This is a genomic window from Streptomyces sp. NPDC102279 (assembly GCF_044766365.1).
Classification (GTDB): Bacteria; Actinomycetota; Actinomycetes; order Streptomycetales; family Streptomycetaceae; genus Streptomyces.
Window position 1 is genome coordinate 57,123 of the sequence record NZ_JBIWLU010000018.1, and the last position, 115,343, is coordinate 172,465.

Consider the following 115,343-nt stretch of genomic DNA (forward strand, 5'->3'; position numbering starts at 1 on the left):
GCGACGGTCTGCTGCACGTCGTGCGTTCCGCGGCCCACCCCGAGGCCAGGGCGATGGCCGCCGACGCGGAGTGGTTCATGGACTACCGCAACGGCGACGGCTCGGTCGCCGAGATGTGCGGCAACGGGGTGCGGGTGTTCGCCCGCTACCTCCAGCGCGCCGGGCACGTGGCCGAGGGCGACATCACGGTCGCCACGCGCGGGGGCGTGAAGACCGTGCACCTCGCCAAGAACGGTGACGTCACCGTCGGCATGGGCAAGGCCCTCCTCCCCGAAGCCCAGGTCACGGTCACCGTCGGAGAGCGCAGCTGGCCCGCGCGCAACGTGAACATGGGCAACCCGCACGCCGTCGCCTTCGTGGACGACCTCGCGGACGCCGGCACCCTCTACACGCCGCCGCCCTTCACTCCCGCCTCGGTGTACCCGGACGGGGTCAACGTCGAATTCGTGGTCGACCGGGGGCCGCGCCACGTCGCCCTGCGGGTCCACGAGCGCGGCTCGGGCGAGACCCGCTCGTGCGGTACCGGCGCCTGTGCCGTCGCCGTCGCCGCCGCCCGCCGTGACGGCGCCGACCCGGCCGTGACCGGCACCCCGGCGACGTACACCGTCGACGTGCCCGGCGGACGCCTGGTCATCACCGAGCGGGCCGACGGCGAGATCGAGATGACGGGCCCCGCGGTGATCGTCGCCGAGGGCGAGACCGACGCGGACTGGCCGGCCGGCGACCCGAGCTGAACGACCCGAGGGGCGGGCCGGGTGCCGAGCGGCCCCGGCGGCCACGGGGGAGTGCTTCCGCGCCGCTTTCTGCCGTACGTCCGTGCCGCCCCTTTCAGAAGTTCGAAACTGTAAACCCCCGGACAGTCGCTCGAATGGGTGATCCGTTTCACGCTCGGCGAGAGGCGGTCAACCGGGCGTGGTGGGCTCGGTAGCATCAAGCACCGGCCCGGACGGGGGACCGACACCATCCCCTGAGCCGAGTACGCCCTGGGGCACCCGTCCGCCGGTCTTACGCAGCCGGAGGTGCCCATGAGTGCGGAGGCGACGAATCCCGCGACGCCAGGCCCCGCAACGCCCGCCCCGCAGCGCACGGCCCCGCTCGAACCGGGAGCGGCCCCAGCGCACCGCAGGAAGGGGCGTCCGCGCATCGACCTGCGGCGACTGGGCCGGGCCGCGCTGCTGGGACCCACCGCGCGCGACCGGTTGCCGGACGCGATCGGACACGTGGCCGAGGCCCACCGCGCCCACCACCCCGACGCCAAACTGGAACCCCTGCGCCGGGCGTGGGTGCTCGCGGAGTCCTCGCACCGCGGTCAGATGCGCAAGAGCGGCGAGCCCTACATCACGCACCCGCTCGCCGTGACCCTCATTCTCGCCGAACTGGGCGCCGAGACCACGACGCTGACCGCCTCCCTGCTCCACGACACCGTCGAGGACACGGAAGTGACGCTGGATCAGGTGCGCGAGGAGTTCGGCGACGAGGTCTGCTACCTGGTCGACGGTGTCACCAAGCTGGAGAAGGTCGACTACGGCGCCGCCGCCGAACCGGAGACCTTCCGCAAGATGCTGGTCGCGACCGGCAACGACGTCCGCGTGATGTCGATCAAACTCGCCGACCGGCTGCACAACATGCGGACCCTCGGCGTGATGCGCCCGGAGAAGCAGGCGCGCATCGCCAAGGTGACCCGCGACGTGCTGATCCCCCTCGCCGAGCGCCTCGGCGTGCAGGCGCTCAAGACCGAACTGGAAGACCTCGTCTTCGCGATCCTGCACCCCGAGGAGTACGAACACACCCGGGAGCTGATCGCCGACAACGCCGGCCGCCCCGACGACCCGCTCGCGGAGATCGCCGAGGAGGTACGGGTGGTCCTGCGCGACGCCGGCATCCAGGCCGAAGTCCTCATAAGGCCACGGCACTTCGTCTCCGTGCACCGCGTGTCGCGCAAACGCGGCCCGATGCGCGGCGCCGACTTCGGACGGCTCCTCGTCCTCGTGAACGAGGACGCCGACTGCTACGGCGTGCTCGGCGAACTCCACACCTGTCTCACGCCGGTGGTCTCGGAGTTCAAGGACTTCATCGCGGTCCCCAAGTTCAACCTCTACCAGTCGCTCCACACGGCGGTCACCCGGGGCGACGGCCAGGTCGCCGAAGTCCTCATCCGTACCCACCAGATGCACAAGGTCGCCGAGGCCGGCGTCATCGCGCTCGGCAATCCCTACGCCCCGCCGTCGGAGGACCTGCCGGACGGCGGCGGCGACCGACCCTTCGAGGGCGAGCGCGCCGATCCCACCCGCCCCGGCTGGCTCTCCCGCCTGCTGGACTGGCAGCAGGGTGCCCCGGACCCCGACACCTTCTGGTCGACCTTGCGCGAAGACCTCGCCCAGGACCGCGAGATCACCGTGTTCCGTGCCGACGGCGGCTCACTGGGTCTTCCGGAGGGCGCCAGTTGTGTCGACGCCGCGTACGCGCAGTACGGGGAGGACGCGCACGCCTGCATCGGCGCCCGCGTCAACGGCCGCCTGGCGACGCTGAGTACGGTCCTGAAGGACGGCGACACCGTTCAGCTCCTCATGGGCCAGGACCCCGCCTCCGAGCCCTCCAGGGAGTGGCTGGAGCACGCGCACACGGCCGCCGCCCGGATCGCCATCCAGCGCTGGATGGCCACCCACCCCGCGCCCGGCGCCGAGGAAGCCGCCGCCACGGGCCCGAGGCCGCCCGCCGAGACCCCGCCGACGCGCCCCGCAGCCGCACACGTCGCCCGCCCCGCCAACGCCCTGGTGGACCAGCCGGGCGCCTCCGTGCGCATGGCCGGCTGCTGTACGCCCGTACCGCCCGACGAGGTCACCGGCTTCGCCGTGCGCGGGGGAGTGGTCACCGTGCACCGTGTGGAGTGTCCCGGAGCGGCAAGCATGAAGGGCGACGGGCGCCCGGAGGTCGGTGTGCGCTGGGGAGCCACCACCGAGTGCCGCGTCACGCTGGTCGCCGAGTCCTTCGGCCGGCCGCACCTGCTGGCCGACCTCACGGAGGCCATCGCCGGGGAAGGGGTCGCCGTCGTGTCGGCGACCGTCGAACCTCCCAGCCAGCAGCGCGTGCGCCACACCTACACCCTCCAACTCCCGGACGCGGCACGCCTCCAGGGCCTGATGCGCGCCATGCGCAACGTGCCCGGCGTCTTCGACGTGAGCCGGGCCCAGCATCCGGCGGCAGCTCAGTAGCCGCCCGGCCCGCGGCCACGCTCCCGACGGCCGCGCTCGCCCGATGAGCCTCCGGACGGACACGTTCGGGTGGGCCGGGCGCGCGTCGCCACCACCGGCCCGGTGCGCGCTGGTAGCGGTGGTCCATGCCGCTCGAAGCCGCCCCCGCCCCTGCCCCCGCTCCCAGCCGCCCGAGGAGCCGCCGTGTCCAGGCGGCCCTGCTCGCCTCGGCCGTCTCCGTCTGCCTGATCGCCGCGAGCGCCCCCTCCCCGGGCATGGCCCTCGGCATCGGCGACCGGCTCTTCCCCACCCTCGGCAACCCCGGCTACGACGTCGAGTCGTACGACCTCGCCTTCACCTACTCCGGCGCCAACGACAAGCCGCTCACGGCCGTCACCACGATCGACGCCCTCACGACCGCCCGGCTGGACCGCATCAACCTCGACTACGCGCACGGAACGGTGCGGTCGGTCGAGGTCAACGGTTCGCCCGCCGACTTCGCGAGCGCGGGCGACGACCTGGTGGTGACCCCGGCCAGGACGCTGCCCGCCGGGAGCCCGCTGCACATCACCGTGCGCCACACCAGCGACCCGGTCCCCGCCAAGGGCCAGGACGGCGGCTGGGTCCGCACGACGGACGGCCTCGCCATGGCCAACCAGGCCGACGCCGCGCACCTGGTCTTCCCGTGCAACGACCACCCCTCCGACAAGGCGATGTTCACGTTCCACGTCACGGCCCCCGAGGACTACACGGTCGTGGCCAACGGTCTGCCGGAGGGCACCGACCGGGCCCGCGGGACCACCACCTGGTCGTACCGGACCGAGCACCCCATGGCCACCGAGCTGGCCCAGGTCTCCATCGGCCGCTCCAGCGTGCTGCACCGCACCGGACCGCACGGTCTGCCGGTGCGCGACGTCGTCCCCACCCAGGACCGTGCGGCGCTCGAACCGTGGCTCAGCAAGACCCCCGACCAGATCGCCTGGATGGAGAGCAAGGTCGGGCGGTACCCCTTCGAGACGTACGGCCTGCTGATGGCCCAGGCGCAGACCGGCTTCGAACTGGAGACGCAGACGCTCTCCCTGTTCGAGAAGGACCTCTTCACCGAACCCGCCTACCCGAAGTGGTACGTCGAGTCGATCATGGTGCATGAGCTGTCCCACCAGTGGTTCGGCGACAGCGTCAGCCCCCGCGCCTGGTCCGACCTGTGGCTGAACGAAGGACACGCCACCTGGTACGAGGCCCTGTACGCCGAGGAGAAGGCGAACCGGCCCATGGAGAAGCGGATGAAGGCGGCCTACAGCATGTCCGACGCGTGGCGGGCCGCCGGCGGCCCGCCCGCTGCACCCAAGGGACCGAAGCCCGGCCACAAGATCAGCATCTTCCGGCCGAACGTCTACGACGGCGCGGCCCTCGCCCTGTACGCCCTGCGCCAGGAGATCGGCCGCCCGGCCTTCGAGCGCCTGGAGCGGACCTGGGTCACGGTGAACCACGACGGCGTCGCCTCCACGGCAGACTTCGTGGAGCTCGCGTCCGCCATGGCGGGCCGCGACCTGAGCGGCTTCTTCAAGGCGTGGCTCTACGGCCGGAGGACGCCCCCGATGCCGGGCCACCCCGACTGGAAGAGCGACGCCCCGCAGGCCCGCAAGGGCGCGTGAGACAACGGGGTCCACGCGCGCGTGCGGCCCCCGAACAGGGCCGCCCGCCGCACCGCGATCGGACGGCGTGGGCACGACGGGGTGTGACGGCACGACGACGGCGCGTGGCCGGCGCCGGGTGCGGAGCGCGTGATCGCGCCCCGCGCGGGCAGGTCCGCAGGTGCGCGGCGGTGGCTGTTAAGTCGCGTGACGAGACGGCCCGTACCGTGCGACCATCTTCGAGCCGACGAGCAGTCCCTTCACGGGGGCGGCCCGGCGGTGACCGGGAATCTCCCGGCGGCCCCGGGCGTTGTTCTCTGTGACGGACGACATCTGTCGGCCTTCCGCTCTCCCCTCTACGTAAGGATCCAATGACCTCCTCTTCTTCCCCTTCCCAGGACGCGCAGAGCCCCGCGCAGAACTACCCCGAAGGTCTTCGGGCCGATGCCCTGATGGAAGAGGACGTCGCCTGGAGCCAAGAGATCGACGGAGACCGGGACGGCGAGCAGTTCGACCGCTCCGAGCGCGCGGCCCTGCGCCGTGTGGCGGGCCTCTCCACCGAACTCGAGGACGTCACCGAGGTCGAGTACCGACAGCTCCGGCTGGAGCGCGTCGTCCTCGTCGGTGTCTGGACCACGGGAACGGTTCGGGACGCGGACAACTCACTGGCCGAGCTTGCCGCCCTCGCGGAGACCGCGGGAGCGCTCGTGCTCGACGGCGTCGTCCAGCGCCGCGACAAGCCCGACGCGGCCACGTACATCGGTTCCGGCAAGGCCAACGAACTCCGGGACATCGTCATGGAGACCGGCGCGGACACGGTGATCTGCGACGGCGAGCTGAGCCCCGGCCAGCTGATCCACCTCGAAGACGTCGTCAAGGTCAAGGTCATCGACCGTACGGCCCTGATCCTCGACATCTTCGCCCAGCACGCCAAGTCCCGAGAGGGCAAGGCGCAGGTCGCGCTCGCGCAGATGCAGTACATGCTGCCGAGGCTCCGAGGCTGGGGCCAGTCGCTGTCCCGTCAGATGGGCGGCGGCTCGGGCGGCGGCCTCGCCACGCGTGGTCCCGGTGAGACCAAGATCGAGACGGACCGGCGTCGTATCCGCGAGAAGATGGCGAAGATGCGCCGCGAGATCGCGGACATGAAGACGGGCCGCGACATCAAGCGCCAGGAGCGCCGCCGCAACAAGGTGCCCTCGGTCGCGATCGCCGGTTACACCAACGCCGGCAAGTCGTCCCTGCTCAACCGCCTCACGGGCGCGGGCGTCCTCGTCGAGAACGCGCTGTTCGCGACCCTGGACCCGACCGTGCGCCGGGCCGAGACCCCGAGCGGCCGGCTGTACACGCTGGTCGACACGGTCGGTTTCGTACGGCACCTGCCGCACCACCTGGTCGAGGCGTTCCGCTCCACGATGGAGGAGGTCGGCGACTCCGACCTCATCCTGCACGTGGTGGACGGATCGCACCCCGACCCGGAGGAGCAGCTGGCCGCCGTGCGCGAGGTCGTCCGGGACGTCGGCGCGACGAAGGTGCCAGAGATCGTCGTGATCAACAAGGCGGACGCGGCGGACCCGCTGGTGCTCCAGCGGCTGCTGCGGATCGAGAAGCGCTCCATCGCGGTCTCGGCCCGTACCGGCCAGGGCATGGCCGAACTGCTCGCCCTGATCGACAACGAGCTGCCCCGCCCCTCGGTCGAGATCGAGGCGCTCGTGCCGTACACGCACGGCCAGCTGGTCGCCCGCGCCCACACCGAGGGCGAGGTGATCTCCGAGGAGCACACCGCGGAGGGCACCCTGCTCAAGCTGCGGGTGCACGAGGAACTGGCGGCGGACCTCGCTCCGTACGTCGCGCAGCCCGCGCTCCGCTAGACATCCGCGCCGTGAACGACGACGTCCCGCCCCCTCCGCGAGGGGGCGGGACGTCGTCGTTCATCCAGCAACTCCGGCGACGCGCCCGCGCCTACCGGCCGCCGTACTCCTTGCTCATCTGCTCGTAGAGCGCCCGCGCGCCCCGTCCCAGCCGCGGGCCCGCCAGCCAGGTGTTGCCGGCCGGGCCGATGGACGTGTTCGACACGAGCCGCGTCCTGCCGTCCACGACGCGGAACCAGCCGCCGCCGGACGAGCCGCCGGTCATGGTGCAGCCGATGCGGTACATCGTCGGCAGGGCCGGGTCCAGCGAGAGGCGCCCCGGCTTGTCGACGCACTTGAACATCTTGAGGCCGTTGTACGGCGGCGCGGCCGGGTAGCCCCAGGCGCCCATGGCGCCGACCTCCCGCGCGGATGGCGCGGAGAAGTCCACGGCCAGCGCGTTGCCGACCGTCTCCTCCAGCGACTTGCCGCCCTGCTCCGGCTTCACGTGCAGCAGGGCGTAGTCGTACGGGGCACCCGCACCGCCGGTCTCGTCGCCGCCCGAGATCCACTCCTGGGAGGTCGAGGCCCAGTCCGCCCACCACTGGCCGTAGGGCGCGACCTCCGGGGCCGTCGCGGTGCCGAGCTGCGCCTCGGACCTCCCCTGGTCGTTGTACGACGGCACGAAGGCGATGTTGCGGTACCAGCCGCCGTTCCCGCCCGCGTGCACACAGTGGCCCGCGGTCCACACGAGGTTGGACTTCCCCGGGTGGTTCACGTCCTTGACGACCGTGCCCGAGCAGACCATCGAGCCCTTGGGGGAGTCGAAGAAGACCTTGCCGACGGGCGCCGCGTGGTCGTGGTACGGGGTCTTCTCCGCCTCGGCCTCCACGGGGGCGGGCTCCGGGTCACTGACCCCCTGGTCGGCCGTCGCGTCCTTCGCGGAGATCGTCTTGTCGGGATCCTTGGCGGACTTCATCCGCTCCGGCTTCCACAGCCCGTCGATCACCGGGTTGACGAAGTCCTTGGCCTCACTGAGCCACTTGTCCCGGTCCCAGTTCTTCCAGGCGCCTTTCTTCCACTGGCCGACGTCGATGCCGTGCTGCTTGAGCTTGTCCCTGATGTCGTCCGCGATCTTGACCTTGTCGTCGACGCTCGCGGAAGCCCGCGACGCGGACGGGGTGGACCCGCCGCCGGCCCTGTCGTCGCCGGATTCGCAGGCGGTCGCGGTGAGCGCCAGCGCGGCCACCAGGCCGGTGGCGGCGAGGACCGTACGACGCCGTCTTGAAGAACGCATGCTGCAGTGACCCCCGTTGAAGCTCTGTCTCCTGTGTCCGTCGCGCGCCGGACGGCACCTCGCGGGGCCCCTCCGGACGCGACACCCCACTATGCACGGGCAGTTGGGGACGAACGGCGATGGGCCGGTGAACGTTCCTCCGCACCGGCCCACCGCTGTTCATCGGCGACGTGTCACGTCGCCCACGTCACTGGCCGGCGAACTTCCCGCTCACCGAGTCGTACACGCCCTTGGCCACCGGGCCCAGCCGCGGGCCCGCCAGCCAGCCGGACTTGACCGGGCCGATCGAGGTGTTGGAGACCAGGGCCGGCTTGCCGTCCGATCCCGCGGCCACCCAGCCGCCGCCCGAGGAACCGCCGGTCATGGTGCAACCGATGCGGTACATCGTCGGGTCCGCCTGCGCGATCGACAGCCGTCCCGGCCTGTCCGTGCACTGGAACATCTGCTGGCCCTCGAACGGCGGCGCGGCGGGATAGCCCGTCGCCGTGATGCTCGACACCTTCGTCACGGCGGGGGCGTTGAAGTTCACCGGCAGCGCCGAACCCACCTTCTCCTCCAGCGACTTGCCGTCACTGCCCTTCTCCGGCGTCACATGCAGCACGGCGAAGTCGTACGAGGCGCCCTGCCCGCCGGTCGAACCACCCTGCTCGATCCACTGGTCCGAGGTCTGCGCCCAGTCGCTCCACCACACTCCGTAGGGGGCGACCTCCTCGCGCGGCGCGTCCTGCAGCTGAGCGGCCGTCCTGCCGGCGTCGTTGTAGGAGGGCACGAAGGCGATGTTGCGGTACCAGCCGCCCTTCTTGCCCGCGTGCACGCAATGGCCCGCGGTCCACACGAGGTTGGACTTGCCCGGGTGCGCCGGGTCCTCGACCACCGTCGCCGAGCAGACCATGGTGCCCTCGGGGGAGTCGAAGAACACCTTGCCCGCCTCGGGCATCCCGGCGTGGTACGCCGGCTTCACCGCGCGCGCCGTCACCGGAGCCGGCTCCGGGTCGGTGACGCCCTGGTCACCGGTGAGGTCGGCGTCGTCGACGCCCTTGTTCTGGTCCGGATCGTCGGCGCCGCGCATCCGCTCCGGGTCCCACAGCCCCTTGATGATCGGGTTGATGAAGTCGTCGGCCTCGCGCAGCCAGTCGTCCCGGTCCCAGTTCTTCCAGGCGCCGTCCTTCCACTTGTCGACGTCGAAGCCGTGCTCCTTGAGCTTGTCCTTGAGGTCGTCGGGGATCTTGATCGCCCCGTCGCTGCTCGCGGACGCTGAGGCGCTGGACTTGGCGTCGGCGTTGTCGTCGCCCGAGTTGCAGGCGGTGGCGGTCAGCGCCAGCGCCGCGGTGAGGCCGACCGCGGCCAGAACGGGGGACGTTCTGCGGCGCGATCCCCTCCCTCGGCGTGCGGCGAAGGGCGGGCGTATGGATCGCATGGTGCAACTCCCCCTGGACGTCTGTGAGCTGGTCAGGATCCGTCGATCCGGAACCCGTTGGTACGGGACGTGCGGGACGCACGGGACCGCGGGTGCCGATCGGCCGGCCGTGACCGGCGATCGTTCGGTATCGCTGAACGGCACCACACACTATGCGCTCGCTGTGGGGGACATCCGACGGAACGGCAACGGTTCCGTCACGGCAAGGATCTTCGATCCACCCGCTTCCCAACGCCCGGGGCGTCGTTGATACGTACGGGGGGCCTGAGGCCTGCGTTCAGAACCCCTCGCCAACTCGCCTCTGGACAGCGGGAGGACCTGAAGCCGTGGCCGTGACCGAATCAGCGGTGGTGCCGTCGGAGGCCCCTGGCGAATCCGAAGGCGCGCGGGACGGCGCCTCCGCGGAGACCGAGGGAGCGCGCGCGGCGCACGAGGGGATCCTGCGGCGCCAGTCGGCGCGCGAGTCCGCGGCCCGCACCTACGCGCGCGCCCTGCCGATCGTTCCGGTGCGGGCGCGCGGCCTGACGATCGAGGGCGCCGACGGCCGCCGCTACCTCGACTGCCTCTCGGGCGCCGGGACGCTGGCCCTCGGACACAACCACCCCGTCGTCCTGGAGGCCATCAGAAAGGTCCTCGACTCGGGTGCGCCGCTGCACGTCCTCGACCTCGCCACTCCGGTCAAGGACGCCTTCACCACCGAGCTGTTCCGCACGCTGCCCCCGCGGTTCGCGGAGCGGGCACGCATCCAGTTCTGCGGTCCGGCCGGTACGGACGCCGTGGAGGCCGCGTTCAAACTCGTGCGCGCCGCGACCGGGCGCACCGGCCTCCTCGCGTTCACCGGCGCCTACCACGGCATGACCGCGGGGGCGCTCGAAGCGTCCGGGGGCGCGACGGATGTCCGGGTCGCGCGCCTGCCCTACCCGCAGGACTACCGCTGCCCGTTCGGCGTCGGCGGGGAGCGCGGCGCCGAACTCGGGGCGCGATGGACGGAGTCGCTTCTCGACGACACCAAGTCGGGGGTGCCGGTCCCCGCCGGGATGATCCTCGAACCCGTCCAGGGGGAGGGCGGCGTGATCCCGGCGCCGGACGCCTGGACTCGGCGGATGCGGGAGATCACGGCGGCGCGGTCCATCCCGCTCATCGCGGACGAGGTCCAGACGGGAGTGGGCCGGACCGGCGCCTTCTGGGCCGTCGAACACAGCGGGATCACCCCCGACGTGATGGTCCTGTCCAAGGCCATCGGAGGGAGCCTGCCGCTGGCCGTCGTCGTCTACCGGGACGACCTCGACGTGTGGGAACCCGGCGCCCACGCGGGCACGTTCCGCGGCAACCAGCTCGCCATGGCGGCCGGCACGGCCACCCTCGCGTACGTCCGCGAGAACGGCCTGGCCCAGCGCGCGGCCACCGTCGGGGCCCGCATGCTGGCCGAACTCAGGTCGCTGGCAACGGAGTTCCCCATCCTCGGGGACGTGCGCGGGCGAGGCCTGATGATCGGCCTCGAATGCGTGGACCCGGATGCGCCTCCGGCCACCGCGCCCGACGGTCCCCGGCCCGCCGCTCCCGAACTGGCCGCGGCCGTCCAGCGGGAATGCCTGCACCGGGGCCTGATCGTGGAACTGGGCGGCCGCCGGTCGAGCGTCGTCCGCCTGCTGCCCCCACTGACGATCAGCGACGAACAGACGACCGCCGTCCTCGACCGGCTCGCGGACGCGGTACGGGCGGTGGCCCGCGAGGGCCGGCGTCCCGGACGGGACGGAACGCGGGGCGCCGACCGTCCCCGGTGACGGTCCGTAGCCGTCCCGACCCCGACGCGTCCCCCAGGCCTCCGGTGCGTCGCCGCGCCCACCCGAACGACCTACAAGGAATGCCCGTGAACACCATCCCCGCACCCGACCACCGCCCCCTCACGCGCGAGCGAGCAGTCGGGGAACCCACTCCGCAACGCTCCGTGGCGGAATCGGTTCCCCGGCAGCAGGCCGGCCGCCGGGAGTCCGAGTGGCTGCGCGGGTGCACCGCCGACCCCCTGGAGCACCCCGACACCCGAACTGCCGCCCAGGCCGCGGCAGTCGAGAACCTGCTGCGCTGCTGGGTACGGGAGAACGACCTGGCCGCCCCGGACCACGGCACCCTCCGCATCCCGCTCCCCGCCAGCGGCGCGATCCTGCTGGTCCCCGTCCACTACTGGTCCGCCACCGGCTGGCACCGCTTCGGCCTCCCCCACCTCGCCTACGCTCCCGAGGGCGCACCTCCCGCGGACGCCGTGACCGTGGCCGCACTCCTCGCACGAGAGACGGCCGCCGCCAGTACGCCGACCGCAGCCGCCCGGGCCGTGAGCGGGGGGCAGGCCACACCCGCCGGCGCCGGCTCCGTCGGCCTCGGGCAGGCCGCTGCTGACCAGGCACTCTCCGACGCGGTGTCCGCCGTCTCGCAGGTTCCGTCGAGCCGTACCGATCAGGCGATCGGCGCGCCGGGCCACCGTGCGGGCCGTACGCCGGACAGTCCGGCAGGGGAGGCCGCCGACCTCGTGGGCCGCGTCGCCGACTCCGTGCGGCGCACCGCCGTGTTCATCGAAGACCGCCGGGAACACCCCGCCGACACGGGCGACCGCTTCCTCTCCGCCGAACAGGCCCTTCTCCTCGGCCACCCACTGCATCCGACACCGAAGGGCCGCGAAGGGCTCTCCGACGCCGAAGGAACGCTCTACTCGCCCGAGTTGCGCGGGTCCTTCCCGCTGCACTGGATGGCCGTCGCCCCCTCGGTACTCGCGACCGACTCCGCGTGGACGGAACGCGGGCGGCCCGTGTCCGCGGAGCAGCTGACCCTGCGGCTGGCCGGCGCCGACCTGGCGCTGCCCGACGGATACACCGCAGCCCTGCCTCTGCACCCCTGGCAGATGCGCGAGCTGAAGCACCGCACGGAGACCGCCGCCCTGCTGGATGCCGGACTGCTCCTGGACCTCGGCCCGCTCGGCGCGGCATGGCACCCCACCTCCTCCGTCCGCACCGTCTACCGCTCCGGCGCCCCCGCGATGCTGAAACTCTCCCTGGGTCTGCGCATCACCAACTCCCGTCGCGAGAACCTCCGCAAGGAACTCCACCGGGGAGTCGAGGTCCACCGCCTCCTGCGCAGCGGCTTGTTCAAGGAGTGGCAGGCCGTCCACCCGGGCTTCGACATCGTCCGGGACCCGGCCTGGCTCGCCGTCGACGGGCAGGACGGCAAGCCCGTTCAAGGGCTCGACGTGATGATCCGGCACAACCCGTTCGGGCCGGCGGACGACGCCGGCTGCGTCGCGGGGCTCGTCTCACCTCGACCCCACCACTGCGCCGACGGCCGCACCCTGATGCGGTCCCGGCTCACCGAGCTCGTCACCGGGCTTGCCGCGCGCACCGGGCGCCCGCGCGGCGCCGTCGCCGCCGAGTGGTTCCTGCGCTACCTCGAACACGTCGTCCGCCCCGTCCTCTGGCTCGACAGCGAGGCGGGCGTCGCCCTGGAGTCCCACCAGCAGAACACCCTCCTCCTGCTGGACGCGGACGGCTGGCCCAAGGGCGGCCGCTACCGGGACAACCAGGGCTACTACTTCCGTGCGTCCCGCCGCGCCGACCTCGACGCCCGGCTGCCCGGCATCGGCGAGCACAGCGACACCTTCGTCCCCGATGACGTAACCGACGAACGCTTCGCCTATTACCTCGCCATCAACAACGTCCTCGGACTCATCGGCGCGTTCGGTTCGCAACGGCTCGCCGACGAGCGGCTGTTGATCGCCGCCTTCCGTCGCTTCCTCTCGGACGTCGCCACCGGCCCGGCCCGGCTCCGCACGACACTGCCCGCCCTGCTGCTCGACTCACCCGTCCTGCGCTGCAAGGCCAACCTGCTGACGCGGCTGCACGGTCTCGACGAACTCGTCGGCCCCGTCGACACCCAGTCCGTCTACGTCACGATCTCCAACCCCCTTCATTCCTGAGGAACATGACCCACCCCGTCTCCTGAGAGGAGCCTCGTGCCTCCCACCGACGCGAGCACCGAAGCCGACACAGATCCCGCGGCGCGGGTCGCCCCCGGATCCGGCCCGGACACCGGAACCCGCACGCACACCGGCTCGGACCCAGGCGCCGCCACGGACTGCGAGGACACCCTCGACCTGCGCCTTCCGGACGACCTGATCGCCCTGTTCGCCCGCGGCACGGAGCGGCCCGGGGACGCCGCGGCCGAGGCCGGCGAGCCATGGGGCTTTGCGGACGCAGGGGTCGGAGGTGTCGGGGACCCGTGGGCCGGGGACAGCGGCGCGGGCGGGGGCGATCTGCTCGACCGGGTCGGCGGCTGGGGCCCGGTCACCACCGGCGTCGGTGTCTTCCAGCTCGTCCCCGTGCGGCCCGACCGGGACGCTCCGCTCGTGTCGCGCTGGATGAACGACCCCGCCGTCGCGGCCTTCTGGGAACTGGAAGGACCCGAGTCCGTCGTCGAGAAGCATCTACGTCCGCAGGTCGACGGGGACGGACGCAGCGTGCCCTGCCTCGGGGTGCTGGACGGCGTCCCGATGAGCTACTGGGAGATCTACCGCGCGGACCTCGACCCCCTGGCGCGCCACTACCCCGCCCGGCCCCACGACACCGGTATCCATCTCCTCATCGGCGCCGTCGCCGACCGTGGGCGAGGGCTCGGCTCCGTCCTGCTCAGATCCGTCGCCGACCACGTCCTGGACAAGCGTCCTTCCTGTGCCCGCGTCGTCGCGGAACCCGACCTGCGCAACACACCCTCCGTCTCCGCTTTCCTGAGCGCCGGTTTCCGCTATTCCGCCGAGGTCGACCTGCCCGACAAGCGGGCCGCCCTCATGGTCCGGGACCGGGCTCTGCGCGATCTGCTGTGAGCCGTCACTCCTGGTACACCGCTCGACCCGGTCCGGTTCCCGGTCGAGGAGTTTCCGTCCGTCCCACAGCTGCGGACCTCCTCCCGCCGACCGCCGGAACCACCCTTCCCGCACCCGTCCTGATCGCGCCCCCGGCCCCGGCCTTGATCGCCCGGTTGTCGGTGGCGCCCCGTAGGCTGGCACCGCTATGACGAAGCCCTCACTCCCCGAACTCCTGCATGCTGCCGTCACTGCTGTCGGCGGCACGGAGCGCCCCGGCCAGGTGACCATGGCCGAAGCCGTCGCAGGCGCCATCGACGACAGCTCCCACCTGCTGGTCCAGGCGGGCACCGGCACAGGGAAGTCCCTCGGGTACCTGGTGCCCGCGCTCGCCCACGGAGAGCGGGTGGTCGTGGCGACCGCCACCCTGGCGCTCCAGCGGCAGCTCGTGGAGCGGGACCTGCCGCGCACCGTCGACGCACTGCACCCGCTGCTGCGCCGCCGCCCCGAGTTCGCGATGCTGAAGGGCCGGTCGAACTACCTGTGCCTGCACCGCCTGCACGAAGGCATGCCGCAGGACGAGGACGAGGGACTCTTCGACCAGTTCGAGGCCGCCGCCCCCACCAGCAAGCTGGGTCAGGACCTGCTGCGGCTGCGTGACTGGTCGGACGAGACCGAGACCGGCGACCGTGACGACCTCACCCCCGGTGTCTCCGACCGGGCCTGGGGCCAGATCTCGGTGTCGTCCCGCGAGTGCCTCGGCGCCACCAAGTGCGCCTACGGAGCCGAGTGCTTCGCCGAGGCGGCCCGGGAGCGCGCCAAGCTCGCAGAGGTCGTCGTCACGAACCACGCGCTGCTCGCGATCGACGCCATCGAGGGCGCCCCGGTCCTCCCGCAGCACGAGGTCCTGATCGTCGACGAGGCCCACGAACTGGTCTCCCGCGTGACCGGCGTCGCCACCGGCGAGCTCACCCCCGGCCAGGTCAACCGCGCCGTCCGCCGCTCCTCGAGGCTGGTCAATGAGAAGGTGGCCGACCAGCTCCAGACCGCGGCCGAGGGCTTCGAGCGGCTGATGGAGCTCGCCCTTCCGGGCCGCCTGGAGGAAATCCCCGAGGACCTCGGGTACGCGCTGATGGCGCTCCGGGACGCCGCCCGCCAGGTGATCTCGGCCCTGGGCTCCACCCGCGACAAGTCCGTCCAGGACGAGGACGCCGTACGCAAGCAGGCCCTGGCCTCCGTGGAGTCGGTGCACGACGTGGCGGAGCGCATCACGAACGGCTCCGAATGGGACGTCGTCTGGTACGAGCGCCACGACCGCTTCGGTGCCTCCCTCCGCGTCGCCCCGATGAACGTGTCGGGCCTGCTGAGGGAGAAGCTCTTCGCGGACCGCTCCGTCGTCCTGACGTCCGCGACACTCAAGCTGGGCGGCGATTTCAACGGAGTGGGTGCCTCCATGGGCCTCGCCCCCGAAGGCACGGCGGGCGACGACATCCCCCAGTGGAAGGGCATCGACGTCGGGTCGCCCTTCGACTACCCCCGCCAGGGCATCCTCTACGTCGCGAAGCACCTCTCACGCCCGGCCCGTGACGCCGACCGCGGCGACATGCTGGACGAGCTGACCGACCTGATCCAGGCCGCAGGCGGTCGCACGCTCGGCCTGTTCTCCTCGATGCGCGCGGCCCAGCTCGCGGCGGAGGAGCTGCGCACCCGAATTCCCGAGTACCCGATCCTGCTCCAGGGGGAGGAGACGCTCGGCGAGCTGATCAAGAACTTCGCGGCGGACCCGAAGACGTGCCTCTTCGGCACGCTGTCGCTCTGGCAGGGCGTGGACGTGCCAGGCACGAGCTGTCAGCTGGTCGTCATGGACAAGATCCCGTTCCCGCGACCGGACGACCCGCTCATGAGCGCCCGCCAGAAGGCGGTCGAGGACAACGGAGGCAATGGCTTCATGGCCGTCGCGGCCACCCACGCCGCGCTCCTGATGGCGCAGGGCGCCGGCCGTCTCGTCCGCGCGTCCGGTGACCGCGGCGTGGTCGCCATACTGGACCAGCGCCTGGCCACGGCCCGCTACGGCAGCTATCTGAAGGCCTCGTTGCCCGACTTCTGGTACACCACGGACCGCAACCAGGTCCGCCGGTCCCTTGCCGCGATCGACCAGAAGGCGCAGGAGACCGAGGCCGTCCGGGCGTCGGCGGCGGAGCAGGCCGTGTCCGCGGCGGAGACGGCTGAGAACGTCGAGGCCGCGGAGGGCGTCGAGGCTTCGGAGGAAGCGTAGGTGGGTCTCGGGGGCGCGCTGGGCGGGTCAGTGGCTCGGCGCCGTCGTCGGCGACGGGCACCTGGGCCGCGGGCGGCCCGGCAGGTCGATGTGGGCCGCGCCCCCACGTAGCAAGGGCGCGGCAGGCACAGCACGCACAGGACCCCGGAACCGGCGCAGTTGGTTCCGGGGTCCGGTCAGGGGCGGGGGCGGTGATCCGCCCCCGCGGTGTCAGATCCGGCGCAGCACGGCGACGACCTTGCCGAGAATGGTCGCCTCGTCGCCGGGGATCGGCTGGTACGCGGAGTTGTGCGGCAGCAGCCACACGTGGCCGTCCTCGCGCTTGAAGCGCTTCACCGTGGCCTCGCCGTCCAGCATCGCGGCGACGATGTCACCGTTCTCGGCGACCGGCTGGCGGCGGACCGTCACCCAGTCCCCGTCACAGATGGCGGCCTCGATCATCGAGTCTCCGACGACCTTCAGGACGAACAGCTCACCGTCGCCGACCAGCTGGCGGGGGAGAGGGAAGACGTCCTCGACCGACTCCTCGGCGAGGATCGGGCCACCGGCGGCGATCCGGCCGACGAGCGGTACGTACGACGCGGCAGGCTTGCCCGCCGTGTCCGTGGGCTGCACCGACGACTGGTCGGAGCCCCGCACCTCGTAAGCGCGCGGGCGGTGCGGGTCCCTGCGAAGGAAACCCTTGCGCTCCAGTGCCATGAGCTGATGCGCGACGGAGGAGGTGCTGGAAAGGCCGACGGCCTGCCCGATCTCCCGCATCGACGGCGGGTAACCGCGCCGCTGCACGGAGTCCCGGATCACCTCGATCACCCGGCGTTGCCGGTCCGTGAGTCCCGAGCTGTCGGCTCGGATGCCTGGAGGTCGCCCAGGCAGGGAGCGCTTGGGCCCCTCATGATTCGCGGCTTCGTTCATCGCATGCACCGGCTCGAGTCGGCCCTGGGAGCGGTCCTGGGCAGTGATGGTGGCGCTGTCTGCGGTGGTGGTCACGTCGGCCCCTCTCGATGGTCTCCCTGCTGGACAACGGTAGTTGCTTTCGAAAGGTTGCGCCAAACACACGTTCGAGTGAAAAACCGCAGTTTGTCTGTCGTGATCATGTGTCTGGGTGTATAGCTGGCGACGCACCGGACGGACAAAACGATCCATTGTCGTACTCTTCACCGCCGCAGGCGGTGGCCGTCCTCGCTGACCTGGGCCGACGCCCAGTCTGCCACTCCCTGGCCGGCAGGCCGGGAACCGGCTCCCCTTCCGTGCGCCGACCACGCTATCCCCGTGTGTCCGGGATGGGTATGCCTGCGCGACACATGCCCTTACGTGCGCGACACGCGGGGATAGGGCGACTTGATGGGTCAGGCCCCACATCTAGTGGTTGGATTGCGACAGCAGCCCAGAAGTTGTGGTCCCCCGGGTCTCCGAGCCCTCGGGCATCGCCTATGCTTGAGGCTGCTTCGCGGGGCCCAGGAGGTCCCGAGAGGTCTATGAGCCGTGCTGTGAAGGAGGGTTGGAGCCATGCACTGCCCCTTCTGCAGGCACCCCGACAGCCGCGTCGTCGACAGTCGTACGACCGATGACGGCACGTCGATCCGCAGGCGCCGCCAGTGTCCCGACTGCTCCCGTCGTTTCACGACCGTGGAGACGTGCTCGCTGATGGTCGTGAAGCGGTCCGGCGTGACCGAGCCCTTCAGTCGTACCAAGGTCATCAACGGCGTCCGCAAGGCGTGCCAGGGGCGGCCGGTCACCGAGGACGCGCTCGCCCAGCTCGGTCAGCGCGTCGAGGAAGCGGTGCGTGCCACCGGAAGCGCCGAACTGACCACCCACGACGTGGGCCTGGCCATACTCGGACCCTTGCAGGAACTCGATCTGGTGGCCTACATGAGGTTCGCCTCGGTCTACCGGGCCTTCAATTCTCTCGACGACTTCGAAGCCGCCATCACGGAGCTTCGCGCAGTGACGCAGCGCACCGCCGTGGACGACGACGACCCGGCCCGGGTGCGAGACGAGAACGACCACGGACACGGAGGAGCCGTCGAGGTTCCCGTGTCCGCCACCGCCGCCGACTGACCGCGGGGCCGGACGCCCGGAGCGCCCGGTCCTCGCTGGTGGGTGACGCACACAGACCTGCTGCGACCAGCCGTGCTCTGCGGCACGCAGCACCAGAAACACATCGCGCCACGGGAAGAACGTGGCCTTTCAGGGCGTTTTAGCCTGATACAGGGAGGCGGCATGACAGAGACGGCGAGCGGTCCGGCACGAGGATCTCGCACCAAGAGCGGGGCCAAGGCCACCAAGGGACTGCGCATCGAGCGTATTCACACGACCCCCGGCGTGCACCCGTACGACGAGGTGGAGTGGGAGCGTCGTGACGTCGTCATGACCAACTGGCGCGACGGCTCGATCAACTTCGAGCAGCGTGGCGTCGAGTTCCCCGGCCTCTGGTCGGTGAACGCGGTCAACATCGTCACCAGCAAGTACTTCCGAGGTGCCGTCGGCACCCCGCAGCGTGAGGTGAGTCTCAAGCAGCTCATCGACCGCATCGTGAAGACGTACCGGAAGGCCGGCGAGGACTACAAGTACTTCGCGTCGCCCGCCGACGCCGAGATCTTCGAGCACGAGCTGGCGTACGCCCTCCTGCACCAGATCTTCAGCTTCAACAGCCCCGTCTGGTTCAATGTCGGGACGCCGCAGCCCCAGCAGGTCTCCGCCTGCTTCATCCTGTCCGTCGACGACTCCATGGAGTCGATCCTCGACTGGTACAAGGAAGAGGGCATGATCTTCAAGGGCGGTTCCGGCGCCGGCCTGAACCTCTCGCGCATCCGCTCCTCCAAGGAACTCCTCTCCTCCGGCGGCAACGCCTCCGGCCCCGTCTCCTTCATGCGCGGCGCCGACGCCTCCGCGGGAACGATCAAGTCGGGCGGCGCCACCCGCCGCGCGGCCAAGATGGTCATCCTCGACGTCGACCACCCCGACATCGAGGACTTCATCCAGACCAAGGTCAAGGAAGAGGAGAAGATCCGCGCCCTGCGCGACGCGGGCTTCGACATGGACCTGGGCGGCGACGACATCACGTCCGTCCAGTACCAGAACGCCAACAACTCGGTCCGCGTGAACGACACGTTCATGAAGGCCGTCGAGGTGGGCGGCAAGTTCGGTCTCACCTCGCGCATGACCGGTGAGGTCATCGAGGAGGTCGACGCCAAGTCGCTCTTCCGCAAGATGGCCGAGGCCGCCTGGGCCTGCGCCGACCCGGGCATCCAGTACGACGACACGATCAACCAGTGGCACACGTGCCCGGAGTCCGGCCGTATCAACGGCTCGAACCCGTGCAGCGAGTACATGCACCTGGACAACACGTCCTGCAACCTCGCCTCGCTGAACCTGATGAAGTTCCTCAAGGACGACGGCAAGGGCCGCCAGTCCTTCGAGATCGAGCGCTTCGCCAAGGTCGTCGAGCTGGTCATCACCGCGATGGACATCTCCATCTGCTTCGCGGACTTCCCGACCCAGAAGATCGGCGAGAACACCCGGGCGTACCGTCAGCTGGGCATCGGCTACGCCAACCTCGGCGCCCTCCTGATGGCGACCGGCCACGCGTACGACTCCGACGGCGGCCGCGCCCTCGCCGGCGCCGTCACCTCCCTGATGACGAGCACGTCGTACAAGCGCTCCGCCGAACTCGCCGCGGTCGTCGGCCCGTACGAGGGCTACGCCCGCAACGCGCAGCCGCACCAGCGCGTCATGAAGCAGCACGCCGACGCCAACACGAAGGCCGTCCGCGTGGACGACCTCGACACGCCGATCTGGGCCGCCGCCACGGAGGCCTGGCAGGACGTGGTCCGCCTCGGCGAGAAGAACGGCTTCCGCAACGCGCAGGCCTCGGTCATCGCCCCGACCGGCACCATCGGTCTTGCGATGTCCTGCGACACCACCGGTCTTGAGCCCGACCTCGCGCTGGTCAAGTTCAAGAAGCTGGTCGGCGGCGGTTCGATGCAGATCGTCAACGGCACCGTGCCGCAGGCCCTGCGCCGCCTGGGTTACCAGGAGGAGCAGATCGAGGCGGTCGTCGCCCACATCGCCGAGAACGGCAATGTCGTCGACGCCCCGGGCCTCAAGCACGAGCACTACGAGGTCTTCGACTGCGCCATGGGCGAGCGCTCCATCTCCGCGATGGGCCACGTTCGCATGATGGCCGCGATCCAGCCGTGGATCTCCGGCGCGCTCTCCAAGACGGTCAACCTGCCGGAGACGGCGACCGTCGAGGACGTCGAAGAGGTCTACTTCGAGGCGTGGAAGATGGGCGTCAAGGCGCTCGCCATCTACCGCGACAACTGCAAGGTCGGCCAGCCGCTCTCCGCCAAGACCAAGGAGAAGGTGAAGACGGAGGTCACGGCCAAGGCCGAGGAGACCATCCGCACCGCGGTCGAGAAGGTCATCGAGTACCGCCCGGTCCGCAAGCGTCTCCCCAAGGGCCGTCCCGGCATCACCACATCCTTCACGGTGGGCGGCGCCGAGGGCTACATGACCGCCAACTCCTACCCGGACGACGGTCTCGGCGAGGTCTTCCTGAAGATGTCGAAGCAGGGATCCACCCTCGCCGGCATGATGGACGCCTTCTCGATCGCCGTCTCGGTCGGCCTCCAGTACGGCGTGCCCCTGGAGACGTACGTCTCCAAGTTCACCAACATGCGCTTCGAGCCGGCCGGTATGACGGACGACCCGGACGTGCGGATGGCGCAGTCGATCGTCGACTACATCTTCCGCCGCCTGGCGCTCGACTTCCTGCCCTTCGAGACGCGCTCCGCGCTCGGCATCCACTCCGCCGAGGAGCGTCAGCGTCACCTGGAGACGGGCTCCTACGAGCACTCCGAGGACGATGACGTCGACGTCGAGGGTCTGGCCCAGTCGGCGCCCCTCGCGCAGGAGCTGAAGGCCGTGGCGACGCCGAAGGCCGTGCCCGCGGTCGCCGTGCCCGCCCCGAAGGAGGCGCACACCAGCGCCGAACTCGTGGAGATGCAGCTGGGCATCCAGGCCGACGCCCCGCTCTGCTTCTCGTGCGGTACGAAGATGCAGCGAGCCGGTTCCTGCTACATCTGCGAGGGCTGCGGCTCGACCAGCGGTTGTAGCTGATACCGGGCCCCCAGCGGGCGCGCATTCAGCAGGTCAGGGCGGTGGAGCCGGAAATCGGCTCCACCGCCCTGCGGCGTTCACGGGAGGGCACCGGGGTCACGCGTGTCTCTGCCCGAACGGGCGGGACGGCGGTGCCTCACGCCTCCTGGGGGCTGCCCATGACACGCGCGAACGTCGCGGGGTCCGTGTCGAAGCCATGGAGGCCGGGGTGGAACGTCCACTCCCCGGAGTGGTCGCGCACGAACTCCCCAAGGGTCGCGGCCGTCGCGCCGAGCACGTCACCGAAGTCGCCCTCGGTCAGGACGGTGTAGCCCTCGCGCAGCCGGAAACCGGGGTTCAGCACCCCGACGAACGTCTTCGGGCCAGTGCGCTGCTGGATGAGGACACCGACCACCACACGCGCGTACTGGCTGTTCAGGCGGTCGAGCTCCAGGGTCATGACCTCGTCCCAGCCGAATCCCTTGCCGTCCTTGCTGTCGCGGTTCAGATAGATGGTGCCGTCCGGGGACCGGCTGTCGAAGTGCACGACATAGGCCGGATCCCCCTGCGGCGCGGACGCCGGATACGTCGCCGCGATGATGTCGAGATCGGTCGCGGGCTCGCCGACCGGACTCGGATCCCACTTGACCGCCAACTCGGCTTTGCGTATGCCCTTGTTGAGACCGTTCATCGGATCTCCTCTCCCCGTTGTCCCAGCAGTGACCTGGCCAACTGCCCCGCAGGCACGGCCGGTTGCCCATCGTGCCACGCGCGCGGGGGCACCCGTACGGATCAACTCCGGCGGAGCGTGACCGGCGCCACGCTCGGTGGCCTTACGATGGCGCGGTGCTGGTCAAGTGGATTCGCTGCACCGTGGTCGATCGCCGCGGTTTCGAACGGGGGCAGCGAAAGTGGGCGGGGCTGCTGGGGGAGCCGGGATTCCGGGGGCAGGGTGGGGGATGGAGTACGGGACGGTCCGGCGTCGCCCACATCTTCTCCTTCTGGGAGAGCCGCGCCTTCTACGACTCGTTCATGGCCCGCTCGCACGACCGGCTGGCCGCCGCGCAGTCCGGCACGTTCAAGGACACCCAGGTCAAACTGTTCGACCACCGCTTCGACGTGAAGACCGGCTTCGAACCGCGCTTCACCGAGGCCGACGTGGTGCGGGTCGCGCACTGCCGTGTCCACGAGGACCGCGCCGAGCACTTCGCGCTCATGCAGGAGAAGGTCTGGAACCCCGCGATGGCCGGTTCGCCCGGCATGGTGCGCGGGCTGTTCGGCGAGGCACCCGGCAGCGAGTTCCTGGTCCTGTCCATGTGGCAGTCCTCCGCCGAGCACGGCAAATACCGCGAGGAACGGGTGGAGAGGCTCGCCCTGCGGGCCCAGCTCGAGGCCGACGTGGCCGCCCTCGCCGGCGACATCGTGCAGCTGGAACCCGGCTGGATCGTCTGACGTCCCCTTTCCCGCCGCGTCCCTGATGTGCGGGAACGGTGTGACCTACGCCGTATGAGCCCGTACGACTGCTCGATCCGCGCCGACACGATCTAGGGTTTTGGCATGGCAAGACCACGGCGCATCGTTCTAGTCCGCCACGGCGAGTCGGTGGGCAATGCCGATGACACCGTGTACGAACGCGAGCCCGACCACGCGCTGGCGCTCACCGAGAAGGGCTGGCAACAGGCCGCCGAGACCGGTGAACGACTGCATGAGGTCTTCGGCCGCGAGCGCGTAAGCGTTTACGTCTCTCCCTACCGGCGTACCCACGAGACGTTCCGCGCCTTCCGCCTCGACCCCGGGCTCGTCCGGGTGCGTGAGGAGTCGCGCCTGCGCGAGCAGGACTGGGGCAACTGGCAGGACCGTGACGACGTACGTCTCCAGAAGGCCTATCGGGACGCCTACGGGCACTTCTTCTACCGATTCGCGCAGGGCGAGTCCGGAGCGGACGTGTACGACCGGGTCGGCGGCTTCCTGGAGAGCCTGTACCGGAGTTTCGAGGCCCCCGACCACCCGCCGAACGTGCTCCTGGTGACCCACGGACTCGCGATGCGACTGTTCTGCATGCGCTGGTTCCACTGGACGGTGGCCGAGTTCGAGTCGCTGTCGAACCCGGGGAACGGCGAGACGCGGATGCTCGTTCTGGGGGACGACGGCCGGTACACGCTGGACCGACCCTTCGATCGCTGGCGTGAGCCGGAATCGTACGGATTCACCGGATAGAGTGGCAGAGCGATGATCGCTGACTCCTCTCCCGACGGCCGGCTCGACCGCGCCCTAGCCAGCCTCCGCGGACTCGCGGTGGGTGACGCGCTGGGCTCGCAGTTCTTCGTGCCCGCGAACTACCCGCTGCTCAAGCGCCGTGAACTGCCGCCCACCCCCTGGCAGTGGACCGACGACACCGAGATGGCCTGCTCCGTGGTCGCGGTCCTGGCCGCTCACCAACGCGTCGACCAGGACCGGCTCGCGCACTCGTTCGCCGAGCACCACGACTTCGACCGGGGCTACGGCCCCGCGGTCAACCGCATGCTGCGGCAGATCCGTGAGGGCGGCGACTGGCGCGAGCTGGCGTCCGCCCTCTTCAAGGGCCAGGGCTCCTGGGGCAACGGCGCGGCGATGCGGATCGCCCCTCTGGGCGCTTGGTACGCCGACGACCCGGAGCAGGCGACCCACCAGGCGGAGATCTCCGCCTACACCACCCACCAGCACCGCGAGGCCGTGGTCGGCGCCATGGCCGTCGCCGCGGCCGCCGCGCTGGCCGCCGACCCGGCGGGCCCGCCCAGCGCCGAGACCTTGCTCGACGGTGTCATCGCACTCGTACCCCGCAGTGCCGTCGGTGCCGGACTGCGGCGCGCACGGGACATGCTCGACTACGGCGACGCCGCGACCGTGGCAGCCGTCCTCGGCTGCGGACGGCGCACGTCGGCTCATGACACCGTCCCCTTCGCCCTCTGGTCGGCCGCCCGCGCCCTGGGTGACTACGAGAAGGGCTTCTGGGTCACCTCCCAGGTCGGCGGCGACGTGGACACGAACTGCGCCATCGTGGGCGGAGTGGTCGCCTCGGGGAAGGCGGGAGCGCCCCCCGGAGCGTGGCTGGAGGCCACGGAGGAACTGCCGGAGTGGGTACTGGCGGTGAGGGCCCGCTAGGCGAGCGGCATCCCTGGAATCCAGTCTGCGGTCAGACGCCGAGGACTCATGTTTGTCGGGCGCTGAACTGTCGCGGTCGGGGCCGAACGGTCCGAGGGCCCGCGTGTGAAGGCCGCTGGGGTGCTGAGGGCTATGCGCTGAAGGGTGCCCACGCGTGCGGGTGGGGCCCGGGCGTCGCCCCGGGAAAGGCTCGGGCGGTTGCCGGAACGGTCGGCCCCGGGGAGCAGCCCGTCGGGGAAACCGCTCCACTGTCACAGGCTCGCTACAGCCCCTCGGCCACCCCCTGAGCCGCGTTGACCGTGGATAGCCTGTGCGCCACGCCGCCCGTTGATCTTGGCGGGTGTGCGCCGACGAGACACCGGTCGGCAGTCTCCCCGCCGCAGTGGCGCGTTGAGGGCTGCCCGGAGACCGGTCGGGAGGGGGTCCCTTGTCCGACATACCGTCCACGCCGGAGCCGAGTGACGAGGCATCGGCGATACGCAGGAGCCCCGAAGGGGGCAAGGAGCGTCCGAAGGCCACGGAGCCCGGGGACGCGGCCGGTCCGGCCGGCTCTGGACCGGCTGTTCCGAGCGCTGTTTCCGGCCTGGAAAGGGAAACGCAGGGTCCGGATGGCGGGGAGACCTCCGGCAAAGCTCTACCAGGAGCCGCGAGCGAGTCCGGGAAGGTGGACGAGCCGGGCGTCGCCGAAAAGGCCGAAGAGGCCGGAGAGTCTGGTGTCGCGGACGAACCCGGTCCCGTGACCGCCCGCAAGGGAACGGCTGACCGCGGTGCTGGTGCCGGGTCTGGGGCCGGCTCCGGTGCCGGTGCCTCGTCCCGTGCGGGCTCGGCCGCCGGTCTCGGGAATGTCCCCACGGAGCAGGGTGCCCGAGCGGTGGCCGGTGGGGTGGCGCCCCGGGAGATCCATGGAAGCGGCAGCTGGGCGACTCCACCGCCCCCGTCCGCCTCGCTGCTGGCCGGACTGCAAGGCGCGTCACCCGCGCCCGTGCGGACGGGCACGTTGTGGGCCGTCCTCGCGACCGGCGTGCTCAGCATGCTGCTCCTCGACGACGGTCTGGCGATCAACCTCCTGCTGGTCGCGATCCCCGCCGCGCTCGCCGCCTACTTCGCCGGCCGGGCCGCGGGACGGCGCACGCGCGCGTGGAGCCTGGTCTGGGCCGTGGGCGGCCTCGGCCTGCTGATCGTGCCCGCTCTGCGGGACGCGGACTGGCCGTCGTTCCTCGCCGTGGTGACCGCGCTCGCCCTGGGTTCCCTCGCGCTGAACGGTGGACGCACCTGGGCCGCGGTCCTCCTGAGTCCGATCGGCGTCTTCAACGCCCTTGTCCCCGGGCCCGTCTGGGGCTGGCGTGGTCTGCGGGAACGTTTCGGTGGCGCCCGTCGCGGTGTGGGGGTCGGACTGCGCACGCTCGTGGTGACCGCGGTCCTGTTGCTGGTCTTCGGCGCGCTGTTCGCCGGGGCCGACTCCGCCTTCGCGAGCCTGCTCGGGGACCTCATGCCGGACGCCTCCGTCACGGGGGGACCCTGGCGCGTGGTGCTACTGGCGATCGGCCTGGTGGCAGCGCTGGCGGTGGCCCACACGGCGGCCGCACCGGCGCAGTGGGACCGGGTCGCGGTGCCCGCCGGGCGTCCTCGGAACCGTGTCGAGTGGGCCCTGCCGCTGATCCTGTTGGTCCTGCTCTTCGCCGCCTTCAACGCGGTCCAGCTCGCCGTCCTGTTCGGCGGCTACGACGCCGTACTGGAGAAGACCGGCCAGACCTACGCCGAGTACGCGCGCCAGGGCTTCTGGCAGCTGCTGCTCGTCACGCTGCTCACCCTGCTGGTCGTGGTGTTCGCGCTGCGCTGGGCACCCCGGGGCGGCGCGGCCGACGGCAAGCTGGTCCGCGGGGTGCTGGGAACTCTGTGCGCGCTGGCGCTCGTTGTCGTGGCATCCGCTGTGCGACGTATGGACATGTATGTGGAGGCTTATGGGCTCACACGGCTGAGAGTGTCGGTGGTCGCCGGTGAGCTGTGGCTGGGGCTCGTCATCGTGCTCATCATGGCGGCCGGGGTGTGGGGTGCGCGCTGGCTCCCCCGCGCCGTCGCGGCCAGTGCGGCCGCCGGTGTGCTCGCGTTCGGACTGATGTCTCCCGACAGCCTGATCGCCGAGCGGAACGTCCAACGGTACGAGGACACGCAGAAGTTCGACCTCGACTACGCGCGGAGCCTGTCGGCGGACGCCGTTCCCGCCCTGGACAAGCTGAAGGAACCGATGCGGTCGTGCGCGCTGCGCATGATCGCCGCTGACCTGGGACGGGACGATCAGCCCTGGTACGCGACCAGTTGGGGCGAGGCCCGGGCGCGGGACATCCTCCGCGACCGCCCGCCGTCCAGCTCCGCGGACTGGAGCGTCTGCAGCCGGATCGGGGACGATCTCATGTACCGCTGAGTCACGCCATGCGGTGCCTCGTACAGCGGAAGGCCGGGCCGTGGCTCTCTCGCCTTCGGTCCTCAGGACCCCTGGCCCGGCCTACGCGGTACGGTTCTCAGCCCGCGACCGGACCCGGCGTCCCGGAGAGGGCCTCCAGGTCACTCTTGCGGACCCTGATCACCAGCGTGGCGACGATCAGGGCGAGCAGGCCCATCGCCACTGCCGGCACGAAGGCGGTCGAGATGCCCTGGGCCAGCACGTCGTGACTCCAGGGGGAGGGCAGTTGGTGCGTCTTGGCGAACTCGGCCTTCTGCCCGGGCGACGCGTCCGCCAGGAACTTCGGGACCTGTTTCTGCGCCTCGTCACGGCTGGCCGTGCCGAAGACCGTGGTGAGGATGGAGAGGCCGAGGGAACCGCCGACCTGCTGCGTGACGTTGAGCAGACCGGAGGCCGCGCCTGCCTCGTGCTGGGCGACACCGGCGACCGCGGTCACCGTCAGCGTCACGAAGTTCAGACCCATGCCGAAGCCGAACAGCAGCATCGGGCCGAGGACTCCGCCGAGGTAGGAGTCGTCGGGGCTGATGAAGGTCAGCCAGCCGAGGCCGAGGGTGACCAGGGCCGAGCCGGCGATCATGAAGGGCTTGGGGCCGAGCACCGGCAGGAACCGCTGGGACAGACCCGCGCCGATGGCGATCGCCACGGTCACCGGCAGGAAGGCCACACCGGCCGAGATCGGGCTGTACCCCAGCACGTTCTGCACGAAGAGCACGATGTAGAAGAACATCCCGAACATCGCGGCGGCCAGGCTCAGCATGATCAGATATGTACCGGAGCGGTTGCGGTCGGTGAACATCCGCAGCGGCGTGATGGGTTCCTTGGCCCGCGTCTCGATGGCCGCGAAGGCCACCAGCAGAACCACGGCCGCGGTGAACGAACCGATCGTGAGACTGTCCTTCCAGCCGTCCTCGGCGGCGCGGATGAAGCCGTACACCAGGGACGCCATGCCGGCCGTGGACGTGAGCGCACCAGCGATGTCGAAGCGTCCCGGATGGCGTTCGGACTCGTTGATGTACATCGGCGCGAGCACGGCGATCAGGATGCCGATGGGCACGTTGACGAAGAGGACCCACCGCCAGTCGAGCCACTCCGTGAGCATGCCGCCGGCCAGCAGACCGATGGCGCCACCGCCGGCCGAGACCGTCGCGAAGACGGCGAACGCCCGGTTCCGCTCCGGTCCCTCCGGGAAGGTGGTGGTGATCAGGGCCAGCGAGGTCGGCGACGCGATCGCACCGCCGACGCCCTGCAGGGCGCGCGCGGCAAGCAACTGCCACGGCTCCTGGGCGAGTCCGCCGAGCAGCGAGGCGAACGTGAACAGCAGGATGCCGGCCATGAAGACCCGGCGCCGGCCGAGGATGTCACCGGCTCGCGCACCGAGCAGCAGCAGACCGCCGAAGGTCAGGGTGTACGAGCTGACCACCCATGTCAGGTCGGTCGTGCTGAACTTGAGCGCGCCTTGAATGTGCGGGAGCGCGATGTTCACAATCGTCGCGTCGAGTACCACCATGAGTTGGCAGGCCGCGATGACGGTGAGCGCGATGCCGGGATGCCCCTCCCGGCGGGCCGCCCCTGGTTTGGTGTTCTGAATCAACTGAGATGTCGTCACTATGGTTCCCCCACAAGTGCGTTAGTGAACGCTCGCGTTCACTGTCGCGTCAACGGTAGTGAGTCCCCGACAGTGAACGCAAGCGTTCACTGAAGTCGCTGCCGGAAGATGTGGAGCCGGATCGCCGCTCCCCGGGAACGGTTCGGCCGCAAGCCGTCCGCCCCGGACCGGCGCTCCACCGCTCACACCCCCCCGATGTCCGCTCCCCGCACACTCCCCGCACAACGGAGACACTCTGATGGTTACTTCGCGTTGGACGGCCGCCCCCGCTCAGGCGTCCTCCCCGCGCCGGCGCGGTGCCGTGCTCGAGCGCGCGATTCTCGAGGCCGCCCTGGAACAGCTCGGCACGGTCGGCTGGAACGGCCTCACGATGGAGGGTGTCGCCGCGCGGGCCCAGACCGGGAAGGCCGCGGTCTACCGCCGCTGGCCCTCCAAGGAGGACCTGGTCGCCGACGCGCTCCAGGCGGGCCTGCCGAACCTGACCGAGGCCCCCGACCTCGGCAGTGTCCGGGAGGACCTCCTCGACCTGTGCCGCCGCGTGCGTGAGGCGATGTTCTCGCAGCCGGGCTTCGCGCTCCGCTCGGTCCTTCACGAATGCGATGTGACCCAGGCCGAGCGCTTCCACAGGGTGATTCTCGGCGGGGTCGTCGAACCCACCATGCGTCTGCTCCGGGACGTCGTCCACCGAGGGATCGCCCGGGGAGAGGTCCGTCCCGACGCCGCCAACCCTTACGTCTTCGACGTCATCCCGGCGATGATGATGTACCGCTCCAAGGTGTGCGCGAGCGAATGGAGCGATCAGGATCTGCAGGAGATGATCGACCAGCTGATGGTCCCGCTGCTGCGCGGCGGAGTGGCTTGATCGGCATCGCCCGACCGGTACCGCCGCGGGCGACTCGGCCGCCCGGGCGGCCTGGGTGTCGCGGCGGCCTCCGGGCGGCGTAGTCTGAGGACGCCATGCCGTACGAACCACCCACCCACACCGTCGAGCGCTCCCTCCGCGCCACGACCGGAGCGAAGGTCATTGCCGGTGTCGACGAGGTGGGCCGAGGTGCCTGGGCCGGCCCCGTCACCGTCTGTGCCGCCGTCACTGGTCTGCGCCGCGCCCCCGACGGTCTCACCGACTCCAAGCTCCTGACCGTGAAGCGCCGCACCGTGCTCGCCGTGGAGTTGGAGAAGTGGGTGACGTCGTACGCCCTCGGGCACGCCTCCCACGAGGAAATCGACCAGATGGGTATGACGGCCGCCCTGCGCCTCGCGGCCGTGCGCGCCCTGGAGACCTTGCCGGTCCGCCCCGACGCGGTCATCCTCGACGGGAAGCACGACTATCTCGGCGCTCCCTGGAAGGTTCGTACGGTGATCAAGGGCGACCAGTCCTGCATCGCTGTCGCGGCCGCGTCGGTGATCGCCAAGGTCCGGCGCGACAAAATGATGGCCGAACTGGGCATCGAACATGCAGACTTCGGTTTTGCGGCCAACGCGGGTTACCCGTCGCCGGTCCACAAGGCCGCGCTGGAGGAGCGGGGGCCCACCCCGTACCACCGGTTGTCGTGGGCGTATCTTGATGCGCTGCCCCAGTGGCGGCATCTCAAGAAAGCCCGCAGCTGGGCGGACGGAAACGTTCCGGCGATCGAAGGCCAACTCGGCTTCGATTTCTGACGATCTTGTTCGCACTCATGTCCCACCCGCCGACGCGAATCGCATCGGCGTTTGATAGATATCAGCTCATGCCTCTCATTCCCGAGGAGCCTCAGATTCACGAGAGTGCCCAGGGTCCCCGCGTCACCCCGGCCAGCAGCCGCACCGCGCCGACCCCTCGCCCTGTACCCGGTCCCCGTCCCGTGGCTCCGCCGCGTCCCGGCCGCCCGGGTCCTGTCCGGCCCATGCCGGCCCAACGCACCGTGCGCGAGCCGGTCGTGGCCACCACGGGGCCGTCCGTCAACGCTGCGGCACCCGCTGCCGCCGCCCCGCAGCTCCAGCTCATCCCGGCCTCGGCCGAGGGCGCGTTGGACGCCGCCGAAGAAGCCGTCGACCTGCTGCTGGACTCGGGCCGCGCCCCCGGAGAGGTGCTGGTGATCACCACCGGCGACCTCCACCCGTGGGCCGCGCACGAGCTTTCCTTCGGCGAGGTCGCCTACTGGGCGCAGCACGAAGCGGGTGACGACGTCTTCTACGCCGACGCCGACGCCGCCGCCGCCGTCGGCCGTGCCGTTTCCCGCCCTGTGGTCGTGGTCGCCGTCAACGGTGGTTCCGCCGAGGCTGTTGCCTCGGGCCTGCCGCTGGCCCTCGGCCGGGCCGGTGCCCTGCTGATCGTCTGCGGTGACCCGCAGCAGATCAACTCGGTCCTGGGCGCAGGCGTCTGATCGCGTTCCGGACCTCGTCCGGAGTGCGACCCGCGAGACGTCGAAGGTGCCGCCGCGGTGGCACCCGCACGGAGGTCGCTTCGTCCTACCCGCACGGCGCACCTGCGCTCTGACGGTGGGATGCGCACGGCCGACGTGCGTCGCCAGGGGTGGCATGCGCATGCCACCCCTCTTCGGCGAACCCGGATCCGTTCGGCGATCACCGGATCCCTTTCTGTGGTCCGCGTGGCCCGGTGGAGGCGTCCTGTGTTCTGTTCGGCGGTGGGGTGTGCCGATGGATGGCGATGTGCGCGCACCTCCGATGGATCCGTCGGATCGGCAGGACCGTCGGATCGGGGCACGGCCCACCCGATCGGGACGAGCCCTTGATCGGCGCGACAGCCCGCCTTCCCTTTGGGGCGGGCAGGTGCTGTGTCATTGCCGGGGCGCCGGCCGGTGGACCGGGCCGGGCCGTGGCTCAGCGAGCAGCGGCCCGGCGCAGTACCTCCGACGCCGCCCCTCCGGTGCGGGGCGGTGGCGGCAGCGCCTCACCCGTGAAGAACTCCGGCGGAGAGTCCGTGTTGGGCCGGCGTCCACCGCGCCCCTCGCCGAGAACCTGCCAGCCGTCACGCGTGAGGGTGATGTACGCGCCGCAGCGCAGCCCGTGAAGCGTGCAGGCGTCCCGCAGCCCCCACATCCACGCCCCGTCCTCCTCGGTCCAACGCGCGTCGCCGTCCCGGCAGTACAGCAGCACGGCCGTACGCACCGGGGAACGGCGCCGGAGGTCGTGCGGGATGACCTTGCGCAACTGCGCGAGCAGGGCGTTACGGAACATCCAGCCGTCCGCGGGGGCCGAACGCCGCGTGAACGACGCGCTCGCCAGCAGTCGCTCGTCCGGATCGAGGACTGCCACGACCGCCGTCGCCGGTCTCGGCCGGTGCCGGGCGTGCAGCCCACTGACGACCTCACGGGGATTGCGCAGCAGCGGAATTCCGGCCGAGGCCCATTCGGCGGGTTCGAGCATGCGGGCCAGTGGGTTGGTGGAAGCGGCAGACAGGTCGGGAGACGTCGACATGGATGCCGCCGAGGACGGAGCGAATCCGAAGGTCACGGTCCTCCCTTCGGCTACGCGCCCAGACTGCGGGCGGGGTCGGACTTGGGGGATGCGCACGCCGCAGCAGAGCCCTACCGGACCACGGGCGAACCGAGCGGGGAGCGGACTCCAATTCTTCCTGTCGAACTGGGTTGCGGCAACGAGCAATTGGGGCCGCAGGCCGTTTTCTGGCGATTGGCCGCCTATATACCTGCCCGGTGTTCAGCCCGGGGACACGCGGGTCACGCTTGCACGGCGAGGACCAGCGGCAACACTCCCTGAGCCCCGGCTCTGCGCAGCATCCGCGCGGCCACGGCGAGTGTCCAGCCCGTCTCCGTGGCGTCGTCCACCAGCAGAATCGGACCTGCGGCTTCCTTCAGGGCGGCGGCCAGCTCCGGTGACACCGACAACGCGCCGTCCAACGCCTTCAACCGTTGAGCGCTGTTGCTCCGGGAGATGTGCGCGCCGTCGCCGACGTACTCCACGGATCCCAGCAGGGGGAGGCGGCCGATCTCCGCGATGCCCGCGCCGAGCGACCGGATCAGCTGTGGCCGCGAGCGGGATGCCACGGTCACGACGCCGACCGGTCGGGGCTGCGCGTCGGGCTGCCCGGAGGACCAGCCCCCCGGGCCCTTCGCCCAGTCGGCCAGGACGCCGACCACCGCCTTGGCGACGTCGTCCGGTACAGGACCGTCCGGTGCCTGCGGTGCCAGCAGGGGCCGCAGCCGGTTGCCCCAGCCGATGTCCGACAGCCGTCCAAGAGCACGCCCCAGAGAGGCCTGTTCGCCGGCCGGGATACGTCCCTTCAGGTCGACGCCGACCGCGGGCAGTCCGGTCGGCCACATCTTGCGGGGCTCGACATCGACGCCCGCGCGCCCGAGTTCCCCGTTCGCCGCGTCCAGGGCGGCGGAGGACACGGATGCCTGGAACCTGGCGCCCGCGCAGTTGTCGCAACGCCCGCACGGTGCGGCTCCCTCGTCGTCCAGCTGCCGCCGCAGGAACTCCATACGGCAGTCGGTCGTCGAGACGTAGTCGCGCATCGCCTGCTGTTCCGCGGCGCGCTGCTTGGCGACCCAGGCGTAGCGCTCGGTGTCGTACGTCCAGGGTGTCCCCGTGGAGATCCAGCCGCCCTTGACCCGGTGCACGGCGCCGTCCACGTCGAGCACCTTGAGCATGGTCTCCAGACGGGACCTGCGCAGGTCCACCAGCGGTTCAAGCGCGGGCAGCGAGAGCGGACGCTCGGCCCGGGCCAGCACGTCCAGCGTGCGCCGCACCTGCTCCTCGGGTGGGAAGGCGATCGAGGCGAAGTACTCCCAGATCGCCTGGTCCTCCTTGCCCGGCAGGAGCAGCACCTCCGCGTGCTCCACACCACGGCCCGCGCGTCCCACCTGCTGGTAATAGGCGATGGGGGAGGAGGGGGAGCCGACGTGGACCACGAATCCCAGGTCGGGCTTGTCGAAGCCCATCCCGAGCGCCGATGTGGCGACCAGGGCCTTGACGCGGTTGGCGAGCAGATCCTCCTCGGCCTGCTGGCGGTCCGCGTTCTCCGTCTTCCCGGTGTACGACGTCACGGTGTACCCGCTCTGGCGCAGGAACGCGGTGACCTCCTCGGCGGCGGCCACCGTGAGGGTGTAGATGATGCCGGAGCCCGGCAGATCGTCGAGATGCTCAGCGAGCCAGGCCATCCTGTGCGCGGCGTCGGGCAGCCGCAGTACGTTCAGGCTCAGGCTCTCCCGGTCCAGCGGGCCGCGCAGGACCAGGGCGTCGGTGCTGCCCCCGGTGCCGAGCTGTTCGGCGACGTCGGCCGTCACGCGCGCGTTGGCCGTCGCGGTGGTCGCCAGCACCGGGACGCCGGGCGGCAGGTCGGCGAGCATGGTGCGCAGACGGCGGTAGTCGGGCCTGAAGTCGTGGCCCCAGTCGGAGATGCAGTGCGCTTCGTCGACCACCAGGAGGCCCGTGGCGGCGGCCAGCTTGGGGAGCACCTGGTCGCGGAAGTCGGGGTTGTTGAGCCGCTCCGGACTCACCAGCAGGACGTCGACCTCGCTCGCCGCCACCTCGGCCTGGATGGTGTCCCACTCCTCCGTGTTGGAGGAGTTGATCGTCCGCGCGCGGATGCCGGCACGGGCGGCCGCCTCGACCTGGTTGCGCATGAGCGCGAGAAGCGGAGAGACGATCACGGTGGGGCCGGCGCCCCGCTCGCGCAGCAGCGCGGTCGCGACGAAGTACACCGCGGACTTGCCCCAGCCGGTGCGCTGCACGACCAGTGCTCTGCGCTTGTCGGCCACCAGCGCCTCGATGGCGAGCCACTGATCCTCGCGCAGACGCGCCTCGCCCTCCCGGGCGCCGACGAGCCGGGCCAGGACGGTGTCGGCGGCTGCCCGCAGCTCTTCGCGGGCAGCGCCTGGTGCGATGTCAGTGGCTGTGGGGCGCGGGTCTTCGTTGGTCATGGCTCCATGCAACCCGATGGGTCGGACAAACCGCGAACGAGGCGTCTACCTGTGGACAATCTTTGGCGTGATCATGGCCACGGTTATCCACAGGTCAAACCGGAATTCTGTGATCCGCGAGATGGTCACCCCATGACGAATCATGACGAAGCGATCGACATGTCCGGTGACGAGAACAGCAACACGATGGGCGCACTGGGCGCCGGCCGCACGCGTCCCCAGCCGACCGGAGACGACGCGCAGGGCGGCCGGAGCCGGGCGCGTCACCGAGCGGCATCCGGCGGGTGGGGTGTCCCGCGTGGTCGATCGGACTGCGACGGCTCCGCTCTGCCCGGGCATCACGCCGAACGCCCGGCGAACGCCGGCGGCATCGGTGCTTCCGGAGCGGAGCGCCTGGGAAGCGCGGGCCAAGCCGCCGGAGACTGTCACGCGGACGGTTCGGCGAGCGCGGGTGACGCGGGCGGGCCGCCTGACGCTGCGGTCGCGGGTGGGCCGACGATTCCCGACGGGCCGACAGCCCCGGGCGCCCCGGGCGCGCCGGGGCGCCCGGATGGTGGCGGTGGAGACCACGAGGTCACGCATCAGGTGACCTTGCGGACCCCGGCGGAGCTGGCCGACGCGCTGCCCTATCTCCTGGGGTACCGCCCAGAGGACAGCATCGTGCTGGTCGCGCTGCACGACCGGGAGCGGCGGGGCAGGTTCGGTGGCCGGGCCCGCCTCGGAATCCCCGCGCAGGCGGAGGACTGGCCGTCCGTCTCCGACCAGTTGGCGCAGGGCCTGATCAAAGGGAGCGAGCGCCGCGGAGCCCGGCCCGAGAGCATGGTCGCCTACCTCTGCCAGGAACCCGGAGCCGGCGAGTCGGGGCGCGACGTCATGGAACGGCTCCGCCCGCTCGCGCAGTTGCTGCGCACGGCCTGTGGACGTCTCGACGTTCCGGTGATCGAGGCGCTCTGCATCTCCGACGGCCGCTTCTGGTCGTACACCTGCCCCGGCCAGGGGTGCTGCCCTCCGGAAGGCTCGTCGATGGGACTTCCCGGCACGTCCGTGCTGGCCGCAGCCGCGACCTACGCCGGTCTTCAGGTGCGCGGTTCCCTGCGCGAGTTGACGGCCAGGCTCACTCCCTGGGAGACCACCGCCGCGCCGGGCCAGGAGGCGGCCCTCGACACCGCAAGCATGGCTCTCGTGCCGAGGATCCTGGAGGACGTCGGCCGCACCGAGGTGGCCGAGGAAGCCTTGACACTGGCCCGGCGGATCACGGACCGACTGGCGGCCGTTCCCTCCGTGCCCGGGATGCGTCCGGCCGACCTGCGTGACGACGGACTCCTGGAGGACGAGGAGGCCGCCACACTGATCCTTGCTCTCCAGGACCGCACGACCCGCGACCGCGCCGCGGAGTGGATGGAGGGCGACGAAGCGGGCCCGGCGCTGCGTCTGTGGCGAGCGCTGGCCCGCCGCTGTGTCGGCCCCTACCGCGAGCACGCCGCCGCACCTCTCAGCCTCGCCGGATGGGTCGCCTGGTCCACGGGCGACGAACTGGAGGCCCGGGAAGCTCTTGCCATGGCCCTCGGCTCCGACCCCGACTACCTGTTCGCCCGGCTCCTCCACCAGGCGTGCAACGAAGGTCTGGATCCGGAGTCCATCCGCCGCTGCCTGCGCGCGGAACGCACCGGTCGCGGCCCGGCACAAGAGCAAGGGGCATCCGATTCCGATGCGTCCCTTCCCTCGGCGGACCCGACCGCGAAGTCCCACGGGCCTGGCGCACCTACCGCGCCACCCGCGTCCCGGCGCCGCCGACGGACCCGTACGAGGGTGAACGGCGGTGCCCGTCCGGCCCGGCGCGGCCCTGCGGTGGCAGGTGGCCAGGGGAGTCGTCCGATCAGCGAGCCCTCCCGGGTCGGGGATCGGCCGGGCCGAGACGGGGAGAGGGAAGACGTGCACCTGCACGTCTCGGGTGACGGTGGAGGGCGGGGCGCCGAGGAGGACGGGTGAGCCGGGCGCCCGCGGAGTGGGGGAGTGCACGGGCGCGGGAGGGCAGCGTGACGGGGGCCGTCCTCGCGCACGCCCGGGGCGGGGTGAGGCGCCACCGGGGCGGTGAGCACCCCTCGACCGTCAGGACGCTCCATGTCCGCTCTGGGGAGATGGCGGCCATGCGACCCCAGGGGCGGCCGGGTATCGCCCGGTGTCCTGCCCGCCGCCATTCGGTCGGCTTGGCAGGGCGAGAGCGTGACCCCGGGCGGGGCTGCCCCGTTCACCTGAGTGGCGGAGTCCGGGGCCGGGTTGCGCCGCAGCAACACCTCCGAACTCCACGGAGCCACCCACCAGGCGCCGAACGCGCTCCAGGCGCACCGAGCGCGGAGGAAGCCACCCGATGCCCAGGACCAGTCCGTACTCTGCCCCCGACGACGCCCGCCCGTCCGTGACCGACCCAGCGCAACCCGTCAGACGCAGGGGCGACCCGGTGGCCCCCCGAGCGGGCCGGGACATCAGGTCGCCCTCCGTTCCAGGAGGGCGCGGCCCCGCCACGTCGCAGCCACCCTCTGGCGTACCCGGCCGGGCGGGGGAGCTGCCGCCCGCCCACACCACCCTGATCTGTGTCGCGCTTCCAGGGCTGGCGATCTCCACAGAAGAGGGACAGCTGAACGGCCGTGGACTCGAGGGCTTCTACCAGGCGGGGCGCCGCCTGCTGTCGCGCTGCCGGCTGAGTGTCGCGGGAAAGGACCCGCTCCCCGTACAGGCACGCATGGTCGCGGCCGACGTGGTCCGCTTCGTGGGCACCCTGCGTGTGGCTCCCGACGCGGGACCCGACCCGGATGTGCTCGTCGAACGGACACGCCATGCGGACGGAACCGAGCGGATCACCCTGCGGAGTTCGTCCCCGCGCACGCTGCGTCTGCCCGTCGAGATCGCCCTCGGGACGGATCTCGCCGAACTGGGATCCATCGCGTCCGGCCGCCCAGGACCCGAGTTGGCGGCCAGCGTCCACGCCGCCGGACTGCGCTGGTCGTCTACCACGGGGCACGCTGCGGTGACCGCTGATCCGGCGCCCACCGACGCCCTGGCCTCGGCGGGACTGCTGCGCTGGGAGATCGAACTGTCGCCCGGCGGCACCTGGAGCGCGGAGCTGCGGGTCCGCCTGGACGGGGCGGGACCGATCAGGAGTGTCGGCCGGGGCGCGGCGAGCCCGTTCTCCTCGGCGCGAGCAGTGAGCGACAGGCTCGGCGCCGAGGCCCTCCTGCGGACGTCCGTCGAGGATCTCCAGGCGTTGCTGCTGCGCGATCCCCGGCACCCGGCCGACATCCACCTGGCGGCGGGCGCGCCGTGGCGGTGCGGGCTGGCACCGGCTGACGCCCTGGTGGCGGCCCGGATGACGTTGCCCCTTGGGACGCGTCTCGCCGTCGGCACACTGCGAACACTGGCACGCACGCAGCTCGCCGGTCCGGGACCGCGTGGCGGGCTGATTCCGGGGCCGCTCCGGGACGCCGGGCCGCACCTGCCGCCGGGTTGCACGGCGACGGAGGCCACGCTGCTCTTCCCGGTACTTCTCGCGGAAGCCCGGAGGTGGGGGCTCCCGGAGCCGGAGGTCGAGGAACTGCTCCCCGCGGCCGAGCGCTGCCTCGAGTGGCTGCGGACCACGGTCGGCGACGGCACGTACCTCTCCGACGCGCAGCCGAGTGGACCGCTTCGCTGTGAGACCCAGGCCCACGCGCACCGCGCGGCGCTGCTCGGCGCCGATCTGCTCGACGCGTACGGCCGGACGGGGGGTCTGGGACTGCGGCAGTGGGCTCAAAAGGTGCGCACGGCGTTCCGTGACGACTTCTGGGTCGATGACCTGGGCGGAGGCAGACCGGCCGCCGCGCGGACACCGGACGGGCGTCTCGCGACCCAGCTCGGCTCGAGTGCCGCCCATCTCCTCGACACCGGACTGCTCGGCTCCGGTGAGTCGGCTCCCGGCCTGCTCGACAAGGTCCGCACCGAGCAGCTCGCGCGGCTGCTCGGAAGCCCGGCCATGGACTCAGGCTGGGGGTTGCGCAGCCTGGGGGCGAAGGAGGCGGCGTACAACCCGTTCGGTCACCGCGCGGGGGCCGTGCGCGTTCAGGAGACGGCCGTGGCGGTCGCCGGGCTGGCCGCCGCGGGTTATGAGAAGGAGGCGGCCCCACTGCTGTGCGGAGTCCTCGCGGCTGCCCAGTCCTTCGGCCACCGCCTCCCGGACATGTATGCCGGGGAGCAGCGCACGGAGGGCAGCGCCCCGCTGCCGCACCCAGCTGCCTCACGGCCGGCGGCCGTCTCCGCGGCGGCCGGAGTGCTGCTGCTCAGCACACTGGCCGGGATCCGCCCCGATGCGCCCGCCGGGACGGTCACCCTGCGTCCGTTCCGCGCTGCGCCTCTGGGCGAGATCGGGCTCACCGGCCTGCGGATCTCGGGAGCCCCCTTCTCCGTGCGCGTCAGCAGACTGGGGCTCGCCATGGTCGAGGAGGCGGGTGACGGACTGCAGTTGGGGCTGTGACGTCCTGGAACGCGTACTGCGGCCCGGGCTCTCGACGGGCGGGTGTGTTACCGGACAGAAAACGATCAACCATGGTCGGAGCTGACGAACGAGGTGTTTATCGTCAGGAAGACGACTATGATCGCGGCATGCCCTACGACCCGTCAGCCTTTCCGCCCTTCGCCGTGACCGTGGACCTGGTCGTGCTGACCGTGCGCCGGCATGCCCTGTGCGCGTTGGCGGTACGGCGGGGAGAGCAGCCCTTCCAGGGACGGTGGGCACTGCCCGGCGGTTTCGTACGGGACGACGAGGATCTTGCCCAGGCTGCTGCGCGTGAACTGGCCGAGGAGACCGGGCTGAGTGCCCACGACCCCTCCGTGCCGGCGCAGGACAACGGCGCGCACCTCGAGCAGCTCGCGACCTATGGAGACCCCAAGCGGGACCCCCGGATGAGGGTGGTCAGCGTCGCGCACCTGGCGCTGGCCCCCGATCTGCCCGCGCCCCGGGCCGGCGGCGACGCGAACAGCGCCCGCTGGGCACCGGTCGAGGAGCTTCTCCAGCAGGGCGGGTACGGCCGGGACGGGGAGCAGGCTGCGCCCCTCGCCTTCGACCACGCCCAGATCCTCTCGGACGGCGTGGAGCGCGCCCGCTCCAAGATCGAATACTCGTCCCTGGCGACGGCCTTCTGCCCGACCGAGTTCACTGTCGGCGAGCTGCGCCGTGTCTACGAGGCGGTGTGGGGCGTGGTGCTGGACCCGCGCAACTTCCATCGCAAGGTGACGGGCACGCCGGGATTCCTGGTGCCCACCGGCGGCACGACCACCCGCCAGGGTGGCCGCCCCGCCCAGTTGTTCCGCGCGGGCGGTGCCACGCTCCTCAATCCGCCGATGCTGCGCCCCGAGGTCTGACGAGCGGGGAGCGGACACCGTTTCGGGCCTCCGCGCCTCGACATGCTCGCAAGTGTCACGAAGCATGTCCGGGACAAGCCGCATGGTGCCCGGAAAATCCTTTATGTCGCGCTATCTTGCTTTGGGTGATCCAGGCCATCGGACTGACCAGCAACACCCGCAAGGAGCACCCGCCCGCCGTTGACGACGTGTCCTTCGATGCGCACGCGGGCCGTGTCACAGCGCTTCTCGGAGCCCCGGACGCCGGCAAGACGACGGCGTTGAAGCTCATGCTCGAACTCCAACAGGGTCGCGGAATCACCTACTTCCGGGGGAGGCCGCTGCACAGGATCGCCCATCCGTCGCGCGAGGTCGGCGTCGTCATGGGTGAGGTGCCCGGCCATTCGGCCCGCACGGTCCGCGGCCAACTCCGCATGCTGTGCGCCGCCGTCGGCGTGCCCGTACGCAGAGCGGACGAAGTGCTCGAAGTGGTGGGGCTCGTCAGCCTCCGCGACGAGCGGCTGGGCACGCTCTCCCGCGGCATGGACCGCCGCCTCGGGCTGGCGTCCGCGCTCCTGTCCGACCCGCACACCCTCGTGCTCGACGATCCCGCGGACGGGCTCTCCCCCCGAGAAGCCCGTTGGCTGCACGGGATTCTGCGCGCCCACGCGTCGCAGGGCGGCACAGTGCTGTTCACCACGGACGACCCCAAGGAAGCTGCCCGGACCGCCGACCGGGTCGTCACCCTGGAGCAGGGACGGCTCGTCGCGGACCAGGAGTCCGCGGACTTCGCGCGCACCCGGCTGCGCCCACGTGTGGTCGTCCGCAGCCCGCACGCCGCCCGGCTCGGCGCACTCCTGACCAAGGAGGCCCGCACCACGCAGCGCTCCGTCGAAGTGGTGCGTGAGGAGGGCAACCGTCTCTCGGTATACGGCAGCACCTGTGCGGATGTCGGAGAGGCCGCTTTCCGGAACGGCATCCTCGTCCACCAACTCGCCGACGAGGTGGGTGACATGGGGCCCCCTTCCGCGCAGCCCTCCGAAGCGGGGGAGCAGGTGTCAGGTGCGGAGGATGAGCGGCCGAGCAAGGACGCGGACGAGTCCCGGACCCAGGAACCGCGTCCAGCCGGAGCGCCGGCCGCGAACGGTCTCTCTCCCCTCCCGCCCCCCATCGCGGTACGCCATGCCCCAAGCCCGCTGCGACCCCTGCGCTACGAACTGCGCCGGTCCGCCGGGGTCGGCACCGGTTACCTCGCCACGGTGGCCGTTCTCGTCACCTCGGCTCTCCTGTCCGTCCTCCTCGCCCGCATGGGTCACACGCCCCAGGCGCGGCTCCTGGCCGCCTGGCCGCAGGAACTCCCACTGCCGCCCGCCGCGCTGGGCGCCGGGCTGCTGGGCGCCCTCGCGTTCGGGGAGGAGTTCCGTCACCCCGCCCTGGCCACGGACCGCGGCACCGTCCCGCGCCGACTGGGACTGCTCACCGCCAAACTCCTCGTCGCCTCCGCGACCGCCCTGCTGCTCGCCGTCCTCGCGGTCGGGTGCGACCTGGAAATGCTCTACCTCGTCTACGGACGGGAGCTGACGAGCGTTCCCGCTGACTGGCTTTCGCTGGGCGCCAGTTGGATCGGGCTCGTCGTCGGCTGCGCATGGGCCGGTGTGCTGGCCGCCGGCATCTTCCGCTCGACCGCTGCCGGGCTCGCCGCGGTTCTCGCCGTGCCCATCGTCGTCGTACCACTCGTACAAAAGGTCTTGCAGTGGCCGTCTGTGCGGACGGCGGCCGGGTTCTCCGAGCGGTTGCGGGAGCTGGTTCTGGTGCAGTGGCCTTTCGGCGGGGGGCGGTATCTGGCGGCCGTTGTGGAGGTGCTCGTCCAACCTGTGGGCGGAGCTCTGACGTTGTCGTTGACCGCTCTGCTCTGCGCATATCTGCTCACGACCCTGCGGAGCCGGGTCCGGTGACGACCGTCCGCACCCTTCCGTTCCTGCTGTGTACACAACTCCCCGAAGAACGCCCATTTCTTTCCGATAAGGCGTCAATTGCGACGGGGTGAGCGATCACCCTTTCGTGTGCTTTTCACCAAAGACCTCAAGGGAGTTGGGGCGGGCGCCGACAAAAGACCCGTGAGTACCCTTGCGCAGACCATGATGACCGCCGCCCGCTCCTCCGACTCCGGCCTGGCAGGCCCGGGCGACCTCAACCGTTACCCCTATGCCGACGCTCCTGGTGTCGACCGCGTGAGCGCCCCCGTGTGGGAGAGCGCCGAGCCCGAGCTCGGGCGCGTGGGCCGACGCGCGGCGGGCAGCCGCGGACGCGGACTGCACGGCCAACTCGTCCAGCAGCTCGGTCAGATGATCGTCTCCGGAGACCTCGGCGCGGACCGTCCGCTCGTGCCCGAGGAGATCGGCCAGCGATTCGAGGTCTCCCGGACCGTCGTCCGTGAGTCGCTCCGTGTCCTTGAGGCCAAGGGGCTGGTCAGTGCCCGCCCGAACGTCGGCACGCGCGTGCGTCCCGTGAGCGACTGGAACCTTCTGGACCCGGACATCATCGAGTGGCGTGCCTTCGGCCCCCAGCGGGACGACCAGCGTCGCGAGCTGAGCGAGCTCCGCTGGACCATCGAGCCGCTCGCGGCGCGTCTGGCCGCCGGACACGGGCGGGAGGACATCCAGCAGCGGCTCGGCGACATGGTCGAGATCATGGGCCACGCCATGTCGCAGGGTGACTCCCTCACGTTCTCGCGGGCCGACGCCGAGTTCCACTCGCTGCTCATCCAGCTCGCGGGCAACCGGATGCTGGAGCACCTCTCCGGGATCGTGTCGTCCGCTCTTCAGGTCTCCGGAGCCCCGATCACGGGCTGTGACCGTCCGAACGAGGCCTCCCTGGGTCACCACGGCCGCATCGTGGACGCCCTCGCGGCTGCCGACGGCACGGCCGCCGAGACGGCGATGCGGCAGCTGCTCACGGTCCACCCCGAGGTGGAGCGCGTCGTGCCCGCTCCGCGCGAGCACTGATCGCGTACCGAGGGTGACGCGATCCGGGGCGGGCGCGTGTCCGGGTCATCGATCGGCCGGTGAAGTCATCTCTCCTTCCCGTCGGGACCCTGCCGGATCCTTCCCCGATCCGGCAGGGTCCCGACGGCGTGATCGCGTGGCGGACCATGGACTGACCTGGTCCGACCGGATCTGACCTCTTTTGAGCGCTTACGGGGTGTGACTCGGGCCACGTAGATTGGGCGTAACGCTCAACCGGGCAGCGCGATGACCTAAGAGGTGATAGTCGAGGAGGGAATACAGACGCCGTACATGGCGCTGTCCCTCTCCCCGGCATCCGCCCGCGCCGTCGGCCCATCCCCAAGTCGGCGGTCGTCGGTTCCTGTCCACAGCGGACGGAGCCGGAAGCCGTTTTTCAACGTTCCGAGAGGTTGTTCGTGTCGGCCAGCACATCCCGTACGCTCCCGCCGGAGATCGCCGAGTCCGTCTCTGTCATGGCGCTCATCGAGCGGGGAAAGGCTGAGGGGCAGATCGCCGGCGATGACGTGCGTCGGGCCTTCGAAGCTGACCAGATTCCGGCCACTCAGTGGAAGAACGTACTGCGCAGCCTCAACCAGATCCTCGAGGAAGAGGGTGTGACGCTGATGGTCAGTGCCGCGGAGCCCAAGCGCACCCGAAAGAGCGTCGCAGCGAAGAGTCCGGCCAAGCGCACCGCCACCAAGACAGTGGCGGCGAAGACGGTGACCGCCAAGAAGGCCACCGCCACCGCGGCTCCGGCCGCCCTCGCGGGCGACCCGGCCGAGGACGAGTCCGGCGGCAAGACAGCTGCCGCCAAGAAGACGACGGCGAAGAAGGCCGTCGCCAAGAAGACGGTCGCCAAGAAGACCGCGGCCAAGAAGACCACCGCCAAGAAGGACGATGCCGAGCTCGTCGACGACGAGGCGGCCGAGGAGACCCCGGCCAAGGCCGGCGAGGAGGAAGAGGAGGGAGCCGAGAACAAGGGCTTCGTCCTCTCCGACGACGACGAGGACGACGCGCCCGCCCAGCAGGTCGCCGTGGCCGGTGCCACCGCCGACCCGGTCAAGGACTACCTCAAGCAGATCGGCAAGGTCCCGCTGCTCAACGCCGAGCAGGAGGTCGAGCTCGCCAAGCGCATCGAGGCCGGTCTGTTCGCCGAGGACAAGCTGGCCAACGCCGACAAGCTCGCTCCCAAGCTCAAGCGCGAGCTGGAGATCATCGCCGAGGACGGCCGCCGCGCCAAGAACCACCTCCTGGAGGCCAACCTCCGTCTGGTGGTCTCCCTGGCCAAGCGCTACACCGGCCGCGGCATGCTCTTCCTGGACCTCATCCAGGAGGGCAACCTCGGTCTGATCCGCGCGGTCGAGAAGTTCGACTACACCAAGGGCTACAAGTTCTCGACGTACGCCACCTGGTGGATTCGTCAGGCGATCACCCGCGCCATGGCCGACCAGGCCCGCACCATCCGTATCCCGGTGCACATGGTCGAGGTCATCAACAAGCTCGCGCGCGTGCAGCGTCAGATGCTCCAGGACCTGGGCCGTGAGCCCACCCCGGAGGAGCTGGCCAAGGAACTCGACATGACCCCTGAGAAGGTCATCGAGGTCCAGAAGTACGGCCGCGAGCCCATTTCGCTGCACACCCCGCTGGGCGAGGACGGTGACAGCGAGTTCGGTGACCTCATCGAGGACTCCGAGGCCGTCGTCCCGGCCGACGCGGTCAGCTTCACGCTCCTGCAGGAGCAGCTGCACTCCGTTCTCGACACCCTGTCCGAGCGCGAGGCGGGCGTCGTCTCGATGCGCTTCGGTCTCACCGACGGTCAGCCGAAGACCCTCGACGAGATCGGCAAGGTGTACGGCGTGACCCGCGAGCGGATCCGCCAGATCGAGTCCAAGACCATGTCGAAGCTTCGTCACCCGTCGCGCTCGCAGGTGCTGCGCGACTACCTCGACTAGGCCTCGGCCGAACGTCACCGAGGGCCCGGTTTCCCGCAAGGGAGCCGGGCCCTCGGTGTGTGCGCGGCGTGCGTCCCCGTGTCCGCTGGATCACTGTGGGTGTTCCATGGTCATCCCAGTGTGAGGAGCGCGCATGCGTCGTCCCTTTGCCCCCGTCCTGGCCCTTGCGGCCGCCGCAGCGGTGATACCGCTGACCTCCCCCGCCCACGCAGCGGTCGACAGTGTTGTCGTCGGCAGCTACCCGGTCCAGATCTCCGAGAGCCCATGGACGGTCGCGCTGTCCAGCCGTGACCGGTTCGGAGGTACGCGCGCGGGACAGTTCTGCGGAGGAGTGGTCATCGGCCCGACCACCGTCCTGACCGCCGCCCACTGTCTGGGCAGCGACGTGCTGGGCGCGCCACCACGTGAAGCTCGCGATCTGAGGGTCATCGCCGGCCGCGGGGACCTGCTGGGCAGTGACGGGAAGGAGATCCCGGTACGCCATATCTGGGTCAATCCGCACTATGACAGCGACACGAACTCCGGTGACTTCGGCGTGCTGACGCTCTCCGAGCCGCTGCCCGCCGCTTCGGTGATCCGCATGGCGCCCTCCGGAGATCCCGCCTACGAGGCCGGGACAGCCGCCAAGGTCTACGGCTGGGGCGACACGACCGGGGGCGGCGACTACGCGCGCAACCTGCGGGCCGCGGACGTGCACGTGCTGTCCGACGACGCCTGCAAGCGGGCGTACCCGGGGAGTGCGGACGGCACGTACGACGCTGCGTCCATGGTGTGCGCCGGCGAACCCGGGGGCGGCCGGGACGCCTGCCAGGGGGACAGTGGTGGGCCACTGGTCGCCCACGGACGCCTCATCGGTCTGGTGTCCTGGGGAAGCGGCTGTGGGCGCCCTGGGAGCCCCGGCGTCTATACGCGGGTGGCCGAGGCCGCCCAAGCGCTCGGAGGCGCTCACTGAGGCCTTCAGGCGCCGTGGTACGAGTGTGGGCGGTCACTCCCTGGAGTCCAGGAAGCGACCGCCCACTCACCGGCCTGTCGCCGGCACCCGCTCGTCGTTGATGCGAAGGTCAGTGTTCTTCGTCGTTGACGCTTTCGGGAGCGGACGTGAGCCGCTCCGTCTCGTCCTGTATCTCAGCGGCGATCTTCTTGAGTTCCGGCTCGAACTTGCGACCGTGATGGGCGCAGAAGAGCAGTTCTCCGCCGCTCAGGAGGACGACGCGCAGATATGCCTGGGCGCCGCAACGGTCGCAGCGGTCAGCGGCCGTCAGCGGGCTCGCGGGGGTCAGAACAGTAGTCACGTCGCCTCTTCTCTAGCTCGACGAGCTGTCGTACCAGGGTCAACATCCAACCAGGCCGAAAACGTTCCCGCTCGCGGCTTTTCCTCGAAATTTTCTTTCGAGGCGGCTGTCTGCTGCCGGTTGGCGGCGAATGAGCCGTATTGCGTGTCTTCGTGTCTGTACGGGTTCGCGCTGTCTGTCGGGGGGTCGGTCCTCCCGGCTGGGTTGCCGGTTGTTGATGAGGACGTGCCCGGAGCCTAAATGGTTCATGCCTCGAAGGGAACGTGATATGTACTTCACTCCATCGAGGGATCGAACACCCATACGACCCTGGACTAGTGTGAGTTTAGTGCGAGGGTGGCGTTACAACGGCTCTACCAGGCCTCGGTACCCTCTGAGCGGCAACCGAAGCCGGGCCCTTACCCAAAAGGGTCCCACCTGAAATTCAGCGAGGAGCGAACCGCGTGACCGCCGAGACGTCCGTGCCGTCCACAGCGCTGCTGACCGGAGCAGACCGGGACGGTTCCAACTACACCGCGCGGCACCTGCTCGTCCTTGAGGGGCTCGAAGCCGTCCGCAAGCGCCCTGGCATGTACATCGGCTCGACCGACAGTCGTGGCTTGATGCACTGCCTCTGGGAGATCATCGACAACTCCGTGGACGAGGCCCTCGGGGGGTACTGCGACCACATCGACGTGATCCTGCACGACGACGGCTCCGTCGAGGTGAAGGACAACGGCCGTGGCATCCCCGTCGACGTGGAGCCCAAGACGGGGCTCTCCGGCGTCGAGGTCGTCATGACCAAGCTGCACGCCGGTGGAAAGTTCGGAGGCGGCTCGTACGCGGCCTCCGGCGGTCTGCACGGCGTGGGCGCCTCCGTGGTGAACGCCCTCTCCGCCCGTCTGGACGTCGAGGTGGACCGCAGCGGCAACACGCATGCGGTGAGCTTCCGGCGCGGGACCCCCGGAGCCTTCAAGGCCGACGGGCCCGACTCGGCCTTCGACGCGACGACCGGGCTGCGCAAGGTCAAGCGGGTCCCGAAGAACCGCACGGGTACGCGCGTGCGCTACTGGGCGGACCGCCAGATCTTCCTCAAGGATGCCAAGCTCTCCCTGGAGCACCTCCACCAGCGCGCCCGCCAGACCGCTTTCCTGGTTCCGGGGCTCACCATCGTCGTCCGCGACGAGTTCGGGCTGGGTGAGGGCGGCAGCAAGGGTGAGGAGTCGTTCCGCTTCGACGGCGGAATCAGCGAGTTCTGCGAGTACCTGGCCAGCGACAAGCCGGTGTGCGACGTGCTCCGCTTCTCCGGGCAGGGCACCTTCAAGGAGACCGTGCCCGTCCTCGACGAGCACGGGCAGATGACCCCGACCGAGGTCACCCGTGAACTCGGCGTCGACGTCGCGATGCGCTGGGGCACCGGATACGACACGACCCTCAGGTCCTTCGTGAACATCATCGCCACCCCCAAGGGTGGCACTCACGTCGCCGGCTTCGAGCAGGCCGTGGCCAAGACGATGAACGAGGTCCTGCGGGCCAAGAAGATGCTCCGGGTCGCCGAGGACGACATCGTCAAGGACGACGCCCTGGAGGGCCTCACCGTCGTCGTCACCGTGCGTCTCGCCGAACCCCAGTTCGAGGGGCAGACAAAGGAGGTCCTCGGGACCTCGGCGGCCCGCCGCATCGTGACCAACGTGGTGAGCAAGGAACTCAAGGCCTTCCTGACCACCACGAAGCGTGATGCCGCGGCCCAGGCGCGCGTCGTCATGGAGAAGGCCGTATCGGCCGCCCGTACGCGGATCGCCGCCCGTCAGCACAAGGACGCGCAGCGCCGGAAGACGGCCCTGGAGTCCTCCTCGCTGCCCGCCAAGCTCGCCGACTGCCGCAGCGACGACGTGGGGCGCAGCGAACTGTTCATCGTCGAGGGCGACTCCGCACTCGGTACGGCGAAGCTGGCCAGGAACTCCGAATTCCAGGCGCTGCTGCCGATCCGGGGCAAGATCCTCAACGTTCAGAAGGCGTCCGTCACGGACATGCTGAAGAACGCCGAGTGCGGCGCGATCATCCAGGTCATAGGAGCCGGGTCCGGCCGGACCTTCGACATCGACGCGGCGCGTTACGGGAAGATCATCCTTCTCGTCGACGCCGATGTGGACGGCGCGCACATCCGGATCCTGCTGCTGACCCTCTTCCAGCGCTACATGCGGCCCATGGTCGAGGCGGGGCGGGTGTTCGCGGCGGTGCCGCCGCTGCACCGGATCGAGCTCAGCCAGCCCAAGAAGGGGCAGGACAAGTACGTCTACACGTACTCGGACCGTGAGCTGCGGGAGACGCTGCTCGAGTTCCAGCGCAAGGGTGTGCGCTACAAGGACTCGATCCAGCGGTACAAGGGTCTCGGTGAGATGGACGCCGATCAGTTGGCCGAGACGACGATGGATCCGCGTTACCGGACGCTGCGGCGGATCAACATCTCCGACCTGGATGCTTCCGAGCAAGTGTTCGACTTGCTGATGGGTAACGACGTGGCTCCGCGCAAGGAGTTCATCTCCAGCTCGGCCGCGACGTTGGACCGGTCGCGCATCGACGCGTAGCCCTCCGGGTGCTTGAGGGTCCTGGTGCCGTCTCGGTCCGGTGAGCGTCGGGGCCGTACTTGTACATCCGTCCGTCGCCGTTGGGTCAGACGTGGGCGGAGATGCGGGAGCTGCTCGATCCGGTCGGGAGCGACGGAGGTGCGTCGTCGGGCACGGGCAGGTCCTCGCCCTCCTCGACACCGCGCTCCCACGGCGTGTGATGTACCGCCACGGCCCGCCACACCGCATGCCGGATGCGGGCCGCATGTGGCTGGGATTCCAGCTCCTCCGGTGATTGAGGACGGGGTGTGGGCGGCGCCCCGAGTTCGGGGTTCCGCCCTCACCGGCCCCGGGTTGGGGGCAGGGGGGACGAAGCTCTTGGCCGGCCCGTGCCCTGGTCAGGGGCGGGGCTCCACCCGAGGGTGGAGGTGCGGGGTCGTGGAGGATCCACCCGCGATCCACCTGTGCTCCGATCTGCCGAGCGGGCGATTTCCGTAGCGTCGTGGATGTCGGCAGCACCCGCCGCCGACATCCACTCCTCGCCCACGGAGGCCGTGCATGTCCGGGCTCATGAACGCAGTCGTGATCTGCGCCGTCGCCGTCCTCGTGATCGCGCGCCAGTTCCGTCCCCGCCGGATCGGCACGGACAGGCGTTGGTGGCTCGTGCCCGCTGTTCTTGCCTTCATCGCCCTGCGCGAACCAGGCCTGATCGACCCGCATCACCGGGTCGAGGCGTCTGTACTGCTCGGCACCGAGCTGGTGATCGGGTTGGCCATCGGAGCCGGCTGGGCGTGGACGACCCGGATATGGACCGAGCCGGACGGCGCTCTGTGGAGCAGGAGCACCAAAGCGAGCGGTGCCATCTGGATCGGGGGGATATGCCTGCGCGGCGGACTCTTCGGCCTCGGCGCGCTGCTGGGCGTGCACCAGGACTCCGCCGCCCTGATGCTCGGACTGGCGGCCACCCTGCTGGTTCGTGCCGGCGTGGTGAAGTGGCGGGCGCAGTCCCTGCAGCCGACGGCGTACGGACAGGCCCCGGCGTACGGTGACGGCGTGCCTCAGGCCCGGTGGAAGGAGCGCGTGTGACCGACAACGCGTGGACACGATGGCCTTCCCGGGAGGCCCTCTCGCGAGAGGGCGTGCACACGGCCCGCCGCGTGCTCGGCCGCGTCACGCGCTCCATCGCTCTCGGAATCCTCATCGCGACGACCCTCACGAACACCGAGCTGAACGGATGGGCCCTCGCCGGAGGCGCCGTCGGCATCGTGGTGTGCGGGTTCCTCGCCTGGGCTTTCTGGCAGACCACGCTCGAGAACCGTCTGCTGCCCTCCCTGGGGCTGCTCGCCGCTCTGCTGACGATCGCCACGGTGGGGCAGGGCGTGGGGTTCCGGGTTCCGTCTCTCGTCCTGCTGTGCGGCTGCGCCGTCAGTGCCATCGAACGGTTGCCCCTCGCGTACGCGCTGCCCGCCACGGCGGTTGCCCTGTCCGCATTCGCCGCGGTCAACAACGACGCCTGGCTGACCACTGCTGCCACCACGACCGGCCTGGCCCTCGCCGGGTACGTCCTGCGCCTCGACGCGGAGGCGCGAGGGAGTGCGCAGCGGCTGCTGGCTCAGGAGCGTGCGGCACGGGTGGCAGAGGCGGAGTCGGCGGCTCTCGCGGAGCGTGCCCGGATCGCTCGGGAGATCCACGACGTGCTCGCCCACAGCCTGTCCGCGCAGTTGGTGCACCTCGAGGCGGCGCGGCTGCTGATCGAGAGGGGCGCGGACCAGGAGACGGTTCTCGAACGGGTCGTGGCGGCCAGGGGCATGGCCCGCGAGGGGCTCGCGGAGACCCGGCAGGCACTCTCCGCGCTACGGGGTGAGATGTCTCCGGTGGAGGACTTTCTCGGCGAGCTCGTCATCACCAATGAACGGGCCGACGTCACCGTGACGGGCGAACGTCAGCTGCTGCCGACGGAGGCGTCGCAGGCGGTGCGCAGGGTCGCTCAGGAGGCGCTGACGAACGTACGCAAGCATGCTCCGGGCGCCAAGGTCCACATCCGGCTGGACTACGGCGAGCACGAAGTGACCCTGGATGTGAGGGACTCGGGAGGAAAGCCGGGCGAGCTCAGCGGTTCGGGAGCCGGGTACGGTCTGCTGGGCATGCGGGAGCGTGCCGAGCTGCTGGGCGGCTCGCTGGAGGCCGGGCCGGGCGAGGAGGGGTTCGTGGTGACGTTGAGGGTGCCCGTATGACCGAGCGGGAGGAAGCCGGGAAGCCGGCCCGAGTCGTCGTGGCGGACGATCAGACGGTCGTGCGTGAGGGCATCGTGATGTTGCTGGGCCTCTTGCCCGGGATCGAGGTCGTCGGCGCCGCCGGTGACGGGAACGAAGCGGTGGAGCTGGTGGCCAGCCTCGCGCCGGACGTCGTGCTGATGGACCTGCGGATGCCCCGCTGCGACGGAGTCGAGGCGACCCGGCGCATCCGTTCCGAGCACCCGGGAACGCAGGTGGTGGTCCTGACGACGTACGCCGACGACGAGTCGCTGTTCCCCGCGCTCAGAGCGGGAGCCCGCGGCTATCTCACCAAGGACGCCGGGGGTGACGAGATCGTGAGGGCCGTGGAGAGTGTGCTCTCCGGGGACGCGGGCCTGTCGCCGAGCGTGCAACGAAGACTGCTGGAGCGTCTGTCGGATCCGCAACCGGAGCCCGGCCCGCCGCCGGAGGCGCCTGACGGCCTCACGTCGCGCGAGACCGAGGTGCTCCTGCTGATCGCCGAGGGGCTCAGCAATCAGGAGATCGCCCGGACACTCCATGTGTCCACGGCCACGGTGAAGACCCACATCAACAACCTCTTCGCCAAGACAGGACTCAAGGACCGTGCTCAAGCAGTCCGTTACGCCTATGGGAAGGGTCTCGTACGGCCACCGGCGGGCTGAGTCACCTGATGGGGTGAAGAGCGCAGGGAGAAGAGTCCGGGATCTTCCCGATCTGCACATCCTTGGGTACGCGGCTGAAAACGGGTCGCGGACAAGGAGAGTTCGGTGGAGAAGCACGACGGCGGCGACACCGGGGAGGTCCGGTTCGACGACCCCTGGTACGACGCGCTGGCTTCCGGTTGGGGTGAGTTGGACGGCACGGGGGCACCCGCTCCGGCCGTGCCGCCTGCCCGCTCGGAGCACGACGGACGGGCGGGCGGGGCGGCCGACGTCTATCTGGAGGTGCAGCGAAGTGCTGCCTTCCAGGAAGTGCGCAGCCGGTACCGCAGGTTCGTGATCCCGGCCGTCGCCGTCTTCTTCCCCTGGTACGTGGGCTATGTGGTGACCGCGACGACGGCGCCGGGGTTCATGGCACGGCCGGTGGCCGGTGCGGTGAACGTGGCGCTGATCGCGGGGCTCGGGCAGTTCCTCACGACGTTCGTGCTGGCCTGGGCGTACGCACGGCACGCCCGGTTGCGCAGGGACCGGGCCGCGCTGGACCTGCGCTGGGACACCCAGGAGCTGACGCGCAACGTCAGAGGTGGTGACCGGTGAGCGGGAACCATCAGACCCTGGCGCTGCTGCTGTTCAGCGCGTTCGTCGCGGTGACGCTGGCCATCACGACGTGGGTGAGCCGCAACCGGCACGGTTCGGCGGAGGAGTTCTATGCCGGCGGGCGGTTGTTCTCGCCGATGGAGAATGGTTTTGCCATCTCCGGGGACTACATGTCGGCCGCGTCGTTCCTCGGCGTCACAGGACTCATCGCCCTCTACGGCTACGACGGCCTGCTGTACGTCGTGGGCTTCCTGGTGGCCTGGCTGGTCGTGTTGTTCCTGGTCGCCGAACTGGTGCGCAACTGCGGCCGGTTCACGCTCGCCGACGTCGTCGCCGCCCGCATGAGTGAGCGACCGGTGCGGATCGCGGCGGGAACGTCCTCCGTAACGGTGTCTGTTCTCTATCTGGTGGCGCAGATGGTGGGCGCGGGCAGCCTGGTCTCGTTGCTGCTCGGAGGCACGAGCGAGGCGGCGCGGAACTGGACGGTCGTCGGGGTCGGCGCGCTCATGGTGATCTATGTGTCGATGGGAGGGATGCGGGCGACCACGTGGATCCAGATCGTCAAGGCGGTTCTGCTGCTGGGCGGGACCGTCGCCCTCACCGCCCTCGTCCTGGTGCGCTTCCACGGGGACTTCAATGAGTTGCTGCGTTCCGCCGCGGCGCGCAGCGGACACGGCAAAGCCTTCCTCGTGCCCGGGCTGAGGTACGGCGGGGACTGGACGGCGCGCTTCGACTTCATGAGCCTCGGGCTCGCGCTGGTTCTCGGGACGGCCGGACTGCCGCACATCCTGTCGCGCTTCTACACCGTGCCGACGGCACGGGCCGCCCGCCGCTCGGTGGTGTGGGCGATCGGACTCATCGGCGGCTTCTACCTGATGACCATCGTGCTGGGCTTCGGCGCGGCGGCGATCGTCGGTCCTGAGGCGGTCCGCGGATCGAACGCGGCGGGCAACACCGCCGTTCCGCTGCTGGCCCTCGATCTCGGCGGCGGAGTCGACTCCACGGGTGGAACGGTTCTGTTCGCGGTCGTCGCCGCCATCGCCTTCGCCACCATTCTCGCGGTCGTCGCCGGGATCACGCTGGCGTCCTCGGCGGCAGTGGCCCACGACCTGTACGCCTCGATGCGCCGACGGCACGCTAAGCCGCGCAGCGAGGTCGCCGTGGCGCGTGCGGCGTCGGTCGGGATCGGCGTGGTCGCCATCGCCCTGGGGCTTCTGGCCCGCGATCTGAACGTGGCCTTCCTGGTGGGCCTCGCCTTTGCGGTCGCCGCGTCCGCGAACCTGCCCGTGCTGCTGTACTCCCTGTTCTGGCGCAACTTCACGACCCGCGGAGCCGTGTGGGCCGTATACGGCGGACTCGTGCCCTCGCTGCTGCTCGTGCTGTTGTCCCCGGTGGTGTCCGGGAGTCCCGGATCGCTCTTCCCTGGCGTGGACTTCCAGTACTTCCCGCTGGAGAACCCCGGGCTCGTCTCGATTCCCCTCGGCTTCGTCGCGGGCTGGCTCGGCACGGTCACCTCGCACGAACCGCCGGACGAGGCCAAGCACGCCGAGATCGAGGTCCGCGCGCTCACCGGCGCCGGGGCCGTCTGAGAGGGGTCGAGCAGGTCACCACCCCGGGTGGAACGGCCCTGCGCTCTCCGCGGCTCGGCCGAAGGACCTGCGCCTCACGTCGGGCTAGGGCGATACCCAGGCGTAGCGGTGTTCCGGGCGGCCCGTGTCGCCGTACTTGAGAGAGAGACGCAGGCGGCCGGCCTGTTCCAGGTGGCGCAGGTAGCGCTGGGCGGTGGACCTGCTGAGGCCCGTCTCGGCGGCCACCTCGTGGGCCGACAGGGGCTGGTGCGCGCGGTGCAGTACGCCGCAGATGAGGTCCGTGGTCGGCTCCGAGTGGCCGCTGGGCAGCCCTGGAGAGGACGGTGCGGGGGCGGCACGCAGGGCGCCGAACATCCGGTCGACCTGCTCCTGGCCGGTCACACTCCGGCCACCCACCCGGTCAACCGTGCGGCGAAGGGCGGCGTACGAGTCGAGGCGGGTGCGCAGCGCGGTGAAGGTGAACGGCTTGACCAGGTAGTGGACGGCGCCCAGACGCATCGCGGCCCGGACGGTCGTCACGTCGCTGGCCGCGGTGATCATGATGACGTCGGTGCCGTGACCTCGTTCGCGCATCCGGTGGACGAGTTCCAGACCTGTCAGGTCCGGCAGGTAGTGGTCGAGCAGCACCAGGTCGACGGGCGCGCGCTCTACGGCGGCCAGGGCCTGGGCAGCGCTGTGTGCGCGGGCGGCCACCCGGAATCCGGGAACCTTCCCCACGTAGCGCGCGTTGATCTCGGCGACGCGGAAGTCGTCGTCGACGACCAGGACGTCAATCATCTGGCCTCTTTCTCTCAAGGCCTGGCGAGCGTTAAGCCCGTGTTTCGGCTCCGCTGTTGTAGCGCGAGCAAAACGAGCACAACAGCCCCTTGCAAGCAGAAGTCGGCCTTGCGCCCAGAAGACTGATGCTGTGGCCCGCGCCACATCTACGGTCCCGGCCCATGAGCGCAGACACCAGCCCCGCCATCGAGCTGCGGGGCGCGAGCAAGATCTTCAAGACCCCGTCGGGGGGTCTGCACACCGCTGTGCGGGAACTCGACCTGACCGTCGGACGCGGCGAGTTCGTCGCCGTCGTCGGCCCCACCGGCTGTGGAAAGTCCACCACGCTGACCCTGGTGAGCGGTCTGGAGGAGCCCACCGAGGGCGAGGTCCTGGTCACCGGGGAGCCCGTCGCCGGCGTCGGGAACAAGGTCGGTTTCGTCTTCCAGCAGGACGCCACCTTCCCCTGGCGCACGGTCCTGTCCAACGTGATGGCGGGGCCCCGCTTCCGGGGCGTGCCCAAGGCCGAGGCCAAGGAGCGGGCCCGCGAGTGGCTGTCCCGGGTCGGTCTGACGGCCTTCGAGGACCGCTACCCGCACCAGCTGTCCGGCGGTCAGCGTAAGCGCGTCGCTCTCGCGGCGACTTTCGTCAACGATCCCGAGATCCTCCTCATGGACGAGCCGTTCTCGGCGCTCGACGTGCAGACCCGGGCGCTGATGTCCGACGAACTTCTCGAACTGTGGGAGGGCACCGGCGCCTCGGTCGTCTTCGTCACCCACGACCTGGAGGAGTCCATCGCGCTCGCCGACAAGGTCGTCGTGATGACCGCGGGCCCCGCCACCGTGAAGCAGGTCTTCGACATCGACCTGCCACGACCTCGCAAGGTCGAATCGGTGCGCCTCGAACCACGGTTCATCGAGATCTACCGCGAGATCTGGGAATCTCTCGGCGAAGAGGTCCGCATCACCCGTGAGAGGGGTGCCGCCGATGTCGCCTGAACTTCTCAGCACTCCGGTCGTCGACACGGTGAAGGTGCCGGGCCGCGAGCAGTCCCGCGTCCGTGCCGCGCGCAAGCGCAAGATCATGGTGAACGCCGCCCGCGTCGTGCTCCTGATCGCCGTCCTCGGCCTCTGGGAAGTGCTCTCGCGGGCCAAGGTCATCGACCCGTTCAACTTCTCGATGCCCTCGAAGATCTGGGACCAGACCTACACCTGGATGACCCACGGGACCGCGCTCGGTTCCCTCGGCGAGCAGATCTGGTACACGCTGTACGAAGCGCTGCTCGGCTGGATCATCGGTGTCGTCGCGGGTGTGGTGTTCGGCATCGCGCTGGGGCGGATCACCTTGCTCGCAGACGTACTTGGTCCATACATCAAGGTGCTCAACTCCATACCGAGGATCGTCCTCGCCCCCATCTTCGTCATCTGGTTCGGCCTCGGGCCGGCTTCCAAGATCGCCTCGGCCGTGGTGCTGGTCTTCTTCCCGGTGTTCTTCAACGCCTTCCAAGGCGCCCGGGAGGTCGACCGCAACCTGGTCGCCAACGCCCGGATCCTCGGCGCGAGCGACCGGCGCGTGACACTCCAGGTCGTCATCCCGTCCGCGACGTCGTGGATCTTCACCAGCCTCCATGTCAGTTTCGGCTTCGCCCTCATCGGCGCGATCGTCGGCGAGTACATCGGCGCGACCAAGGGCATAGGCCTGCTCGTCGCCCAGTCGCAGGGGACCTTCAACGCGGCCGGCGTGTACGCCGCGATGCTCATCCTCGCCGTCGTCGCCCTCCTCGCCGAGGGACTGCTGACCTTCGCCGAGCGCCGCATCTTCCGCTGGAAGCCGTCGGATTCCGACCGCTGACCCGCCGCTGACCTGCCGCGGGCCCGCACGGCCCGTGACCTGCACCCGTACTGCTCCTGAACTTTCACAAGGACGTGAACCGCATGCGCATCACCGCCCGGTACTCCGCGTTGGCAGCCGCCGGACTGCTCGCTCTCACCTCGCTCACCGCCTGCGCCAATGACGCGGCCAGTTCGACGGCCGACTCCGGCAGCGGCGGTGGAGGCGGCAAGGGGGAGCACGTCAAGATCATGGTCGGCGGCCTCGACAAGGTCATCTACATGCCCGCGATGCTCACGCAGCGGCTCGGCTACTTCCAGGACGAGGGTCTCGACGTCCAGCTCCTCAGTGAGCCGGCCGGTGTCCAGGCCGAGACGGCCCTCGTGTCCGGACAGGTGCAGGCGGCCGTCGGCTTCTACGACCACACGCTCGACCTGCAGACCAAGGGCAAGGCGGTCGAGTCCGTCGTGCAGTTCTCGCACGCTCCCGGTGAGGTGGAGATCGTCTCCAGCAAGCGGGCGGGTGACATCACTTCGCCCAAGGACTTCAAGGGCACGAAGCTCGGAGTCACGGGGCTCGGGTCCTCGACCGACTTCCTCACCAAGTACCTCGCGGTGAAGAACGGCGTGAAGGTGAGCGAGTTCACGCCGGTCGCCGTCGGCGCCGGACCCACGTTCGTCTCGGCTCTACAGCAGGGTGCGATCGACGGCGGCATGACGACCGATCCCACCGTCGCGACCGTCATGGCGAAGAAGCTCGGCAAGGTGCTCGTCGACATGCGGACGCCCGAGGGCTCGCAGGCGGCGCTCGGCGGGCCCTACCCCTCGTCCAGCCTCTACATGCAGACGGACTGGGCGAATGGCCACAAGGAGACGGTCCAGAAGCTGGCCAACGCCTTCGTGAAGACGCTTCAGTGGATGTCCACGCACAGTGCGTCCGACATCGCCGCCAAGATGCCCGCGGACTACTCCCAGGGCGACAAGAAGCTGTACGCCGAGGCCATCCAGAGCACGCTCCCGATGTTCACCAAGGACGGTGTGATGCCCAAGAACGGTCCGGAGACCGTCGAGAAGGTCCTCAAGGCGTTCAACCCCAACATCCAGAACACCGATGTGGACCTGAGCAAGACGTACACGACGGAGTTCGTGGACAAGGCCGCCAACTGATCCCGCGGGCGCAGGCCGCCCGGTCACTCAGTTTTCTCAGACGCGGGTCGCCCAGACATAGCGATGCTCCGGGCGGCCCGCGTCGCCGTACTTGAGGGTCAGCGTGGCCCTCCCCGTGCGCTCCAGCAGCTTCAGATAGCGCTGAGCGGTCTGCCGGCTCAGTCCGGTCTCCTCGGCGACCTCCTGCGCCGACAGTGGGCCCTCGGCGTCGATCAGGGCGCGCCGCACCAGCCCGGCCGTCGGGGGAGAGTGCCCCTTGGGGAGATCCGGCTCGGCGCTTGCCGAGAGGGTTCCGAAGATCCGGTCCACCTGGGCCTGCTCGGCCTCGCCTCCACCGTCCAGAGTGCGTCTCAGCTCCGCGTACGCCTCCAGCTTGGTGCGCAGTCCGGCGAAGGCGAAGGGCTTGACCAGGTACTGGAGCGCCCCCTGGCGCATGGCCGCCCGGACGGTGGAGATGTCACGGGCCGCGGTCACCATGATCACGTCGGTCTGATGGCCGCGCCGGCGCATCTCCTGGACGACCGCGAGTCCGGTCTCGTCGGGCAGGTAGTGGTCCATGAGGACCAGGTCCAGGTGGGGCAGCTCCTCCACCAGCCCCAGTGCCTCAGCGGCGGTGTGCGCCTCTCCGGCGACGTGGAAACCCGGCACCTTCGCCACGTAGGCGGCGTTGACCCGGGCGACCCGTGTGTCGTCGTCGACGACCAGGACCTCGATCATCGCGACTCCTCCTCGGCGTACCCGGTTTCCGGCACCTCTTCCGTGCTCGCGACTGCCGCGCGCGCGGGATCGACGTTCGCGGCCACGTCCCCGTTCGCCGCCACGTCCCCGAGCGTCCCCGCCGGCGCCTCCGTGAGCGCCTCGGGCAGAACGACGGTGAACTCGGCACCCCCGCCTTCCGCGTCGGACACCTCCGCGCTGCCGCCCTGCCGCTCGGCGAGCCGGCGCACCAGGGAGAGACCGATTCCGCGCTTGCCGTGGGCCGGGGGCTTCTTCGTGCTCCAACCATCGGTGAAGATCAACTCCCGCCGCTCCGCGGGGATGCCTGGTCCGGTGTCCTGGACCCGCAGCACTGCGGTGCGTTCCACCGACCGCAACTCGACCTCCACGCGCGCGTGGGGCGTGCCCGCGACGGCGTCCAGCGCGTTGTCGACGAGGTTCCCCACCACGGTGACGAGCCCGCGCGGATCGACCAGCCGGTCCGGCAGCATCGTCCTGTCCGAGATCCACAACGCCACACCGCGCTCGGCAGCCACCGTCGCCTTGCCCACCAGAAGGGCGGCGAGCAGCGGATCGTGGATCTTCTCGGTGACCTGTTCCGCGGTGACCCTGTGGTCGCCGACCACCTCTCCGACGAACTCCACGGCGTCGTCGTACATCTCCAGTTCGAGCAGCCCCAGGAGCGTGTGCATGCGGTTGGCGTGCTCGTGATCCTGTGCCCGTAGGGCATCGATGAGGCCGTGGGTGGAGTCCAGTTCGCGCCCCAACTGCTCCAGCTCGGTGCGGTCGCGCAACGTGGCGACCGCACCACCGTCGTCGGTGGGCATCCGGTTGGCGACCAGCACGCGCTGGCCGCGGACGGTGAGCAGATCGGTGCCGGTCACCCGCCCGGCGAGTACGTCGGTCGTACGGCCGGCCCCGAGCGCGTCGTCCAGCGGCTGCCCGATGGCCTCGGCACCGACCCCCAGCAGACGCTGCGCCTCGTCGTTCAGGAGGCGCACGCGACCGCCTCGGTCCAGCGCGACCACGCCCTCCCGGATACCGTGCAGCATCGCCTCGCGCTCCGCCAGCAGGGCCGAGATGTCGGAGAACGCCAGGTCACGGGTCTGTCGCTGGACCCTGCGGGAGATCAGATACGCGGCCAGCGCACCGACGGCCAAGGCTCCACCCGCGTACGCGAACAGCCCCGGGATCGCGTCGATCAACCGTGCCCGCACGCTGTCGTACCGGATACCCACCGAAACCGCGCCGATGATCTGGTCGTCGGCGTCGCGCAACGGGACCTTGCCGCGCGCGGAGCGGCCCAGGGTTCCGGTGTCGATCTCCATGACGTCGCGGCCCTCCAGGGCCTTGTGCGGGTTCGTCGAGACCTCCTCGCCGATCTCAGTCGGGTCGGTGTGCGACCACCGGATGCCCCGCGTGTCCATCACGACGACGTACTCGGCGCCGCTTGCCTTCCGTATCCGCTCCGCCTCGGCCTGCACCGGCCCGGTCGTGGAAGGACTCGTGTTCCTGAGGTCCTCGGCGATCTGCGGCTGCACCGCTGTGGTCTGCGCGATCGCGAGGGCGCGCTGCATGGCCTGGTCGTCGAGCTGCGCGCTGAGCGGCGCCAGGAACAGCCCGGTGGCGAGAACGGCCACTCCCGCCGCGATCGCGATCTGCATCAGCAGGACCTGCGAGAACACCCGCCGCGGCATACCGAGTCGCAGTCGTCGTGCGGGGGGAGTAGGGCTCATGCATAGGACCGTACGGGGGCAGGTGCGGCGCGCCGAAGGGGTTGTGGCATGGATCTCTTGATCAATGCCGAACCGGTGCCCGCTCGGAGATCAACGAGAGACGGTATTGATCAACGAGTGACCGGGCGCTGATGCTCGTCGGCTGATCAATGATCGACGGGCGTGGATGCCGGTGAGATGCCGGTGATCAGCAGGCCACGGCGACGACCGTCTCCTCCAGCTGCCGCACTGCCACGACGTCCATCCGGGCCGGGGAACCCAGTGCCGAGCCGCAGCTCTCCGGGCGAGGCGGCAGCGAGCTTCCCTGAGCGACGATGACCCTCCACAGCCGACCGTCGGCGTGGGCCACGGTGACCTCCCACCGCGGAGCGGTTCCGTCGGTGCGGACGACGGTCAGAGCGCCGGCGGCGTGCTCGCCCGCCGCGGTCCGTACGGCCAGTTCGGCCGCTTGGCCGGGCCGCTCCCACGCGGAGTTCCCGCGGCAGCCCTCGGTGACGACCCGGCCCTCCCGGACGCCCTGGAGGATCTCCTTGACGGCGTGGGCTTCAGCACGGCCGTACGCGTATCCGTTCGGCAGTACGAGCACGGTGGGGGAGAACCGATGACCGCCCAGATGAGTGACCTCCCAAGCGCCGTTCACCCCGGAAGCGGCCAGTTCCGCCGCGAGGGGCCGGCCGAGCAGGGCACAGCAGCGGTCGCGCTTTCCGTTGGTGCAGACGAGCGCGAGCGGTTCCTCCGTGTGGGGTCGCGCGTGGAGGACCTCGTCGAAGGACTGCGGGTCGCCCTGCCCGAGCGCGGCGAAGTCGAGGCCGAGCAGCAGTTCAGGGTCGCCGGCCATGGCGCCGTGCAGCCATACGTTTCCCGGCGCGGTGTGGGCCGCATAGATGTGCCGTTCGGCGGGCGTGCCGCAGTCCGCGTGGCGCCCGGGGTGGCGGATCAGCGCGATCCGCACGCCTGTGCCCTGCGCGGCCGCCTCGAGGGCGCGGCCGAGCGTGGGGTCCAGGTGGCTCGATGTGAGCGCCTTGGCGCCCCAGGGCCCGGGCTGCTCGATCAGCAGCCATGTCCTCGCGGTGGCCGCGGTCCCAGCCATGGGCTCGTCGAGATGCCGCGACGCGCTTGTGCACGTACTCACAGAGGTGAGCCTAACCTGACTTCGTCCAGGGCGACTTCTCGTCGCGTGCACGTGCGGCGATCTCGGGGCGGTGCATAGCCGTTCGGGCGTGAGAGGGAGCGGGCGCCGGGGCAGCGCCCGCTCGGTGCTCTCCTCTTGGGCGGAGGGCGGAGGGCGGAGGGCGGAGGGCGAAGGGCGGAGTCCTAGAGGCCGCTGGGGAGCGGCTGCGGCGGACGTTCGCCTACGTAGTGGCCGCTCGGGCGCATCCTCAGCGGGCGCTCCGCGTACTCCTCCAGGGTGTGCGCGATCCAGCCCGCCGTCCGGGCGACGGCGAAGATCGTCTCTCCGGCGGAGGCCGGCATGCCGGACGAGACGGTGAAGGCGGCCAGCGCGAGGTCGACATTGGCGTGCAGGGGTGCGTGCCGGGCGGTGGTCGCCACGACGTCGTGCGCCGCCGCCACGGCTGGCGCCGCACCGGGTACGTCCTCCAGGAGGGCGAACAAGGCACGCGCGCGGGGATCCTCGCCGGTGTAGAGCCGGTGGCCGAGTCCGGGGACGCGGCGCCCGGCGCGCAGCTCGTCCGCGATCACGGGGGCCGCGGTTCCCTGGTCCAGCACGTCGAGGAGCAATCGGTGCGCGAGGCCGCTGGCCGCTCCGTGCAGCGGACCTTCGAGGACGCCCAGTCCCGCCGACACGGCTGCGTAGGGGTGCGCGCGGGCCGACGCCGCGACCCGGACCGCCAGGGTCGACGCGGCCAGGTCGTGGTCCACCAGCAGGCCGAGCGCCGTGTCCAGGACGCGCAGTGACGGGTCGTCGGGCGCACGTCCGGTGAGCCTCGCCCACAGCCGACGGGCCAGAGGACCCTCGTCGCGGTGGTCACGTCGGACGGGGGGCAGTGCGGCGACGAGGGTGGGGATGAGGGTTCGCCCGGTGCCGAGTACGGCGTTCTCGGAGAGGTCGAAGCGGAGCGGGTCGGCCGCCGCCGCGGCGATCGCGGCGACGCGCAGGCGGTCGGTGGGACCGCTGTGCTCGGGCAACGCGTCGACGCTGTGCCGAGCGGCGGTCACCGAAGCCTCCGGGGCCGTGAACGTGACACCCGGGCGCAGCTCGCCGGTCCAGAGCCATTCGGCGATCTCTTCGTAGGAGTGGTGTGCCGCCAGCTCCGTCGCGTCGACGCCACGGAAGTAGTACCGGTCCTTGTCGATCAGAGTGAGGCGCGTCCGGACGGACAGCTCGCCCGGACTTCCCGAACTACCGCTGCCCTCACGTCTGTTGCGTCGGGCGAGTGCCTCCACCTCCTCGGCGTCGAAAGTGCTTCCGCGCCCTCCCGACTCGCGCCGGCTGCCCAGCTGTCCACGGCTCACGTAGGCGTAGACGGTTTCCGGCTTCACGCCGAGCAGCTCGGCCGTCTCCTTGGTGCTGAGTCGTCGGCCCTCGTGCGCTGGCGTTGCCGCTTCTCGATCCCTCATGGGCGCCACCGTATCTGTGGATCGTTATATTGATTAGATCAATATTGACATCAGTAGAGTCAAGCATGGACAGTCGAATCAAGTCCAGGGAGGAAACATGCCGATCAACCGCACCGCGTCCACCTCCGTCGACGTACCGCGAGGACTCGCGGGCGTCGTCGTCACCGACACCGAACTGGGTGACGTCAGGGGGCTGGAGGGCTTCTACCACTACCGTCAGTACTCGGCCGTCGAACTCGCGCAGACCCGTGGCTTCGAGGACGTCTGGCATCTGTTGGCGCACGGCGAACTGCCCGACGCGACGCAGCGCGCAGCCTTCATGGAACGGACCGCGGGGCTGCGCGGACTGCCGGAGGACGTGCGCACCGCACTGCCGGCCATTGCCGCGGCGACTGGCCTCTCCGGACCGCTCGCGGGACTGCGTACCGCGTTGTCGCTGCTCGGGGCCTCGCTCGGGTTCCGGCCGGTCTACGACATCGACGCGGAGCGGCGTCGCAACGACGGCCTCGCGGCGGCGGCGACCGTCCCGACCCTGCTCACCGCGCTGTACCGGATCGGGCAGGGACTGGAGCCGGTCGAACCTCGCGCAGACCTCGGCTATGCGGCCAACTACCTGTACATGCTCACGGGTTCGGAGCCGGACACGCACCGGGCTCGTGCAGTTGAGCAATACCTCATTTCAACCATTGATCACGGATTCAATGCATCAACGTTCACGGCACGGGTGATCGCGTCGACGGGCGCGGACGTCGCGGCCTGCCTCGTAGGTGCGGTCGGAGCGCTGTCCGGGCCCCTGCACGGGGGTGCTCCCAGCCGTGCGCTGGACACACTCGACGCGATCGGGACCCCCGACCGCATCGACGGCTGGATCCGTGAGCGTGTCCTCGCCGGCGACCGCATCATGGGGTTCGGGCACCCCGTCTACCGCACGGAGGACCCGCGTTCGCGGATGCTCCGAGGTATCGCCCAGGAGTTCGGCGGCCCCCTCGTCGACTTCGCCGTCGAAGTGGAACACCGCGTGGAGGGGATCCTCGCCGAGCTGAAGCCGGGCCGCGAACTGCACACCAACGTGGAGTTCTACGCCGGTGTCGTCATGGAACTCTGCGGGCTCCCCCGGGAGATGTTCACACCCACGTTCGCCGCCGCCCGCGTGGTCGGCTGGAGCGCGAACATCCTGGAACAGGCGGAGGACTCGAAGATCATCCGCCCGGCGGCCCGTTATGTGGGGCCTGTTCCGCCGGTCGCGGTGCCCCTGCTGGGCTGAGGAGTTCGGCCGATGAGAAGGGTCGGCGTGGCGACATCCCGGACCTGGGGTCTCCGCGCGCGACGGGACGGTCCTCGCGGGTCAACAACGCCCCCGGAAGTTCACCCGTGTTGCTTGCTCGTTTTCAAGGACCACAGGCAACGTGAGGCGATACCTTTGGCGCGCCCAGACCTCTGCGCACTCCGACGGAACACCCCTGCGCTCGGAGACTATTGCCTCCGACGAGCACCTCCGCTCGGAGGTTTTTTCGCTCCGAGAAACCACCGCTCGGTTGCGGTCCCCTTGCCGATTCCGAGTCATAAAGGTTGGTATTACCAAGTGAAGATCGTGCGACGTGTCGGGGCTACTCCACGCGAACGTGGCAGCGCCACGGGCCAGTCCTGCCCTGACATCTTCGAGCTCAGTGACGGCGACTTCGCGGTCATCGGGCGCGAGGCCACCCGTGAGCTCGACCCGGAGCTCCCTGCCGACGCCGCACGGGCCGACTATGAGCGGATCGTGGTCATCTCACGCGATACGTTGCTGCGCGCCAAGAAAGACATTCCGGACGCCTGAGCCGACTGGCTGCCCCGTTCCGAATCTCTTCTCCATGCATGACCTCGCCGACTTCAAGGCGAGGAAGAGGCCCGGTATCACCTGACGCCGGGCCTTTCACGCGTCCGGATGCGGCTTCGGGTGCATGGTGTGAGGGCGCCGACCGGCGTGAGGCGCGAGAACTACTCCTCGTCCGGCTCCCCGATGACCCACCATTCATCGGCCTCGGCATCCGCCTGATCCTGGATCAGGGTGTCCATCATCCGGCCCAGTTGGGCCTCGTCGGACGCGTCGGGCAGGCTCTTGCGATGGTGCTGCGTAGCCGCCCAGTAGTCACGGAAGACGGGGTTCTGGCACATGATCCGGAAGTGGCCATGAAGCTCCGCTCGGTTCAGCGCCCCGATCCGGTGGAAGTACAGGGCGTTGATGTAGAGCGCGTTCGCGAAGAGGTACTGGCGTTGCTTCTCGGGTCCGATCTCGGTCTCGTACGTGTTGAGGACGGCGGCGAGGGCGGGATCGTCCATGGCCTTGCACAACAGGTCGAAGTGGAGGCGGTGCTGCTCGGTGAGCACGGCTCGCCTGCGGTGTCGCGAGCCGCGTTCCTTCACGGCATGGGCCGCGACGCCGATCCCGGCCCGGGCGGCCGAGCCGAACCTCCGTATCGCGGAACTCTGTGTGGCCATGTCAACCCCCGAATTAGGCGACCGTCCGCCGGTCGTCGGTTGTGGGGCGACAGGGAGCGGACCGGCGAGCGGTGGGCGGCGCGCTTGCCGTCTCCCAGTCTTGCCGAGCGGCTCTGATCGGCAGGGAGGCGGAGAGGAGGCGCACGGAGGGACGTGCGGGTCGCGTTTCCCGGCGCCATGCCCAACGTGTGCCCCGCGAGCGCCGCGGACAATCGTTCAGTCAGGGGCGCTTCCTCCCACTCGTATGCTGGGGCGGTATTCGTTCCCCGCGTGAGCGCCGGTCCCGTGAGCCGGTGCGCGCGCAGGTCTCAGAGAGGCGCACGTTGAGTCAGTCGAGTTCGCGGCAGATCCCGGTCATCGTCCTCGCGGGCTTCCTGGGCTCCGGCAAGACCACGTTGCTCAACCACCTCCTGCACCGCAGTGGCGGCAGCCGTATCGGAGCCGTCGTCAACGACTTCGGGGCGATCGAGATCGACGCGATGGCAGTGGCCGGAGCGCTCGGCGACTCCACCGTCTCGCTCGGCAACGGGTGCCTGTGCTGTGCCGTCGACGTCAGCGAACTTGATCAATATCTTGATCGGCTCGCTCAACCCTCCGCCCGGATCGACGTCATCGTCATCGAGGCGAGCGGGCTCGCCGAACCCCAGGAACTCGTCCGCATGGTGCTGGCCAGCGAGCATCCGGGAATCGTCTACGGGGGACTCGTCGAGGTCGTCGACGCCGCCGAGTTCGACGGCACGCGCGAGAAGCATCCCGAGATCGACCGGCACCTCGCCCTCGCCGATCTCGTCGTCGTGAACAAGACCGACCGGGCCGAGGACGGGGAGCGGGTGCTGCGCGTCGTCCGGGACCTGGCCGACCGGGCGGCGGTCGTCCCGGCCACCTACGGCCGCGTGGACCCCGAGTTCCTCTTCGACTGCAGGCCGAGCGAGGAGCGCATCGGCCAACTGTCCTTCGACGATCTCCACGACCAGGAGGACGACGGTCGGCAGGTGGGGGACGGTCACCGGGACGGCCCGCACGCGGGCCATCTGCACACCGCCTACACGTCCCTCGCGTTCACCTCCGACGTGTCGATGGACCCCCGGCGCCTGATGGCCTTCCTCGACAGCAGGCCGGAGGGGCTCTACCGGATCAAGGGGTACGTGGACTTCGGTGTTCAGGACACCCGCAACCGGTACGCCGTGCACGCCGTGGGGCGGTTCCTGCGGTTCTATCCCGAGCTCTGGGCCGACGCGGACCGGCGGCTGACCCAGCTCGTTCTCATCGGGTCCGGCATCGACACGGCAGCTCTCACCAAGGAGCTGGAGGCGTGCAAGGAGGACGCCCCACACGCCGACGAACACAGCATGTGGGGCGTCCTCCGCTACGTGCGGGAGCCGGACTCCGAGAGCTGACCCGGGCTACACCGGGCCCGCCACCACCGACACCGTCCGGCCCAGGGAGATGCCCGAGCCGTCACGGCGCGGGTCGATCTCCGGCAGGTCGACGGGCGTGCCGTTCCTCTGCGCCGCGCGTCCCGGCGTCGGGCCCGTCCAGGCGAGGGACAGGCAGTCCTCGCCCTTCAGGAAGCGCTGGCAGCGCACGCCGCCCGTCGCGCGTCCCTTGCGGGGGTACTGGTCCAACGGGGTCAGCTTGGCCGTGGTCTGGACGGAGTCGTCCAGCGTCCCGCGCGAGCCGGCCACCGTGAACACCACCGCGTCCACTGCCGGGTCGACGGCCGCGAAGGAGATCACCTTCGCGCCGTCGGTCAGCTTGATGCCCGCCATGCCGCCCGCGGCACGGCCCTGCGGTCGGACCTGCGAGGCCTGGTAGCGCAGCAACTGGGCGTCGTCCGCGATGAAGACCAGGTCCTCCTCGCCGGTGCGCAGCTCGACCGCGCCGACGATCCGGTCCCCGTCCTTGAGGGTGATGACCTCCAACTCCTCCTTGTTCGAGGGGTAGTCGGGCACCACACGCTTGACGACACCCTGCTCCGTGCCGATCGCCAGGCCGGGCGACGACTCGTCGAGCGTGGTCAGGCAGATCACCGTCTCCTTGGGCTCCAGGGTGGACAGGAACTCCGAGACCGGGGCGCCTCCGGAGAGGTTGGGCGCCGCCGCCGTCTCCGGCAGCCGTGGGAGGTCGATCACGTTCAGGCGGAGGAGACGGCCCAGGGACGTGACGACGCCGATCTCGCCGCGTGCCGTCGCCGGCACCACCGAGACGATCACGTCGTGCTTGGTGCGCTTGCCGTCCGGGTCCTGCTCGAAGGGGTCGCCGTTCGCCGTGCGGGCCAGCAGTCCCGTCGAGGACAGCAGCACCCGGCACGGGTCGTCGGCCACCTGGAGCGAGACGGTCGGGGCCGGCGAGCCGGCGGACTCCAGGAGCACCGTGCGCCGGTCGGTGCCGAACTTCTTGGCCACCGCGGCCAGTTCGCCCGAGACGAGCTTGCGCAGCTCCGCGTCCGAATCGAGGATCCCGGTCAGCTCGTCGATCTCGCCCGTCAGGCGGTCGCGCTCCGACTCGAGCTCGATGCGGTCGAAGCGGGTCAGGCGGCGCAGCGGCGTGTCCAGGATGTACTGCGTCTGGATCTCGGAGAGGGAGAAGTGCTCGATCAGGCGTTCCTTGGCCTGAGCCGAGTTGTCGCTGGAGCGGATGAGGCGGATGACCTCGTCGATGTCCAGGAGGGCGACGAGGAGGCCCTCGACCAGGTGCAGCCGGTCGCGCTTCTTGCCGCGCCGGAACTCGCTGCGACGGCGGACGACGGTGAACCGGTGGTCGAGGTAGACCTCCAGCAGTTCCTTGAGGCCGAGCGTGAGCGGCTGGCCGTCCACCAGGGCCACGTTGTTGATACCGAAGGACTCCTCCATCGGCGTCAGCTTGTAGAGCTGCTCGAGGACCGCCTCCGGCACGAAGCCGTTCTTGATCTCGATGACCAGACGCAGACCGTGGGCACGGTCGGTGAGGTCCTTCACGTCGGCGATGCCCTGGAGCTTCTTCGCGCCGACCAGGTCCTTGATCTTGGCGATCACCTTCTCCGGGCCGACGGTGAAGGGCAGTTCGGTGACGACGAGGCCCTTGCGGCGGGCCGTGACGTCCTCCACCGACACCGTGGCGCGGATCTTGAAGGTGCCGCGGCCCGTCTCGTAGGCGTCTCTGATCCCGGAGAGGCCGACGATCCGGCCGCCGGTGGGCAGGTCGGGGCCCGGGACGTGCTTCATCAGGGTCTCGAGGTCGGCCCCCGGGTACCGGATGAGGTGCCGGGCGGCCGCGATGACCTCGCCGAGGTTGTGCGGCGGCATGTTGGTGGCCATACCGACGGCGATGCCCGACGATCCGTTGACCAGGAGGTTCGGGAAGGCGGCCGGAAGGGCCACCGGCTCCCGCTCCTGGCCGTCGTAGTTGGGCGTGAAGTCGACCGTGTCCTCGTCGATCGACTCGGTCATCAACGACGTCGCGTCGGCCATCCGGGCCTCGGTGTAACGCATCGCGGCCGGCGGGTCGTCGTTGCCGAGCGAGCCGAAGTTGCCGTGGCCGTCGACCAGGGGCACGCGCATGGAGAAGGGCTGCGCGAGTCGCACCAAGGCGTCGTAGATCGACGCGTCTCCGTGCGGGTGGAGCTTACCCATGACCTCGCCGACGACGCGGGCACACTTCACGTAGCCGCGGTCGGGGCGCAGGCCCATCTCGTTCATCTGGTACACGATGCGACGGTGTACCGGCTTGAGGCCGTCGCGGGCGTCCGGCAGGGCTCGCGAGTAGATGACCGAGTACGCGTATTCGAGGAAGGAGCCCTGCATCTCGTCCACGACGTCGATGTCGAGGATCTTCTCCTCGTACGAGTCGTCGGGCGGCGGGGTCTTCGTGCTGCGGCGGGCCATCGCTGCTGCGGCTCCTTCACAGTCTCTGCCGGGGCATGAACGGGTTCTGACGCGCACCATTGTGGACCGCCCCGCTGACAACGCGGACCGCGACCCGTCCGTAGCGGCCTCCCGGAGCGCCCCGAGGCCCCTGTCACGACCGTTCCCGAGACGTCGTCGTGGCCGCCGCCTGACCCCTGCCGCACCCACCCCGCCCCCGTGTCCGGAAGGTTCTCGGGGGCGTGCGAGGGGCGCTCGCGGTTCTCGCTCTCGGCGTACGAGGTGCGGGAACTTCGCCAGGCGTCCACACGCTTGCATACAGTGGCAGGACCGACAGGAATGACGCAGTTCCGCGATCGAAGGGACGTACATGCCCATGGGTCACACGGCCACAGCTGAGGCAGGCTCCGGCGGCCTGACAGCGACCGAGCACCGCCTGGCCAACGGCCTGCGTGTGGTGCTCTCCGAGGACCATCTGACCCCGGTCGCGGCGGTGTGCCTCTGGTACGACGTCGGCTCGCGCCACGAGGTCAAGGGCCGGACCGGGCTCGCCCACCTCTTCGAGCACCTGATGTTCCAGGGCTCCAAGCAGGTCCACGGAAACGGGCACTTCGAACTCGTCCAGGGCGCTGGTGGCTCGCTCAACGGCACGACGAGTTTCGAGCGCACCAACTACTTCGAGACCATGCCCACCCACCAGCTGGAGCTCGCGCTCTGGCTGGAGGCCGACCGCATGGGATCGCTGCTCGCCGCGCTGGACGACGAGTCCATGGAGAACCAGCGCGACGTCGTGAAGAACGAGCGCCGCCAGCGTTACGACAACGTTCCGTACGGCACAGCGTTCGAGAAGCTGACCTCGCTCGCGTACCCCGAGGGCCACCCGTACCACCACACCCCGATCGGGTCGATGGCGGACCTGGACGCGGCGACCCTGGAGGACGCCCGCGCGTTCTTCCGCACGTACTACGCGCCCAACAACGCGGTTCTGTCGGTCGTCGGCGACATCGACCCGGAGCAGACGCTCGCCTGGGTCGAGAAGTACTTCGGCTCCGTGATCGGACACGACGGCAAGCCCGCCCCGCGTGACGGCTCGCTGCCCGAGACGATCGGCGAGCAGCTGCGCGAGGTCGTCGAGGAAGAGGTCCCGGCGCGCGCCCTGATGGCCGCCTACCGCCTCCCGGAGGACGGCACGCGCGCGTGCGACGCGGCCGACCTGGCCCTCACCGTCCTCGGCGGCGGCGAGTCCTCCCGGCTCTACAACCGGCTCGTACGCCGTGACCGCACCGCCGTCGCCGCCGGCTTCGGCCTGCTGCGGCTCGCCGGCGCGCCCTCCCTGGGGTGGCTGGACGTGAAGACGTCCGGTGACGTCGAGGTCCCGGTCATCGAGGCCGCCGTCGACGAGGAGCTCGCCCGGTTCGCCGAGGAGGGTCCGACGGCCGAGGAAATGGAGCGCGCGCAGGCCCAGTTGGAGCGCGAGTGGCTGGACCGCCTCGGCACGGTCGCGGGCCGGGCGGACGAACTGTGCCGGTACGCCGTCCTGTTCGGCGACCCGCAGCTCGCCCTGACCGCCGTACAGCGCGTCCTGGAGGTCACCGCCGAGGAGGTCCAGGAGGTCGCCAAGGCCCGCCTGCGTCCCGACAACCGTGCCGTGCTCGTCTACGAGCCCACCGCCCCCGAAGCCACCGACGCCGCTGACGACACCGACGAGGAGGCGGCGAAGTGACCGAGCTCGCCACCATGGACTTCCATCCGCAGCCCCAGGCCGGCCGGCCGAAGCCGTGGGCGTTCCCCGCCCCGGAGCGCGGCACCCTGGACAACGGCCTGACCGTCCTGCGCTGCCACCGCCCCGGCCAGCAGGTCGTCGCCGTCGAGGTGATCCTCGCCGCGCCGCTGGAGGCCGAGCCCGCGGGCTTGGACGGCCTCGCCACGATCATGGCCCGCGCCTTCTCCGAGGGCACGGACAAGCACTCGGCCGAGGACTTCGCCGCCGAACTGGAGCGCTGCGGCGCCACGCTCGACGCGCACGCCGACCACCCCGGTGTCCGGCTGTCCCTCGAAGTGCCCGTCTCGCGTCTGCCCAAGGGCCTCGGCCTGCTCGCCGACGCCCTGCGCGCACCGGCCTTCGCGGACAGCGAGATCGAGCGCCTGGTGCGCAACCGGCTCGACGAGATCCCGCACGAGACGGCCAACCCGGGCCGCCGCGCGGCCAAGGAGCTCTCCCGGCAGCTGTTCCCGGCGACGGCGCGCATGTCGCGCCCGCGTCAGGGCACCGAGGAGACCGTCGAGAAGATCGACTCCGCGGCCGTGCGGTCCTTCTACGAGAAGCACGTACGTCCCGCGACGGCCACCGCCGTGGTGGTCGGCGACCTCACCGACGTGGACGTGGACGCGCTGCTCGGTGACACCCTCGGCTCCTGGACCGGCTCGACCGCCGAGCCGCGCCCGGTGCCGCCGGTGAACGCCGACGACACGGGCCGGGTGATCATCGTGGACCGCCCCGGCGCCGTCCAGACGCAGCTGCTGATCGGGCGGGTCGGCGCCGACCGGCACGACCGTGTGTGGCCGGCCCAGGTGCTCGGCACCTACTGCCTCGGCGGCACCCTCACCTCGCGCCTGGACCGTGTCCTGCGCGAGGAGAAGGGCTATACGTACGGGGTGCGGGCGTTCGGCCAGGTCCTGCGTTCCGCGCCGGACGGCACCGGTGCCGCGATGCTCGCCATCAGCGGCTCGGTGGACACCCCGAACACCGGCCCGGCGCTCGATGACCTGTGGAAGGTGCTCCGCACCCTCGCGGCCGATGGACTGACCGACGCGGAGCGCGACGTCGCCGTGCAGAACCTGGTGGGCGTGGCGCCCCTCAAGTTCGAGACCGCCGCGGCCGTCGCGGGCACGCTCGCCGACCAGGTCGAGCAGTACCTGCCGGACGACTACCAGTCGACGCTCTATCAGCAACTGGCCGCCACCGGCACGGTGGAGGCCACCGCGGCCGCCGTCAGCGCCTTCCCGACGGACCGTCTGGTGACCGTCCTGGTGGGCGACGCCGCACAGATCGAGGAGCCGGTCAGGGCCCTCGGCATCGGTGAAGTCACCGTGGTCACAGCCGAGTAGGGCCGTGTGACCGAGATGGGCCCTGGTGACTGAAGAGTCACCGGGGCCCTCTTTTACGCGGACATCACCCCCAAGATGTCCGTATTGGTACGGACGTTGCCTTCTGTGCTGTGGGATGCGCTACAAAAAACGTGATCCGTTTGTTGTTCGAAAGAGGTCGCGTTTAGCGTCAGTGCGGCTGTTCGTCAGGCAGTGCGCCGCGCCCGCGGCACCGGACAGTCATCGCCGAGTCCCCGCATGGCGCGAGCCAGGGGAGCCGGGGACCCACACGTAGTCCCTGGGGTGAATCGGACGCCCTCCCCGGAGGGGGTCCGTAGGAGACCTTCCTGCTCCGAACCCGTCAGCTAACCCGGTAGGCGAGAAGGAAGGAAAGGATCAGCCCTTACATGGCGTTCACCTGTGGCACCGGGAAGCATCGTCGTCCGAGCCGCGTGCAGCGCACCACGAAGAACGCCGTCGGCGTCGCGGCCCTCACCACCACCGGTGTCCTCGGAACCCTCGCGGCACCCGCGTTCGCCGCCGAACCGTCCGCCGAACAGACCGGGCTGAACCAGGCCATCACCATCGGTGACTCCGTCGCCGAGCAGATCGACGCGCAGGCCGACGCCCAGCAGCACGCCGCCGACGTGGCCGCCGCGCGGGAGAAGGCCGAACAGGCCGCGCGCAAGAAGGCCGCCGAGCAGGCGGCGAAGGCCCGCGAGGCCAAGGAGCGCGCCGCCCGCGCCGCCGAGCGCAAGCGCCTCAACACCTTCGTCATGCCGATCACCGGCTCGTACGTCTCCACCGGCTACAAGACCGGCGGCAGCCTCTGGTCGTCCGGCAGCCACACCGGTGTCGACTTCCACGCGGCGTCGGGCACCTCGGTGCACACCGTCGGCGCCGGTACCGTCGTCACGGCCGGCTGGGGCGGCGCCTACGGGAATCAAGTAGTGATCAAGATGCACGACGGCACGTACACCATGTACGGGCACCTGTCGTCCATCGGTGTCTCGGTGGGCCAGACGGTCACCCCGGGCCAGCAGATCGCGATCTCCGGCTCGACCGGCAACACCACGGGACCGCACCTCCACTTCGAGGCGCGCACCACCGCGGAGTACGGCTCCGACATGGACCCCGTCGCGTACCTCCGTTCGCACGGCGTGAACGTCTGACGACCGCTTCGCGGCTTCTCCACCGTTTTCGTTGCCCCGGCTCACCGAGTCGGGGCATCGTCGTTTCCGGAGGCCGTCTGTCCAAAAAATATCCATGGATTCAGGCCCCCCATCGGAAATTAAGGCTTCCTGCAATAGAGTCACTGAACAAGCGTCAATCGATGGCGTTTCGCGGGGATTAAGCGGAGGTCCGGTCATGCGTATTCCGGCGCACTCGGTATGCACGGCGATCCGCGACGACATCGTCGCGGGCGTCTACGAGCGTGGCGGCCGGCTCACCGAGGAACTGCTCGCGCGGCGCTACGGCGTCTCGCGCGTCCCCGTGCGCGAGGCCCTGCGCACCCTGGAGGCCGAGGGCTTCGTGGTCACCCGGCGGCACGCGGGGGCCTGTGTGGCCGAGCCCAGCGAGCAGGAGGGCGCGGATCTCCTGGAGATGCGCATGCTGCTGGAGCCGCTGGGTGCCGCGCGCGCCGCGCAGCGCCGTACGGAGGCCCACCTCAAGGTGCTCCGAGGGCTGGTCAGGCTGGGGCAGGAGCGCTCCAGGCGGGGCAACAGCGAGGATCTGCGCTCGCTGGGCGGCTGGTTCCACGAGACGCTCGCACAGGCCTCGGGCAGCCCCGCGCTGACGTCGACGCTGTCCCAGCTGCGGCACAAGATCGCCTGGATGTACGTGGTCGAGGCGCCGGCCAACCCCGCGGAGTCCTGGGCGGAGCACGGCGGCATCGTGGACGCGGTCGCCCGCGGGGACGGCGAGAGGGCCCGCGCGATCACTGCTCTGCACGCGGAGCGCGCGACGGTGGCGCACCGACTGCGATTTCCCGCCGGCGGTGACCGGCAGGACCGTGTGAGGACTTCGCAACATCCCGTAAACATGTTGGGCCAGCGTCATTAACACGGGCGCCGTATACAAAGAAGGTTATTCGGCGGGGCTCTATTTCCGCTGCCGTTTTATTCGCGTGCCCGGAATTTCGGGCACGCGTTCTTTTCGTTCGCGCCGTATGTGATCCGGACGTGTCGTCGTGAATTCCGGGACGGCGTACGGAAACGGCTGAGCCGCGCCCCCGGCGAGGGGTGACGCGGCTCAGCCGTGTGATGTCCGAGTGCCTCGCGGGCTCAGACGGTCTCGGGGAGCTCGTCGAGCCCCTCGGCGACCAGCTTCGCCAGACGGTCGAGGGCGGCGTCCGCGCCCTCGGCGTCCGACGCGAGGACGATCTCCTCGCCGCCCTGGGCGCCCAGACCGAGGACCGCCAGCATGGAGGCCGCGTTGACGGGGTTGCCGTCGGCCTTGGCGATCGTCACGGGGACGCCGGAAGCCGTGGTGGCCCGGACGAAGATGGAAGCGGGGCGGGCGTGGAGGCCCTCAGCCCAGCCGACGTTGACGCGGCGCTCAGCCATGTGATGCTGCCCTTCAGCTGTTCAGGGTTGTCTAGACCAGTGTCCCATATCGTGAAGCGTGCCCGGACGGCCCTGCTCCCCGCCCGCGAGCAGCGTCCCACCGCGGCCCCGGCGGGACCTTCGTACCCCACAGACTGCCTCGCGCCCTTGTCGTACGCGAGCCGTACTCTGGGGCGCATGCAGACCCCGTCGGACCGGCACGAGTACCCCGCGCACTGGGAGGCCGACGTGGTGCTGCGCGACGGCGGCACCGCCCGCGTCAGACCCATCACGGTCGACGACGCGGAGCGCCTGGTCAGCTTCTACGAGCAGGTGTCGGACGAGTCGAAGTACTACCGCTTCTTCGCGCCCTACCCCCGGCTGTCCGCCAAGGACGTCCACCGTTTCACGCACCACGACTTCGTCGACCGGGTGGGTCTCGCGGCGACTGTGGGCGGCGAGTTCATCGCGACGGTGCGGTACGACCGGATCGACGCCCGGGGCCTGCCCGCGTCCGCTCCCGCCGACGAGGCGGAGGTCGCGTTCCTCGTGCAGGACGCCCATCAGGGCCGCGGTGTCGCCTCGGCCCTGCTCGAACACATCGCGGCCGTGGCCCGCGAGCGCGGCATCCGCCGCTTCGCCGCCGAGGTACTGCCCGCGAACAACAAGATGATCAAGGTGTTCACGGACGCCGGCTACACGCAGAAGCGCTCCTTCGAGGACGGCGTCGTACACCTGGAGTTCGACCTCGAACCCACCGACCGCTCGCTCGCCGTGCAGCGTGCCCGGGAGCAGCGCGCCGAGGCCAGGTCCGTGAAGCGGCTCCTGGCACCCGGCTCGGTCGCCGTCATCGGGGCGGGCCGCACCCCCGGAGGGGTCGGCCGCAGCGTCCTCGACAACCTCCGCGGGGCCGGCTTCACCGGACGCCTGTACGCGGTGAACAGGGCTCTGGAGGAGAAGGAGCTCGACGGGGTCCCCGCCCACCGCTCCATCCGTGACATCGAGGAACCGGTCGACCTCGCGGTCGTCGCCGTCCCCGCCGAGCAGGTCCTCGAGGCCGTCACGGAGTGCGGTGAACACGGCGTGCAGGGTCTCGTGGTGGTCTCCGCCGGGTACGCCGAGAGCGGCGCGGAGGGACGCGAGCGCCAGCGCGAACTCGTCCGCCACGCGCGCACGTACGGGATGCGCATCATCGGGCCGAACGCCTTCGGCGTCATCAACACCTCCCCGGACGTGCGGCTGAACGCCTCGCTCGCCCCGGAGATGCCGCGCCCCGGTCGGATCGGACTCTTCGCGCAGTCCGGGGCCATCGGCATCGCCCTGCTCTCCCGGCTGCACCGGCGGGGCGGCGGCGTGACCGGCGTGACCGGCGTGTCGACCTTCATCTCCTCCGGCAACCGGGCGGACGTGTCCGGCAACGACGTCCTCCAGTACTGGTTCGACGACCCGGACACCGACGTCGCCCTGATGTATCTCGAATCCATCGGCAACCCGCGCAAGTTCACCCGCCTCGCGCGCCGGACCGCCGCGGCGAAGCCCCTGGTCGTGGTCCAGGGAGCACGACACGGCGGAGCGGCCCCCCAGGGACACGCCGTACGCGCCACACGGCTCCCGCACGCCACCGTCTCCGCCCTGCTGCGCCAGGCCGGGGTGATCCGCGTGGACACGATCACCGAACTCGTCGACGCCGGACTGCTGCTCGCCCGCCAGCCGCTCCCCAGAGGGCCCCGCGTGGCGATCGTCGGGAATTCGGAATCGCTGGGCCTGCTGACGTACGACGCCTGTCTCGCCGAGGGGCTCCGGCCGCTGCCGCCGAAGGACCTGACCACGGCCGCCTCGGCGGCCGACTTCCACCGGGCCCTGTCGGAAGCCCTCGCCGACGACGGCTGCGACGCCGTGGTCGTGACGGCCATCCCTGCGGTGGGGGAGACCTCCACCGCGGACGCCGCGCTCGCGGAGGCGCTCCGCTCCTCCGCGGCGGCTGCCCCGGCCAAGCCCGTCCTCGTCGTGCACGTCGAGCTGGGCGGGCTGGCCGAGGCACTCTCCGCCGCTGCCAGCACCGCTCCCCAGGCCGCCGGGGCGGCGGCCGGCGCCACCTCAGGCGCGGCACAGCGCTTCCACCCCGCGGACGGGGCGCCGCCCGCCGAGGTGAGCGCCGACTCCCCTCCGGACTCCCGGCTCATCCCCGCCTACCCCGCCGCCGAGCGTGCCGTCCGCGCCCTCGCGGAGGCCGTCAAGTACGCCCAGTGGCGGCTCGACGCGGGAGAACCCGGCAAGGTCCCCGAGTACGAGGACATCGACGAGAAGGGGGCGGCCGAGCTGATCGACGGCCTCCTCACGCGCGGAGAGGGACTGACCCTCGACGGCGAGGACACCTGCGCGCTGCTCGGGCGGTACGGCATCGACGTGCACCGCGCGCTGCCCGCACCCACCCCGGACGACGCCGCGGCCGCCGCACACGCCATCGGCTACCCGGTGGCTCTCAAGACCACCGCCCCGCACCTGCGGCACCGGGCCGACCTGGGGGGCGTCCGGCTGGATCTGGCGGACGAGGAACAACTGCGGCGCGCGTACGCGGAGTTGACCGAGATGTTCGGGACGCCCACCGTGCTGCGCCCCGTCGTGCAGGGGATGGCTCCGCGTGGCGTCGACACGGTGGTCCGCGCGGTGATCGACCCCGCGGCCGGGGCGGTGCTCTCCTTCGGGCTCGCCGGAGCCGCCTCCGAGCTGCTCGGGGACACGGCGCACCGGCTGGTCCCGGTCACCGACCGGGACGCGACCTCGCTGGTCCGGTCGATCCGGACGGCACCACTGCTGTTCGGCTGGCGCGGCTCCGCGCCGGTGGACACGGCGGCCCTCGAACAGCTCATGCTGCGCGTGTCCCGGCTGGTCGACGACCATCCGGAGGTCGTGGCGGTCTCCCTGGAGCCGGTGGTGGTCGCCCCGACCGGCGTGAGCGTCCTGGGCGCCACGGTACGGCTCGCCCGCGCCCCGATCCGCGACGACCTGGGCCCCCGCACCCTTCCCGTCGTCTGACCCCGGAGGACAGGCGGCGGGCGCTCACTCAGCAGGGCGGCGACCGACCCGTACGGGGCCGGTCACCCAGGTCCCCCTGCCGGATCCGAGGTGATCCGTCCATGACCGACCGGCGCGAGCGGTGCCTCGCAGTCAGTGGGCCCCCGTAGAATGGACGTCATGGCCAAGACCAGTACGACGACCCAGGGGCTGCGAGCGGCGATCGAGCGCAGCGGCTACTACCCGGCCCTCGTGGCCGAGGCGGTGGAGGCCGCGATCGGCGGCGAGGCCATCAGGTCGTACCTGGTCCATCAGGAGACGACGTTCGACGCGAACGAGGTGCGGCGCCACGTCACCGTGCTCGTCCTCACCGGCAACCGCTTCATCGTCAGCCACACCGACGAGCAGAACGAGGACACCACGTCCCCGACCCCGTACGCCACGACGTCGACGGAGTCCGTGAAGCTCGGCCGGATCTCGTCCGTCGTCGTCAGCCGAGTCGTCGCGAACCCCGAGTCGTACACCCCGGGCACGCTGCCCCGTGAGGTCGTCCTGACCATCGGTTGGGGCGCCGTCAGCCGTATCGACCTGGAGCCCGCCGCCTGCGGCGACCCCAACTGCGAGGCGGACCACGGCTACACGGGCAGCTCGACGGCCGACGACCTGAGCCTGCGCGTCAGCGAGGCGGGGGACGGCCCGGAGACCGTGCAGCAGGCACTCGCCTTCGCGCAGTCCCTCTCCGAAGCGACCGCGGACATCACCCGCTGATGGCCCTGCCCACCTGGGACCACCCGGAACCGCTCGCCCTCGACTCCGCGCCCGTCCCCGAATACGGCACCGGTTCACTCGCCGACGTGCTCCCCACGCTCGCCGCGGGGATGTCCGTGCCCGGCATGACCGCCGCCATACCGGAGCTGGCCCCGGCCGACCGGAACTGCGTCTTCCTGATCGACGGTCTCGGCTGGGAGCAGCTCCGGGCCCACCCGGACGAAGCCCCCTTCATGACCTCGCTCCTCGCCTCCTCGCGCGGTGGCACTGGGCGTCCGATCACGGCGGGCTACCCGGCCACCACCGCGACCTCCCTCGCCTCCGTCGGCACCGGCCTGCCCCCGGGCGCGCACGGCCTGCCCGGCTACACCGCACGCAATCCCGCGACCGGCGAGCTGATGAACCAGCTCCGCTGGAATCCGTGGACCGACCCGCGCGCGTGGCAGCCCCACCCCACGATCTTCCAGCTGGCCGACGCGGCGGGCGTGCACACCGCCCAGGTCTCCTCGCCCACCTTCCAGAACACGCCGCTGACGAAGGTCGCGCTGAGCGGCGGCACGTTCCACGGACGGCTGTCCGGCGAGGAGCGCGTGGACCTCGCCGCCGAGCAACTGGCCGCGGGCGACCGCTCCTTGGTCTACACGTACTACGCCGAGGTCGACGGCAAGGGCCACCGTTTCGGCATCGACTCCGACCCCTGGCGCGGCCAGCTGATGTACGTCGACCGACTCGTCCAGCGTCTCGCGGAGCAGCTCCCGCCGCGCTCGGCGCTGTATGTCACCGCCGACCACGGCATGATCGACATCCCGTTCGACGAGCAGCACCGCATCGACTTCGACGAGGACTGGGAGCTGCGCGCCGGCGTGGCGCTGCTGGGCGGCGAGGGCCGCGCCCGTCACGTCTACGCGGTCCCGGGCGCCCAGGCGGACGTGCTGACCTGCTGGCGCGAGGTTCTCGGCGAGCAGTTCTGGATCGCGTCCCGGGACGAGGCGATCGCGGCGGGCTGGTTCGGTCCGCACGTCGACGAGCGGGTCTACGCCCGGCTCGGCGACGTCATCGCCGCCGCCCGGGACGACGTCCTGATCATCGCGTCCGAGCGGGAGCCCAAGGAATCGGCGATGGTCGGCAACCACGGCTCGATGACCCCCGTCGAGCAACTGGTCCCGCTCCTCCAGGTCCGTTCCTGACGTCCGCCCCGGTCGCCGTTCACATGCCTCCTGCCCCGCTGCCGAAAGGTGCTCGACTCCCCATGCCCGAGCTGGTGTTCTTCTCCGGAACGATGGACTGCGGGAAGTCCACGCTGGCTCTCCAGATCGAGCACAACCGCTCGGCGCGGGGCCTGCAGGGCATGATCTTCACGCGCGACGACCGCGCGGGCGAGGGCAAGCTCTCCTCGCGCCTCGGCCTCGTCACCGACGCCGTCGAGGTCGCGGACGACCAGGACCTGTACGCCTACGTCGTCGTCCACCTCTCCCAGGGCGGCCGGGCGGACTACGTGATCGCGGACGAGGCGCAGTTCCTGGCCCCTGGGCAGATCGACCAACTGGCGCGCGTGGTGGACGACCTCGACATCGACGTGTTCGCCTTCGGTATCACCACCGACTTCCGCTCCAAGCTCTTCCCCGGCTCCCAGCGCCTCGTCGAACTCGCCGACCGGGTCGAGGTCCTCCAGGTCGAGGCCCTGTGCTGGTGCGGAGCCCGCGCCACGCACAACGCCCGCACCATAGGCGGCGCGATGGTCGTCGAGGGCGCCCAAGTCGTCGTCGGTGACGTCAACCAGCCGGAGAACATCGGCTACGAGGTCCTGTGCCGCCGGCACCACCGCCGCCGTATGACGGCCGCCACGGCTCACGCGAGCGCACTGTCACCGGACGTCCTCCCGATCGCCCAGGTCTGATCGCCGCGACACCGCCCGTCTGGATCACATGACGGCACATGACGGCATTGATCATCAGGTGACGGCATGGATCAGCGAGAACATCGCCCCTTCGGGGTCCGCAACCGTCGCCACCCGTCCGTGCGGGGAGTCGTGGGCGGCCTGCAGAAGGTGTCCGCCGAGTTCCCCGACACGGCGGACGGTGTCGTCCACGTCGGCCGCCTCGAAGTACGTCAGCCAGTGCGGGCCGCGGTCGCGCGGCAGGGCGTTCCCGACACCGTGGATGCCCGCCACCGGGGTGCCGTCGAGGTGCAGCGTCACGTAGTCGAAGTCGGCGGAGACGGTCGGCTCCAGCTCGTAGCCGAAGACCCCCTGGTAGAACTTGACGACGCTCTCGCTGTCCCGCGTCACGAGCTCGTTCCACGCCGGGGTGCCCGTCACGCCGGTGATCGCCGTGCCGAGGTGGTCGGCGACCTGCCAGATGCCGAAGACGGCGCCGGACGGGTCGGAGGCGATCGCGAGGCGCCCGGCCTCGGCCGCGTCGAGCGGGCCCACCCCCACGGTGCCGCCGCTCTGCCGTACCGTCGCCGCCGTCCGGTCCGCGTCCTCCGACGCGAAGTACGGCGTCCAGGCGATGGGCAGGTGCCGGTCGGGCGGCAACTGGCCGATGCCGGCCACCTCGTGGCCGTCGAGCATGGCCCGCGCGTAGGGGCCGAGCTGCTGCGGTCCCGGCTGGAACTCCCAGCCGAACAACTCTCCGTAGAACTCCTGGGTCGCGGCCATCTCGTGCACCATCAGGCTCACCCAGCAGGGTGCGCCGGGCGCGTGCCGAGCGTGCGTGGTGCCGTTCAGGCCGGCTGACCCCCGTGCCTCGGTCATCGTCACTCTCTTCTCGGCCCCTTGCGGTGGCCGGTCACCTTCCGCCTACGAACACGCGTACCCAGTCGCGTACGTGCCCGCCCCGTGCCCGATGTTCGCACCACCGGTCGTGCAGCGCGTCCTGGCCGCGCCGCCGTTCGGCGGCACACGGCCGGAGGACACCTGGACTGCCGTTGCCCCGTCGTTTCGGAGCGATTGCCGCGTGGTGTCCATCGGTTGTACAGCATGTGCCCGATCCCGCACACGCGGTGACCGGACCTGTCCGGCGGAGCACAGTAGCCGGACCTGGACAACACGGCCACCCCGTGCGCGAGGATGGTGGCCATGAACGCCACCATCACCGCATCCGAACTCGCGAGCGACCTCGCAGGACCGAACCCCCCGGTGCTCCTCGACGTCCGCTGGCAGCTGGGCGGCCCCAACCTGCGCTCCGCGTACGAGGAGGCGCACATTCCGGCGGCCGTCTTCGTCGACCTGGATTCCGAACTCGCTGGTCCGGCCGGTGCGGGGGGCCGTCATCCGTTGCCCGACCCGGAGGTCTTCGGCGCGGCCATGCGGGCCGCCGGCGTCTCCGGCAACCGCGACGTGGTCGTGTACGACGGAGGGCAGGGATGGGCCGCCGCGCGCGCCTGGTGGCTGCTGGGCTATTCGGGTCATCCGTCGGTACGCGTGCTTGACGGCGGGTTCGCCGCCTGGACCGGGCCGGTGTCCTCGGAGGTCCCCGCGCCGACGCCCGGGACGTTCGTACCGTCGCCCGGCGCACGGCCGTTGCTCGACGCGGACGCCGCGGCCGCGCTCGCCCGGTCCGGGCTGCTGCTGGACGCCCGCGCCGGAGAGCGGTACCGCGGCGAGGTCGAGCCGATCGACCGGGTCGGCGGGCACATCCCCGGCGCCGTCTCCGCGCCGACCACGGAAAACGTGGCGGAGGACGGCCGCTTCCGGCCCGCTTCCGAACTCGCCGACCGTTTCGCGTCGCTCGGCGCGAAGCCCACGGCCGAGGTCGGCGTCTACTGCGGCTCCGGTGTCTCCGGCGCCCACCAGGTCCTGGCGCTCGCCGTGGCCGGCATCCCCGCTGCGCTGTACGTGGGTTCGTGGTCGGAGTGGTCCCAGGACGACGCCCGCCCGGTCGCCGTGGGCTCCGACCCGCAGTAACGGCGGGACTCCGCGAACCGGGGCCCGCGGGAACGGCGGGACTCCGCGAACCCGGGCCCGCGGTAACGGCGGGGCCCGGTGGACCCCGGCCCGCGGTGAGGTCCGGGCTCCGCGGCCCCTCGGATACGAGGACGGGGCCCACACCGATCCGGTGCGGGCCCCGTCCTCGTACACCTGCTAGTCCTGCTTCTTCCGCCGCGTGCCGAAGACGATCTCGTCCCAGCTCGGGACGGCCGCTCTGCGGCCCGGACGGACGCCGTCGGCCTCGGCCTGGCGGTCGGTCGAGCCGACGAGCCGGTCGCGGTGGCTGCCGACGGAGCGAGGCATCAGGACATCCGCGTAGGCGGAACCGGCGCCGGCCGAGGCGGCGGGAGCCGGGGGCTCCTCCTCCTCGGGCTCGGTGACGGGCTCCTCGGCGACGGGGCGCTCGGTGCTCGCCGGGCGCTCGGGCACCACCATGTCGCCGCGGAAGCTGGGTACCGCCTCCAGGAGGCTGGTGAGCGAGTCACGGTCGCCGGCCTCCTCGATCGGCTCCGGAGGCGCCGGAGGCAGGCTCGGCCGCTCCATCTGCCGGTCGAGCGCGCGGTCCAGCGGACGATCGCGGGGGAGCCGGGCGATCCGCGGTACGAACGGGAAGCTCGGCTCGGGCGCCGCGAGGTCGTCGGACTCGCCGATCAGCGAGCGTGCCTCGTCGTCGACGGACTGGACGAGCCGTCGGGGCGGGTCGTACGTCCAGCTCGCCGCGTGCGGTTCGCCCGCGACCCGGTACACCAGCATGACTTCCCAGGTGCCGTCGTCGCGGCGCCACGAGTCCCACTGGACGGATTCCTTCTCGGCGCCCCGGATCGTCAGCCGTTCCTGAACGGCCTCTCCGAGCTGGGGTCCGACGTTCTCGCCGGGGCGGCGCACCGGGGTCTTCCTGGCCCGCTCGGCCATGAAGGCACGCTCGGCCAGCACGGGACCCTCGAAGCGGCGGACGCGGTCGACGGGGATTCCGGCGAGCTGGGCGACCTCCTCGGCGGAGGCGCCGGCACGTATACGCGCCTGAATGTCTCGGGGGCGGAGATGGCTCTCCACCTCGATCTCGATCTGGCCGAGGCGCGGACGGTCGCCGCGGACCGCGGCGCGCAGACGCTCGTCAATCGGAAGCGTGTACTCCGTGCTGTCCGCAGCCTTCAGCACCAGCCGTGTGCCGTCGTTAGAGACGGCCACGACACGCAGTTCGGGCATGGGGACCTCCCGGGTGGTGCCTGCCGACGTCACGTGCGTCGCTGCTTCCGCTAGTCGAGTGTGGCCTGCCCGGGTGCAGCCTGCCACAACCTTGCCGAGTTGCCCGGCGTGTCGGGCACGGGCCCGAGGCTGCCGTTATGGCACGGTTACCTATTCGCAACGCTAAGTGACGAACTCCATCACCCTGAGCAACGAGCCCCCTCCCGGCGGTCCTGCAAGGCCCCGGACACCCTGGCGGGAGTCCGGACCCAGGGCTCGCAACAGTACTCCATTCGGGCCACGCGCGTGGATCGCCGCGCCGCCCAACTTCGAGCGGGGGGTGCTAGTTGGCCGCTTCTGGCGGCGAATCCGGGGCCCGGGAACGTGGCGCACTTCACGGAATCGGCAGAAACGGAACTAATCGTTTCGCCTGTACGTCCTTTTCTCGTGCGATCAGTCGATCAAGTACGGGAAAGGCAGGCAAGGTCCGGGAATGCGTGAGAAGCCGGGTGTCGGCGGCGAGGAGCCGGATGCCGACACGGAACCGAGGAAGAAGAGGCTGGACCTGAGCGTCCCTCAGGTGGCGGGGAGCGCGGTCGCCGCGGTGGTCGCCGCGAAACTGGCGTCCTATTTCGGCGTCTACGGGACGATCCTGGGCGCGGGTCTGGTCAGTGTCATCGCCACCAGCGGAGGAACGCTCTTCCAGCACTTCTTCAAGCGCACCGGGGAGCAGATGCGCGAGGTGAGGGTGCAGCCGAGGCCGAGGTCGCAGCAGGTGTCCGCGGCACCACCGGTCGGCGCACCGGGCGAGTTCACCGAGGGCACCGTCTACCGCGCCCGGGTCAGAAGCTGGAAGCGGCCGCTGGTCGCCACCGCCCTCGTCTTCGGCGTCACGATGACCGGGATCACCACGTACGAACTGGCCTCGGGCCGGAGCTTCAGCGGGGACGGCACGAGCACGACCGTCGGAGACGCCTTCAAGGGACACGGTTCAGGTCCGGGCGGTGCCGACTCCGGTACGACGCCGTCGCCGGACTCCTCGCCCTCCTCGACCCCGGAGTCTCCCGAGGAGCCGGCCCCGTCCACCGGAGGTGACGGGAGCGCTTCGCGTGAGCCGGGAAGCGGCGGCGGTACGTCGTCGCGTCCTGCGCCCGACGGCGGCGCGTCCTCGGACCCGGAGACCGGCGGCGACACCCCGACTCCGGACCCCAGTGCGACCGCTACGACCCCAGCACCCTCCGCAAGTAGTCATTCGCAAAGCGCCGATCCGGGTCGAGCCGATCCCGGAGCGCCGTGAACTCGCCGAAGCGCGGATAGACCCCGGAGAAGTACTCGGCGTCCCGCGTGTGCACCTTGCCCCAGTGCGGCCGCCCCTCGTGGGCGGTGAGGATCTGCTCGGCGGCGGTGAAGTACGCCTGGTACGGGGTGCCCCGGAACATGTGGACGGCGATGTAGGCGCTGTCCCGGCCGGACGCCGTGGAGAGCGTGATGTCGTCGGCGGGCGCGGTGCGCACCTCGACCGGGAAGCTGACCCGCAGGCCGGAGCGCTCGACCATCGTCTTCAGCTCGCGCAGCGTCTCGACGAGGGCCTCACGCGGGACGGCGTACTCCATCTCCACGAACCGCACGCGGCGCGGAGAGGTGAAGACCTTGTACGGGATGTCCGTGTAGGTCCGCGCGGAGAGCGCGCGGCTGGAGAGCCTGGCGATCGACGGGATCGTGGCGGGTGCGGCGCGGCCGAGCAGGTTGACCACCTGGAAGAGGCCGTTGGAGAGGAACTCGTCCTCGATCCAGCCGCTGACCGTCCCCACCGGCTTCTCGGGTCCGGCGCTGCGGTTGTTGCGCTTGGTGTTGCAGTTGCCCGTGTGGGGGAACCAGTAGAACTCGAAGTGCTCGTTCTCGGTGAACAGTTCGTCGAAGTCGGCGGTGACCCTGTCGAAGGTCATCGGCTCCTCGCGGGCGGAGAGCAGGAAGACGGGCTCCACGGAGAACGTGATCGCCGTGACGATACCCAGGGCGCCGATGCCTATCCGGGCCGCGGCGAAGACCTCCGGGTTCTCCTTCGCGGAGCAGGTGAGCACCGAACCGTCCGCCGTCACCAGCTCAAGGCCCTTGATCTGCGCGGCGATCGAGGCCGAGTCCCGTCCGGTGCCGTGTGTTCCGGTGCTGGTCGCGCCCGAGACCGTCTGCTCCATGATGTCGCCCATGTTCGTGAGCGACAGCCCCTCGCGCGCGAGGGCCAGGTTGAGCCTCTTGAGCGGGGTGCCCGCCTCGACCGTGACCGTCATGGCCGCACGGTCGATCCCGCGAATGCCCGTCAACAGTTGAGGACGGATCAACACGCCGTCCGTGGCGGCGGCGGCCGTGAACGAGTGCCCGGTGCCGACGGCCTTCACCGTGAGGCCGTCCTCGGCCGCCTGGCGCACGGCGGCGGTGAGTTCGTCGACCGAGGCAGGGGTGACCTCCCGTACGGGACGGGCGGTGACGTTTCCCGCCCAGTTACGCCACGTGCCGCTCTTCCCGCTCACTGTGGTGCTCATGAGACCCTCCCCGCTGCGGAACCGGCCTGCTGAGCCGGCGATACCCGAGGAAACCCACCGCGACCGCGACGGCCCCGGACACCGCCGGAACCCAGTACCCGGCCTTCGCGCCGGAGCTGTCGATCACCCAGCCGGCCACGGAGGAACCGAGCGCGACCCCGACCGCGAGTCCCGTGCTCACCCAGGTCATGCCTTCGGTCAGTTTCGCGCGAGGTACGTGCTGCTCGATGAGGGACATCGTCGTGATCATCGTGGGAGCGATGGAGAGGCCCGCAACGAACAGCGCCACGGCCAGGAACGGCAAGTTTCCGACCAGTAGGAGGGGGATCATACTCACGGCCATCGCGCATATGCCCAGCAGCCACCTGCGTTCCGGTGCCCCCTTGAAGTGCAGGAGTCCGAAGACGGCCCCCGCGAGGCACGAGCCCGCCGCGTAGATCGCCAGGACGATGCTCGCCCCGGCCTTGTGCCCCTGTTCCTCGGCGAAGGCCACGGTGACCACGTCGACGGCCCCGAAGATCGCCCCGGTCGCCACGAACGTGGCCACCAGCACCTGGAGTCCGGCCGCGCGGAGCGCGGAACCACCGGCGTGCTGCTCGCGCGGATGCGGTGCGGGCTCGGTCGCGCGCTGCGAGGTCAGCCAGAAGACACCGGCCGCCAGGAAGCAGGCGGCGAGCAGCGGGCCGGCCTCCGGGAACCACACCGTGGACAACCCGATGGAGATGATCGGCCCGAAGATGAAGCAGATCTCGTCCACCACGGACTCCAGGGAGTACGCGGTGTGCAGCTGAGGGGTGCCTGCGTAGAGGGCCGCCCAGCGGGCCCGGACCATCGCGCCGATGCTCGGGACGCAGCCGATGCCGGCGGCGCACGCGAACAGCACCCAGTCCGGCCACTCGAAGTGCGCGGCGAGCAGCAGTCCCGCCGCTGCGGCGAGCGCGAACAAAGTGACGGGGCGCAGCACCCGCCTCTGCCCGTGCCGGTCGACCATCCTGGAGACCTGCGGACCGAGCGCGGCGGCGGCCAGCGCCATGGTCGCGGAGAGGGCGCCGGCGAGCCCGTACCGCCCGGTGAGCTGGGAGATCATCGTGACCACGCCGATGCCCATCATGGACAGCGGCATCCGGCCGAGGAAGCCCGCTGCGGAGAAGCCCTTGGAGCCGGGGGCGGCGAACAGGGCGCGGTACGGGCTGGGCACGGGGGTCTCCGTCGGCTCGGCTCGGCCCCCCGGTCACGACGGGCGGCGCGAACTTCGGTAAGGCGTGAAGCTGGCTGATACAGCTTACGGGTTAGGGCACCCTAAAGCGCCCGCCCGCAACGCGTCCTTCCGCCCGCCCCGTGGCCCCTGAACTCACCCGAGTCCGCAGCCGGAACAGGCCCTCGCGACAGCGCGCTGCGCGTCCCGCGGGCGTCGCTCCTCGTTCGCCACCCCGCCGTTTCTCGCATGTCAGTGCCGGGTGGCAGGATCGGAGGCATGCCAGACGTGCTCGATGCCACCCCCTACGACGCCCTGTTGCTGCTCTCGTTCGGCGGTCCCGAAGGGCCGGACGACGTGGTCCCGTTCCTGGAGAACGTGACGCGGGGCAGGGGTATCCCCAAGGAGCGGCTCAAGGAGGTGGGGCAGCACTACTTCCTGTTCGACGGGATCAGTCCCATCAACGACCAGAACCGCGCCCTGCTCGACGTGCTGCGCAAGGACTTCGCCGACCACGGTCTCGACCTGCCGGTGTACTGGGGCAACCGCAACTGGGCGCCGTACCTGACCGACACGCTGCGCGAGATGGTCACCGACGGCCGGCGCCGGATCCTGGTCCTGGCCACCAGCGCCTACGCCTCGTACTCGGGCTGCCGGCAGTACCGCGAGGACCTCGCCGGGGCGCTCGCCGCCCTGGAGAGCGAGGGGCTGGAGCTTCCGAGGATCGACAAACTGCGCCACTACTTCAACCACCCCGGGTTCGTGGAGCCGATGACCGAGGGCGTCCTGCGGTCGCTGGCCGAGCTGCCCGAGGAGCTCCGCGCCGACGCGCACCTGGCGTTCACCACGCACTCCATCCCCACCGCCGCGGCGGACACCTCAGGACCGGTCGAGGGCCACGGCGACGGCGGCGCGTACGTCCGTCAGCACCTGGACGTGGCGCGGCTGATCGTGGAGAAGGTGCGCGAGGAGACCGGCGTCGACCACCCCTGGCGGCTCGTCTACCAGTCGCGCTCCGGGGCACCGCACATCCCGTGGCTGGAGCCGGACATCTGCGACCACCTGGAGGAGCTGCACGGAGCCGGTGTCCCGGCCGCCGTGATGGTGCCGATCGGGTTCGTCTCGGACCACATGGAGGTCCTGTACGACCTGGACACCGAGGCACGTGCCAAGGCCGCCGAGTTGGATCTCCCGGTGCGCCGCTCGGCCACCGTGGGCTCGGACCCCCGGTTCGCCGCCGCGGTTCGTGACCTGGTCCTGGAGCGCGCCGCGGCCGAGAGCGGCCGCAGGGTGACACCGTGTGCCCTGGGCCTGCTGGGTGCGAGCCACGACCTGTGTCCGGTGGGCTGCTGTCCTGCCCGCACGCCCAAGCCCGCCGCCGCGGGCGCCGACAGCCCCTACGCATGAGGAGCCCCGTGACCGCGCCCCTGCAGACCGAACTGCTCCAGCTCGCGCACGAGGCGGCCCGCCGCGCCGGCGCGCTGCTGCGGGACGGCCGCCCCGCGGACCTGACGGTCGCCGCCACCAAGTCCAGCCCGATCGACGTCGTCACCGAGATGGACATCGCCGCCGAGAAGCTGATCACCAACCTGATCGCCGAACACCGCCCGCGCGACGGCTTCCTCGGCGAGGAGGGCTCCGCCACCGAGGGCACCAGCGGCATCCGCTGGATCGTCGACCCGCTCGACGGCACCGTCAACTACCTGTACGGACTGCCGACCTGGGCGGTGTCCATCGCGGCCGAACAGGACGGCGAGACCGTCGTCGGCGTCGTCGCGGCACCGATGCGCGGCGAGACCTACCACGCGGTTCGCGGCCGCGGCGCCCGCGCCACGGGTGCCTGGGTCGGCGAGCGCCGGCTGACCTGCCGCCCGTCGCCGTCCCTCGACCAGGCCCTCGTCGCCACCGGCTTCAACTACGTGACCGACGTCAAGGTCCACCAGGCCGACGTGGTCCAGCGGCTCATCCCGCTGGTCCGCGACATCCGTCGCTCCGGCTCGGCCGCGGTCGACCTGTGCGACGTCGCGGCCGGCCGTCTCGACGGGTACTACGAACGCGGCCTCCATCCCTGGGACCTCGCGGCGGGGGACCTCATCGCCCGTGAGGCGGGCGCGGTGACCGGTGGACGCCCCGGAGAGCGCCCCGGAGGCGATCTCGCTGTGGCGGCCTCCCCGGGTGTCTTCGAGCCCCTCCAGCGGCTCCTGGAGGACTTCGGGGCCTGGCGGGACTGACGGGCCGGAGCGGACGCGTCACGGACGGCAACGGCGGGCCCACGGCGGCCCGCGTGGCGACGGCACACAGGGCATCGGACGGCGGCAGAAAACGAAGCGGGACCCCGGTACTGGATCGATACCGGGGCCCCGCTGTCGTGCGTTCGGATCAGACGCGCGTCGCGCCCGCGCCGACCTCCACACCGTGCTCGGCGGCGAGGCGGTGCAGGTCGTCCAGCTCGGCCTGCTCGACCTCGGCGAGGAAGTCGTCACCTGTTTCGCGAGCACGCGTCAGGTCGGTCTCGGTCGCCCTTATGCGCTGCAGAAGTCCTGCGGTGAAAGCGTCCATGCTGCGCCCCCTCGTCCTGGGTCGTGGGTCGGGTGGCACGGGGGTGTGCCGATCGGAAGGGGCGATCACGTCTCTGAATGGGTGCCGCCCAGCGCTGCCCGGGCTGGGCGGCGACGGTGCCGGACACCCACGCCCGCTCTGCGGAAGCGGTTGGACGTACCACAAGGTGGCTTGCCACGTGCAGAGCGTGATCGCGGGGTGTAAAGCCGTCCTCCCCCCGCTCTCTTCCGTGGAAACCTCAACCCGGCGAGAAAATCCGGCATTCCCGGTCCCGTGCACGGGACTCTCGGCGCCCCACCCGCCTTACAGCCGGTTTATGGCCGAAAAGGGCAGGATGGAGCTCTCATCCGTGACAGACCCTGCCCGCGGGGCGCCCGAAGACGCGCCGCGCCGGTGGACAGAGGAAGGACAAGCGACGTGCGCGTACTCGTCGTCGAGGACGAGCAGCTGCTCGCCGATGCGGTGGCCACCGGACTGCGCCGGGAGGCCATGGCCGTCGACGTCGTGTACGACGGCGCGGCCGCCCTGGAGCGCATCGGGGTCAACGACTACGACGTGGTCGTCCTGGACCGCGACCTCCCCCTCGTGCACGGCGACGACGTCTGCCGACGCGTCGTCGAGCTCGGCGTGCCCACCCGCGTGCTGATGCTGACCGCGTCCGGAGACGTCAGCGACCGCGTCGAGGGCCTGGAGATCGGTGCCGACGACTACCTCCCCAAGCCCTTCGCCTTCAGCGAGTTGACGGCACGCGTGCGTGCCCTCGGCCGCCGTACGAGCGTTCCGCTGCCCCCCGTCCTGGAGCGCGCCGGGATCAAGCTCGACCCGAACCGCCGCGAGGTCTTCCGAGACGGCAAGGAGGTCCAGCTCGCGCCCAAGGAGTTCGCCGTCCTGGAGGTCCTGCTGCGCAGCGAGGGAGCCGTCGTCTCCGCCGAGCAGCTGCTGGAGAAGGCCTGGGACGAGAACACGGACCCGTTCACCAACGTCGTCCGCGTGACCGTCATGACGCTGCGCCGCAAGCTCGGCGAGCCCGCGGTGATCGTCACCGTGCCCGGCTCCGGCTACCGGATCTGATCCGCCGTGGCCACCACTCCCGCGCCGCCCACGGCGCCTCCCAAGCCCACCTGGGACCCCCGTCCCGAGCCGCCGTTCCCCTGGCTGCGCCCGACCATCCGCATACGGCTCACGCTGCTCTACGGCGGCATGTTCCTGATCGCCGGCATCCTGCTGCTCTCGATCATCTACCTGCTCGCGGCGCAGGCGCTGAACGTCGGCAGCGAGCTGCCGTTCAAGATCACTGAGGGCAAGGTCACGAGCACCATGTGCAACCTGCCCGACAAGGCCTCGCCCGACGTGTTCAACAGCGCGATGAACGACTGCGTCAACGAACAGCGTCAACACGCACTGGACAACCTGCTCAGCCGCTCCCTGCTGGCCCTCCTCGGCCTCGCCGTGATCGCCTTCGCGTTCGGCTACGCCATGGCGGGCCGGGTGCTGTCGCCGCTCGGGCGCATCACGCGCACCGCGCGCGCGGTGGCCGGTTCGGACCTGTCCCGGCGCATCGAACTGGACGGTCCGGACGACGAGTTGAAGGAACTGGCGGACACCTTCGACGACATGCTGGAACGGCTGCAACGCGCGTTCACGGCCCAGCAGCGCTTCGTCGGCAACGCCTCGCACGAACTGCGCACCCCGCTCGCGATCAACCGCACCCTCCTTGAGGTGCATCTGTCCGATCCGGGCGCACCCGTGGAACTCCAACAACTGGGCAAGACGCTGCTCGCCACGAACGAACGCAGTGAGCAACTCGTCGAGGGACTGCTGCTGCTCGCCCGCAGCGACAACCAGATCGTCGAGCGCAAGCCCGTGGACCTCGCCGAGGTCGCCACACAGGCCGTCGACCAGGTGCACGCCGAGGCGGTCGCCAAGGGCGTGAAGATCCGCGGGGAGAGGCATGCGGTGGTCGTCCAGGGCAACGGCGTCCTCCTGGAGCGGATCGCGCTGAACCTCGTCCAGAACGCCGTGCGGTACAACGTTCCGGAGGACGGCTGGGTCGAGGTCACCACCGAGGCGGAGCACGGCCAGGCGGTCCTGATCGTGTCGAACACGGGACCGGTCGTTCCCGCGTACGAGGTCGACAATCTTTTCGAGCCTTTCCGGCGGCTGCGTACCGAGCGCACCGGCAGTGACAAGGGTGTGGGCCTCGGCCTGTCGATCGCCCGGTCGGTGGCCCGCGCGCACGGCGGTCACATCGTCGCCCAGCCTCGAGAGGGGGGCGGCCTCGTGATGCGCGTCACCCTTCCTGTCTGAGACCATGTCGCCGACACGCGTTGATGTTCGCTTTGCGCGGAATTTTCTGGTCGCCCACCCGGGCGACCCGTGTGTGATCGATCACAAGGGCGAATTCGTGTCCACCCACTCTCCGTGATCATGCAAGCTGTCGGAAAGCCGGGAAAATCCGGGTTTTCGGGGGTCCTGATCACGGGAAGTACACGGTGGGACGCCTTTGATGTGCAGCCTGCGGACCGTGTACGGTCCGCATCGCCATCCAAGCCGATCACTCATGGAGAGTCCGGTTGGGTGTCGATTGAGTAACAGACCTTGATGTGAGGCAAAATCTCCGCCTCAGGTCGGGCACAAGTCCGGCCTCTCACGCGTTACGTGCGTCGAGACACCGCAGACACCCAGAGGGGGAGAGCTGACATGGCAACGGATTACGACACCCCACGCAAGACCGACGACGACGTCGACTCGGACAGCCTTGAAGAACTGAAGGCTCGCCGGAACGACAAGTCCACGTCGTCTGTCGATGTAGACGAGTTCGAGGCCGCAGAAGGCCTGGAGCTGCCCGGAGCGGACCTCTCGAACGAAGAGCTGGCCGTCCGGGTGCTGCCCAAGCAGCAGGACGAGTTCACTTGCATGAGCTGCTTCCTGGTGCACCACCGCAGTCAGCTGGCCCGCGAGAAGAACGGCCAGCCGATCTGCCGCGACTGCGACTGAGGCAGGGTCGGCCGTGACTGGCTCGACCCCACCTTGGAAGCGCCGCTTCCCCAGGGGAGCGGACGGAGGGCCCCACGAGGGCCCTGAAGGCGTGCGTGACGACGAGCGGGGCTCTTCCGAACAGGGATCAGCCTCGCTCGACCGAGCGGGCGCCACAGACGGCCTGACGGCCTCGCCGGACACGCCCGCACCCGCCGCGAGGCGGCGTGTGGCCGCGGTCCGGGACGGGGTCAAGAAGGGCGTCCGGAAGAGCGGCAGCCGGGCCAGGGCGGGCCTTGCGTATCTCGCCGACCGGATCATCGATCTCGCCCCGCGCGTTCCCGTACGGGACCTCGCGACCCTCCGCAAGCAGTTCCCGGGCCTCGGCCCCGAAGAGCTCGCGGACAAGCTCGTGGCGGGCGCCGCCGCGGCGACCTCCACCGTCGGTGCCGGAGTCGGCGCCGCCGCCATGCTGCCGGTGCCGCCCGCCATGCCCACGGAGCTGGCCGCCGAGATCACCGGCGTCGCCGCGATCGAGCTCAAACTGATCGCCGAGCTCCACGAGGTCTACGGCGTGAGGCCGCCCGGCAACCTCAAGCAGCGCAGTACCGCGTACCTGAACTCCTGGTCGGGCGAGCGCGGGATCGACGTGACCAAGCCCGTGACGATCAACGCCGCGCTCGGCGGTCAGATGAAGCGCGAGCTGCGCCAGCAGATCATGAAGCGGACGGTCCGCGACCTGCCCAACCTGATGCCCTTCATGGTCGGCGCGGCGGTCGGAGCGGTGATGAACCGCCGGGACACCAGACGGCTGGCCGGCCACATCCGCAAGGACCTGCGCAAGATGCAGGTGCCGTGGGACGCCCTCCCGGAGCTTCCTCCGCTGGAGGAGCCTGCCGATCCGCTGCGGATCGGCGAGATCCCCAAAGAGCTGGGGCACTGACGAGCGGACGCCGGGAGCGTTCACCCGGGGCGTGGCGTCCGGATCAGGCCCTGGCGGTCATTCGTGCGGCGTGCGAGGCGTGACCGGCTGGTCCGACGCCCGCGCCGCTTCCAGGGCGGCGATCAGACGCTCCGGCTCCCGGGTCGACAGGTACAGGTACGGCGTCGGGTCCGCCGGGTCCGTGACCTGGACGCGAAGGGCCGTCGGGATGTACGAGCGCAGGAGCATGAAGGCGCGGGTGTCGGCCTTGTGCGTGCGCCAGGCGCGCGCCTCCTCCTGGTCCAGGATCTCCGCGTCGCCGAGGGCCGCTACCGGGATCCGCGCGTCGCCCGCGATCAGCGCGTCGCGGACCACCCGGATACGGATCGAGCCGTACGCGCTGGCCGCGACCGCCGCCACGGCGGTTCCGCCGACCAGGGCTCCCAGCATCGGCAGGGTGCCGAACGGGAGGAAGACGAGGGCCAACGCGAGCCCGACCAGGAAGCTGATCACCCACCACGACCGGGGTGCGGTGAGGCGTTCTTCGTACGGGGATGCGGAGAGCTGCATGAAGCCAAGCTTGGCACGGTGCGAAGACTTGGTGGACGCGCGGGTAAGGTCTGCGCCTGTGAGTGGTACTTCCGCAGCTCTGACGCCTCCCGCCGACGCCGTCGCGCCGGTGCGGCACCCCGACGCGCCCGCTCCCGGTGAGCCGCTCGGAGCACACTACGAACACTGTTTCGGGTGCGGTGGGGGACAGCCCCACGGGCTCCATCTGGAGGCCCGCGCGGGTGAGGGTGTCCGCATCACGGCGGAGTTCACCGTGCGGCCCGTGCACCAGGGCGCCCCCGGTCTCGCGCACGGTGGTGTCCTCGCCACCGCGCTGGACGAGACGCTGGGTTCCCTGAACTGGCTGCTGCGGACGATCGCCGTGACCGGGCGGCTGGAGACCGACTTCGTCCGCCCCGTCCCCGTCGACACCGTGCTGTATCTGGAGGCCGAGGTCACCGCGGTGGCCGGCCGGAAGATCTACTGCACCGCCACCGGTCGGATCGGCGGGCCCGACGGCCCCGTCGCCGTCCGCGCCGACGCCCTGTTCGTCGAGGTGAAGGTCGACCACTTCATCGACAACGGACGCCCGGAGGAGATCCGGGCCGCCATGAACGACCCGGACCAGACCCGGCGAGCCCGTGCCTTCGAGGTGAACCCGTGACCCGTGACCCCCGTCCCGAGCTCGACGTGCTGATCCGCCGCGTCGACCCGGACGTCCCGCTTCCCGAGTACGCGCTCCCCGGCGACGCCGGAGCCGATCTCCGGACCACCGAGAGCCGCGAGCTCAAGCCCGGCGAACGGGCCGTTCTGCCGACGGGCGTGTCCATCGCGCTGCCCGAGGGGTACGCGGCCTTCGTGCACCCGCGCTCCGGCCTCGCCGCCCGCTGCGGCGTCGCCCTCGTGAATGCCCCGGGGACGGTTGATGCCGGGTACCGTGGGGAGATCAAGGTGATCGTGGTGAATCTCGACCCGCACGAGTCGGTGCGGTTCGAGCGCTTCGACCGGATTGCTCAACTGGTCGTCCAGCAGGTCGAGAAGGTTCGCTTCCGGGAGGTCGCGGAGCTTCCCGACTCGGCGCGGGCCGCAGGGGGCTTCGGGTCCACCGGCGGCCATGCCGTCGTGGACGGCACAACGGGTGGGAATCGATACGCATCGGTCGTATCCGACCGGGAAGGACAGTGACGTGTTCGGACGTCGCAAGAAGGGCAGTGCCGCCGAGGACGCGGCGGGCGAGGCCGAGCAGGTCGTCGACGGCGTCGACGCTGAGACGGACGAGAGCGAGGGCCGCCGGCGCGTGCGCCTCGAACCCGAGCCGCGCCCCGATGGACCCTGGGACGGCACCGAGGTCCGTGACCCCTCCGAGGGCCGTGTGGACCTGGGTGGCCTCTTCGTGCCCGGAGTGGACGGCATGGAGCTGCGCGTCGAGGTCGCGGGTGACGCGATCGTCGCCGCGACCGTCGTCCTGAAGGACAGCGCCGTGCAGCTGCAGGCCTTCGCCGCTCCCAAGCGCGAGGGCATCTGGGGCGAGGTGCGCGAGGAGATCGCCTCCGGGATCACCCAGCAGGGCGGGGTCATCGACGAGGTCGAGGGCCCGCTGGGCTGGGAGCTGCGGGCCCAGGTGCCCGTGCAGCTGCCGGACGGCACGGGCGGTTTCCAGGTCGTGCGCTTCGTCGGCGTGGACGGCCCCCGCTGGTTCCTGCGCGGAGTGATCTCCGGGCAGGGCGCGGTGCAGCCGCAGGCCGCCGGCCTGCTGGAGCAGATCTTCCGGGACACGGTCGTCGTCCGCGGTGAGGGTCCGATGGCCCCCCGTGACCCGATCGTCCTGAAGCTGCCGAACGACGCGCAGATGGTCCCCGAGGGTGTCCAGCAGGAGGAGCAGAGCGGTTCCCGCTTCTCCGGCGGCATGGGACAGCTGCAGCGCGGACCGGAGATCACCGAGGTTCGCTAGCCGGTCATCAGGCGGGCCGCATCCCCAGCGGGATGCGGCCCTTTCCTGTGTCCGGGGTTCCCGTGGGTGTCCCGACCGTGCGGGCCCTCCCGGGATGCCATCGTCAAGTTCTCGTACATGAACGGTAGTTGAGCAGCGGGTCTTTCTTCAGGCCTTGACGGAAGCCTGGTCCGTACCTATGGTCACCGGCCAGCGCACATGTTCAGCATTCCATGCGTCGTTCACATACAAGAACGGATGGCTCTGCATGTCCGACACCCCCACACCCCGGCGCCGCAGAAGGCGCCCCGCGTTCCTCGTCATGGCGGTCGCAGCGACCGCCGCGCTCGTGGGAACGCTCCTGTCCGGTCCCGGCGCCCACCGCGCCGAGGCCGCGCCCGCCGCCTTCGTCCACCCCGGAGTCACCGTCTCCAAGGGGCAGTTGGACTTCGCCCGCACCCAGGTGCTGGCCGGCGCGCAGCCCTGGAAGGGCGCCTACGACCAGATGATGGCGAGCAGGTACGCCTCGCTCACCCGCACCGCCGCACCGCGCGCCACCGTCGAGTGCGGCTCGTACTCCAACCCCAACTACGGGTGTACGGACGAGCGGGAGGACGCCATCGCCGCGTACACCGACGCGCTCGCCTGGTACGTCACCCGCGACGAACGGTACGCGAAGAAGGCCATCGAGCTGATGGACGCCTGGTCCGCGGTGATCAAGGACCACACCAACAGCAACGCGCCCCTGCAGACCGGCTGGGCCGGCTCCTCCTGGCCCAAGGCCGCCGAGATCATCAAGTACACGTACACCGGCACCTGGACCAACTCCGGCCGCTTCGCGACCATGCTGCGCACCGTCTACCTGCCCGAGATCATCAACGGCTCCAACTCCAACGGGAACTGGGAGCTGTCGATGATGGAGGCCGCCGTCGGCATCTCCGTCTTCCTGGAGGACAAGACGTCGTACGACAAGGCCATGGCGAAGTTCCGGACGCGGACCGCGGCGTACGTGTACCTGTCCACCGACGGCTCCGTGCCCAAGACGGTGCCGAGCCAGAACCTCGACACCACGGCGAAGATCGTCAGCTACTGGCAGGGGCAGTCCACCTTCGTCACCGGGCTCACGCAGGAGACCTGCCGCGACTTCACGCACACCGGGTACGGCATCTCCGCCATCTCGCACATCGCCGAGACCAGCCGCATCCAGGGCCAGGACCTGTACGGCACCGACGTGGGGGAGCGGCTGCGCCAGGCGCTCGGCTTCCAGGCGAAGTACCAGCTGGGCGCGGCGGTGCCGAGCTCGCTGTGCGGCGGATCGCTCAACCTCGGGCTCGGTCCGGTCACCGAGGTCGGCTACAACGCCCTGCACAACCGCCTGGGCATCGCGATGACCAACACCCAGCAGCTGACCCAGCAGAACCGCCCGGCCGGCAGCAACAACCTGTTCGTCGCGTGGGAGACCCTGACGCACGGCGACAATCCCGCGTGAACCGAAACGGGGGTCTCGTGCGATGAACCATTGAGGGACCGGGCGTCGGGTCGCGATACTGGCGCCCGGTCCACGGGGGATCACGGGGAGGGAACATGAGCCAGATCGTCACCGGTGCGGGCGCCGCCACCGACACCATGCTGCGCGTCGAGAACGTCCACCGTACGTACGGCACCGGAGCAGCCGCCGTGCACGCGCTGCGCGGCGTCTCCTTCGACGTGCCGCGCGGGGAACTCGTCGCCCTGAAGGGCCGCTCCGGCTCGGGCAAGACCACGCTGCTCAACGTGGTCGGAGGACTCGACTCACCGGACGGGGGGCACGTCGTCGTGGACGGCCTCGACCTCTCCACGCTCGACGAGGGCGGTCTGCTCGGCCTGCGCCGCGACCGCATCGGCTTCGTCTTCCAGTCCTTCGGCCTGATCCCCATCCTCACCGCCGCGGAGAACGTCGGGGTTCCCCTGCGCTTGCGCCGGGCCGGGACCCGCGAGCGTGAGGAGCGCGTCGAGCTGCTGCTCTCCCTCGTCGGCCTCTCCGACCACGCGGCCCAGCGCCCGGGGGAGCTGTCCGGCGGCCAGCAGCAGCGCGTGGCCATCGCCCGCGCCCTGGCCAACGATCCGGCCCTGCTCATAGCCGACGAGCCGACCGGTCAGCTGGACGCGGAGACCGGCCACGCCGTGATGGAGCTGATGCGCGCCGTCGTCCACAGTCAGCAGGTGACCGCCCTGGTCGCCACCCACGACGCGACCCTGCTGGATCTCGCCGACCGGGTGCTGGAGCTGAGCGACGGCGAGCTGATCGAGCACTAGAGGGCGGTGTCCGTCTGTCAGGGGGGCCGCGTCCGGGTCCCTGACGCCGGCGGTGTCACAGCCGGGTGGCGCACAGGTCGTGCCGGGTGGGGCTGCGTCACGCCGTGCGGGACGTCGCGTCGCACCACGTCCGGCAAGGCGTGGCACAGCGCGCGGGGCCGTGCGGGCATCAGGGTTGCGTCAAGGACGTCCTCCGACCGGCCCCTCGTCCCCTTTGCCGGAATTCTTGGCCGTAAGGTCGACGCTGCGTACACGGTGGTTACAGGAAGACAATAGGGCTCATGGGACGCGGCAAGCTTCGGATCTACCTCGGTGCGGCACCGGGCGTCGGCAAGACGTACGCGATGCTCTCCGAGGCGCACCGCCGCGTCGAGCGCGGGACCGACTGTGTCGTGGCGTTCGTCGAGCACCACCACCGGCCCCGCACCGAGGTGATGCTGCACGGTCTGGAGCAGGTCCCGCGCCGGGAGCTGGAGTACCGGGGCGGCGCCTTCACCGAGATGGACGTCGACGCGGTGCTCCGCCGGGCCCCCGCCGTCGCCCTGGTGGACGAACTGGCCCATACGAACGTCCCCGGCTCGCGCTACGCCAAGCGCTGGCAGGACGTGGAGGAACTGCTCGCCGCCGGCATCGACGTCGTCTCCACCGTCAACATCCAGCACCTGGAGTCACTCGGCGACGTCGTCGAGTCGATAACGGGCGTGCGGCAGCGGGAGACCGTGCCCGACGAGGTGGTCCGGCGGGCCGACCAGATCGAGCTGGTCGACATGTCGCCACCCGCGCTCCGTCGCCGTATGGCCCACGGCAACATCTACAAGTCGGACAAGGTCGACGCCGCGCTGTCCAACTACTTCCGCCCGGGCAACCTCACGGCCCTGCGCGAACTGGCGCTGCTCTGGGTCGCCGACAGGGTCGACGAGTACCTGACCGAGTACCGCAGCGAGCACCGGGTCTCCAAGATCTGGGGCTCACGGGAGCGGATCGTCGTCGGACTGACCGGCGGCCCCGAGGGGCGCACGCTGATCCGGCGGGCCGCGCGGCTCGCCGAGAAGGGCGCCGGAGGCGAGGTGATGGCCGTCTACATCGCGCGCAGCGACGGACTGACCGCCGCCTCACCGAAGGAGCTGGCGCTCCAGCGCACCCTGGTCGAGGACCTCGGCGGCACCTTCCACCACGTGGTGGGCGACGACATACCGGCCTCCCTGCTGGACTTCGCGCGCGGGGTCAACGCCACCCAGATCGTCCTCGGCTCCTCGCGCCGCAAGACCTGGCAGTACGTCTTCGGTCCGGGCGTCGGTGTCACCGTCGCCCGCGAGTCGGGACCAGACCTCGACGTCCACATCGTCACCCACGAAGAGGTCGCCAAGGGCCGCGGTCTGCCCGTGGCGCGTGGCGCCCGGCTCGGGCGCTCCCGGATCATCTGGGGCTGGCTGGTCGGGGTGGGCGGCCCGGTGGTGCTGGCCCTGCTGCTGAACACCATCGACCTCGGCCTCGCCAACGACATGCTGCTCTTCCTGGCCGTCACGGTCGCGGCCGCCCTGCTCGGCGGACTCCTCCCGGCGCTCGCCTCGGCCGCCTTCGGATCCCTGCTCCTGAACTACTTCTACACACCCCCCTTGCACCGGCTGACGGTCGCCGACCCGAAGAACATCGTCGCCATCGTGATCTTCGTGGGCGTCGCCGTCTCGGTCGCCTCGGTGGTGGACCTGGCGGCCCGCCGCACCCACCAGGCGGCGCGGCTGCGCGCCGAATCGGAGATCCTCTCCTTCCTCGCGGGCAGCGTGCTGCGCGGCGAGACCAGCCTGGAGGCCCTGCTGGAGCGGGTCCGCGAGACCTTCGCGATGGAGTCCGTCGCGCTGCTGGAGCGGGTGAACGACGTCGAACCGTGGACCTGCGCCGGCAGCGTCGGACCGGACCCCTCGGCCCGGCCGGAGGACGCCGATGTCGACATGCCCGTCGGCGACCACATGGCCCTCGCCCTGTCCGGGCGGGTACTGCCCGCCTCCGACCGCCGGGTGCTGGCGGCCTTCGCCGCCCAGGCCGCGGTCGTGCTCGACCGCCAGCGTCTCCAGCACGAGGCCGACCAGGCCAAGGAACTGGCCGAGGGCAACCGCATCCGCACCGCCCTGCTGGCCGCCGTCAGCCACGACCTGCGCACCCCGCTCGCCGGGATCAAGGCCTCGGTGTCGTCCCTGCGCTCCGACGACGTCGCCTGGTCCGAGGAGGACGAGGCCGAACTCCTGGCAGGAATCGAGGACGGCGCCGACCGCCTCGACCACCTCGTGGGCAACCTGCTGGACATGTCCCGGCTCCAGACCGGCACCGTCGCCCCGCTGATCCGCGAGATCGACGTCGACGAGGTGGTCCCGATGGCACTCGGCGGTGTTCCCGAGGACAGCGTGGACCTGGAGATCCCGGAGAGCCTGCCGATGGTCGCCGTCGACGCCGGACTCCTGGAGCGCGCCGTCGCCAACCTCGTCGAGAACGCCGTCAAGTACAGCCCCCTCGACGAGCGGGTCCTGGTCGCCGCGAGCGCCATCGCCGACCGGGTCGAGGTCCGGGTGGTCGACCGCGGCCCCGGCGTCCCGGACGAGGCCAAGGACCGTATCTTCGCGCCCTTCCAGCGCTACGGGGACGCCCCGCGCGGCAACGGAGTGGGCCTCGGCCTCGCCGTCGCCCGCGGCTTCACCGAGGCGATGGGCGGCACCCTCAACGCCGAGGACACCCCCGGCGGCGGACTCACCATGGTGCTCACGCTGCGGGCCGTGGACCGCGGGCCCGACGTGGCCGCCCCGTCAGCAGTCGCAGAAAGGCAGGTCTCATGACCCGGGTCCTCGTGGTCGACGACGAGCCGCAGATCACCCGAGCCCTCGTGATCAACCTGAAGGCACGCAAGTACGAGGTCGACGCGGCCCCCGACGGAGCCACCGCGCTGCAGCTCGCCGCCGCCCGGCACCCCGACGTCATCGTCCTCGACCTCGGCCTGCCCGACATGGACGGCGTCGAGGTGATCAGGGGGCTGCGCGGCTGGACCAGGGTGCCGATCCTGGTGCTGTCCGCCCGGCACTCCTCCGACGAGAAGGTCGAGGCGCTCGACGCGGGCGCCGACGACTACGTCACCAAGCCCTTCGGCATGGACGAGCTGCTCGCCCGGCTGCGCGCCGCCGTCCGCCGCGCGGAGCCGACCGGGGGCGGCGAGGACGACGTGATCGTGGAGACCGCGGGTTTCACCGTCGACCTGGCCGCGAAGAAGGTGCACCGCGACGGGCGGGACGTCCGCCTCACCCCCACCGAGTGGCACCTGCTGGAGGTCCTGGTCCGCAACACGGGCCGGCTCGTCAGCCAGAAGCAGCTGCTCCAGGAGGTGTGGGGGCCGTCGTACGGGACGGAGACGAACTACCTGAGGGTCTACATGGCCCAGCTGCGCCGCAAACTGGAGGCCGACCCCTCGCACCCCAAGCACTTCATGACCGAGCCCGGGATGGGCTACCGGTTCGAACGGTGACCCCGCCTCTTTGTTCGAGGCGTGGCGCGCTGTCCGGTGCGAGGGGTGGGGGAACGCCGGTGCGGGCGATGACGCGTGCGCATGTACGGAACGTGACGCCCTCGGCGGTCCCCGCGACCCCCGCGGGCCCCGGTTCGGTCCGGGGGGCCGTGGGTACGTAGGTCTCAACGCTCACCGGTACGCTTTCGGTATGAGTGCTGTTCCTCGTTCCGAAAAGCCGGCGGGCCGGTTCCGGCGCATGATGGACCGGCTTTCCTCGACCCAGGAGGACCTGGAGTCCGAGGAGCTGCGGGAGGACACCGCGACCACGGGCTGCACCCGTATCGGCGACTGCCAGGACCGGCAGATCGTCACGGTTACTGGTACCTTGCGCACGGTCACTCTGCGGCCGCGCGCCGGCGTCCCGGCCCTGGAGGCCGAGCTGTTCGACGGCTCGGCCGCCCTGGACGTGGTCTGGCTCGGCCGCCGCTCCATCGTCGGCATCGAGCCCGGGCGCAAGCTCATCGCATCCGGGCGCATCTCGATGAGCCGGGGCCGTAGGGTGCTGTTCAATCCGAAGTACGAACTCAGACCGCTCGGACGGGAGTAGCCGGTGACGTCGCTCGACAAGCCGACCGAAGACCCCCAGCAGGATTCCAGGGCGGTGACGGAGGCCGCACTCTTCGAGGCCTTCGGCGGCGTGCGCGGCATGGTCGAGACGGTGGTGCCCGGCCTGCTCTTCGTCACCATCTTCACGATCAACAAGGACCTGCACTGGTCGGCCATCGCCGCCCTCGCCGTGTCCCTGCTGCTCGTCGTGGTCCGCCTGGTGCGGCGCGACACCGTGAAGCACGCCTTCAGCGGCGTCTTCGGCGTCGCCTTCGGCGTGGTCTTCGCGATGATGACCGGCAACGCCAAGGACTTCTACCTGCCGGGCATGCTCTACACGCTCGGCCTGGCCGTCGCCTACATCGTCACGACCCTCGCGGGCGTCCCGCTGATCGGCCTGATCCTCGGCCCGGTCTTCAAGGAGAACCTCTCCTGGCGCACCCGCAACCCCGGCCGCAAGAAGGCGTACGCGAAGGCCAGTTGGGCCTGGGGCCTGATCCTGCTCGCCAAGTGCGCGGTGCTCTTCCCGCTCTACTGGTGGGGCGACACCACGCAGTTCGGCTGGGTGCTCATCGCCCTGAAGATCCCGCCGTTCCTGCTCGCCGTCTGGCTGACCTGGGTCTTCCTGGCCAAGGCGCCGCCGCCCATCGACGTGTTCGCGGAGATGGAGGCCGAGGAGAAGGCCGAGAAGGAGCGCAAGGCCGCCCTCGCCGAGGAACGCGGCGAGACCACCGCCCCGGCGAGCCACCGCCGCGAGGCGTAGGCCCTCCCGAACGGACGAGGGACGCCGGCGGCACACGCGGGGAAGCCCGCACCGCACGCCGGGACGATCGCAGCGATACCTCTACGACGATGGGGGCGCCCGGAGAATCTCCGGGCGCCCCCATCGTCGTACCGCGGACGGCCGCTAGCTCGGCGCCTCCTCGCGGCGCACCGACAGCAGGTCCTCCAGCTGCTCCTCGCGGGCCTGGGCGGCCACGAAGAGGAGTTCGTCACCGGCCTCCAGGGAGTCCTCCCGGGAGGGCGTCAGGACGCGGGTGCCGCGGATGATGGTCACCAGGGAGGTGTCCTCGGGCCACTCGACGTCGCCGACGGTCGTGCCGGCCAGGGCGGACTCCGGCGGCAGGGTCAGCTCGACGAGGTTGGCGTCGCCGTGGCTGAAGCGGAGCAGCCGCACCAGGTCACCGACGCTGACGGCCTCCTCGACGAGGGCCGACATCAGACGCGGGGTGGAGACGGCGACGTCCACGCCCCACGACTCGTTGAAGAGCCACTCGTTCTTGGGGTTGTTCACCCGGGCGACGACCCGGGGGACGCCGTACTCGGTCTTCGCGAGCAGGGAGACGACGAGGTTGACCTTGTCGTCACCCGTGGCCGCGATGACCACGTTGCAGCGCTGGAGCGCGGCCTCGTCCAGGGAGGTGATCTCGCAGGCGTCGGCGAGCAGCCACTCCGCCTGCGGGACGCGCTCGACCGAGATGGCGGTCGGAGCCTTGTCGATCAGCAGGATCTCGTGACCGTTCTCCAGCAGTTCGCCCGCGATCGAGCGGCCCACGGCACCGGCACCGGCAATGGCGACCCTCATCAGTGACCCGCCTCTTCCTCAGGGCCCTTGGCGAACGCCGCCTCGACCTTGTCCACCTCGTCGGTGCGCATCATCACGTGCACCAGGTCGCCCTCCTGCAGGACCGTCTGCGAGGTCGGCAGGACCGCCTCGCCCAGCCGGGTGAGGAACGCGACGCGGACGCCGGTCTCCTCCTGGAGCCGGCTGATCTTGTGGCCCACCCAGGTGGGGGAGGTGTGCACCTCGGCGAGCTGCACACCGCCGGTGGGATCGCGCCACAGGGGCTCGGCGCCCGAGGGGAGCAGCCTGCGGAGCATCTGGTCGGCCGTCCAGCGGACGGTGGCGACGGTCGGAATGCCGAGGCGCTGGTAGACCTCGGCGCGGCGCGGGTCGTAGATGCGTGCCGCGACGTTCTCGATGCCGAACATCTCGCGGGCCACGCGGGCGGCGATGATGTTCGAGTTGTCACCGCTGGAGACGGCGGCGAAAGCGCCCGCCTCCTCGATGCCCGCTTCGCGCAGGGTGTCCTGGTCGAAACCGACGCCGGTGACACGACGGCCGCCGAACCCGGAGCCCAGCCGACGGAAGGCGGTGGGGTCCTGGTCGATCACGGCGACCGTGTGCCCCTGCTGCTCCAGGTTCTGGGCAAGAGCGGAACCCACTCTTCCGCAGCCCATGATGACGATGTGCACGACCGTCCTTCCGGATGTCAATGGTTACGGCTCGGGCAAACAGGGTCTCAGACCGCCGCCCAAGCTACACACGCGCGGTCATCCGGCGGCACCCCTGTGCAGCGTCGCCTGCGCTTTTTCCCGCGGCGGCCGGGAGACGGCGGCGGGCGGCGGGACTCAGCGCCGTGTGATGCTGCGAACACTCGCGAGGGTCAGGATTCCGAGGCCGACCAGTCCGACGGTGGCGCCGATGAGTTCCGGGCTCAGGTGCATGGGTTCTCCAAGGCGGTCAGAGTGGGGGGTTTTGTCATATAGACACGTGAGCCTCCGGGACCACGGAATCCGCAGCCGGAAGGGCTCCCGATTTCACTCGGAGAGCAGATGGTGAGACGAACAGGGACGGCGGGTGGGCGGCTGCCAGTTCGAGCCCTTACGATTCCCTGTTGTGTCCAAACTGACCGACGTGCCCAAACGGATTCTGATCGGGCGGGCCCTGCGCAGCGACCGGCTGGGCGAAACGCTCCTGCCGAAGCGCATCGCCCTGCCCGTCTTCGCATCCGACCCGCTCTCCTCCGTGGCGTACGCGCCCGGAGAAGTGCTGCTGGTCCTTTCCATCGCGGGCGTGTCGGCCTACCACTTCAGCCCCTGGATCGCGGTCGCGGTCGTCGTGCTGATGTTCACGGTGGTCGCCTCCTACCGCCAGAACGTGCACGCGTACCCGAGTGGCGGCGGCGACTACGAGGTGGCCAACACCAACCTCGGCCCGCGGGCCGGCCTCACGGTCGCCAGCGCCCTGCTCGTCGACTACATCCTCACCGTCGCCGTCTCCATCGCCTCCGGCATCGAGAACCTCGGCTCGGCGGTGCCCTTCGTGGTGGAGCACAAGGTTCCCTGCGCGGTCGCCGTCATCATCCTGCTCACGCTGATGAACCTGCGCGGGGTCAAGGAGTCCGGAAAGCTCTTCGCGATCCCGACCTACGTCTTCGTCGCCGGCGTCTTCATCATGATCGCGTGGGGCGCCTTCCGCGGCCTCGTCCTCGGCGACACCATGCGGGCGCCCACCGCCGAGTACCACATCAAGGCCGAGCACCAGGGGCTCGCGGGCTTCGCCCTCGTCTTCCTGCTGCTGCGCGCCTTCTCCTCCGGCTGTGCCGCCCTCACCGGCGTCGAGGCGATCTCCAACGGCGTCCCCGCCTTCCGGAAGCCGAAGTCGAAAAACGCCGCGACCACGCTCGCGGCGATGGGCCTGCTCGCCGTCACCATGTTCTGCGGCATCATCGCCCTCGCCATGGTCACCAAGGTGCGCATGGCCGAGAACCCCGCCACCGACCTGATCCACAACGGCATGGCGGTCGGCGCCGACTACGTCCAGAACCCGGTGATCTCCCAGGTCGGCGAAGCCGTGTTCGGCAAGGGCAGCTTCCTGTTCATCGTGCTGGCCGCCGCCACCGCCCTCGTCCTCTTCCTGGCCGCGAACACCGCGTACAACGGCTTCCCGCTGCTCGGCTCGATCCTCGCCCAGGACCGCTACCTGCCGCGCCAGCTGCACACCCGCGGCGACCGCCTCGCCTTCTCGAACGGCATCGTGCTGCTGGCCGGCGCCGCGAGCATGCTCGTGATCATCTACGGGTCCGACTCGACCCGGCTGATCCAGCTCTACATCGTCGGCGTGTTCGTCTCCTTCACGCTCAGCCAGACCGGCATGGTCCGGCACTGGAACCGTCACCTGGCCACCGAGACCGACCAGGCCAAGCGGCGCCACATGGTCCGCTCCAGGGCCATCAACGCCTTCGGCGCCTTCTTCACCGGCCTCGTCCTGGTCGTCGTCCTCGTCACCAAGTTCACGCACGGCGCCTGGGTCGCCCTGCTCGGCATGGTGATCTTCTACGTGACGATGTCCGCGATCCGTAAGCACTACGACCGGGTCTCCGAGGAACTCGCCGCCCCCGACGGACCGTCCGACGACAGCGTCCGCCCCTCACGCGTCCACTCCGTCGTCCTGGTCTCCAAGATCCACCGCCCCGCGCTGCGTGCCCTCGCCTACGCCAAGCTGCTGCGCTCAGACACCCTCGAAGCGCTCAGCGTCAACGTCGACCCGGCCGAGACCAAGAACCTGCGCGACGAGTGGGAGCGGCGCGGCATCGACGTGCCCCTGAAGGTCCTCGACTCGCCCTACCGCGAGATCACCCGGCCCGTCATCGAGTACGTCAAGGGTCTGCGCAAGGAGTCGCCGCGCGACGCCGTCTCCGTGATCATCCCCGAGTACGTGGTCGGCCACTGGTACGAGCACCTGCTGCACAACCAGAGCGCCCTGCGTCTCAAGGGCCGCCTGCTGTTCACGCCCGGCGTCATGGTCACCTCGGTGCCCTACCAGCTGGAGTCCTCCGAGGCCGCGAAGCTGCGCGCCCGCAGGCGCCAGGACTGGAACGCGCCGGGTGCGGTGCGCCGGGGCCCCGCGCACGAGAGGCACAAGGAGCCGACCGCCAAGAAATGACCGCAGACAGGTGGGGGCCCCGGCGGGCGCGGTCTGCCGGGGCCGGCCTGTCGGGGGTGCGATGGCGGGCTGTCCGGCGGGTGCGATCGGCGGGCGCCGGAAGCACGTAGACTGGTCGGCTGTTGTCCGGCCGTACCCCCCATCGCATCTGGAGTCACCCCACCATGCAGGCAGAACCGAAGAAGTCGCTGGTGGGGGAGGAGTACGAGGTCGAGATCGGGCCCGTCGCGCACGGCGGGCACTGCATCGCCCGCACGGACGAGGGCCAGGTCCTGTTCGTCCGGCACACGCTGCCCGGTGAGCGCGTCGTGGCCCGCGTGACCGAGGGCGAGGAAGGCGCGCGGTTCCTGCGCGCCGACGCGGTACGGATCATCGACGCGTCCAAGGACCGTGTCGAGGCACCCTGCCCGTACGCCGGCCCCGGCCGCTGCGGCGGTTGCGACTGGCAGCACGCCAAGCCGGGTGCGCAGCGCCGCCTGAAGGGCGAGGTCATCGCCGAGCAGCTGCAGCGTCTCGCGGGCCTCACGCCCGAGGAGGCCGGCTGGGACGGCACCGTGATGCCCGCCGAGGGCGACAAGCTTCCCGCCGGCGAGGTCCCGGCCTGGCGCACGCGCATGCAGTACGCGGTCGACGCGGACGGCAACGCCGGTCTGCGCCGCCACCGCTCGCACGAGGTCGAGCCCGTCGAGCGCTGCATGATCGCCGCCGAGGGCGTCACCGAACTCGGCATCGAGGAGCGCGACTGGGCCGGCATGGTGTCCGTCGACGCGATCGCCGCGACCGGATCCCAGGACCGCATGGTGATCCTGGAACCGCAGCCCGGCGCCCGGCTGCCCCTCGTCGAACTCGACAAGCCTGTCTCCGTGATGCGGGTCGCCGAACAGGACGGCGGCATCCACCGTGTGCACGGCCGTGCGTTCGTCCGCGAGCGGGCCGACGGCCGTACCTACCGGGTCGGCAGCGGCGGCTTCTGGCAGGTCCACCCGATGGCCGCCGACACCCTCGTCAAGGCCGTCATGCAGGGTCTGCTGCCCCGCAAGGGCGACATGGCCCTCGACCTGTACTGCGGCGTCGGCCTCTTCGCGGGCGCCCTCGCGGACCGCATCGGCGACCAGGGCGCGGTCCTCGGCATCGAGTCGGGCAAGCGCGCGGTCGAGGACGCCCGGCACAACCTCGCCGGCTTCGAGCGGGTTCGCATCGAGCAGGGCAAGGTCGAGGCGGTCCTCCCGCGCACCGGCATCGCCGAGGTCGACCTCATCGTCCTGGACCCGCCCCGCGCGGGCGCCGGCAAGAAGACGGTGGAGCACCTGGCGTCGCTGGGCGCCCGGAAGATCGCCTACGTCGCCTGCGACCCGGCGGCACTGGCCCGGGACATCGCGTACTTCCGCGACGGCGGCTACAAGGTGCGTACGCTGCGCGCGTTCGACCTGTTCCCGATGACGCATCACGTGGAGTGCGTGGCGATTCTGGAGCCGGTCAAGAAGGATGACTGACCTGTAGACGGTGTCGCGTCCGACGACTGTTCGGGCGTACGAGAAGGGGCCCCGCCGGAGTGTTTCCGGCGGGGCCCCTTCTCGTACGGTGTCGCGGTCAGATGCCGCGCTGCGTCTGGTAGTAGCCGCCGACCTGCTCGTGGTAGCCGACGTCGCCGACGTGCTTGTCCTTGTCGAACTCGGGGGAGTTCTTGATCTGGTCCTTGGTGAGGTCGACGTGGATCCTGTGCTCGTCCAGGTCGACCGACCGGACCGTCCCGGCCGGGAGCAGGACGTGCTTGCCGAAGATCCATACGCCGGTGTCGACGACGAGGTAGGAGGAGTCGACGTCGTCCGAGTGCTTGTCGACCTTGCCGATGCTGCCGTCGGTGGCCTCGACCTTGAATCCGGTCAGGTCGGTGCCCGCGGTGTAGCCGGTGGTCGGCTGGTAGCCCCAGATGTTGTCACTCATAAAGTACGGCTCCCTCATCGAAATTCGTTGCCGTCCGCGATCGTGCGGCGGAGGCTTTTCGGGTGTCATCGAATTCGGTGACGTTCCTTCAGGAATTCGGGTTCCCAGGGTTCTTGGGCTCACACATCCGCGCCGTACGCCGACGCCGAGCGGATGGCCGGAGACGTCATGCTGGAGGGCCATGGTTCCTGGCGTCACGCCGCCTCCGGCCATTGCCTCCAACTACCCCGAAACGGAAATGTCACCCCTTTCGTCCCGTGCTCACCGGGACGTGACATGGGTGGGGCCCGACGCCGTAGCGTCGGGCCCCACCCATGTATGTGTGCTGCTCAGGCCGTCTACCAGCGGTACCAGCGGCCACGCTTGCCGCCGCTTGCCGTCGGACGGATCACGAAGCCGAGGACCCACACGATCAGGACGATCACGGCGATCCACCAGAGCGCCTTGAGTGCGAAACCGGCACCGAAAAGGATCAGAGCGAGCAGAAGAACAAGAAGAACGGGAACCATAGTTATCAACCTCCGGACCATCGTGTGCCCTGCGGATCGATCTCCATGCATGCCGACCTTCTCTTCGTCCTTCCGGGCAGACGGATAGCGTGGAAGCCTCAAGGAAATCGGGAAGGCGGAAGAGGAGAGTGGATAGCGTGAGCACATCCGAGCCGGTTGGACCCGCACCGTCCGCGGAAAGCCTGCTGCGCGCCACTCCACCGCACGAGCTGGTCGCCACCGCCCGGCGCCTTCTCGCGGAACGCGTCGGGGCCGAGGACGTGACCGTGCTTCTCGCCGACTACGGACTCAACGTTCTGCAGCCGGTCACCCACCTGCCGCACACCGGCGAGCCGGTGCCCGCGTACAAGGGGCCGGCCGGCCGGGCCTTCATCAGCCAGACCCCGGTCGTGGAGATCACGAGCGCCTCGAGCCCCACCCAGACCGTCCATCTGCCCATCAGCGTCCGCGGCGACCGGCACGGTGTGCTCTCCGTCCGGCTGCCCAGCGGCGCGACCGACACGACCACCGTGCTCCAACTCGCCGACTTCGCCACCGCGCTGGCCCACGAGGTGATCACCGCGGGCCGCGACACCGATCTGTATCTGCAGGCCCGCCGCACCCGGCGCCTCACCCTTGCCGCCGAGATGCAGTGGCAGCTCCTGCCCGGCCGCGGATGCGCACGCCAGGAGTACGTCATCGGAGCCCATCTGGAGCCCGCCTACACCATCGGCGGCGACAACTTCGACTGGTCGACCGACGCCGACCACCTCACCCTCACCGTCACCGACGGCATGGGCCAGGGCATCGACGCCTCGCTGCTCACCAGCCTCGCCGTCGGTGCCCTGCGTAACGCGCGCCGCTCCGGGATCGGCCTGGCCGACCAGGCGTGCCTGGCCGACCAGGCGCTCTTCGCCCAGTACGGCGGCAGAAAGTACGCGTCGACCCTGCTGCTGAAGTTCGACCTGGACTCGGGCACCGTACGAGCCGTCGACGCGGGCTCGCCGCAGCTCTACCGCCAGCGCGACGGCACGGTCGAGCAGATCGAACTCGAAGCTCAGCTTCCCCTCGGCATGTTCGAGGAGACCCTCTACGAGGAGCAGGTGTTCCAGGTCGAACCGGGTGACCGGCTGATCGTTCTCAGCACCGGCGTGCACAGCGCACTCGCCGGCGACGGTGGAACGTTCGCGGAACGAGCCCTGCGTCAAACCCTGGGTGCCACACGGGAAGAGCCCCCGCACGAGGCCGCGCGGGCCATGGTCAACGGTCTGTTCGAGCACTTCGGCAGCAAGGAACTCGCCGCCGACGCCTCGGTCCTGTGTCTCGACTGGAACGGTCGCGCCGACGCTCACCGACGCTGAGAAATGATGGCGACGTCGACAGGTGCTCCGGCGGCTGCGGGCGTTGGCCTCGGCGACCAGGGCGCTCAGCAGCTCGTCCTGGTCCAGGAGCCGGACGTGGCGCGGCTCCGCGTCCCATGCGACGCCACCGGCGAGCGGCCGGATCTGGAGGAAGGGGCCTTCGTGGCCCATCACCCGGCCGACCCGGGCTCGGGCGCTGTCGAACACGACCTCTCCGATCTCCGGGCCCCTGTCCTCAGCGTCGTCCGTCATGCGCCGAGTCCGCGCAGGATCACGTCCGCGAGCAGGAGAGCCACGGGTGCGGAGCACACGCCGAGATGGATGAGTGCGTAGCGTGCCCCGTCCTCGCGACGGTCCGCCTCGCGGTCGTCCGCCCAGGGAGTGCGGATGTCCATCGCGGGGAGCTGGACCCCTGCGCGGCTGAGGGCGCAGGCGAGGGCGTCGCGGGCTTCGAGGGCCTCCTGGATCTTCGGGGCGGCGCCCGGCCGGGGGTGCTGAACGGCGGCCGGCCGGGGCGTTGGTCCGTGGTCGTCCGCGTGTCGGTGTGTGGGGGGCATCGGCGTCCTTGTCGGTTCGGTCCTGTGCGCTCCGTCCCGGATCACCGGGGGCAATCGCCCTGCGCAGGACGGGTGTTACGAGGGTGCGCCCCGGCGCGGGCGATCCCGCTGTGGTCGCGCTCGTGCTTCCCCGTGGCACGGTGGTCGTTCCACACCTTCCACACCCTCGGCAGGCTCGGGAGGCGGTCCCTGCGAAGCCCCGGGCGACTGGCTAGCGGTTGACGGACCGGATCTCCTGGACGTTCATGTCCCGGGTGGTCTCGGACGTGCCGTCCGGCAGGTTCCCCTTCGCGTCGCCGCTGCCCCGCCAGGAGATCTGCCAGGTGATGGACGCGCTCAGCCGGTACGGCTCCCCGTCCGTGGCGCGGCGGTAGGTGGTGCCGCACGGGGGGGACATGTCGGCGTCGCCCTGGGCGTACGGCGTTCCGATCGAGCCGTCGTCGTTGATCGTGCAGTCACCGGAGGCGGGGGAGGTCTCGGCGTCGCCCGTGCCAGGGTCGAGGTGAAGGGCGACCGGCTTCGCCGTCGTCTCGGCCCACACCCCCGCTGCCGCCAGCTCCGCGCGGACCTTGACCTCCTTGAAGGTGCCCTTGTCCAGCCACACCCAAGTCGGCAGGTTCACCGTGGTCTTGGTGGCCGGCTTCAGCTCGATCTCGGTCTCGGGGACCTTGATCCTGTTGTAGGCGTAGGCGGCGAGGACGTCCGGGGTGGGGGCGTGCCCGTTGTCGGGGAGCGTTCCGGCGTTCTGCCAGAACAGGGTGTCCTCGCAGTCGTACGACTCGGGGTCGTTCGCCCGGTCCTGATTGATCACCCCGCGCCAGAACATGCCGTCCTTGCCGACGTTGTAGTCCTCGTAGCCGTCCCCGCCGCCGGCCTCCGCCTCGCCGTTCTCGTAGTGGTCCACCATCAGGTCCTCGCCCCAGCTGAGTGAGGGAGTGACGGGCACCAGCTCCCCGTCGGGGTTCTTCTTGAGGCGGTCCACCGCCCCCTTCAGCGCCTGCGGTGTGGCGACCGGTTCGTACCAGCACGCAGGAGGCTTCCAGTCGGGGTCCACGGGGGCGAGCGCCTTGGGTGACGTGCCTGAGGTGCCACCGGTCGACTGCGTGACCTTGATGCGGGTGGTGGTGGCCTTGGCGGTGAGGGTGGCGCCGGACGAGTCGCCGGACGGTCCCGGAGGTGGGGGCGCCTGCCCCTTCTTGTGTCCGATCGCCCATGCCGTTGGGGAAGCGAGGAGCAGAGCGGAAACGGACGCGACTACGAGACTGCACGCCCTCGCGGTGGACCGCATCAGTTGCAGCCCCCGGCGACTGTCGTCAGGGACACGTTCTTCCAGACGCCCGCCGAGTTCTTGTCCAGCCTCGCGCGGTACTGCAGCACGTTCTCGGGCTTGTCGGGTGTGGTCACGACCTCGCCGGTCTTGCGGTTCCTCGTGGACGCGTTGCGTTCGTCGACGCAGTAGAAGAGCACACCCGAGCCACTGTCGTTGATGTGCACCTGGGGGTCGTGGGCCGTGACCTTGCCGATCAGACCGTCGTCGGTGTCGGTGAAGCTTTTGATCCACTGACGAGCGGACGTCAGGGAGGCTCCCGAGTTGTAGAACGCCACGGCCTGCGAGTCCGGGTTCGACTCGATGATCGCCGCGTACTTCGACCGCAACTCCTCCCGGCCGTCGTTCAGGATCGCCTGAAGCTTCGGATCGCTGTTCGTCCAGCCCTCGAAGTTCGCCCGGAACTCCTTGGGGAGCGTGATCTTCGGCCGCTCGGCTCCGTCCGGTGACGCCGAGGGGGACGTACGCGCCGAGGCCTTCCCGCCGCCGCCCGCCCCCTTGATCCTGCCCGAGGACGCGTCGTCGCTTCCTCCCGAGCCGCAGGCGGTCAGGAGCAGGGCCGTGGATGCGGTGAGCGCGACTAGGACGAGCCGGGCGGGGCGGTTCACTCTGGAACTCCTGTACAGATGGGGGGTTGCGCAAGTAAATCCAACGCTATCCGTAGGGCCTCGGACTGCACCAGTCGAGGCTCGGGCAAGGCCGGGCGGATGGTGCCTACTTGGTGGCACAGTTCGTCGGTTCGCTCGGTGCAGCGGTCGATCCTGGCGGTGTCGGGGCCTCGCCGAGGCGGTTCTTCCCGATCCCATGAACCGTCACGCTCGGTCAATTACGCTGTGTAGTCCGATGCTTTCGTACCGACCGCGGGCCAAGGGGCTCGGAGGGGAGACGGCTGTATGCCGCAGCGGCGTGTCGTCACCGGCCGCAGTCAGGAGCCGCGACAGCGGTTTGCCGAGGAGTTGCGGACGCTACGGGTCGCGAGCGGCGCGAGCCTGCGGGCGCTCGGTGAACGGCTCGGCTGGGACTGGTCGTTGTTCGGCAAGATGGAGAAGGGCGAGACCCTCGGCAGCCCCGAGGTCGTCCAGGCCCTCGACCAGCACTACGGCACACCGGGTCTGTTGCTGGCGTTGTGGGAGCTGGCTGCCGGGGACCACACGCAGTTCCGCGAGCGGTACCGGCGGTACATGGCGCTGGAGGCGGAGGCGGTGAGCCTCTGGCACTTCGCGGTGAGCGTCCTGCCGGGGCTGTTGCAGACACCGGGGTACGCGCGGGAGGTGCTCGCGGCGGGCGGGCTCAAGGGGAAGGAACTCGACCAGCAGGTCGAGGCGAGGATGGGGCGACGGGAGTTGTTGGAGGGGGAGGATGCACCCCCGTTCCGGACGATCCTGTCGGAGGCGGTGCTGCGGACGCCCTTGAGGGACGCGGCTGAGTGGCGGAGGCAGTTGGAGCACCTCGGCGAAGCTGCGGAGCGGACGCAGGTGACGGTCCATGTGCTTCTGCAGAGCGCAGGCTTGCACGGTCTTGTGAGCGCTGACATGTGGTACCTCCTCCTTCCGGAGGGCAGAACCGTCGCGTACACCGAGAACGGATACCGGGGCGAACTCATCGAGGAGGCAGGCCCGGTCGTGCGCCTGCAGAAGACGTACGATGCGGTGCGCGACCTGGCGCTCTCCCCGGTGGAGTCGCGGAAGTTCATCCTGCAGATGTTGGAGGAAGTCACGTGCGATCCATCGACCTGACTACCGCGTCCTGGCGTAGGAGCAGCTACAGCAACCAGGACGGCGGCGCGTGCCTGGAGGTCTCTGACGACTTCGCCGCCGCTGTCCCGGTACGGGACAGCAAGGTCCCGCACGGTTCGGTGCTCGTGTTCCCCGCCGCCGAGTGGGCCGCCTTCGTTTCGGCTGTCAGGGCCGGGCAGTTGGGTCACTGACCGGACAGGGCGACGACGCCCGTCGACGGCCACCCCAGCCACCAGATGAACAGGCCGCTCAGCAGGACGAGCAGGAAGATCGCCGCGTTGGTGCGGCGGTAGGCGACGAGGAGTGCCACGAACTCGCGGATCATGGCGCTCGGCCAGAAGTACGACGCCGTGGGGGCGCCCACCACGTGGCCTCGGACCCCGGTGCGGCGGGCGGTCACCGCGGCGCGGAAGACGTGGTAGTTGTTCGTGACGATCACGCAGCGGTAGTCCGGATTCGCCTTCTCCATCAGGGCCTTGCTGAACGTGAGGTTCTCGTCCGTGGTCGTCGAGCGGTCCTCGCGCTCGATCAGGTCGGCGGGAA

General features: G+C 70.4%; 97 protein-coding genes and 1 riboswitch (2 of these 98 cut by a window edge). Of the genes, 66 read left to right on the forward strand and 31 right to left on the reverse strand.

The features are described from left to right. The 4 genes from dapF to hflX form a co-directional block, all read left to right on the forward strand. Nucleotides 1-734 carry the 3' portion of a diaminopimelate epimerase gene (dapF, locus tag ACIRQH_RS36470; protein WP_404229351.1) on the forward strand. Its footprint begins 136 nt before the window's first position, so only the last 734 of its 870 coding nucleotides appear in the window; its start codon lies beyond the left edge, outside the window; it ends in the stop codon at nt 732-734. A gap of 291 nt (nt 735-1,025) precedes the next feature. Beyond that, complete coding sequence (locus tag ACIRQH_RS36475) at nt 1,026-3,212, forward strand: HD domain-containing protein (RefSeq protein ID WP_358819867.1); 2,187 nt, start codon at nt 1,026-1,028, stop codon at nt 3,210-3,212. A 125-nt stretch (nt 3,213-3,337) separates the two neighbouring features. Further along, on the forward strand, nt 3,338-4,846 hold the full coding sequence (locus ACIRQH_RS36480) for a M1 family metallopeptidase (RefSeq protein ID WP_404229354.1): 1,509 nt from the start codon (nt 3,338-3,340) through the stop codon (nt 4,844-4,846). Nucleotides 4,847-5,196: 350 nt separating this feature from the next. Then, nucleotides 5,197-6,693: a GTPase HflX gene (hflX, locus tag ACIRQH_RS36485; protein WP_358819869.1), complete on the forward strand. Its 1,497-nt coding sequence runs from the start codon at nt 5,197-5,199 to the stop codon at nt 6,691-6,693. A 91-nt stretch (nt 6,694-6,784) separates the two neighbouring features. Here the strand turns inward: hflX and ACIRQH_RS36490 are convergent, their stop codons facing one another. Together ACIRQH_RS36490 and ACIRQH_RS36495 are read right to left on the reverse strand one after the other, a co-directional pair. After that, nucleotides 6,785-7,969: a trypsin-like serine peptidase gene (locus ACIRQH_RS36490; RefSeq protein WP_404229357.1), complete on the reverse strand. Its 1,185-nt coding sequence runs from the start codon at nt 7,967-7,969 to the stop codon at nt 6,785-6,787. A 187-nt stretch (nt 7,970-8,156) separates the two neighbouring features. Beyond that, a complete protein-coding gene (locus ACIRQH_RS36495; protein ID WP_388867680.1) occupies nt 8,157-9,386 on the reverse strand; it encodes a trypsin-like serine peptidase in 1,230 nt (409 codons plus the stop codon). A 326-nt stretch (nt 9,387-9,712) separates the two neighbouring features. Here ACIRQH_RS36495 and ACIRQH_RS36500 point away from each other — a divergent pair, with 326 nt between their 5' ends. The 4 genes from ACIRQH_RS36500 to ACIRQH_RS36515 all read left to right on the forward strand — a co-directional run bounded on the left by ACIRQH_RS36500 (nt 9,713) and on the right by ACIRQH_RS36515 (nt 16,504). Then, nucleotides 9,713-11,170 carry a diaminobutyrate--2-oxoglutarate transaminase family protein gene (locus ACIRQH_RS36500; protein WP_388867677.1) on the forward strand — a complete coding sequence of 486 codons (1,458 nt, stop codon included), beginning with the start codon at nt 9,713-9,715 and terminating at the stop codon, nt 11,168-11,170. Between the two features lie 86 nt (nt 11,171-11,256). Further along, the gene (locus ACIRQH_RS36505) at nt 11,257-13,347 is read left to right on the forward strand and encodes an IucA/IucC family protein (protein ID WP_404229360.1); all 2,091 of its coding nucleotides are present in this window, start codon (nt 11,257-11,259) and stop codon (nt 13,345-13,347) included. Nucleotides 13,348-13,383: 36 nt separating this feature from the next. Beyond that, nucleotides 13,384-14,250, forward strand: a complete 867-nt coding sequence (locus tag ACIRQH_RS36510) for a GNAT family N-acetyltransferase (protein WP_404229363.1) — start codon at nt 13,384-13,386, stop codon at nt 14,248-14,250. A gap of 187 nt (nt 14,251-14,437) precedes the next feature. Further along, nucleotides 14,438-16,504, forward strand: a complete 2,067-nt coding sequence (locus ACIRQH_RS36515; protein WP_388867671.1) for an ATP-dependent DNA helicase — start codon at nt 14,438-14,440, stop codon at nt 16,502-16,504. A gap of 210 nt (nt 16,505-16,714) precedes the next feature. Here the strand turns inward: ACIRQH_RS36515 and lexA are convergent, their stop codons facing one another. After that, a complete protein-coding gene (lexA, locus tag ACIRQH_RS36520) occupies nt 16,715-17,491 on the reverse strand; it encodes a transcriptional repressor LexA (RefSeq protein WP_358819876.1) in 777 nt (258 codons plus the stop codon). A 519-nt stretch (nt 17,492-18,010) separates the two neighbouring features. Here lexA and nrdR point away from each other — a divergent pair. Together nrdR and ACIRQH_RS36530 are read left to right on the forward strand one after the other, a co-directional pair. Beyond that, on the forward strand, nt 18,011-18,562 hold the full coding sequence (gene nrdR / locus ACIRQH_RS36525) for a transcriptional regulator NrdR (RefSeq protein ID WP_388867668.1): 552 nt from the start codon (nt 18,011-18,013) through the stop codon (nt 18,560-18,562). Nucleotides 18,563-18,724: 162 nt separating this feature from the next. After that, a complete protein-coding gene (locus tag ACIRQH_RS36530) occupies nt 18,725-21,625 on the forward strand; it encodes a vitamin B12-dependent ribonucleotide reductase (protein WP_358819878.1) in 2,901 nt (966 codons plus the stop codon). 136 nt (nt 21,626-21,761) lie between these two features. Here the strand turns inward: ACIRQH_RS36530 and ACIRQH_RS36535 are convergent, their stop codons facing one another. Further along, entirely contained in the window at nt 21,762-22,295 is a 534-nt protein-coding gene (locus tag ACIRQH_RS36535; protein ID WP_358819879.1) for a TerD family protein, read from the reverse strand. A 155-nt stretch (nt 22,296-22,450) separates the two neighbouring features. Between ACIRQH_RS36535 and ACIRQH_RS36540 the strand changes: the two genes are divergently transcribed. The 4 genes from ACIRQH_RS36540 (at nt 22,451) to ACIRQH_RS36555 (ending at nt 27,167) form a co-directional block, all read left to right on the forward strand. Beyond that, complete coding sequence (locus tag ACIRQH_RS36540) at nt 22,451-23,056, forward strand: YdbC family protein (RefSeq protein ID WP_358819880.1); 606 nt, start codon at nt 22,451-22,453, stop codon at nt 23,054-23,056. Nucleotides 23,057-23,161: 105 nt separating this feature from the next. Further along, complete coding sequence (locus ACIRQH_RS36545; RefSeq protein WP_358819881.1) at nt 23,162-23,821, forward strand: histidine phosphatase family protein; 660 nt, start codon at nt 23,162-23,164, stop codon at nt 23,819-23,821. A gap of 12 nt (nt 23,822-23,833) precedes the next feature. Next, on the forward strand, nt 23,834-24,745 hold the full coding sequence (locus tag ACIRQH_RS36550; protein ID WP_388867663.1) for an ADP-ribosylglycohydrolase family protein: 912 nt from the start codon (nt 23,834-23,836) through the stop codon (nt 24,743-24,745). A gap of 949 nt (nt 24,746-25,694) precedes the next feature. After that, nucleotides 25,695-27,167 (forward strand): DUF4153 domain-containing protein, encoded by a 1,473-nt coding sequence (locus tag ACIRQH_RS36555; RefSeq protein WP_404229454.1) that lies wholly within the window; start codon nt 25,695-25,697, stop codon nt 27,165-27,167. A 97-nt stretch (nt 27,168-27,264) separates the two neighbouring features. On the opposite strand, the gene ACIRQH_RS36560 is transcribed toward ACIRQH_RS36555, so the two are convergent. Then, entirely contained in the window at nt 27,265-28,812 is a 1,548-nt protein-coding gene (locus ACIRQH_RS36560; RefSeq protein ID WP_404229369.1) for an MFS transporter, read from the reverse strand. 238 nt (nt 28,813-29,050) lie between these two features. Here ACIRQH_RS36560 and ACIRQH_RS36565 point away from each other — a divergent pair, with 238 nt between their 5' ends. The 3 genes from ACIRQH_RS36565 (at nt 29,051) to ACIRQH_RS36575 (ending at nt 31,175) form a co-directional block, all read left to right on the forward strand. After that, nucleotides 29,051-29,674, forward strand: coding sequence for a TetR/AcrR family transcriptional regulator (locus ACIRQH_RS36565; protein WP_358819885.1), 624 nt, complete (start codon nt 29,051-29,053; stop codon nt 29,672-29,674). Nucleotides 29,675-29,769: 95 nt separating this feature from the next. Next, nucleotides 29,770-30,471 carry a ribonuclease HII gene (locus ACIRQH_RS36570; protein WP_358819886.1) on the forward strand — a complete coding sequence of 234 codons (702 nt, stop codon included), beginning with the start codon at nt 29,770-29,772 and terminating at the stop codon, nt 30,469-30,471. A 68-nt stretch (nt 30,472-30,539) separates the two neighbouring features. After that, nucleotides 30,540-31,175 carry a hypothetical protein gene (locus ACIRQH_RS36575; protein ID WP_404229372.1) on the forward strand — a complete coding sequence of 212 codons (636 nt, stop codon included), beginning with the start codon at nt 30,540-30,542 and terminating at the stop codon, nt 31,173-31,175. A gap of 457 nt (nt 31,176-31,632) precedes the next feature. On the opposite strand, the gene ACIRQH_RS36580 is transcribed toward ACIRQH_RS36575, so the two are convergent. Together ACIRQH_RS36580 and ACIRQH_RS36585 are read right to left on the reverse strand one after the other, a co-directional pair. Next, nucleotides 31,633-32,265, reverse strand: coding sequence for a hypothetical protein (locus ACIRQH_RS36580; protein WP_358819519.1), 633 nt, complete (start codon nt 32,263-32,265; stop codon nt 31,633-31,635). 224 nt (nt 32,266-32,489) lie between these two features. Further along, the gene (locus ACIRQH_RS36585) at nt 32,490-34,694 is read right to left on the reverse strand and encodes a RecQ family ATP-dependent DNA helicase (protein WP_404229375.1); all 2,205 of its coding nucleotides are present in this window, start codon (nt 34,692-34,694) and stop codon (nt 32,490-32,492) included. 585 nt (nt 34,695-35,279) lie between these two features. Here ACIRQH_RS36585 and ACIRQH_RS36590 point away from each other — a divergent pair. From ACIRQH_RS36590 to ACIRQH_RS36620, 7 genes are all read left to right on the forward strand, one after another. Further along, nucleotides 35,280-36,683, forward strand: a complete 1,404-nt coding sequence (locus tag ACIRQH_RS36590; protein WP_404229378.1) for a DUF4192 domain-containing protein — start codon at nt 35,280-35,282, stop codon at nt 36,681-36,683. Between the two features lie 598 nt (nt 36,684-37,281). Continuing rightward, nucleotides 37,282-39,198, forward strand: a complete 1,917-nt coding sequence (locus ACIRQH_RS36595) for a glycogen debranching N-terminal domain-containing protein (RefSeq protein WP_404229456.1) — start codon at nt 37,282-37,284, stop codon at nt 39,196-39,198. Nucleotides 39,199-39,326: 128 nt separating this feature from the next. Then, the gene (locus ACIRQH_RS36600; protein WP_358819517.1) at nt 39,327-40,085 is read left to right on the forward strand and encodes an NUDIX hydrolase; all 759 of its coding nucleotides are present in this window, start codon (nt 39,327-39,329) and stop codon (nt 40,083-40,085) included. A gap of 125 nt (nt 40,086-40,210) precedes the next feature. Beyond that, complete coding sequence (locus ACIRQH_RS36605; RefSeq protein ID WP_388867648.1) at nt 40,211-42,019, forward strand: ATP-binding cassette domain-containing protein; 1,809 nt, start codon at nt 40,211-40,213, stop codon at nt 42,017-42,019. Nucleotides 42,020-42,181: 162 nt separating this feature from the next. Beyond that, nucleotides 42,182-43,069 (forward strand): FadR/GntR family transcriptional regulator, encoded by an 888-nt coding sequence (locus ACIRQH_RS36610; protein WP_388867645.1) that lies wholly within the window; start codon nt 42,182-42,184, stop codon nt 43,067-43,069. Between the two features lie 416 nt (nt 43,070-43,485). After that, the gene (locus tag ACIRQH_RS36615; RefSeq protein WP_388867642.1) at nt 43,486-45,021 is read left to right on the forward strand and encodes an RNA polymerase sigma factor; all 1,536 of its coding nucleotides are present in this window, start codon (nt 43,486-43,488) and stop codon (nt 45,019-45,021) included. Nucleotides 45,022-45,154: 133 nt separating this feature from the next. After that, a complete protein-coding gene (locus ACIRQH_RS36620) occupies nt 45,155-45,973 on the forward strand; it encodes a S1 family serine peptidase (protein ID WP_404229383.1) in 819 nt (272 codons plus the stop codon). Between the two features lie 109 nt (nt 45,974-46,082). Here ACIRQH_RS36620 and ACIRQH_RS36625 read toward each other — a convergent pair whose 3' ends face one another. Next, entirely contained in the window at nt 46,083-46,313 is a 231-nt protein-coding gene (locus tag ACIRQH_RS36625; RefSeq protein WP_081219811.1) for a hypothetical protein, read from the reverse strand. A 443-nt stretch (nt 46,314-46,756) separates the two neighbouring features. On the opposite strand from ACIRQH_RS36625, the gene ACIRQH_RS36630 reads away from it, so the two are divergent. After that, the gene (locus tag ACIRQH_RS36630) at nt 46,757-48,880 is read left to right on the forward strand and encodes a DNA topoisomerase IV subunit B (protein ID WP_358819512.1); all 2,124 of its coding nucleotides are present in this window, start codon (nt 46,757-46,759) and stop codon (nt 48,878-48,880) included. 85 nt (nt 48,881-48,965) lie between these two features. On the opposite strand, the gene ACIRQH_RS36635 is transcribed toward ACIRQH_RS36630, so the two are convergent. Beyond that, nucleotides 48,966-49,091: a hypothetical protein gene (locus ACIRQH_RS36635; RefSeq protein ID WP_388867637.1), complete on the reverse strand. Its 126-nt coding sequence runs from the start codon at nt 49,089-49,091 to the stop codon at nt 48,966-48,968. A gap of 326 nt (nt 49,092-49,417) precedes the next feature. Between ACIRQH_RS36635 and ACIRQH_RS36640 the strand changes: the two genes are divergently transcribed. The 5 genes from ACIRQH_RS36640 (at nt 49,418) to ACIRQH_RS36660 (ending at nt 53,959) form a co-directional block, all read left to right on the forward strand. Beyond that, nucleotides 49,418-49,945 carry a DUF1453 domain-containing protein gene (locus tag ACIRQH_RS36640; RefSeq protein ID WP_404229387.1) on the forward strand — a complete coding sequence of 176 codons (528 nt, stop codon included), beginning with the start codon at nt 49,418-49,420 and terminating at the stop codon, nt 49,943-49,945. Continuing rightward, nucleotides 49,942-51,093: a sensor histidine kinase gene (locus tag ACIRQH_RS36645; protein WP_404229390.1), complete on the forward strand. Its 1,152-nt coding sequence runs from the start codon at nt 49,942-49,944 to the stop codon at nt 51,091-51,093. Before ACIRQH_RS36640 ends, ACIRQH_RS36645 begins: the two co-directional genes overlap by 4 nt. Continuing rightward, complete coding sequence (locus tag ACIRQH_RS36650) at nt 51,090-51,776, forward strand: response regulator (protein ID WP_388867628.1); 687 nt, start codon at nt 51,090-51,092, stop codon at nt 51,774-51,776. Before ACIRQH_RS36645 ends, ACIRQH_RS36650 begins: the two co-directional genes overlap by 4 nt. A gap of 105 nt (nt 51,777-51,881) precedes the next feature. Further along, nucleotides 51,882-52,370 (forward strand): DUF485 domain-containing protein, encoded by a 489-nt coding sequence (locus tag ACIRQH_RS36655; RefSeq protein WP_358819508.1) that lies wholly within the window; start codon nt 51,882-51,884, stop codon nt 52,368-52,370. Beyond that, nucleotides 52,367-53,959, forward strand: coding sequence for a cation acetate symporter (locus ACIRQH_RS36660; RefSeq protein ID WP_358819507.1), 1,593 nt, complete (start codon nt 52,367-52,369; stop codon nt 53,957-53,959). Before ACIRQH_RS36655 ends, ACIRQH_RS36660 begins: the two co-directional genes overlap by 4 nt. Nucleotides 53,960-54,043: 84 nt before the next feature. Here ACIRQH_RS36660 and ACIRQH_RS36665 read toward each other — a convergent pair whose 3' ends face one another. Continuing rightward, nucleotides 54,044-54,736: a response regulator gene (locus ACIRQH_RS36665; RefSeq protein WP_358819506.1), complete on the reverse strand. Its 693-nt coding sequence runs from the start codon at nt 54,734-54,736 to the stop codon at nt 54,044-54,046. A 161-nt stretch (nt 54,737-54,897) separates the two neighbouring features. On the opposite strand from ACIRQH_RS36665, the gene ACIRQH_RS36670 reads away from it, so the two are divergent. The 3 genes from ACIRQH_RS36670 to ACIRQH_RS36680 all read left to right on the forward strand — a co-directional run bounded on the left by ACIRQH_RS36670 (nt 54,898) and on the right by ACIRQH_RS36680 (nt 57,711). Further along, nucleotides 54,898-55,713, forward strand: coding sequence for an ABC transporter ATP-binding protein (locus ACIRQH_RS36670; protein WP_355871373.1), 816 nt, complete (start codon nt 54,898-54,900; stop codon nt 55,711-55,713). Continuing rightward, a complete protein-coding gene (locus ACIRQH_RS36675) occupies nt 55,703-56,566 on the forward strand; it encodes an ABC transporter permease (protein WP_388867622.1) in 864 nt (287 codons plus the stop codon). The genes ACIRQH_RS36670 and ACIRQH_RS36675 overlap by 11 nt, the downstream gene beginning before the upstream one ends. A gap of 83 nt (nt 56,567-56,649) precedes the next feature. Next, on the forward strand, nt 56,650-57,711 hold the full coding sequence (locus ACIRQH_RS36680) for an ABC transporter substrate-binding protein (protein WP_388933341.1): 1,062 nt from the start codon (nt 56,650-56,652) through the stop codon (nt 57,709-57,711). 36 nt (nt 57,712-57,747) lie between these two features. Here ACIRQH_RS36680 and ACIRQH_RS36685 read toward each other — a convergent pair whose 3' ends face one another. From ACIRQH_RS36685 to ACIRQH_RS36700, 4 genes are all read right to left on the reverse strand, one after another. Continuing rightward, nucleotides 57,748-58,428 carry a response regulator gene (locus ACIRQH_RS36685; RefSeq protein ID WP_404229393.1) on the reverse strand — a complete coding sequence of 227 codons (681 nt, stop codon included), beginning with the start codon at nt 58,426-58,428 and terminating at the stop codon, nt 57,748-57,750. Beyond that, nucleotides 58,425-60,164, reverse strand: coding sequence for an ATP-binding protein (locus ACIRQH_RS36690; RefSeq protein WP_404229396.1), 1,740 nt, complete (start codon nt 60,162-60,164; stop codon nt 58,425-58,427). Before ACIRQH_RS36690 ends, ACIRQH_RS36685 begins: the two co-directional genes overlap by 4 nt. Before the next feature lie 187 nt (nt 60,165-60,351). Further along, nucleotides 60,352-61,296, reverse strand: a complete 945-nt coding sequence (locus tag ACIRQH_RS36695; protein ID WP_358819501.1) for a sucrase ferredoxin — start codon at nt 61,294-61,296, stop codon at nt 60,352-60,354. A 182-nt stretch (nt 61,297-61,478) separates the two neighbouring features. After that, nucleotides 61,479-62,744: a citrate synthase gene (locus ACIRQH_RS36700; RefSeq protein WP_388867608.1), complete on the reverse strand. Its 1,266-nt coding sequence runs from the start codon at nt 62,742-62,744 to the stop codon at nt 61,479-61,481. A 97-nt stretch (nt 62,745-62,841) separates the two neighbouring features. Here ACIRQH_RS36700 and ACIRQH_RS36705 point away from each other — a divergent pair, with 97 nt between their 5' ends. After that, nucleotides 62,842-64,008: a citrate synthase gene (locus ACIRQH_RS36705; RefSeq protein WP_388867606.1), complete on the forward strand. Its 1,167-nt coding sequence runs from the start codon at nt 62,842-62,844 to the stop codon at nt 64,006-64,008. Between the two features lie 318 nt (nt 64,009-64,326). Further along, nucleotides 64,327-64,563, forward strand: a complete 237-nt coding sequence (locus ACIRQH_RS36710; RefSeq protein WP_388867603.1) for a hypothetical protein — start codon at nt 64,327-64,329, stop codon at nt 64,561-64,563. Between the two features lie 161 nt (nt 64,564-64,724). On the opposite strand, the gene ACIRQH_RS36715 is transcribed toward ACIRQH_RS36710, so the two are convergent. Then, a complete protein-coding gene (locus ACIRQH_RS36715; protein ID WP_388867600.1) occupies nt 64,725-65,225 on the reverse strand; it encodes a DUF6082 family protein in 501 nt (166 codons plus the stop codon). Between the two features lie 323 nt (nt 65,226-65,548). On the opposite strand from ACIRQH_RS36715, the gene ACIRQH_RS36720 reads away from it, so the two are divergent. Further along, complete coding sequence (locus ACIRQH_RS36720; RefSeq protein ID WP_404229401.1) at nt 65,549-66,622, forward strand: CobW family GTP-binding protein; 1,074 nt, start codon at nt 65,549-65,551, stop codon at nt 66,620-66,622. A gap of 6 nt (nt 66,623-66,628) precedes the next feature. Here ACIRQH_RS36720 and ACIRQH_RS36725 read toward each other — a convergent pair whose 3' ends face one another. After that, complete coding sequence (locus ACIRQH_RS36725) at nt 66,629-69,088, reverse strand: DNA topoisomerase (ATP-hydrolyzing) subunit A (RefSeq protein WP_404229404.1); 2,460 nt, start codon at nt 69,086-69,088, stop codon at nt 66,629-66,631. A gap of 355 nt (nt 69,089-69,443) precedes the next feature. Between ACIRQH_RS36725 and ACIRQH_RS36730 the strand changes: the two genes are divergently transcribed. The 4 genes from ACIRQH_RS36730 (at nt 69,444) to ACIRQH_RS36745 (ending at nt 74,218) form a co-directional block, all read left to right on the forward strand. Next, on the forward strand, nt 69,444-70,790 hold the full coding sequence (locus ACIRQH_RS36730; protein ID WP_358819522.1) for a pitrilysin family protein: 1,347 nt from the start codon (nt 69,444-69,446) through the stop codon (nt 70,788-70,790). Beyond that, a complete protein-coding gene (locus ACIRQH_RS36735; RefSeq protein WP_388867592.1) occupies nt 70,787-72,175 on the forward strand; it encodes a M16 family metallopeptidase in 1,389 nt (462 codons plus the stop codon). Before ACIRQH_RS36730 ends, ACIRQH_RS36735 begins: the two co-directional genes overlap by 4 nt. 213 nt (nt 72,176-72,388) lie before the next feature. Beyond that, nucleotides 72,389-72,549, forward strand: a riboswitch (cyclic di-AMP (ydaO/yuaA leader). Nucleotides 72,550-72,561: 12 nt separating this feature from the next. After that, nucleotides 72,562-73,326 carry a M23 family metallopeptidase gene (locus ACIRQH_RS36740; protein ID WP_404229406.1) on the forward strand — a complete coding sequence of 255 codons (765 nt, stop codon included), beginning with the start codon at nt 72,562-72,564 and terminating at the stop codon, nt 73,324-73,326. Between the two features lie 196 nt (nt 73,327-73,522). After that, nucleotides 73,523-74,218, forward strand: coding sequence for a GntR family transcriptional regulator (locus ACIRQH_RS36745; RefSeq protein ID WP_358819492.1), 696 nt, complete (start codon nt 73,523-73,525; stop codon nt 74,216-74,218). A gap of 221 nt (nt 74,219-74,439) precedes the next feature. Here ACIRQH_RS36745 and ACIRQH_RS36750 read toward each other — a convergent pair whose 3' ends face one another. Next, nucleotides 74,440-74,721 (reverse strand): HPr family phosphocarrier protein, encoded by a 282-nt coding sequence (locus ACIRQH_RS36750; RefSeq protein WP_081219834.1) that lies wholly within the window; start codon nt 74,719-74,721, stop codon nt 74,440-74,442. A gap of 177 nt (nt 74,722-74,898) precedes the next feature. Between ACIRQH_RS36750 and ACIRQH_RS36755 the strand changes: the two genes are divergently transcribed. From ACIRQH_RS36755 to ACIRQH_RS36770, 4 genes are all read left to right on the forward strand, one after another. Next, complete coding sequence (locus ACIRQH_RS36755) at nt 74,899-77,736, forward strand: GNAT family N-acetyltransferase (RefSeq protein ID WP_404229409.1); 2,838 nt, start codon at nt 74,899-74,901, stop codon at nt 77,734-77,736. A 159-nt stretch (nt 77,737-77,895) separates the two neighbouring features. After that, nucleotides 77,896-78,483 carry a DUF5998 family protein gene (locus ACIRQH_RS36760; RefSeq protein WP_358819490.1) on the forward strand — a complete coding sequence of 196 codons (588 nt, stop codon included), beginning with the start codon at nt 77,896-77,898 and terminating at the stop codon, nt 78,481-78,483. After that, nucleotides 78,483-79,670, forward strand: coding sequence for a nucleotide pyrophosphatase/phosphodiesterase family protein (locus ACIRQH_RS36765; RefSeq protein WP_358819489.1), 1,188 nt, complete (start codon nt 78,483-78,485; stop codon nt 79,668-79,670). Before ACIRQH_RS36760 ends, ACIRQH_RS36765 begins: the two co-directional genes overlap by 1 nt. 62 nt (nt 79,671-79,732) lie before the next feature. After that, nucleotides 79,733-80,380 carry a thymidine kinase gene (locus ACIRQH_RS36770; RefSeq protein WP_358819488.1) on the forward strand — a complete coding sequence of 216 codons (648 nt, stop codon included), beginning with the start codon at nt 79,733-79,735 and terminating at the stop codon, nt 80,378-80,380. 54 nt (nt 80,381-80,434) lie between these two features. Here ACIRQH_RS36770 and ACIRQH_RS36775 read toward each other — a convergent pair whose 3' ends face one another. After that, a complete protein-coding gene (locus ACIRQH_RS36775) occupies nt 80,435-81,238 on the reverse strand; it encodes a VOC family protein (RefSeq protein WP_356164781.1) in 804 nt (267 codons plus the stop codon). 324 nt (nt 81,239-81,562) lie between these two features. On the opposite strand from ACIRQH_RS36775, the gene ACIRQH_RS36780 reads away from it, so the two are divergent. After that, on the forward strand, nt 81,563-82,390 hold the full coding sequence (locus ACIRQH_RS36780) for a sulfurtransferase (protein ID WP_388867581.1): 828 nt from the start codon (nt 81,563-81,565) through the stop codon (nt 82,388-82,390). Nucleotides 82,391-82,567: 177 nt separating this feature from the next. Here the strand turns inward: ACIRQH_RS36780 and sepH are convergent, their stop codons facing one another. After that, nucleotides 82,568-83,653, reverse strand: a complete 1,086-nt coding sequence (gene sepH, locus ACIRQH_RS36785; protein WP_358819486.1) for a septation protein SepH — start codon at nt 83,651-83,653, stop codon at nt 82,568-82,570. 439 nt (nt 83,654-84,092) lie between these two features. Here sepH and ACIRQH_RS36790 point away from each other — a divergent pair, with 439 nt between their 5' ends. Further along, a complete protein-coding gene (locus ACIRQH_RS36790) occupies nt 84,093-84,896 on the forward strand; it encodes a hypothetical protein (RefSeq protein ID WP_388867575.1) in 804 nt (267 codons plus the stop codon). Here the strand turns inward: ACIRQH_RS36790 and ACIRQH_RS36795 are convergent. Next, nucleotides 84,820-86,139, reverse strand: coding sequence for a D-arabinono-1,4-lactone oxidase (locus tag ACIRQH_RS36795; protein WP_358819484.1), 1,320 nt, complete (start codon nt 86,137-86,139; stop codon nt 84,820-84,822). The genes ACIRQH_RS36790 and ACIRQH_RS36795 overlap by 77 nt on opposite strands. Continuing rightward, nucleotides 86,099-87,337 carry an MFS transporter gene (locus ACIRQH_RS36800; RefSeq protein WP_358819483.1) on the reverse strand — a complete coding sequence of 413 codons (1,239 nt, stop codon included), beginning with the start codon at nt 87,335-87,337 and terminating at the stop codon, nt 86,099-86,101. Before ACIRQH_RS36800 ends, ACIRQH_RS36795 begins: the two co-directional genes overlap by 41 nt. 276 nt (nt 87,338-87,613) lie before the next feature. Between ACIRQH_RS36800 and ACIRQH_RS36805 the strand changes: the two genes are divergently transcribed. Beyond that, nucleotides 87,614-88,741: a ferrochelatase gene (locus tag ACIRQH_RS36805; protein WP_388867571.1), complete on the forward strand. Its 1,128-nt coding sequence runs from the start codon at nt 87,614-87,616 to the stop codon at nt 88,739-88,741. Nucleotides 88,742-88,749: 8 nt separating this feature from the next. Then, nucleotides 88,750-89,565: an inositol monophosphatase family protein gene (locus tag ACIRQH_RS36810; protein WP_356437551.1), complete on the forward strand. Its 816-nt coding sequence runs from the start codon at nt 88,750-88,752 to the stop codon at nt 89,563-89,565. A 148-nt stretch (nt 89,566-89,713) separates the two neighbouring features. On the opposite strand, the gene ACIRQH_RS36815 is transcribed toward ACIRQH_RS36810, so the two are convergent. Then, entirely contained in the window at nt 89,714-89,893 is a 180-nt protein-coding gene (locus tag ACIRQH_RS36815) for a hypothetical protein (RefSeq protein WP_081219847.1), read from the reverse strand. 417 nt (nt 89,894-90,310) lie between these two features. On the opposite strand from ACIRQH_RS36815, the gene ACIRQH_RS36820 reads away from it, so the two are divergent. From ACIRQH_RS36820 to ACIRQH_RS36835, 4 genes are all read left to right on the forward strand, one after another. Beyond that, on the forward strand, nt 90,311-90,964 hold the full coding sequence (locus ACIRQH_RS36820; protein WP_358819481.1) for a response regulator transcription factor: 654 nt from the start codon (nt 90,311-90,313) through the stop codon (nt 90,962-90,964). A 6-nt stretch (nt 90,965-90,970) separates the two neighbouring features. Next, on the forward strand, nt 90,971-92,200 hold the full coding sequence (locus tag ACIRQH_RS36825) for a HAMP domain-containing sensor histidine kinase (protein ID WP_358819480.1): 1,230 nt from the start codon (nt 90,971-90,973) through the stop codon (nt 92,198-92,200). 393 nt (nt 92,201-92,593) lie between these two features. Further along, nucleotides 92,594-92,890, forward strand: a complete 297-nt coding sequence (locus ACIRQH_RS36830; RefSeq protein WP_003997302.1) for a DUF4193 domain-containing protein — start codon at nt 92,594-92,596, stop codon at nt 92,888-92,890. Between the two features lie 13 nt (nt 92,891-92,903). After that, nucleotides 92,904-93,812 (forward strand): hypothetical protein, encoded by a 909-nt coding sequence (locus ACIRQH_RS36835; RefSeq protein ID WP_388867567.1) that lies wholly within the window; start codon nt 92,904-92,906, stop codon nt 93,810-93,812. 57 nt (nt 93,813-93,869) lie between these two features. Here the strand turns inward: ACIRQH_RS36835 and ACIRQH_RS36840 are convergent, their stop codons facing one another. Beyond that, on the reverse strand, nt 93,870-94,361 hold the full coding sequence (locus ACIRQH_RS36840) for a DUF3093 domain-containing protein (RefSeq protein ID WP_404229419.1): 492 nt from the start codon (nt 94,359-94,361) through the stop codon (nt 93,870-93,872). Between the two features lie 58 nt (nt 94,362-94,419). On the opposite strand from ACIRQH_RS36840, the gene ACIRQH_RS36845 reads away from it, so the two are divergent. From ACIRQH_RS36845 to ACIRQH_RS36885, 9 genes are all read left to right on the forward strand, one after another. After that, nucleotides 94,420-95,004, forward strand: a complete 585-nt coding sequence (locus ACIRQH_RS36845) for a PaaI family thioesterase (protein WP_358819477.1) — start codon at nt 94,420-94,422, stop codon at nt 95,002-95,004. Then, on the forward strand, nt 95,001-95,525 hold the full coding sequence (dut, locus tag ACIRQH_RS36850; protein WP_388867564.1) for a dUTP diphosphatase: 525 nt from the start codon (nt 95,001-95,003) through the stop codon (nt 95,523-95,525). The genes ACIRQH_RS36845 and dut overlap by 4 nt, the downstream gene beginning before the upstream one ends. A 1-nt stretch (nt 95,526) precedes the next feature. Further along, on the forward strand, nt 95,527-96,291 hold the full coding sequence (locus tag ACIRQH_RS36855) for a DUF3710 domain-containing protein (protein ID WP_358819475.1): 765 nt from the start codon (nt 95,527-95,529) through the stop codon (nt 96,289-96,291). Nucleotides 96,292-96,538: 247 nt separating this feature from the next. Further along, a complete protein-coding gene (locus ACIRQH_RS36860) occupies nt 96,539-97,759 on the forward strand; it encodes an alginate lyase family protein (protein WP_388867560.1) in 1,221 nt (406 codons plus the stop codon). Between the two features lie 95 nt (nt 97,760-97,854). Further along, nucleotides 97,855-98,565, forward strand: coding sequence for an ABC transporter ATP-binding protein (locus ACIRQH_RS36865; RefSeq protein ID WP_358819473.1), 711 nt, complete (start codon nt 97,855-97,857; stop codon nt 98,563-98,565). Between the two features lie 281 nt (nt 98,566-98,846). Beyond that, on the forward strand, nt 98,847-101,390 hold the full coding sequence (locus tag ACIRQH_RS36870; protein WP_358819472.1) for an ATP-binding protein: 2,544 nt from the start codon (nt 98,847-98,849) through the stop codon (nt 101,388-101,390). Next, nucleotides 101,387-102,070: a response regulator gene (locus ACIRQH_RS36875; protein WP_164375168.1), complete on the forward strand. Its 684-nt coding sequence runs from the start codon at nt 101,387-101,389 to the stop codon at nt 102,068-102,070. Before ACIRQH_RS36870 ends, ACIRQH_RS36875 begins: the two co-directional genes overlap by 4 nt. 190 nt (nt 102,071-102,260) lie before the next feature. Then, a complete protein-coding gene (locus ACIRQH_RS36880) occupies nt 102,261-102,659 on the forward strand; it encodes an OB-fold nucleic acid binding domain-containing protein (RefSeq protein ID WP_355871266.1) in 399 nt (132 codons plus the stop codon). Between the two features lie 3 nt (nt 102,660-102,662). Continuing rightward, complete coding sequence (locus ACIRQH_RS36885; RefSeq protein WP_388933332.1) at nt 102,663-103,421, forward strand: DUF3159 domain-containing protein; 759 nt, start codon at nt 102,663-102,665, stop codon at nt 103,419-103,421. 144 nt (nt 103,422-103,565) lie between these two features. On the opposite strand, the gene ACIRQH_RS36890 is transcribed toward ACIRQH_RS36885, so the two are convergent. Together ACIRQH_RS36890 and ACIRQH_RS36895 are read right to left on the reverse strand one after the other, a co-directional pair. Beyond that, nucleotides 103,566-104,243, reverse strand: a complete 678-nt coding sequence (locus ACIRQH_RS36890) for a TrkA family potassium uptake protein (protein WP_358819470.1) — start codon at nt 104,241-104,243, stop codon at nt 103,566-103,568. Continuing rightward, entirely contained in the window at nt 104,243-104,914 is a 672-nt protein-coding gene (locus tag ACIRQH_RS36895) for a TrkA family potassium uptake protein (protein WP_355871257.1), read from the reverse strand. The genes ACIRQH_RS36890 and ACIRQH_RS36895 overlap by 1 nt, the downstream gene beginning before the upstream one ends. 424 nt (nt 104,915-105,338) lie before the next feature. On the opposite strand from ACIRQH_RS36895, the gene ACIRQH_RS36900 reads away from it, so the two are divergent. Both ACIRQH_RS36900 and ACIRQH_RS36905 read left to right on the forward strand, forming a co-directional pair. Then, nucleotides 105,339-107,387 carry an APC family permease gene (locus tag ACIRQH_RS36900; RefSeq protein WP_388867547.1) on the forward strand — a complete coding sequence of 683 codons (2,049 nt, stop codon included), beginning with the start codon at nt 105,339-105,341 and terminating at the stop codon, nt 107,385-107,387. 164 nt (nt 107,388-107,551) lie between these two features. Next, complete coding sequence (locus ACIRQH_RS36905) at nt 107,552-108,880, forward strand: class I SAM-dependent RNA methyltransferase (protein WP_388867544.1); 1,329 nt, start codon at nt 107,552-107,554, stop codon at nt 108,878-108,880. Between the two features lie 97 nt (nt 108,881-108,977). Here ACIRQH_RS36905 and ACIRQH_RS36910 read toward each other — a convergent pair whose 3' ends face one another. Together ACIRQH_RS36910 and ACIRQH_RS36915 are read right to left on the reverse strand one after the other, a co-directional pair. Next, on the reverse strand, nt 108,978-109,331 hold the full coding sequence (locus ACIRQH_RS36910) for a PRC-barrel domain-containing protein (RefSeq protein WP_404229426.1): 354 nt from the start codon (nt 109,329-109,331) through the stop codon (nt 108,978-108,980). 338 nt (nt 109,332-109,669) lie between these two features. Continuing rightward, on the reverse strand, nt 109,670-109,840 hold the full coding sequence (locus ACIRQH_RS36915; protein WP_164369086.1) for a hydrophobic protein: 171 nt from the start codon (nt 109,838-109,840) through the stop codon (nt 109,670-109,672). Nucleotides 109,841-109,968: 128 nt separating this feature from the next. On the opposite strand from ACIRQH_RS36915, the gene ACIRQH_RS36920 reads away from it, so the two are divergent. After that, on the forward strand, nt 109,969-111,180 hold the full coding sequence (locus ACIRQH_RS36920; RefSeq protein WP_404229428.1) for a PP2C family protein-serine/threonine phosphatase: 1,212 nt from the start codon (nt 109,969-109,971) through the stop codon (nt 111,178-111,180). Between the two features lie 248 nt (nt 111,181-111,428). Here ACIRQH_RS36920 and ACIRQH_RS36925 read toward each other — a convergent pair whose 3' ends face one another. The 3 genes from ACIRQH_RS36925 to ACIRQH_RS36935 all read right to left on the reverse strand — a co-directional run bounded on the left by ACIRQH_RS36925 (nt 111,429) and on the right by ACIRQH_RS36935 (nt 113,672). Further along, complete coding sequence (locus ACIRQH_RS36925) at nt 111,429-111,737, reverse strand: hypothetical protein (protein ID WP_388867531.1); 309 nt, start codon at nt 111,735-111,737, stop codon at nt 111,429-111,431. 211 nt (nt 111,738-111,948) lie between these two features. Beyond that, nucleotides 111,949-113,025 (reverse strand): hypothetical protein, encoded by a 1,077-nt coding sequence (locus ACIRQH_RS36930; protein ID WP_404229431.1) that lies wholly within the window; start codon nt 113,023-113,025, stop codon nt 111,949-111,951. Beyond that, nucleotides 113,025-113,672, reverse strand: coding sequence for a hypothetical protein (locus ACIRQH_RS36935; protein WP_388867525.1), 648 nt, complete (start codon nt 113,670-113,672; stop codon nt 113,025-113,027). The genes ACIRQH_RS36930 and ACIRQH_RS36935 overlap by 1 nt, the downstream gene beginning before the upstream one ends. Nucleotides 113,673-113,957: 285 nt before the next feature. Between ACIRQH_RS36935 and ACIRQH_RS36940 the strand changes: the two genes are divergently transcribed. Together ACIRQH_RS36940 and ACIRQH_RS36945 are read left to right on the forward strand one after the other, a co-directional pair. Further along, nucleotides 113,958-114,800 carry a helix-turn-helix domain-containing protein gene (locus ACIRQH_RS36940; RefSeq protein WP_404229434.1) on the forward strand — a complete coding sequence of 281 codons (843 nt, stop codon included), beginning with the start codon at nt 113,958-113,960 and terminating at the stop codon, nt 114,798-114,800. After that, nucleotides 114,782-114,991, forward strand: coding sequence for a DUF397 domain-containing protein (locus ACIRQH_RS36945; RefSeq protein ID WP_404229437.1), 210 nt, complete (start codon nt 114,782-114,784; stop codon nt 114,989-114,991). The genes ACIRQH_RS36940 and ACIRQH_RS36945 overlap by 19 nt, the downstream gene beginning before the upstream one ends. On the opposite strand, the gene ACIRQH_RS36950 is transcribed toward ACIRQH_RS36945, so the two are convergent. After that, nucleotides 114,985-115,343, reverse strand: the 3' end of a protein-coding gene (locus ACIRQH_RS36950; RefSeq protein ID WP_388867517.1) for a YdcF family protein. The gene runs 682 nt beyond the window's last position; the window shows 359 of its 1,041 coding nt (coding positions 683-1,041); its start codon lies beyond the right edge, outside the window; its stop codon occupies nt 114,985-114,987. The genes ACIRQH_RS36945 and ACIRQH_RS36950 overlap by 7 nt on opposite strands.

What these genes read in the sequence shown, in the direction of transcription:
- ACIRQH_RS36665 (WP_358819506.1), bottom strand. Translation starts at nt 54,736, where the DNA reads ATGATTGACGTCCTGGTCGTCGACGACGACTTCCGCGTCGCCGAGATC.
- ACIRQH_RS36475 (WP_358819867.1), top strand. Translation starts at nt 1,026, where the DNA reads ATGAGTGCGGAGGCGACGAATCCCGCGACGCCAGGCCCCGCAACGCCC.
- ACIRQH_RS36775 (WP_356164781.1), bottom strand. Translation starts at nt 81,238, where the DNA reads ATGACCGAGGCACGGGGGTCAGCCGGCCTGAACGGCACCACGCACGCT.
- ACIRQH_RS36730 (WP_358819522.1), top strand. Translation starts at nt 69,444, where the DNA reads ATGGGTCACACGGCCACAGCTGAGGCAGGCTCCGGCGGCCTGACAGCG.
- ACIRQH_RS36535 (WP_358819879.1), bottom strand. Translation starts at nt 22,295, where the DNA reads ATGAACGGTCTCAACAAGGGCATACGCAAAGCCGAGTTGGCGGTCAAG.
- ACIRQH_RS36480 (WP_404229354.1), top strand. Translation starts at nt 3,338, where the DNA reads ATGCCGCTCGAAGCCGCCCCCGCCCCTGCCCCCGCTCCCAGCCGCCCG.
- ACIRQH_RS36795 (WP_358819484.1), bottom strand. Translation starts at nt 86,139, where the DNA reads ATGAGCACCACAGTGAGCGGGAAGAGCGGCACGTGGCGTAACTGGGCG.
- ACIRQH_RS36585 (WP_404229375.1), bottom strand. Translation starts at nt 34,694, where the DNA reads ATGACCAACGAAGACCCGCGCCCCACAGCCACTGACATCGCACCAGGC.
- ACIRQH_RS36910 (WP_404229426.1), bottom strand. Translation starts at nt 109,331, where the DNA reads ATGAGTGACAACATCTGGGGCTACCAGCCGACCACCGGCTACACCGCG.
- ACIRQH_RS36650 (WP_388867628.1), top strand. Translation starts at nt 51,090, where the DNA reads ATGACCGAGCGGGAGGAAGCCGGGAAGCCGGCCCGAGTCGTCGTGGCG.
- ACIRQH_RS36490 (WP_404229357.1), bottom strand. Translation starts at nt 7,969, where the DNA reads ATGCGTTCTTCAAGACGGCGTCGTACGGTCCTCGCCGCCACCGGCCTG.
- ACIRQH_RS36675 (WP_388867622.1), top strand. Translation starts at nt 55,703, where the DNA reads ATGTCGCCTGAACTTCTCAGCACTCCGGTCGTCGACACGGTGAAGGTG.
- ACIRQH_RS36940 (WP_404229434.1), top strand. Translation starts at nt 113,958, where the DNA reads ATGCCGCAGCGGCGTGTCGTCACCGGCCGCAGTCAGGAGCCGCGACAG.
- ACIRQH_RS36495 (WP_388867680.1), bottom strand. Translation starts at nt 9,386, where the DNA reads ATGCGATCCATACGCCCGCCCTTCGCCGCACGCCGAGGGAGGGGATCG.
- ACIRQH_RS36725 (WP_404229404.1), bottom strand. Translation starts at nt 69,088, where the DNA reads ATGGCCCGCCGCAGCACGAAGACCCCGCCGCCCGACGACTCGTACGAG.
- ACIRQH_RS36690 (WP_404229396.1), bottom strand. Translation starts at nt 60,164, where the DNA reads ATGAGCCCTACTCCCCCCGCACGACGACTGCGACTCGGTATGCCGCGG.
- ACIRQH_RS36765 (WP_358819489.1), top strand. Translation starts at nt 78,483, where the DNA reads ATGGCCCTGCCCACCTGGGACCACCCGGAACCGCTCGCCCTCGACTCC.
- ACIRQH_RS36880 (WP_355871266.1), top strand. Translation starts at nt 102,261, where the DNA reads ATGAGTGCTGTTCCTCGTTCCGAAAAGCCGGCGGGCCGGTTCCGGCGC.
- ACIRQH_RS36680 (WP_388933341.1), top strand. Translation starts at nt 56,650, where the DNA reads ATGCGCATCACCGCCCGGTACTCCGCGTTGGCAGCCGCCGGACTGCTC.
- ACIRQH_RS36755 (WP_404229409.1), top strand. Translation starts at nt 74,899, where the DNA reads ATGCAGACCCCGTCGGACCGGCACGAGTACCCCGCGCACTGGGAGGCC.
- ACIRQH_RS36870 (WP_358819472.1), top strand. Translation starts at nt 98,847, where the DNA reads ATGGGACGCGGCAAGCTTCGGATCTACCTCGGTGCGGCACCGGGCGTC.
- ACIRQH_RS36805 (WP_388867571.1), top strand. Translation starts at nt 87,614, where the DNA reads ATGCCAGACGTGCTCGATGCCACCCCCTACGACGCCCTGTTGCTGCTC.
- ACIRQH_RS36545 (WP_358819881.1), top strand. Translation starts at nt 23,162, where the DNA reads ATGGCAAGACCACGGCGCATCGTTCTAGTCCGCCACGGCGAGTCGGTG.
- ACIRQH_RS36840 (WP_404229419.1), bottom strand. Translation starts at nt 94,361, where the DNA reads ATGCAGCTCTCCGCATCCCCGTACGAAGAACGCCTCACCGCACCCCGG.
- ACIRQH_RS36700 (WP_388867608.1), bottom strand. Translation starts at nt 62,744, where the DNA reads ATGAGGGATCGAGAAGCGGCAACGCCAGCGCACGAGGGCCGACGACTC.
- ACIRQH_RS36565 (WP_358819885.1), top strand. Translation starts at nt 29,051, where the DNA reads ATGGTTACTTCGCGTTGGACGGCCGCCCCCGCTCAGGCGTCCTCCCCG.
- ACIRQH_RS36715 (WP_388867600.1), bottom strand. Translation starts at nt 65,225, where the DNA reads ATGGCCACACAGAGTTCCGCGATACGGAGGTTCGGCTCGGCCGCCCGG.
- ACIRQH_RS36930 (WP_404229431.1), bottom strand. Translation starts at nt 113,025, where the DNA reads ATGCGGTCCACCGCGAGGGCGTGCAGTCTCGTAGTCGCGTCCGTTTCC.
- ACIRQH_RS36905 (WP_388867544.1), top strand. Translation starts at nt 107,552, where the DNA reads ATGCAGGCAGAACCGAAGAAGTCGCTGGTGGGGGAGGAGTACGAGGTC.
- ACIRQH_RS36830 (WP_003997302.1), top strand. Translation starts at nt 92,594, where the DNA reads ATGGCAACGGATTACGACACCCCACGCAAGACCGACGACGACGTCGAC.
- ACIRQH_RS36745 (WP_358819492.1), top strand. Translation starts at nt 73,523, where the DNA reads ATGCGTATTCCGGCGCACTCGGTATGCACGGCGATCCGCGACGACATC.
- ACIRQH_RS36550 (WP_388867663.1), top strand. Translation starts at nt 23,834, where the DNA reads ATGATCGCTGACTCCTCTCCCGACGGCCGGCTCGACCGCGCCCTAGCC.
- ACIRQH_RS36685 (WP_404229393.1), bottom strand. Translation starts at nt 58,428, where the DNA reads ATGATCGAGGTCCTGGTCGTCGACGACGACACACGGGTCGCCCGGGTC.
- ACIRQH_RS36740 (WP_404229406.1), top strand. Translation starts at nt 72,562, where the DNA reads ATGGCGTTCACCTGTGGCACCGGGAAGCATCGTCGTCCGAGCCGCGTG.
- ACIRQH_RS36890 (WP_358819470.1), bottom strand. Translation starts at nt 104,243, where the DNA reads ATGAGGGTCGCCATTGCCGGTGCCGGTGCCGTGGGCCGCTCGATCGCG.
- ACIRQH_RS36640 (WP_404229387.1), top strand. Translation starts at nt 49,418, where the DNA reads ATGTCCGGGCTCATGAACGCAGTCGTGATCTGCGCCGTCGCCGTCCTC.
- ACIRQH_RS36760 (WP_358819490.1), top strand. Translation starts at nt 77,896, where the DNA reads ATGGCCAAGACCAGTACGACGACCCAGGGGCTGCGAGCGGCGATCGAG.
- ACIRQH_RS36705 (WP_388867606.1), top strand. Translation starts at nt 62,842, where the DNA reads ATGCCGATCAACCGCACCGCGTCCACCTCCGTCGACGTACCGCGAGGA.
- ACIRQH_RS36620 (WP_404229383.1), top strand. Translation starts at nt 45,155, where the DNA reads ATGCGTCGTCCCTTTGCCCCCGTCCTGGCCCTTGCGGCCGCCGCAGCG.
- ACIRQH_RS36780 (WP_388867581.1), top strand. Translation starts at nt 81,563, where the DNA reads ATGAACGCCACCATCACCGCATCCGAACTCGCGAGCGACCTCGCAGGA.
- ACIRQH_RS36750 (WP_081219834.1), bottom strand. Translation starts at nt 74,721, where the DNA reads ATGGCTGAGCGCCGCGTCAACGTCGGCTGGGCTGAGGGCCTCCACGCC.
- ACIRQH_RS36815 (WP_081219847.1), bottom strand. Translation starts at nt 89,893, where the DNA reads ATGGACGCTTTCACCGCAGGACTTCTGCAGCGCATAAGGGCGACCGAG.
- ACIRQH_RS36575 (WP_404229372.1), top strand. Translation starts at nt 30,540, where the DNA reads ATGCCTCTCATTCCCGAGGAGCCTCAGATTCACGAGAGTGCCCAGGGT.
- ACIRQH_RS36530 (WP_358819878.1), top strand. Translation starts at nt 18,725, where the DNA reads ATGACAGAGACGGCGAGCGGTCCGGCACGAGGATCTCGCACCAAGAGC.
- hflX (WP_358819869.1), top strand. Translation starts at nt 5,197, where the DNA reads ATGACCTCCTCTTCTTCCCCTTCCCAGGACGCGCAGAGCCCCGCGCAG.
- ACIRQH_RS36925 (WP_388867531.1), bottom strand. Translation starts at nt 111,737, where the DNA reads ATGCCCCCCACACACCGACACGCGGACGACCACGGACCAACGCCCCGG.
- ACIRQH_RS36860 (WP_388867560.1), top strand. Translation starts at nt 96,539, where the DNA reads ATGTCCGACACCCCCACACCCCGGCGCCGCAGAAGGCGCCCCGCGTTC.
- ACIRQH_RS36865 (WP_358819473.1), top strand. Translation starts at nt 97,855, where the DNA reads ATGAGCCAGATCGTCACCGGTGCGGGCGCCGCCACCGACACCATGCTG.
- ACIRQH_RS36875 (WP_164375168.1), top strand. Translation starts at nt 101,387, where the DNA reads ATGACCCGGGTCCTCGTGGTCGACGACGAGCCGCAGATCACCCGAGCC.
- ACIRQH_RS36570 (WP_358819886.1), top strand. Translation starts at nt 29,770, where the DNA reads ATGCCGTACGAACCACCCACCCACACCGTCGAGCGCTCCCTCCGCGCC.
- ACIRQH_RS36515 (WP_388867671.1), top strand. Translation starts at nt 14,438, where the DNA reads ATGACGAAGCCCTCACTCCCCGAACTCCTGCATGCTGCCGTCACTGCT.
- ACIRQH_RS36790 (WP_388867575.1), top strand. Translation starts at nt 84,093, where the DNA reads ATGCGTGAGAAGCCGGGTGTCGGCGGCGAGGAGCCGGATGCCGACACG.
- ACIRQH_RS36600 (WP_358819517.1), top strand. Translation starts at nt 39,327, where the DNA reads ATGCCCTACGACCCGTCAGCCTTTCCGCCCTTCGCCGTGACCGTGGAC.
- ACIRQH_RS36670 (WP_355871373.1), top strand. Translation starts at nt 54,898, where the DNA reads ATGAGCGCAGACACCAGCCCCGCCATCGAGCTGCGGGGCGCGAGCAAG.
- ACIRQH_RS36915 (WP_164369086.1), bottom strand. Translation starts at nt 109,840, where the DNA reads ATGGTTCCCGTTCTTCTTGTTCTTCTGCTCGCTCTGATCCTTTTCGGT.
- nrdR (WP_388867668.1), top strand. Translation starts at nt 18,011, where the DNA reads ATGCACTGCCCCTTCTGCAGGCACCCCGACAGCCGCGTCGTCGACAGT.
- ACIRQH_RS36770 (WP_358819488.1), top strand. Translation starts at nt 79,733, where the DNA reads ATGCCCGAGCTGGTGTTCTTCTCCGGAACGATGGACTGCGGGAAGTCC.